At 51.9% G+C, this 115,343-nt stretch carries 109 protein-coding genes, 8 tRNA genes, 1 pseudogene and 2 riboswitches (2 of these 120 only partly in view); of the genes and pseudogenes, 87 read left to right on the top strand and 31 right to left on the bottom strand.

The annotated features are described in order from the left end of the window. The 3 genes from NSQ24_RS17880 to NSQ24_RS17870 all read right to left on the bottom strand — a co-directional run. Positions 1-57: the beginning of a hypothetical protein gene (locus NSQ24_RS17880; protein WP_157211771.1), read on the bottom strand. 117 nt of this gene lie to the left of the window's left edge; the window shows 57 of its 174 coding nt (coding positions 1-57); its start codon is at positions 55-57; its stop codon lies beyond the left edge, outside the window. 251 nt (positions 58-308) lie between these two features. Then, entirely contained in the window at positions 309-1,688 is a 1,380-nt protein-coding gene (locus NSQ24_RS17875) for a DUF4179 domain-containing protein (RefSeq protein ID WP_327927479.1), read from the bottom strand. Continuing rightward, positions 1,685-2,251, bottom strand: a complete 567-nt coding sequence (locus tag NSQ24_RS17870; protein WP_227278626.1) for a sigma-70 family RNA polymerase sigma factor — start codon at positions 2,249-2,251, stop codon at positions 1,685-1,687. Before NSQ24_RS17870 ends, NSQ24_RS17875 begins: the two co-directional genes overlap by 4 nt. Positions 2,252-2,501: 250 nt before the next feature. On the opposite strand from NSQ24_RS17870, the gene spoIIP reads away from it, so the two are divergent. From spoIIP to NSQ24_RS17810, 12 genes are all read left to right on the top strand, one after another. Beyond that, positions 2,502-4,394 (top strand): stage II sporulation protein P, encoded by a 1,893-nt coding sequence (gene spoIIP / locus NSQ24_RS17865; RefSeq protein WP_339166327.1) that lies wholly within the window; start codon positions 2,502-2,504, stop codon positions 4,392-4,394. A gap of 432 nt (positions 4,395-4,826) precedes the next feature. Next, entirely contained in the window at positions 4,827-5,162 is a 336-nt protein-coding gene (locus NSQ24_RS17860; protein ID WP_003386449.1) for a potassium channel family protein, read from the top strand. A gap of 196 nt (positions 5,163-5,358) precedes the next feature. Next, positions 5,359-7,242: a PrpR N-terminal domain-containing protein gene (locus NSQ24_RS17855; RefSeq protein ID WP_339166326.1), complete on the top strand. Its 1,884-nt coding sequence runs from the start codon at positions 5,359-5,361 to the stop codon at positions 7,240-7,242. 225 nt (positions 7,243-7,467) lie between these two features. Beyond that, the gene (locus NSQ24_RS17850) at positions 7,468-8,799 is read left to right on the top strand and encodes a four-carbon acid sugar kinase family protein (RefSeq protein ID WP_172920807.1); all 1,332 of its coding nucleotides are present in this window, start codon (positions 7,468-7,470) and stop codon (positions 8,797-8,799) included. Positions 8,800-8,803: 4 nt separating this feature from the next. Next, positions 8,804-9,844, top strand: coding sequence for a TRAP transporter substrate-binding protein (locus NSQ24_RS17845; protein WP_031932754.1), 1,041 nt, complete (start codon positions 8,804-8,806; stop codon positions 9,842-9,844). Between the two features lie 67 nt (positions 9,845-9,911). Next, positions 9,912-10,427 carry a TRAP transporter small permease gene (locus NSQ24_RS17840; RefSeq protein WP_003386445.1) on the top strand — a complete coding sequence of 172 codons (516 nt, stop codon included), beginning with the start codon at positions 9,912-9,914 and terminating at the stop codon, positions 10,425-10,427. 2 nt (positions 10,428-10,429) lie between these two features. Continuing rightward, complete coding sequence (locus NSQ24_RS17835; RefSeq protein ID WP_003386444.1) at positions 10,430-11,704, top strand: TRAP transporter large permease; 1,275 nt, start codon at positions 10,430-10,432, stop codon at positions 11,702-11,704. 37 nt (positions 11,705-11,741) lie between these two features. Next, on the top strand, positions 11,742-13,010 hold the full coding sequence (locus tag NSQ24_RS17830; protein WP_172920806.1) for a lactate racemase domain-containing protein: 1,269 nt from the start codon (positions 11,742-11,744) through the stop codon (positions 13,008-13,010). Positions 13,011-13,041: 31 nt separating this feature from the next. Next, entirely contained in the window at positions 13,042-14,487 is a 1,446-nt protein-coding gene (locus NSQ24_RS17825; RefSeq protein ID WP_024985646.1) for an aldehyde dehydrogenase family protein, read from the top strand. 27 nt (positions 14,488-14,514) lie between these two features. Next, the gene (locus NSQ24_RS17820) at positions 14,515-15,717 is read left to right on the top strand and encodes a hydroxyacid-oxoacid transhydrogenase (RefSeq protein ID WP_003386440.1); all 1,203 of its coding nucleotides are present in this window, start codon (positions 14,515-14,517) and stop codon (positions 15,715-15,717) included. Positions 15,718-15,750: 33 nt separating this feature from the next. Next, entirely contained in the window at positions 15,751-16,755 is a 1,005-nt protein-coding gene (gene pdxA, locus NSQ24_RS17815; protein WP_031932757.1) for a 4-hydroxythreonine-4-phosphate dehydrogenase PdxA, read from the top strand. Positions 16,756-16,839: 84 nt separating this feature from the next. Next, positions 16,840-17,814: a D-glycerate dehydrogenase gene (locus NSQ24_RS17810; protein WP_322630255.1), complete on the top strand. Its 975-nt coding sequence runs from the start codon at positions 16,840-16,842 to the stop codon at positions 17,812-17,814. Positions 17,815-17,847: 33 nt separating this feature from the next. Here NSQ24_RS17810 and NSQ24_RS17805 read toward each other — a convergent pair whose 3' ends face one another. The 3 genes from NSQ24_RS17805 to NSQ24_RS17795 all read right to left on the bottom strand — a co-directional run bounded on the left by NSQ24_RS17805 (position 17,848) and on the right by NSQ24_RS17795 (position 21,493). After that, positions 17,848-19,107 carry a HAMP domain-containing sensor histidine kinase gene (locus tag NSQ24_RS17805; RefSeq protein ID WP_003386437.1) on the bottom strand — a complete coding sequence of 420 codons (1,260 nt, stop codon included), beginning with the start codon at positions 19,105-19,107 and terminating at the stop codon, positions 17,848-17,850. 267 nt (positions 19,108-19,374) lie between these two features. Then, positions 19,375-20,193 (bottom strand): WYL domain-containing protein, encoded by an 819-nt coding sequence (locus tag NSQ24_RS17800; protein ID WP_024985643.1) that lies wholly within the window; start codon positions 20,191-20,193, stop codon positions 19,375-19,377. Next, positions 20,168-21,493 (bottom strand): WYL domain-containing protein, encoded by a 1,326-nt coding sequence (locus tag NSQ24_RS17795; protein WP_339166324.1) that lies wholly within the window; start codon positions 21,491-21,493, stop codon positions 20,168-20,170. The genes NSQ24_RS17800 and NSQ24_RS17795 overlap by 26 nt, the downstream gene beginning before the upstream one ends. A 463-nt stretch (positions 21,494-21,956) precedes the next feature. Between NSQ24_RS17795 and NSQ24_RS17790 the strand changes: the two genes are divergently transcribed. The 12 genes from NSQ24_RS17790 (at position 21,957) to NSQ24_RS17735 (ending at position 39,238) form a co-directional block, all read left to right on the top strand. Beyond that, complete coding sequence (locus NSQ24_RS17790; RefSeq protein ID WP_339166323.1) at positions 21,957-23,462, top strand: TROVE domain-containing protein; 1,506 nt, start codon at positions 21,957-21,959, stop codon at positions 23,460-23,462. Positions 23,463-23,613: 151 nt separating this feature from the next. Continuing rightward, entirely contained in the window at positions 23,614-24,879 is a 1,266-nt protein-coding gene (locus NSQ24_RS17785; RefSeq protein ID WP_122958221.1) for a methyltransferase domain-containing protein, read from the top strand. A 4-nt stretch (positions 24,880-24,883) separates the two neighbouring features. Then, positions 24,884-27,469, top strand: coding sequence for an AAA family ATPase (locus NSQ24_RS17780; RefSeq protein WP_243014901.1), 2,586 nt, complete (start codon positions 24,884-24,886; stop codon positions 27,467-27,469). Between the two features lie 377 nt (positions 27,470-27,846). Beyond that, positions 27,847-28,224 carry a helix-turn-helix domain-containing protein gene (locus NSQ24_RS17775; RefSeq protein WP_024985639.1) on the top strand — a complete coding sequence of 126 codons (378 nt, stop codon included), beginning with the start codon at positions 27,847-27,849 and terminating at the stop codon, positions 28,222-28,224. Positions 28,225-28,756: 532 nt separating this feature from the next. Further along, positions 28,757-29,764, top strand: a complete 1,008-nt coding sequence (locus NSQ24_RS17770; RefSeq protein WP_051925529.1) for a P1 family peptidase — start codon at positions 28,757-28,759, stop codon at positions 29,762-29,764. A gap of 78 nt (positions 29,765-29,842) precedes the next feature. Beyond that, positions 29,843-31,147 carry a hypothetical protein gene (locus NSQ24_RS17765; RefSeq protein ID WP_003386428.1) on the top strand — a complete coding sequence of 435 codons (1,305 nt, stop codon included), beginning with the start codon at positions 29,843-29,845 and terminating at the stop codon, positions 31,145-31,147. 343 nt (positions 31,148-31,490) lie between these two features. Next, on the top strand, positions 31,491-33,029 hold the full coding sequence (locus tag NSQ24_RS17760; RefSeq protein ID WP_339166320.1) for an AbgT family transporter: 1,539 nt from the start codon (positions 31,491-31,493) through the stop codon (positions 33,027-33,029). Between the two features lie 39 nt (positions 33,030-33,068). Further along, positions 33,069-34,328, top strand: coding sequence for an amidohydrolase (locus tag NSQ24_RS17755; protein WP_243014903.1), 1,260 nt, complete (start codon positions 33,069-33,071; stop codon positions 34,326-34,328). A gap of 61 nt (positions 34,329-34,389) precedes the next feature. Then, positions 34,390-35,793, top strand: a complete 1,404-nt coding sequence (locus NSQ24_RS17750) for a M20 family metallopeptidase (protein ID WP_339166318.1) — start codon at positions 34,390-34,392, stop codon at positions 35,791-35,793. Between the two features lie 243 nt (positions 35,794-36,036). Further along, positions 36,037-38,022, top strand: a complete 1,986-nt coding sequence (locus tag NSQ24_RS17745; protein WP_339166316.1) for a 5'-nucleotidase C-terminal domain-containing protein — start codon at positions 36,037-36,039, stop codon at positions 38,020-38,022. Positions 38,023-38,252: 230 nt separating this feature from the next. Beyond that, complete coding sequence (locus NSQ24_RS17740) at positions 38,253-38,597, top strand: hypothetical protein (RefSeq protein WP_024985633.1); 345 nt, start codon at positions 38,253-38,255, stop codon at positions 38,595-38,597. After that, positions 38,549-39,238: a YidC/Oxa1 family membrane protein insertase gene (locus NSQ24_RS17735; protein WP_039070709.1), complete on the top strand. Its 690-nt coding sequence runs from the start codon at positions 38,549-38,551 to the stop codon at positions 39,236-39,238. Before NSQ24_RS17740 ends, NSQ24_RS17735 begins: the two co-directional genes overlap by 49 nt. 51 nt (positions 39,239-39,289) lie before the next feature. Here NSQ24_RS17735 and NSQ24_RS17730 read toward each other — a convergent pair whose 3' ends face one another. Continuing rightward, a complete protein-coding gene (locus NSQ24_RS17730) occupies positions 39,290-39,625 on the bottom strand; it encodes a helix-turn-helix domain-containing protein (protein ID WP_039070708.1) in 336 nt (111 codons plus the stop codon). Positions 39,626-39,747: 122 nt separating this feature from the next. Here NSQ24_RS17730 and NSQ24_RS17725 point away from each other — a divergent pair, with 122 nt between their 5' ends. The 8 genes from NSQ24_RS17725 (at position 39,748) to NSQ24_RS17690 (ending at position 46,679) form a co-directional block, all read left to right on the top strand. Next, a complete protein-coding gene (locus NSQ24_RS17725; RefSeq protein ID WP_024985630.1) occupies positions 39,748-40,719 on the top strand; it encodes an NAD-dependent epimerase/dehydratase family protein in 972 nt (323 codons plus the stop codon). Positions 40,720-41,029: 310 nt separating this feature from the next. Beyond that, on the top strand, positions 41,030-41,488 hold the full coding sequence (locus tag NSQ24_RS17720) for a GNAT family N-acetyltransferase (protein ID WP_003386418.1): 459 nt from the start codon (positions 41,030-41,032) through the stop codon (positions 41,486-41,488). Positions 41,489-41,648: 160 nt separating this feature from the next. After that, entirely contained in the window at positions 41,649-42,038 is a 390-nt protein-coding gene (locus NSQ24_RS17715) for a VOC family protein (protein WP_024985629.1), read from the top strand. 77 nt (positions 42,039-42,115) lie between these two features. Next, the gene (locus tag NSQ24_RS17710; RefSeq protein ID WP_003386416.1) at positions 42,116-42,589 is read left to right on the top strand and encodes an immunoglobulin-like domain-containing protein; all 474 of its coding nucleotides are present in this window, start codon (positions 42,116-42,118) and stop codon (positions 42,587-42,589) included. A gap of 110 nt (positions 42,590-42,699) precedes the next feature. Further along, positions 42,700-43,344: a pyridoxamine 5'-phosphate oxidase family protein gene (locus NSQ24_RS17705; RefSeq protein WP_024985627.1), complete on the top strand. Its 645-nt coding sequence runs from the start codon at positions 42,700-42,702 to the stop codon at positions 43,342-43,344. 307 nt (positions 43,345-43,651) lie between these two features. Continuing rightward, complete coding sequence (locus NSQ24_RS17700) at positions 43,652-44,212, top strand: DUF1697 domain-containing protein (protein WP_031932765.1); 561 nt, start codon at positions 43,652-43,654, stop codon at positions 44,210-44,212. 4 nt (positions 44,213-44,216) lie between these two features. Beyond that, the gene (locus NSQ24_RS17695) at positions 44,217-44,900 is read left to right on the top strand and encodes a hypothetical protein (RefSeq protein ID WP_339166314.1); all 684 of its coding nucleotides are present in this window, start codon (positions 44,217-44,219) and stop codon (positions 44,898-44,900) included. A gap of 366 nt (positions 44,901-45,266) precedes the next feature. Further along, on the top strand, positions 45,267-46,679 hold the full coding sequence (locus tag NSQ24_RS17690; protein WP_339166313.1) for a diguanylate cyclase: 1,413 nt from the start codon (positions 45,267-45,269) through the stop codon (positions 46,677-46,679). Positions 46,680-46,844: 165 nt separating this feature from the next. On the opposite strand, the pseudogene NSQ24_RS17685 reads toward NSQ24_RS17690, so the two are convergent. Beyond that, a pseudogene (locus NSQ24_RS17685) lies at positions 46,845-47,219 on the bottom strand (hypothetical protein); the annotation flags it as partial. Between the two features lie 253 nt (positions 47,220-47,472). Here NSQ24_RS17685 and NSQ24_RS17680 point away from each other — a divergent pair. Then, entirely contained in the window at positions 47,473-48,096 is a 624-nt protein-coding gene (locus NSQ24_RS17680) for a YhbD family protein (protein WP_003386409.1), read from the top strand. Between the two features lie 15 nt (positions 48,097-48,111). Continuing rightward, positions 48,112-48,840, top strand: a complete 729-nt coding sequence (locus NSQ24_RS17675; RefSeq protein ID WP_003386408.1) for a polymer-forming cytoskeletal protein — start codon at positions 48,112-48,114, stop codon at positions 48,838-48,840. Positions 48,841-49,058: 218 nt separating this feature from the next. Here the strand turns inward: NSQ24_RS17675 and NSQ24_RS17670 are convergent, their stop codons facing one another. Beyond that, positions 49,059-49,952, bottom strand: a complete 894-nt coding sequence (locus NSQ24_RS17670) for a sugar phosphate isomerase/epimerase (protein WP_339166311.1) — start codon at positions 49,950-49,952, stop codon at positions 49,059-49,061. Positions 49,953-50,257: 305 nt separating this feature from the next. Here NSQ24_RS17670 and NSQ24_RS17665 point away from each other — a divergent pair, with 305 nt between their 5' ends. The 8 genes from NSQ24_RS17665 to NSQ24_RS17630 all read left to right on the top strand — a co-directional run bounded on the left by NSQ24_RS17665 (position 50,258) and on the right by NSQ24_RS17630 (position 58,364). Next, on the top strand, positions 50,258-51,613 hold the full coding sequence (locus NSQ24_RS17665; protein WP_339166309.1) for a DUF455 family protein: 1,356 nt from the start codon (positions 50,258-50,260) through the stop codon (positions 51,611-51,613). 37 nt (positions 51,614-51,650) lie between these two features. Next, positions 51,651-52,337 (top strand): deoxyribose-phosphate aldolase, encoded by a 687-nt coding sequence (deoC, locus tag NSQ24_RS17660; protein ID WP_003386405.1) that lies wholly within the window; start codon positions 51,651-51,653, stop codon positions 52,335-52,337. 199 nt (positions 52,338-52,536) lie between these two features. Beyond that, positions 52,537-53,478, top strand: a complete 942-nt coding sequence (gene rbsK / locus NSQ24_RS17655) for a ribokinase (RefSeq protein WP_172920472.1) — start codon at positions 52,537-52,539, stop codon at positions 53,476-53,478. Positions 53,479-53,539: 61 nt separating this feature from the next. Next, the gene (locus NSQ24_RS17650) at positions 53,540-55,054 is read left to right on the top strand and encodes a sugar ABC transporter ATP-binding protein (protein WP_339166307.1); all 1,515 of its coding nucleotides are present in this window, start codon (positions 53,540-53,542) and stop codon (positions 55,052-55,054) included. Beyond that, positions 55,051-56,031: a ribose ABC transporter permease gene (locus NSQ24_RS17645; RefSeq protein ID WP_024985618.1), complete on the top strand. Its 981-nt coding sequence runs from the start codon at positions 55,051-55,053 to the stop codon at positions 56,029-56,031. Before NSQ24_RS17650 ends, NSQ24_RS17645 begins: the two co-directional genes overlap by 4 nt. A gap of 39 nt (positions 56,032-56,070) precedes the next feature. Beyond that, positions 56,071-57,057, top strand: coding sequence for a substrate-binding domain-containing protein (locus tag NSQ24_RS17640; protein ID WP_031932773.1), 987 nt, complete (start codon positions 56,071-56,073; stop codon positions 57,055-57,057). A 23-nt stretch (positions 57,058-57,080) separates the two neighbouring features. Beyond that, positions 57,081-57,536: a D-ribose pyranase gene (rbsD, locus tag NSQ24_RS17635; RefSeq protein ID WP_024985617.1), complete on the top strand. Its 456-nt coding sequence runs from the start codon at positions 57,081-57,083 to the stop codon at positions 57,534-57,536. 93 nt (positions 57,537-57,629) lie between these two features. Continuing rightward, positions 57,630-58,364, top strand: coding sequence for a GntR family transcriptional regulator (locus NSQ24_RS17630; protein ID WP_003386397.1), 735 nt, complete (start codon positions 57,630-57,632; stop codon positions 58,362-58,364). A gap of 436 nt (positions 58,365-58,800) precedes the next feature. Here the strand turns inward: NSQ24_RS17630 and NSQ24_RS17625 are convergent, their stop codons facing one another. Then, a complete protein-coding gene (locus NSQ24_RS17625; RefSeq protein ID WP_003386395.1) occupies positions 58,801-59,136 on the bottom strand; it encodes an antibiotic biosynthesis monooxygenase in 336 nt (111 codons plus the stop codon). A 195-nt stretch (positions 59,137-59,331) separates the two neighbouring features. Between NSQ24_RS17625 and NSQ24_RS17620 the strand changes: the two genes are divergently transcribed. Continuing rightward, positions 59,332-59,784: an SRPBCC domain-containing protein gene (locus NSQ24_RS17620; RefSeq protein WP_327927504.1), complete on the top strand. Its 453-nt coding sequence runs from the start codon at positions 59,332-59,334 to the stop codon at positions 59,782-59,784. A 54-nt stretch (positions 59,785-59,838) separates the two neighbouring features. Here NSQ24_RS17620 and NSQ24_RS17615 read toward each other — a convergent pair whose 3' ends face one another. From NSQ24_RS17615 to NSQ24_RS17605, 3 genes are all read right to left on the bottom strand, one after another. Continuing rightward, complete coding sequence (locus tag NSQ24_RS17615; protein ID WP_122958233.1) at positions 59,839-60,036, bottom strand: hypothetical protein; 198 nt, start codon at positions 60,034-60,036, stop codon at positions 59,839-59,841. Further along, on the bottom strand, positions 60,033-61,829 hold the full coding sequence (gene thiC, locus NSQ24_RS17610) for a phosphomethylpyrimidine synthase ThiC (RefSeq protein WP_122958234.1): 1,797 nt from the start codon (positions 61,827-61,829) through the stop codon (positions 60,033-60,035). The genes NSQ24_RS17615 and thiC overlap by 4 nt, the downstream gene beginning before the upstream one ends. Positions 61,830-61,983: 154 nt before the next feature. Next, positions 61,984-62,095: riboswitch (TPP riboswitch) on the bottom strand. A gap of 1 nt (position 62,096) precedes the next feature. Then, positions 62,097-62,684, bottom strand: coding sequence for a hypothetical protein (locus NSQ24_RS17605; RefSeq protein ID WP_327956043.1), 588 nt, complete (start codon positions 62,682-62,684; stop codon positions 62,097-62,099). Positions 62,685-62,923: 239 nt separating this feature from the next. Here NSQ24_RS17605 and NSQ24_RS17600 point away from each other — a divergent pair, with 239 nt between their 5' ends. The 3 genes from NSQ24_RS17600 (at position 62,924) to NSQ24_RS17590 (ending at position 65,445) form a co-directional block, all read left to right on the top strand. After that, positions 62,924-64,147, top strand: coding sequence for a SufS family cysteine desulfurase (locus NSQ24_RS17600; RefSeq protein WP_039070692.1), 1,224 nt, complete (start codon positions 62,924-62,926; stop codon positions 64,145-64,147). Positions 64,148-64,235: 88 nt separating this feature from the next. Further along, complete coding sequence (pdxK, locus tag NSQ24_RS17595; RefSeq protein WP_003386387.1) at positions 64,236-65,048, top strand: pyridoxine/pyridoxal/pyridoxamine kinase; 813 nt, start codon at positions 64,236-64,238, stop codon at positions 65,046-65,048. Between the two features lie 148 nt (positions 65,049-65,196). Beyond that, positions 65,197-65,445 carry a thioredoxin family protein gene (locus tag NSQ24_RS17590; RefSeq protein WP_003386385.1) on the top strand — a complete coding sequence of 83 codons (249 nt, stop codon included), beginning with the start codon at positions 65,197-65,199 and terminating at the stop codon, positions 65,443-65,445. Positions 65,446-65,608: 163 nt separating this feature from the next. On the opposite strand, the gene NSQ24_RS17585 is transcribed toward NSQ24_RS17590, so the two are convergent. Continuing rightward, positions 65,609-66,505, bottom strand: a complete 897-nt coding sequence (locus tag NSQ24_RS17585; RefSeq protein WP_243015033.1) for a LysR substrate-binding domain-containing protein — start codon at positions 66,503-66,505, stop codon at positions 65,609-65,611. A 232-nt stretch (positions 66,506-66,737) separates the two neighbouring features. After that, positions 66,738-68,198, bottom strand: coding sequence for an IS1182 family transposase (locus tag NSQ24_RS17580; RefSeq protein ID WP_327927883.1), 1,461 nt, complete (start codon positions 68,196-68,198; stop codon positions 66,738-66,740). A gap of 475 nt (positions 68,199-68,673) precedes the next feature. On the opposite strand from NSQ24_RS17580, the gene gcvPA reads away from it, so the two are divergent. The 5 genes from gcvPA to NSQ24_RS17555 all read left to right on the top strand — a co-directional run bounded on the left by gcvPA (position 68,674) and on the right by NSQ24_RS17555 (position 74,336). Then, positions 68,674-69,975, top strand: a complete 1,302-nt coding sequence (gene gcvPA, locus NSQ24_RS17575) for an aminomethyl-transferring glycine dehydrogenase subunit GcvPA (protein ID WP_339168051.1) — start codon at positions 68,674-68,676, stop codon at positions 69,973-69,975. Further along, positions 69,972-71,465, top strand: a complete 1,494-nt coding sequence (gcvPB, locus tag NSQ24_RS17570) for an aminomethyl-transferring glycine dehydrogenase subunit GcvPB (protein ID WP_003386377.1) — start codon at positions 69,972-69,974, stop codon at positions 71,463-71,465. Before gcvPA ends, gcvPB begins: the two co-directional genes overlap by 4 nt. Before the next feature lie 378 nt (positions 71,466-71,843). Then, positions 71,844-73,280 carry an MFS transporter gene (locus tag NSQ24_RS17565; RefSeq protein ID WP_081924378.1) on the top strand — a complete coding sequence of 479 codons (1,437 nt, stop codon included), beginning with the start codon at positions 71,844-71,846 and terminating at the stop codon, positions 73,278-73,280. 50 nt (positions 73,281-73,330) lie between these two features. Further along, positions 73,331-73,786, top strand: coding sequence for a MarR family transcriptional regulator (locus NSQ24_RS17560; RefSeq protein WP_003386372.1), 456 nt, complete (start codon positions 73,331-73,333; stop codon positions 73,784-73,786). Positions 73,787-73,814: 28 nt separating this feature from the next. Beyond that, complete coding sequence (locus NSQ24_RS17555; RefSeq protein WP_024985606.1) at positions 73,815-74,336, top strand: GrpB family protein; 522 nt, start codon at positions 73,815-73,817, stop codon at positions 74,334-74,336. Between the two features lie 77 nt (positions 74,337-74,413). Here NSQ24_RS17555 and NSQ24_RS17550 read toward each other — a convergent pair whose 3' ends face one another. Further along, a complete protein-coding gene (locus tag NSQ24_RS17550) occupies positions 74,414-74,911 on the bottom strand; it encodes a GNAT family N-acetyltransferase (RefSeq protein WP_003386370.1) in 498 nt (165 codons plus the stop codon). 228 nt (positions 74,912-75,139) lie between these two features. Further along, positions 75,140-75,490: a VOC family protein gene (locus tag NSQ24_RS17545; protein ID WP_122958241.1), complete on the bottom strand. Its 351-nt coding sequence runs from the start codon at positions 75,488-75,490 to the stop codon at positions 75,140-75,142. A 169-nt stretch (positions 75,491-75,659) separates the two neighbouring features. Between NSQ24_RS17545 and NSQ24_RS17540 the strand changes: the two genes are divergently transcribed. Then, complete coding sequence (locus tag NSQ24_RS17540) at positions 75,660-76,325, top strand: VOC family protein (protein WP_243015079.1); 666 nt, start codon at positions 75,660-75,662, stop codon at positions 76,323-76,325. Between the two features lie 100 nt (positions 76,326-76,425). On the opposite strand, the gene NSQ24_RS17535 is transcribed toward NSQ24_RS17540, so the two are convergent. Continuing rightward, a complete protein-coding gene (locus tag NSQ24_RS17535) occupies positions 76,426-76,689 on the bottom strand; it encodes a hypothetical protein (RefSeq protein WP_122958243.1) in 264 nt (87 codons plus the stop codon). Between the two features lie 88 nt (positions 76,690-76,777). Here NSQ24_RS17535 and NSQ24_RS17530 point away from each other — a divergent pair, with 88 nt between their 5' ends. Further along, on the top strand, positions 76,778-76,996 hold the full coding sequence (locus tag NSQ24_RS17530) for a hypothetical protein (protein ID WP_035988812.1): 219 nt from the start codon (positions 76,778-76,780) through the stop codon (positions 76,994-76,996). 119 nt (positions 76,997-77,115) lie between these two features. On the opposite strand, the gene NSQ24_RS17525 is transcribed toward NSQ24_RS17530, so the two are convergent. Next, a complete protein-coding gene (locus tag NSQ24_RS17525; RefSeq protein WP_172920152.1) occupies positions 77,116-77,532 on the bottom strand; it encodes a DUF3899 domain-containing protein in 417 nt (138 codons plus the stop codon). Positions 77,533-77,706: 174 nt separating this feature from the next. Between NSQ24_RS17525 and NSQ24_RS17520 the strand changes: the two genes are divergently transcribed. The 7 genes from NSQ24_RS17520 (at position 77,707) to thiM (ending at position 85,420) form a co-directional block, all read left to right on the top strand. Further along, positions 77,707-79,377, top strand: coding sequence for a peptide ABC transporter substrate-binding protein (locus tag NSQ24_RS17520; protein WP_003386363.1), 1,671 nt, complete (start codon positions 77,707-77,709; stop codon positions 79,375-79,377). A 144-nt stretch (positions 79,378-79,521) separates the two neighbouring features. Beyond that, positions 79,522-80,454: an ABC transporter permease gene (locus NSQ24_RS17515; protein WP_003386362.1), complete on the top strand. Its 933-nt coding sequence runs from the start codon at positions 79,522-79,524 to the stop codon at positions 80,452-80,454. Then, positions 80,451-81,518: an oligopeptide ABC transporter permease gene (gene opp3C, locus NSQ24_RS17510; RefSeq protein WP_243015081.1), complete on the top strand. Its 1,068-nt coding sequence runs from the start codon at positions 80,451-80,453 to the stop codon at positions 81,516-81,518. The genes NSQ24_RS17515 and opp3C overlap by 4 nt, the downstream gene beginning before the upstream one ends. 23 nt (positions 81,519-81,541) lie before the next feature. After that, positions 81,542-82,549, top strand: coding sequence for an ABC transporter ATP-binding protein (locus NSQ24_RS17505; protein ID WP_339166299.1), 1,008 nt, complete (start codon positions 81,542-81,544; stop codon positions 82,547-82,549). Positions 82,550-82,937: 388 nt separating this feature from the next. Then, on the top strand, positions 82,938-83,603 hold the full coding sequence (locus NSQ24_RS17500) for a YitT family protein (protein ID WP_031932787.1): 666 nt from the start codon (positions 82,938-82,940) through the stop codon (positions 83,601-83,603). Positions 83,604-84,058: 455 nt separating this feature from the next. Then, positions 84,059-84,529 (top strand): hypothetical protein, encoded by a 471-nt coding sequence (locus NSQ24_RS17495; protein ID WP_024985598.1) that lies wholly within the window; start codon positions 84,059-84,061, stop codon positions 84,527-84,529. A 78-nt stretch (positions 84,530-84,607) separates the two neighbouring features. Continuing rightward, the gene (gene thiM / locus NSQ24_RS17490) at positions 84,608-85,420 is read left to right on the top strand and encodes a hydroxyethylthiazole kinase (protein WP_024985597.1); all 813 of its coding nucleotides are present in this window, start codon (positions 84,608-84,610) and stop codon (positions 85,418-85,420) included. Between the two features lie 78 nt (positions 85,421-85,498). Here thiM and NSQ24_RS17485 read toward each other — a convergent pair whose 3' ends face one another. Further along, a complete protein-coding gene (locus NSQ24_RS17485) occupies positions 85,499-85,702 on the bottom strand; it encodes a hypothetical protein (RefSeq protein WP_003386355.1) in 204 nt (67 codons plus the stop codon). A 306-nt stretch (positions 85,703-86,008) separates the two neighbouring features. Between NSQ24_RS17485 and NSQ24_RS17480 the strand changes: the two genes are divergently transcribed. From NSQ24_RS17480 to NSQ24_RS17445, 8 genes are all read left to right on the top strand, one after another. Beyond that, positions 86,009-86,101, top strand: a tRNA-Ser gene (locus NSQ24_RS17480). Positions 86,102-86,114: 13 nt separating this feature from the next. Next, a tRNA-Glu gene (locus NSQ24_RS17475) sits at positions 86,115-86,191 on the top strand. Between the two features lie 8 nt (positions 86,192-86,199). Then, positions 86,200-86,286, top strand: a tRNA-Leu gene (locus tag NSQ24_RS17470). Positions 86,287-86,289: 3 nt separating this feature from the next. Then, positions 86,290-86,365, top strand: a tRNA-Gly gene (locus NSQ24_RS17465). A gap of 153 nt (positions 86,366-86,518) precedes the next feature. Beyond that, positions 86,519-86,595, top strand: a tRNA-Arg gene (locus tag NSQ24_RS17460). A 74-nt stretch (positions 86,596-86,669) separates the two neighbouring features. After that, positions 86,670-86,746 (top strand) — tRNA-Pro (locus tag NSQ24_RS17455). Between the two features lie 52 nt (positions 86,747-86,798). Beyond that, positions 86,799-86,869: transfer RNA gene (locus NSQ24_RS17450), tRNA-Gly, on the top strand. 14 nt (positions 86,870-86,883) lie between these two features. Then, a tRNA-His gene (locus NSQ24_RS17445) sits at positions 86,884-86,959 on the top strand. A gap of 66 nt (positions 86,960-87,025) precedes the next feature. On the opposite strand, the gene NSQ24_RS17440 is transcribed toward NSQ24_RS17445, so the two are convergent. After that, entirely contained in the window at positions 87,026-87,934 is a 909-nt protein-coding gene (locus NSQ24_RS17440) for an EamA family transporter (protein WP_338463394.1), read from the bottom strand. A 271-nt stretch (positions 87,935-88,205) separates the two neighbouring features. On the opposite strand from NSQ24_RS17440, the gene rarD reads away from it, so the two are divergent. Beyond that, positions 88,206-89,120, top strand: a complete 915-nt coding sequence (gene rarD, locus NSQ24_RS17435; RefSeq protein ID WP_031932788.1) for an EamA family transporter RarD — start codon at positions 88,206-88,208, stop codon at positions 89,118-89,120. Positions 89,121-89,203: 83 nt separating this feature from the next. On the opposite strand, the gene pdxK (NSQ24_RS17430) is transcribed toward rarD, so the two are convergent. Further along, positions 89,204-90,019, bottom strand: a complete 816-nt coding sequence (gene pdxK, locus NSQ24_RS17430) for a pyridoxine/pyridoxal/pyridoxamine kinase (RefSeq protein ID WP_251255735.1) — start codon at positions 90,017-90,019, stop codon at positions 89,204-89,206. 184 nt (positions 90,020-90,203) lie between these two features. Then, the gene (locus NSQ24_RS17425) at positions 90,204-90,380 is read right to left on the bottom strand and encodes a hypothetical protein (RefSeq protein WP_155807973.1); all 177 of its coding nucleotides are present in this window, start codon (positions 90,378-90,380) and stop codon (positions 90,204-90,206) included. Positions 90,381-90,593: 213 nt separating this feature from the next. On the opposite strand from NSQ24_RS17425, the gene NSQ24_RS17420 reads away from it, so the two are divergent. Genes NSQ24_RS17420 through NSQ24_RS17410 form a run of 3 tightly spaced genes read left to right on the top strand, consistent with a single transcriptional unit; the run spans position 90,594 to position 94,319 of the window. Beyond that, positions 90,594-91,295 carry an ABC transporter ATP-binding protein gene (locus NSQ24_RS17420; protein WP_003386350.1) on the top strand — a complete coding sequence of 234 codons (702 nt, stop codon included), beginning with the start codon at positions 90,594-90,596 and terminating at the stop codon, positions 91,293-91,295. Between the two features lie 24 nt (positions 91,296-91,319). Continuing rightward, positions 91,320-92,771, top strand: a complete 1,452-nt coding sequence (locus tag NSQ24_RS17415) for an ABC transporter permease (RefSeq protein WP_024984010.1) — start codon at positions 91,320-91,322, stop codon at positions 92,769-92,771. A gap of 21 nt (positions 92,772-92,792) precedes the next feature. Beyond that, complete coding sequence (locus NSQ24_RS17410; RefSeq protein ID WP_003386348.1) at positions 92,793-94,319, top strand: efflux RND transporter periplasmic adaptor subunit; 1,527 nt, start codon at positions 92,793-92,795, stop codon at positions 94,317-94,319. Between the two features lie 85 nt (positions 94,320-94,404). Here NSQ24_RS17410 and NSQ24_RS17405 read toward each other — a convergent pair whose 3' ends face one another. Next, the gene (locus tag NSQ24_RS17405) at positions 94,405-95,067 is read right to left on the bottom strand and encodes a hypothetical protein (protein WP_031932790.1); all 663 of its coding nucleotides are present in this window, start codon (positions 95,065-95,067) and stop codon (positions 94,405-94,407) included. After that, positions 95,067-95,849, bottom strand: a complete 783-nt coding sequence (locus NSQ24_RS17400) for a class I SAM-dependent methyltransferase (protein ID WP_003386344.1) — start codon at positions 95,847-95,849, stop codon at positions 95,067-95,069. Before NSQ24_RS17400 ends, NSQ24_RS17405 begins: the two co-directional genes overlap by 1 nt. 137 nt (positions 95,850-95,986) lie before the next feature. Between NSQ24_RS17400 and NSQ24_RS17395 the strand changes: the two genes are divergently transcribed. The 3 genes from NSQ24_RS17395 to NSQ24_RS17385 are packed head-to-tail and all read left to right on the top strand — an operon-like array spanning position 95,987 to position 97,512. After that, entirely contained in the window at positions 95,987-96,424 is a 438-nt protein-coding gene (locus tag NSQ24_RS17395; protein ID WP_003386342.1) for a DUF1284 domain-containing protein, read from the top strand. A gap of 55 nt (positions 96,425-96,479) precedes the next feature. After that, positions 96,480-96,692 carry a hypothetical protein gene (locus tag NSQ24_RS17390; RefSeq protein ID WP_024984007.1) on the top strand — a complete coding sequence of 71 codons (213 nt, stop codon included), beginning with the start codon at positions 96,480-96,482 and terminating at the stop codon, positions 96,690-96,692. A 7-nt stretch (positions 96,693-96,699) separates the two neighbouring features. Continuing rightward, on the top strand, positions 96,700-97,512 hold the full coding sequence (locus NSQ24_RS17385) for an EcsC family protein (RefSeq protein WP_031932793.1): 813 nt from the start codon (positions 96,700-96,702) through the stop codon (positions 97,510-97,512). A gap of 125 nt (positions 97,513-97,637) precedes the next feature. On the opposite strand, the gene NSQ24_RS17380 is transcribed toward NSQ24_RS17385, so the two are convergent. Further along, positions 97,638-98,186, bottom strand: coding sequence for a GNAT family protein (locus tag NSQ24_RS17380; RefSeq protein ID WP_003386338.1), 549 nt, complete (start codon positions 98,184-98,186; stop codon positions 97,638-97,640). Positions 98,187-98,381: 195 nt separating this feature from the next. After that, a riboswitch (Lysine riboswitch) is annotated at positions 98,382-98,566 on the top strand. Between the two features lie 90 nt (positions 98,567-98,656). Here NSQ24_RS17380 and dapD point away from each other — a divergent pair. The 5 genes from dapD (at position 98,657) to NSQ24_RS17355 (ending at position 103,059) form a co-directional block, all read left to right on the top strand. Next, positions 98,657-99,367: a 2,3,4,5-tetrahydropyridine-2,6-dicarboxylate N-acetyltransferase gene (gene dapD / locus NSQ24_RS17375; RefSeq protein WP_003386337.1), complete on the top strand. Its 711-nt coding sequence runs from the start codon at positions 98,657-98,659 to the stop codon at positions 99,365-99,367. Positions 99,368-99,381: 14 nt separating this feature from the next. Then, a complete protein-coding gene (locus NSQ24_RS17370; RefSeq protein WP_003386336.1) occupies positions 99,382-100,593 on the top strand; it encodes an acetylornithine transaminase in 1,212 nt (403 codons plus the stop codon). 4 nt (positions 100,594-100,597) lie between these two features. Then, positions 100,598-101,734 carry an N-acetyldiaminopimelate deacetylase gene (locus NSQ24_RS17365; protein WP_003386335.1) on the top strand — a complete coding sequence of 379 codons (1,137 nt, stop codon included), beginning with the start codon at positions 100,598-100,600 and terminating at the stop codon, positions 101,732-101,734. 250 nt (positions 101,735-101,984) lie between these two features. Then, the gene (locus NSQ24_RS17360) at positions 101,985-102,578 is read left to right on the top strand and encodes a hypothetical protein (protein WP_003386334.1); all 594 of its coding nucleotides are present in this window, start codon (positions 101,985-101,987) and stop codon (positions 102,576-102,578) included. A gap of 118 nt (positions 102,579-102,696) precedes the next feature. Continuing rightward, positions 102,697-103,059 (top strand): DUF4912 domain-containing protein, encoded by a 363-nt coding sequence (locus NSQ24_RS17355; protein ID WP_003386333.1) that lies wholly within the window; start codon positions 102,697-102,699, stop codon positions 103,057-103,059. Between the two features lie 54 nt (positions 103,060-103,113). Here the strand turns inward: NSQ24_RS17355 and NSQ24_RS17350 are convergent, their stop codons facing one another. Beyond that, positions 103,114-103,749: a glucosaminidase domain-containing protein gene (locus NSQ24_RS17350; protein ID WP_003386332.1), complete on the bottom strand. Its 636-nt coding sequence runs from the start codon at positions 103,747-103,749 to the stop codon at positions 103,114-103,116. A gap of 165 nt (positions 103,750-103,914) precedes the next feature. After that, the gene (locus NSQ24_RS17345; RefSeq protein WP_003386331.1) at positions 103,915-104,343 is read right to left on the bottom strand and encodes a DUF1885 family protein; all 429 of its coding nucleotides are present in this window, start codon (positions 104,341-104,343) and stop codon (positions 103,915-103,917) included. Positions 104,344-104,531: 188 nt separating this feature from the next. Between NSQ24_RS17345 and NSQ24_RS17340 the strand changes: the two genes are divergently transcribed. The 5 genes from NSQ24_RS17340 (at position 104,532) to NSQ24_RS17320 (ending at position 108,941) form a co-directional block, all read left to right on the top strand. Further along, the gene (locus NSQ24_RS17340; protein WP_003386330.1) at positions 104,532-105,056 is read left to right on the top strand and encodes a MarR family transcriptional regulator; all 525 of its coding nucleotides are present in this window, start codon (positions 104,532-104,534) and stop codon (positions 105,054-105,056) included. Between the two features lie 124 nt (positions 105,057-105,180). After that, positions 105,181-105,480: a DUF3055 domain-containing protein gene (locus NSQ24_RS17335; RefSeq protein WP_003386329.1), complete on the top strand. Its 300-nt coding sequence runs from the start codon at positions 105,181-105,183 to the stop codon at positions 105,478-105,480. Between the two features lie 130 nt (positions 105,481-105,610). Beyond that, complete coding sequence (locus NSQ24_RS17330) at positions 105,611-106,417, top strand: alpha/beta hydrolase (RefSeq protein ID WP_031932794.1); 807 nt, start codon at positions 105,611-105,613, stop codon at positions 106,415-106,417. Positions 106,418-106,581: 164 nt separating this feature from the next. After that, the gene (locus NSQ24_RS17325; protein WP_003386327.1) at positions 106,582-106,707 is read left to right on the top strand and encodes a GapA-binding peptide SR1P; all 126 of its coding nucleotides are present in this window, start codon (positions 106,582-106,584) and stop codon (positions 106,705-106,707) included. Between the two features lie 116 nt (positions 106,708-106,823). Next, positions 106,824-108,941 (top strand): hypothetical protein, encoded by a 2,118-nt coding sequence (locus NSQ24_RS17320; protein WP_031932795.1) that lies wholly within the window; start codon positions 106,824-106,826, stop codon positions 108,939-108,941. Between the two features lie 84 nt (positions 108,942-109,025). On the opposite strand, the gene NSQ24_RS17315 is transcribed toward NSQ24_RS17320, so the two are convergent. Continuing rightward, positions 109,026-111,074 (bottom strand): dihydroorotate dehydrogenase, encoded by a 2,049-nt coding sequence (locus NSQ24_RS17315; protein ID WP_327956055.1) that lies wholly within the window; start codon positions 111,072-111,074, stop codon positions 109,026-109,028. A 134-nt stretch (positions 111,075-111,208) separates the two neighbouring features. Further along, on the bottom strand, positions 111,209-112,681 hold the full coding sequence (locus NSQ24_RS17310; RefSeq protein WP_327956057.1) for an aminotransferase class I/II-fold pyridoxal phosphate-dependent enzyme: 1,473 nt from the start codon (positions 112,679-112,681) through the stop codon (positions 111,209-111,211). A gap of 158 nt (positions 112,682-112,839) precedes the next feature. On the opposite strand from NSQ24_RS17310, the gene NSQ24_RS17305 reads away from it, so the two are divergent. Continuing rightward, positions 112,840-113,808 (top strand): nitronate monooxygenase, encoded by a 969-nt coding sequence (locus NSQ24_RS17305; RefSeq protein WP_327956059.1) that lies wholly within the window; start codon positions 112,840-112,842, stop codon positions 113,806-113,808. 120 nt (positions 113,809-113,928) lie between these two features. Here the strand turns inward: NSQ24_RS17305 and NSQ24_RS17300 are convergent, their stop codons facing one another. Then, positions 113,929-114,579 carry a DUF1054 domain-containing protein gene (locus NSQ24_RS17300; RefSeq protein WP_327956061.1) on the bottom strand — a complete coding sequence of 217 codons (651 nt, stop codon included), beginning with the start codon at positions 114,577-114,579 and terminating at the stop codon, positions 113,929-113,931. Positions 114,580-114,801: 222 nt separating this feature from the next. Between NSQ24_RS17300 and NSQ24_RS17295 the strand changes: the two genes are divergently transcribed. After that, on the top strand, positions 114,802-115,343 hold the 5' portion of the coding sequence (locus NSQ24_RS17295) for a hypothetical protein (RefSeq protein WP_003386318.1). 58 nt of this gene lie beyond the right edge of the window; 542 of the gene's 600 nt are visible here — the first part of the coding sequence; its start codon is at positions 114,802-114,804; its stop codon lies off the right edge, out of view.

Below are 115,343 nucleotides of genomic sequence, written 5' to 3'. Positions count from 1 at the left end.
CAGCGAATAGATCGCAACGGTCCCAAAAAGAACCATCAGCATTTTTAAAATTTGCATGAATCCTCCTATTTTTGCGGGAATCAGGTACGAATCATCCTGTTTGGATTAGATAGGGAAGCGACCCCGTTTAGCAGACCGCGATGTATTTACTTGCGTTAACTCACTGTTTTTTTATTATTTTACAAAAAAGGAAAGAAAGATACAAACTGGACCTAAGAAAAAAGCTGACACTTTCGAGAGTGTCAGCTTCCGTCTGGCGGTGACATGGGCAGTCTGGCCGTCCCCAAAGCCTAGCGAACTCGTATAGCTTATTTGCCGTCAATGATGGGAACAAGCCCATCCATCTTGATTTCCTGAAAGTCGATTCTCTCCGTGTCGACCTGGTAAGCATCCTTTTTCGGAACAGAATATGTGCGAATGAAGGAGCCGTTTTGAAAAATTTCATTGTCGTAATTCAAGCCGTCTACTTTCAATACGGTTTCTTCCGACAATGCCTCTCCTGGCAGCAGCACATGCAGCTTTTGATCTTTGTAGTAAGCCTGGAGGATTCGGCCGGTCTTGTTTCCAAACGGCGCTTCCAGCGGGAATTGCCCGCTTCGCTCCAGCGTAAAATGGCCTGTTTTCATTGTTGAAACGGTTGCACCATCAAACTTCAGAGACAGCTTTTGCGGAACATCGCCATAGTACAGGGAAGGAATCATATCCAGATAGAAGGAGTCAGCCATATGTCTATACCCCTGAATGGGGTTGCCGTCAGTTGCCGGCTTGTACTCCCTTCCCTGGTCATCCACCAGACGGGGATTGATCAAGCTTTGGAGTTCAAAGCCTTCCTTCGTTTTTGCCTGCAGATGTACCCGCGTAAGGGTCGGCGTCATTTCTATTTCTTCCATGGCGAGTTCGCGAAGCAGGTCCTGTTTCCCGAGCTGGGGCTGGTTGTTCGTAGCTGTCGGCTGAATGCTTTTCTTTGCCGAGACGACTTCCTCCGGCAAGGGCAGGGGGACTTCCACGAGGACCTCTTCGCCATTGTGGGATTGTTTCACGAGCTGGATGGGCAGAACCGGGTTTGGCTGTTTCAAAAGCGCATCCATGTCGTCGTCATCCATCATGTATCTCGACTTGAAAATAAGATAGTGGGTACCGTCGATTTGCTTCCATTCGTAGGACGTGCCACCTGTTTTCCCGATTTTTCCAATAGCGGTAGTCAGTTTTGCAAAAACGAAATCCGCTTTTTTCTCTTCATCATTTTCGCTTGCGACGTCGTCGATGATTTTCCCCGAGATCAGCATCGTGAAAATGACCCTGCGGTGGTCGATCATCGCTTCCTTGACCTCAACGGTATAACCGTTTTGCTCTTTTTTTACCGAATGCAAAATGGGGTAGCCGTTTCTAAGGGCATTGGCAAAACCTTCGTCAGGGGCCAGCCATTCGAATTTCGCCGTTGACTGGATCGCGTTGTTTTTTACGAATAGGCCTCCAAGGCCCAGTGGATTCCACACGGCTATTACCAGCGCACAGGAAACGGCGGCTCCGGTCATCCAAGCAGCTGTTTTCCACCGGAACTGCCGGTTTCGCTTTTCCACTTTATCCATCACTTTGGCTTCCAGCTCGGACAGGCGGAACGGATATTTTTGACGAAGCTCCTGCTTGGCTGATTCGGCAAATTCTCTCCATACACGATCTTCCTTCATCTTCCGGCCTCCTCGGACATGATCTTTCTCAACTGCTTTCGCGCCCGGCTCAATCTGGTCCGGACAACCTCCTGCGACACGCCCAGGATGTGGGCAATCTCCTTGATCGTCAAATCCTCGTAGTAGTGCAAGATGACGACCTGCCGATACTTGGGGGCAAGAGACATGACCACTTGAAAAATGTCTTCCCGATGCAGCCTGTTTTCCACTTCCTCCTCGACGCTGTCTTTGGCGTCCTGATCCAGCATGCTGCCCAGACGCTCATCCACCACCGTCCAAATATGGCGGAATGACCAGGAGCGAAAGTGCTTTTTCGCTTCATTCATGGCAATCTTGAACAGCCAGTGCTTGATGTCGCCTTCGCCGCGAAAGGAATCCAGTGCGCGATACGCTTTGATAAATACTTCCTGTGTGATGTCCTCCGCAACCGCGTGGTTTTTGACCGTCAGGCAGAGCAGATGGTACACCTTTTCCCCGTATTGCTGCATCAGCCATCTGAGGGTCGCTTCCCGGCTTCTCGTGAGCGTGATCGGCAGGGCTTCCAAGTCGTTCAATTGTTTCACCTCATTTATTGTTCCTACCAAGATTGATCCGGCTGAAGCAGAAAGTGTGACAAGAAACTTCATTTTTATCAGGGAACGAAGCCGGGATCGTTTGTCTCCATTTTTTTATTGATTTCCGTTCAACATTTCCGTTTCATTTTACAGACAAAAAATGTCGCACGGTGAAGGAGAATGTAGATGAATCTAGAAAATCTAATGATTAGGATAGATTTTCCAATGCCGAATACTCGAACAGAGGGGAACGAGATTGTTGCATGCACGATTAAAAGTCGCTTTGATCGCCAGTTGTTTTTTGTTTTTGCTGCTGCCGCCATCTTGGGTGCGGGCGGCTACCCATATCGAGGTAGCTGTTGATCAGCTGAATATTCGCAGTTCTCCGGGTACAACCTCCCAAATCGTCGGAACCATCACCAAAGCTACACGGCTGCCGATCATCAAGCAGCAGAAAGACTGGACACAGGTGAAGCTCACGGATGGGAAGACAGGCTGGGTCATCAATAAATACGTCAAAATGATTGAAATTCAGCAACCGAAATATGTTAAGAGCAATGTAGACATGCTGAATGTTCGGGCCGAACCGAATGCGACGGCACAAATTTTGCAAATCATCGACAAAACCTGCGTCTATTTGCAAACCAAAAAGCAGGGAGATTGGGCACAGATCAAGCTGTCTGACAAAGTGAGCGGCTGGGTCAATGCACGTTTTCTAACGGAAACGTCTGCTCCTGCCCCCAAACCGGCACCTGCTCCTGCGCAGCCGCCTGCGACCACGCAACCACCGGCTTTATCGCAGAATCCTGCGACCATGCAACCGCCAGTTTTTTCGCAGAATCCAGCAGCACCGCCGGTGCCAACGCCAATCCCGGCGACGACGCAGCCGCCATTGACGACACAGACTCCTGGTCCGTGGGAAGCACCTGTACCGTCAACAACACCTGCTGTCCCGGCTGCTCCGCCATCCTCATTTACGCCAAGCAATGGACAAGCCTCCGGCACGATTATGCTGTCGGAAGGCTATGTAATATTTAGCGCGCCGGATTTTCTAAGTCCCGTGATCGGCCAGCTAAATGCCGGCACGGCCATCAACCATTACGGATATGCGGATGGCTGGTACAAGATCAGCTTCAACGGCGTCTATGCCTATATTTTCAATCCTGTTGCAGGAGGGCAGCCTGGACAGGGACAGCCGGTCAGCACTCCAGGGGCCGGGGTAAGCACTCCGAATCCGGCGGGACAAGCTCAGGCATCGATTCGCGTAAAAAATCCCGACACGAATTTACGGTCTGGCCCCGGAACCGAGTACGCCGTCATTGGAACCGTTCAGCCCGGTGAAGTATACCCAATCGTGCAGACAGCAGGAGACTGGTATGTGATCCGTCGCGGCGACAATACGACCGCCTATATCGCAGGTTGGGTCGTTGATCGCATTCAGCCGGGAGGCCAGCCGGCGAATGGAACGAACGGCCTTGGCGTCGGATACAACCACGGCATGGTCGGAAATGAGACCGTCTACATCTACCACACACATAACCGCGAGTCGTGGCGAAATGTGGCCAGAAATACACAGGGCAGCTCAGTGGATGACCCCGAGATCAATATTACACTGGTCGGAAAAAGGCTCGGTGAGCTGCTGCAAACAAGAGGCATCCCCACGATGGTGAACCGGGACGACTTTGCGCAAAAGCTCGCGGAGCAAAAGAAAAGCTATTCGCTTTCCTATTCGGAATCGTACAAAGCTGTAAGCGCAGCTGCTGCGACAAGTCCGTACCTGAAATACATTTTCGATATTCACCGCGACAGCGACGAGCCTCGCAGCAAGGTTGCCATTACGTTGAATGGCAAGACGTATTCGCGCATCTTGTTTGTGATCGGGACGGCCAATCCGAACTATTTGGAAAACAAGAAGCTGGCGGAACATCTGCATGCCCGTCTGGAAGCCTCGTATCCCGGCTTGTCGCGGGGAGTTATTCTGAAAGGTTCAAACCAGGGGAATGGCGAGTACAATCAGTCCATTTCCGGGGGAAGCCTGCTTTTGGAATTTGGCGGAACGAACAACACATTGGAGGAGTGTTACAATACGGCAGAAGCGTTTGCCGATGTGTTTTTCAATTACATGCTGGAATCCCAAATCGCTTACCACTAAAAGCACGATTCTTTTCGCAGCATCTGCGGAGAGAATCGTGCTTCTTTTTGCAAGCTGTGAAAATCGTTTGGTCATAAAGGTCAGGGTGTTTACAATCTGCCTGCAGCCAAGCGGCTCTGAGGGTTGCTTGTCGGTCCAGGTGGGTACGGCTATCAGGAGGGTTAAACAACGGCAAAGGCTTCAGTCCAACTGACCGTACTCCTTTACGCGACGCAAAGTGTCTTTCGGGACGAAGAACTCGGCCTTTCCGATGATTATTGTGGAAGCCCTCGGGCCAGAATGGGAAGCCCAGACACCGACAGAGGGAACTCCCAACGGGGAAGGCGCTGCTAGGCCACGAAAGCCTTGGATATTTTTGCAGACAGGGGGGAACAATTTTAGGCAAAACGAGCTGGTGTAAAATGGAATTCAGCCGGAAATGGAGCACCTGCCATGATTTCATTTTTTTTGACTCTGACACGCATGCTGAAAGGCTTGCTGCATGCTTTCAAAGAAAAAGATTTTCAGGTTATTTTTACGCTGGTCGTCCTTTTGCTGCTGTCTGGCACTATTTTTTATCATAATGCGGAAGGGCTTTCCATTCTCGATGCTTTGTATTTTTGTGTGACAACCCTGACGACAGTGGGGCATGCCGGCTTTATTCCGCAAACGAACGAGGGAAAAATATTTACCATGATCTACATTTTTGCGGGAGCGGGACTCACCTTCAGTGTTGTCGGCCGGATCGCCATCGGAATCTACCTCTCCCAGCGAGACAGGAGCAAATAATCTGGGGCAGACGGACCTCATGGCTTTTACGATGAGGTTTTTTCTGTTTCATCTACAGGGGTTGAACGGAAAATCAATGCTCGTCCAAGAGAATTTCCCACCCCCTATTGAAAAGGGAAAAGTAATTCTTGTACACTGTATGTATCAAATTGCAACATGGAGCATGGTGATATGTTGCGCAAAAGAGGGGTTTTTCTTGACTCGTATCCTGGTAATTGCCCCGTATCCGGGGATGCGCGATGTTTTTCTCGAAGTAAAAGAGGACATGCCAAGCGGCGCTCAACTGGATGTGGAAGTAGGCGACCTGTACAAAGGCTTGGCCTTGGCGAAGAGCCTTGAAGAGAACGGATATGACGTGATCATCAGCAGGGGGGCGACCGCTCGCCTGCTCCGAAAGCACTGCAATCTGCCGGTGGTGGAAGTGAAAATATCCGGCTACGATATTCTGCGGACCTTGACGCTGGTCAAGGGCTACACTGGCAAAGTCGGCTTGATGAGCTACCTGAACACGATCCAGGGCGCCGATGCGATCGGAACGCTGCTGGATATGAACCTGACCTTTTTTCCCATTGATCAGGAGGAAGAAATCGAAAACGGCTTGAAGCTGGCTCTGGCCCAAGGCGTCCAGGTGATTATCGGCGACGTGATTTCCACCTCGATGGCAACGAGGATGGGCTTGCAGGCGATCTTGATTACCTCGGGAAAGGAATCGGTGACAGAGTCGATTTCCGAAGCAGTGCATATGGCGTATTACACCCGGCGCGAAAAAGCGGCGCGGCAGCGGATGGAGGCCGTGATTCAGCGCTTTCCGGAAGGCATCGTTGCCGCTGACAGGGAGGGACGCGTCTTCGTCTTTAACCAGCAGGCAGAGGAATTGTTCGGGATCAGATCTGAGCATGCGCTGGACAAACAGATCGAAGAGCTTCATCCGCTGTTGAATTTGGACAGCGTGTTGAAAACAGGAGAGCGGTCTGCAGAGGAAGTAGTCTCGTTAAACGGTGAAAAAGCGCTGCTCACCAAACAAGCGCTGCTGCTAGATGAGCAAGAGGACGGCGGGTTTGCGGTCATTTCATCCGCACGCCGGATACAGAAAGCGGAGTCGCAGATTCGCCAGTCCATCACGGGCTTTGAGCACCGGGCCAGCATGCATTTCAACCAGCTTGTGGCAGGTTCGGACAAAATGAAAGAGACGCTGAAAATAGCGATACAAGCAAGCCAAACCGAATTGCCCGTGGTGATTTACGGGGAACCGGGGACAGGCAAGCAAAGTCTCGCCCAGGCGATCCACAATGCGGGACGTCGAAAGGACTTTCCGTTTGTCTTCTTCAACTGCGAGGCCTATACGGAGGAGCAGCTACCTCTGGAGCTGTTCGGGAGCGAAGGAGCGCTGATCAAGCGCGGGGCGTTTGAAATGGCCCATGGCGGCACCCTGTTCATCGACGCTATCGGCAAGCTGCCGCTATCTGTGCAGGCGATGCTGTTCAATGTCCTGCAGGAAAACAAGGTGAGCCGAATCAACGGTACAACACCGATACCCGTCGATGTTCGGGTTATTTGCGCCAACGGCCGAAACTTGAAGAATTGTATCGAGGATGGCAGCTTCCGCGAAGATGTATTTCACCTGATCAACGGGTTTTCCCTCGTGATTCCGCCGTTGCGCGAGCGAAAAGAAGACATCGACGACCTGGTTCGCTGGTTCATCGCTTCTTTCAATGCCCGATCCGGGAAACAGATCGTCGGGGTGCGCCCGGAATTGCTTCATTTGTTAAAGAGGGCCGACTGGTACGGCAATATTCAGGAATTGAAATCAGCCGTTGAGAAAATGTGCCATGCTGCAACAGGTCCTTTCATCGAGCGGATGGAAGCGGAGCATATCGTAACCGAGCTAGACAAAACGGCAGACGCCCAATCGCTGGGAAGCGGGATTGACATCAGCGGAAAAACACTGGAGGAAATCGAGCGGGAAGTGATCTGGCGCGTGCTGCAGGAAGAGGGGCAGAACCAGTCGGAAGCAGCAAAACGACTGGGGATCAATCGGTCGACACTGTGGAGAAAATTAAAGCAAACGACAAGCGAATAGACGGAAATCTTCAAAAAGCAACGAGCAGATAGCTTGTTGCTTTTTGTTATGGGAATCATCAGTTTTCTTAAAATGTTGCAAAATGAATCGAAGAATCGAAAAAATTAGTATTGAATTTTGCAACTAATTCGTGTATTTTAATTATGCAACACATGAAGTTGTGCGAGGTGCTGAAGAGGTGATCGGCTCGAACGGGTGCCATGCAGCAAAGAGGTGATTGTTTGATTGGCTAGGATAGTCGTTATCGCGGACGATTTGACCGGAGCAAACGATACGGGTGTGCAGTTTGCAAAGAAAGGCTTTCGGACTGTATCGCTGTTTGATCCGTCAAAGCGTCAAAGCGGACAAGCAGCTGACGTCTGGATTATCAACGCGGAGACCAGGTCGCTTGATCCGGCGGAGGCATATGCAAAAAACAAGGAAATGGCGGCACATTTGCATCTCCATACCATTCCCTGCGTCTACAAGAAGATCGATTCAACCCTGCGCGGGAATGTGGGGATTGAAATCAACGCACTCATGGATGACGGGCCGTTCGATCTGGCGGCGATTATTCCGGCGTATCCGGCCAACAACCGGACGACGATCGGCGGTTATCACTTGGTCAACCAGGTTTTGCTCGAAGACACCGAGTTCGCCCGCGACCCAAAATCGCCTGTGAATGAATCGCATCTGCCGACTCTTTTGGGCAAACAAACGAGCCGGGCGGTGGGACATATCGATGTAAGAACGGTTCGCGGCGATCGCGACAGGCTGGTTGCTGCAATCAACAGTCAACATGCAGCGGGCTTGCGGCTGATCGTTTTTGACGCCTTTGACCAGTCGGATATGCAAAAGGCGACAGAAGCACTGGTTGCTTCCGGTAAGCGCGTGCTGTGGGTGGGCTCTGCGGGGCTTGCCGATGCATTATCCAATGAGCTTGCCCCCCGAGGAAATTTGAAACCGCTTCAATTTACAGACAAAGGGGAAAGCGTTGCGATTGATGCTCCTGTTTTCGTGATTGCCGGAAGTGTAAGCGCTATTACGGCGGAGCAGATTGAGGTACTGAGGGGCTTGCCGAAGTTCCGCATCGTGACGGCCGATCCGCTGGCTCTATTAAACGAAGAGACTGCTTATCAGGAAAGGATGCGGGTAGAAGCAGAGATCGTATCAAGCATTGACGATCAGCTTGTGCCCGTACTGAGTACAGATTCTTCCGAAAGCATGCGAAGGGCAGTTGCAGAGTGGATGGAACGCACGGGAGAAAGCGGTTTTGCAGTCGGCAACGCGATCGCGGATTTCCTGGGAGAAGTGGGGAAAAGCGTGTTTGCCAGGCGCATGCTGAGCGGATTTGTTCTCACCGGCGGCGATATTGCCTACCGTACCTGCCTGCACCTGGGTGTAGAAGCACTGCAAATCGTAAGTGAAGTGGAAGAAGGCATTCCGCTTTCCGTCATCATCGGCGGTTTGGCGGACAAGCTGCTTGTCGTGACCAAGGCAGGAGCATTTGGCAATCGTTTTTCCTTGGTGCATGCCGTGGAAAAAATATACAAAACGACTTTGATAGAGGGGGAATAGAAGAATGAAAAAAATGTTTAGCACGCTGGTCGTCTCGACTATGGTTCTTTTGACCGCATGTGGCGGCGGAGGCAGCGAGGCAAAACCTGCTGACAGCGGAAATGCCGGCGGACAGCAAGCAGCCGCTTCGGGTGAAGCAGTCACTTTGAAGGTAGGTCACACGCTGGCCGACACATCCCACTACCAGGTGGGTCTGGAGAAGTTCAAAGAACTGGTAGAGAGCAAAACCAATGGCTCCGTCAAGATTGAAACCTTCCCGAACGGTGCGCTTGGCGGAGAGCGCGACATGATCGAGGGTCTGAATGTCGGCTCCATTGACATGGTCCTTTCTTCGACTGGTCCGATGAGCGGTTTTGTACAGGAAGTAACGGTTGTGGACCTGCCGTTCCTGTTCCGCGACGCTGATCATGCACACAAAGTGCTGGATGGTGAAGTGGGAACCGATTTGCTGGCGAAGGTTGAAAGCAGCATGGGTGTGAAAGCGCTTGCTTGGTGGGAAAACGGGTTTCGCCACGTCACCAACAACGCCCATCCGGTCACGAAGCCAGAGGATTTGAAGGGCTTCAAGATCCGTACGATGGAAAACGACATCCACATGGATTCCTTCAAGGCGATGGGCGCACAGCCGACGCCGATGGCTTTCACCGAGCTGTTTACGGCTCTGCAGCAAGGAACGATTGATGCGGAGGAGAACCCGATTCCGGTTATCATGACCTCCCGTTTCTACGAAGTGCAAAAGCACCTGTCCCTGACTCGCCACTTCTACTCTCCTTCGATCCTGATGATGTCGCAGGCCAAATTCGATGCGCTTTCGCCAGAACAGCAAAAGGCGATTGAAGAAGCGGCGCTGGAAGCAGGGAAATTCGAGCGTGAAACCGTGGCCGAGATGGAGAAGCAGTACTTGAGCGAGCTGAAGTCCAAAGGCATGGAAATCGTGGAAAATCCGGACCTGCAACCGTTTGTTGATACAGTGAAACCCGTTTACGAAAAATACGAACCGCAATTCGGCAAAGAGCTGATCGAGAAAATTCGCAATACTCAGTAAGGTCTGGAGATTGATGGAGGCGGATAGGGGGACCTATCCGCCGATTCATAAGGTGGGGTGAAGTCTTTTGCAGGCGATAGTAAAAGCGATTGACGGTGTAAACAAGGTGTTGCGTTACGCAATTGCATTGCTTCTGGCCGTGATGACGGCATTGATCGTATACCAGGTGGTTGCGCGCTTGCTGAGCGGTTATATCAATATCGATATCCCCCGTTGGACGGAGGAGCTCGCTCGCTACGCAATGATTTGGCTTGTGTTGATTGGAACATCTCTGGCTGTTCGCTACAGTGCATTGATTGGAGTGGAGGCAATCGCAGAACGCCTTCCCGCCCACTTGCAAAAGGTGCTTCGTATCATTGTATTGCTCGTTTCCATGGTCTTTTTCGTCGTCTTAATCGTGTATGGTTTTCAAATGCTTGCCCATGTTGGAAAACAGCTTTCCCCAGGTTTGAAAATCCCCATGACCATTCCGTATGCATCGCTGCCGATTGGCGGAGTGTTCATGTTGCTAAATTCGATAGCGGTTCTGATCGAGGTGGTCACCGGAAAAATGAACCGCGAATTTTTCAAAGGAGCTGAATAACGATGGCAGCTGTCATGATGATTTCGCTATTGGTGCTGCTCCTTTTGAGCGTGCCGGTCGCTCTGTCTATCGGCCTTGCTTCCACGGTCGCTTTTATGAACGACGGATCGATGCCGCTCATCGTTTTGATCCAGCGGATGTTTGCCGCACTCGATTCGTTTCCGCTGATGGCGATTCCCTTCTTCATCCTCGCCGGTTCGCTGATGGAGTCGGGGGGTATTTCCCGCAGGCTCGTCAACTTTGCCAATTCGCTGGCAGGGGGAATGACGGGAGGCCTCGCAGTGGTAACGGTCGTGACGGCCATGTTTTTCTCCGCGATCTCCGGTTCCAGCGCGGCGACTACTGCTGCGATCGGCTCGATCCTGATTCCGGCGATGGTGAAGAAGGGATACGACATCCGCTTTGCCGGAGCGACACAGGCTGTATCCGGAGAGCTGGGGGTCATTATTCCCCCGTCCATTCCGATGATCTTGTTCGGTATTTCCGCTGGAGTGTCCATCGGCGATCTGTTTATCGCGGGATTCCTTCCTGGGATCATGATCGGCGGCTCGCTCATTCTCGTATGCTGGTACATTTCCAAGCGGCGCGGCTACAAAGGCGAGACGGGCATTACCTGGTCGCATCGCTGGCAAGCGTTCAAAGAAGCGCTGCTTGCCCTGTTGATGCCGGTCATTATCCTGGGCGGAATTTACGGGGGGTTCTTTACACCGACAGAAGCGGCAGTGATCGCCGTCCTGTATGCATTGATCGTCGGCGTGTTTGTGTACCGTGAAGTCAAATGGAAGCAATTGGTGGAGATTTTCTCCAAGTCGGCAATTACGACGTCGATCATCATGATTATCATTTCCGCGGCAGGAATGTTCGGTTGGATTTTGACGCGCGAACAGGTGCCGCAAAAAATTGCCGCCGCGTTTACCGCTTTTTCCGACAATCCGATTATCTTCCTGGCCTTGATCAATTTGCTGCTGATCTTTGTCGGCATGTTCTTTGAAACGTCTGCTTCAATCATCATTCTGGCGCCGCTGTTGACGCCAATCGCCGTTCAGCTTGGCATTGATCCGGTTCACTTCGGCATGATCATGATCGTCAATCTGGCGATGGGGATGGTAACGCCGCCGGTAGGAGTGAACTTGTTTGTCGCCTGCCAGATCGCCGGGATCAAGCTGGAGGAGCTGACGAAAGCGCTCATTCCGTTCTTTATCATGCTGATCGTCGACATTCTGATCATCACCTATGTACCGGCGATCTCCACTTGGTTGCCGAGCTTGTTGAAATAACGACGTAAGTTCAAAGCGGGAGGCGCATATTTGTACCATGAACTTTCCAAAAATGATCAAAATCAGACAACGATTCACGGGACCAGTCGTTGCGGACATTGACGGAACCGTCAGCAAGCAGCTCGACAGCGCAGGGCTGAAGCAGAATGTCAAGCCGGGGATGCAGGTAGCCATTACAGCGGGCAGCCGGGGCATTGCTAACATCCAATTGATCATCCGGGCTGTCGTCCGCGAGCTCAGGCAGATGGGAGCTGAACCGTTCATCGTGCCGACGATGGGCAGCCATGGAGGCGCGACGGCAAAAGGACAGGTGGAAGTGCTGGAGAGCCTGGGGATAACGGAGGCCTTTTGCGGAGCGCCGATCCGTTCTTCGATGGAAGTGGAGCAGATCGGCCAGACAGAAGAGGGCATGCCGGTTTACGTGGACAAGAACGCTCTGGCAGCGGACGGGATCATCCTGATGGGGCGGGTAAAGGTGCATACCGATTTCAAATCGCCGATCGGCATTGAAAGCGGATTGATGAAAATGGCCGCCATCGGGCTTGGAAAACACAAGCAAGCCTTGCTGATCCACAGTCACGGGGTGACAGGCATCCGCGACATCATGCCCAAAGTGGCGCGGGTCATGCTGGCCCGTACAAAGATTCTTTGCGGCATCGCCATCGTGGAAAATGCGTTTGAACAGACGGCGCTGATCGAAGCGATCCCGACGGCACAGATTGAAGCCAGGGAGCGGGAGCTTTTGGCAGAGTCAGCGGCCTTGATGCCAAAGCTGCCCGCAGAAGAGATCGACATTTTGATCGTGGATGAAGTGGGCAAGAACTACAGCGGCACGGGAATGGACACGAATATCATCGGCAGGCTGCGGATTCAGGGGACGCCTGAACCCCAGTCGCCGCGCATCAAGTACATCATCGCCAGCGATCTTTCCGAGGCGTCGCACGGCAATGGGCTTGGCATCGGCCTGGCTGATCTGACCACGCAGCGTTTCTTTGACAAGCTTGACTTCAAAGCGATGAATGAGAATGTCATCACCAGCACATTCCTTGCCCGGGCGAGCATTCCGATCGTGCTCGAAAGCGACCGGGCAGCGTTAGCTGCAGCGCTGCGCGCCAACTGGGGCGTAGAGCCGGAAAAAGCTCGCATCATGCGGATTCCGAGTACACTTCATCTGGAGTACCTCTACGTATCGGAGGCGCTGCTGCCGGAAGTGGCCGAATTGCCGCATGTGGAAGTGGTGGGAGAATTGGCGGAGCTGGAGTTTGACGATCAGGGCTACCTGCCAAAAATGCAGCACCATCCGTAAGATCAAGCAAAAAAAGAGAGGAGTGTACGCCATGCAAGCACAGACTGGAAAAGGCACCACCGTGTACGGAAACTATATTGACGGGAAATGGCAAGTAAATGATGATATGTTCGCCGTGATGAACAAATATACGGGAGAAGAGCTTGCTCGTGTCAGCAAAGCGTCAAAGGAAGACGTGGAGAAAGCGGTAACGAGTGCTCTTCATACCTTTCATACGAAAAAGCTGAGTCCGGTGGAGCGCTATGAAATTCTCATGCGCGCGGCGGACATCATCAAAGAGCGCAGGGAGGAGCTGGCCCTGATTCTGGTCGCGGAAGTAGGCAAGGTCCTCAAAGACGCGCGGGGAGAGATCGATCGCGGCATTCAGACGTTGATCGCTTCTGCGGAGGAGGCGAAGCGAATCGCTGGGCAAGGCGTTCCGCTCGGCCAGCCGGGAAATGAAAACAAGATGGCCTTTACCGTTCGGGTACCGGTGGGGGTGATCGGAGCCATCACTCCGTTCAACTTCCCGTTCAACCTGACGGTGCACAAGGTCGGCCCTGCTCTTGCGGCGGGCAATACGATTGTGCTGAAGCCGGCGGAAATGACGCCGATCATCGCCATGAAGCTGGCCGAAATTCTGGAAGAAGCAGGGCTCCCGGCGGGCTTTCTCAACGTGGTGAACGGATTTGGTCCGGAAACGGGTCAATATTTGCTGGAGGACGAGCGCATCGCGATGTTTACCTTTACAGGCAGTCCTGGTGTGGGACGCCACATCAAGAGTACGACGGGCATCCGCCGGGTCACGCTGGAGCTGGGTAACAACTCGCCCAACATCGTCCACCGGGATGCGCCAGACCTTGGCAAGGCAGCCGAATTGTGCGTCACACGCGGCTTTTCGAACGCCGGGCAAGCCTGCATATCCGTTCAGCGCGTTTACGTGCACCGCGACGTGTACGACAGCTTCGTGGAGCAGGCGGTCAAGGTCGCTCACTCGCTCAAGGTGGGGGATCCGACCGATCCGGCGACAGATGTCGGTCCGATGATTTCGGAAAAAGAGGCGAAAAGGGCAGAAGCGTGGATCAGCGAAGCCATCGCACAAGGGGCAAAAGCGGCATGCGGAGGAAAGCGGGAAGGAGCGGTTCTTTACCCGACCGTACTGGTGGATGTAACGCCTGAGATGAAAGTGGTCTGCCAGGAGGTATTTGCTCCGGTAATCAGCATCATTCCGTTCGACGACATCGAGGATGCGTTCCGCCAGGCAAACGACAGCAGACTTGGACTGCAGGTCGGTCTGTTTACAGCCAACCTGCAGCTGGCGATGCGCGCTGTCCATGAACTGGAGTTCGGCGGAGTCATCATCAACGACGTATCGACATACCGTGCTGACGTGATGCCATACGGCGGAGTGAAAGACAGTGGCATCGGCAAGGAGGGCCCGCGCTGGGCAGTGGAGGAAATGACGGAAGAGCGGGTTGTCGTGATCAATCTGTCTTAATCGACAGGGAAGAGGAGAGAAGCGGGTATGAGACATACATGGGAGTTCTTTTCTACAGAGCGGATCGTATACGGGAATGGCTCGATTCGCGAGCTGGACAAGATTTTGCAGCGGATCAAAGCGAAAAATGTTTTTTTGATCACAGACCCCGGCATCAAGGGGGCGGGGATCGCCGATAAGGTGCTCCGTCTGTTGGAAGAAGCGCAGTATCAGGTGGTCGTTTACGATCAGGCTGTTCCGGAACCGCCGATCCAAACGGCGATCGATTGCTATGAATTTGCCAAGGCGCATATGGATACGGACGCGATTATCGGTCTGGGCGGCGGGAGCAGCATCGACTTGGCCAAAGTGGTAGCGCTGCTGATGGCCCATGGCGGACATCCGTCCGATTACTTTGGCGAGCACCGCGTGCCCGGCCCCATCGCTCCATTGATCGCGATCCCGACTACAGCGGGGACCGGTTCGGAAGTGACTTCCGTTGCCGTATTGGCTGACCTGGAAAACAATCTGAAAATCGGCATTTCGGACAACTATTTGCGCCCAGCGGTAGCTTTGCTCGACCCCGAGCTGACCGTCGGCCTGCCTCCGTACGTGACTGCCTGCTCTGGCATCGACGCGCTTTCGCATGCAATCGAAGCGTATACGGCGAAGGATTTTCGCTACATTCGGGCGGAAGGCGAATTGCTGTTCCAGGGATCGCTGCCGCTTGCCGACGCACTGGCGTATAAAGCCATCGAACTGATCGCGAAAAATCTCGTCCTGGCGGTTCAGCAAGGCAGCAATCTGGAGGCACGCGGAAACATGCTGCTCGGCAGCCTGCTTGCCGGCATGGCCTTCTCCAATGCGGGAACAGCGGCTGCCCACGCGCTGGCATATCCGATCGGCGGCTTGGTCAAATCGCCGCATGGTGAAGTGACCGGATTGCTCCTGCCTTATGTCATGGCGTACAACACAGACGTGGAACAGGAAAAAATGGCCAAAATCGCGCTGGCGTTCGGGGTGAACCCGGCAGGCAAGACGGAAAAGGAGTTGGCAGAGGTGGCCTGGCAGGAAGTATTCAAGCTGGTCGAAGCGATCGGATTGCCGACCCGCCTTTCCCAGATCGGCATTAAAGAAGAGGATCTGGCCGAGATCGCCAGCAAATCGCTCGGCATCAACCGGCTGATCCGCAACAACCCCCGTGTGCCAACCCAGAAAAGCCTGGAAGAGCTTCTGCGCAAAGCGCTGTAGCGGCGACTTTTGAAAGAACGGAGGAAAACGGCTATGACGATCAACAACAAGCCGATTATCGCGATCACGATGGGGGATGCTGCCGGGGTAGGTCCGGAAATCATCATGAAGGCGCTCCGGGATCGAGCGATTTACGATGCGTGCCGTCCATTCGTGATCGGCGACGCGAAAATGCTGGAGCGTGTCAAAGGAGTCGTAGGCTCGGACCTCGTCGTGCGCTCGATCTCATCTATTGAGAAAGCCGCGTTTGAACCGGGCATTGTCGAATGTCTGGATTTGGATCTGCTGCCTCACGATCTTCCGTTCGGAGTTGTTTCGGCGGAGGCTGGCAACGCTGCCTTTCGCTATCTGGAAAAGGCCATTTCGCTTGCAAATGAGAAACTGATCGATGCGATTTGCACGGCGCCGTTAAACAAGGAGGCATTGCACAAGGGCGGTCATCTTTATCCGGGTCATACCGAAATTTTGGCGGAATTGACGGGGACGGAAGATTACTCCATGATGCTCTCCGCACCGAAGCTGAAAGTGATTCACGTGACCACGCACATCGGACTGATCGACGCGGTGAAAAAGATCAATGCAGAACGTGTCTACAAGGTGATCAAGCTGGCCCATGAGACACTGCAAAAAGCAGGCTATGCCCAGCCGCGCATCTGTGTCTGCGGCATCAATCCACATGCGGGGGAGAACGGCTTGTTCGGCTACGGCGAGGAGGAGGAAAAAATTGTTCCCGCTGTGGAAAAGGCCCAGCAAGAAGGCATCCAGGCGGTGGGGCCGCTGCCTGCGGATACGCTGTTTTTCCGGACGGTGCGCGGCGATTTCGACATCGTGGTGGCGATGTACCACGATCAGGGCCATGGTCCGGTAAAGGTGCTTGGATTGGAGGCGGGCGTGAACATTACAGTCGGCCTGCCGATTATCCGTACCAGCGTGGATCACGGGACTGCCTTTGACATCGCCGGAAAAGGCATTGCCGATGAGCTCAGTTTGAAAGAAGCGCTTCGGCAGGCGATCGAATTGGCGCCGAAGCGCGTATAAAGTGAGGAAGCAGATAATGCACCAAACGAGACAGCAGTCGAGATGACCCTGCTGTCTCTTTCCATACCGGAGGTGGAATGTACGGTGAAAGACAAAATTGTGATAACGAGAAAAATTCCCCAGCCAGCGCTTGAACTGCTGCAAGCACGAGCTGAGGTATACATGTGGGATTCTGAGGAAGAGCAAATACCGCAAGACGTGCTGCTGGGGGAAGTACAAGACGCGGCAGCGATCTTCACCAATGTATCCGATTCGATCAATCGGGCGGTATTCGATGCATCTCCGTTCTTGCGCGTGGTCGCGACGATGGCGGTAGGCTATGACAACATTGATGTGGCGGAGGCGACCAGGCGCGGCATTCCCGTCGGCCACACCCCTGGCGTTTTGACGGAAACGACCGCCGACCTTACGTTTTCGCTGCTGATGGCAACGGCCCGACGCATACCGGAGGCCGACCGGTTCGTGCGGGAGGGCAGGTGGAAGAGCTGGTCCCCGATGCTGTTGACCGGACAAGACGTATGGGGGGCAACGATCGGGATCATCGGCATGGGGCGGATCGGCGAAGCGGTAGCCAGACGCGCCAAAGGCTTTGACATGTCCATTTTGTATCACAACCGCAGCCGCAGGCCGGAGGCGGAAGCAAAGCTGGGGTCCCGGTACTGTGAACTGGAAGAATTGCTGCTGGAGTCGGATTACGTCATCCTGATGGCCCCGGCGACAAAAGACACGCGAAGGCTGATGGGAGAGCGGGAGTTTTCGCTGATGAAGCGCAGCGCGATTTTCATCAACACGTCGCGTGGCACAAACGTGGACGAGGAAGCCTTGTATAAAGCGTTGAAGGAGAAGCGGATCTGGGCGGCCGGACTGGACGTTTTTCAGACTGAACCGATCAGTACGGACCATCCGCTATTGGAGCTGGACAATGTAGTGGTTGCCCCGCATATTGGCAGCGCCAGCATCGCGACGAGAACAAAAATGGCGATGGCGGAAAACATTTTGCGCGGTTTGTCCGGGGACCGGTTGCTGCATACAGTGAACAGCGAAATATATGGAAGGTAGATAAATAGAAGTCCCTCCCATGTGCGATCAGGGTCAACCGACTTGCTCGGCTTCGGGAAAAATGAGCGTAAACTTCGTTCCTGCTCCAGGCTTGCTTGCCACTGTCACCGTCCCGCCCATGGCGTGTATCACTTGATAGGAATACGTAAGCCCGAGTCCGGTACCGTTTGACTTCGTGGAAAAATAAATGGAGCCGAGCCGTTTCATCTGGCTTTCAGTCATGCCGATGCCGTTGTCTTTGATCTTCAGAACGACGCGGTCCTCCTCGGACGACAGCCTGAGGATCACTTTTGCGTCGGAGACCTCCGAGCACGCTTCGACCGCATTTTTAATGAAGTTAACCAGCACCTGCTTGATTTCGTCCGGATTTGCCAGAACAGGTACCGGACTGTCGGGAGCATGGACCTCCAGCTCGACATTGTGCATGTTGGCGTACGGAGACATCACCTCCCGAATCACGTAAAGCTGCTCAGAGAAGTTGATTACCTCATGGCGGGCGGTCAACGGTTTGGAAATGGAGAGATACTCCGAGAGAATGAGCTCGGTCCTTTGAACCTCGCCGAGGCAGATGTTGATGTACTGTTCAAGCTTGGGCAGATGTTTATGGTCTTCTTGAATCAGTTTTAAAAAGCCTTTAACCGCTGTCAGCGGATTTCGCACCTCGTGAGCGAGGGAGGCCGCCACATGGCTCATTGTTTCGATTTTCTCGTTTTGAGCGTGCCTGATGAACATTTCTTTATCTGCTACGGATTTTCCAAACAAAGTAAGCAGGAGCCACGTGCCGAGCGAGTTTTGCATCGGTATGACGATCAGGTGGTAGGCGAGGTGCTCCTTCACGTCGTTCGGAAAAAAGGAGTACGTAAGCACCAAGGGAATAACCGAAAAGGCAATTCCCGCCAGAAAGGTAACAAACGTTCTGCGGTAATTCGCTTTGTACAATTTGTAAAAGAGAAGGGATAAAGAGAAGGTGCAGGCCAAGATGATCATCGCGACCGGCATTCCTTCCCCGCCTAGGTACAACCGGTAAATGACAAATTCGACGAGAAGGATAATGCCTGTTTGGACACCGCCGTAAACCAGTCCAAAAAACATGATGACGTAGCGAATATCGAAGATGACTCCGTCTACGACATTGGATGCAAAGGTCATGGCGAGAAACAGACAGAGTGAACTCGTGAGGAGAATAAAAGTCTGGCTGTAGTTTCTGATTTTATCGCGGTAGTAGATATTAAATGCGACAAAAGGGATTAAAGCGAAGAAGATTTGCAGGATAATCTCTTTTAATAGACTCATTTAGCATCCCCATCACAGATTGTCCGTTGTATATTTCTTACTATTTCGACATTTCTTCCCTAAACCCTTCGAGGTCCCCCCTGTTGATTCCTTGCGCTGATTGCGGTTAAGGAGAAATGCAAATGAACAATGAACAAGGAAAAAAGCCAGGTGAGTCCATTTCCCCCTTTCCCGGCGGGAGCGTCTCAACTGGCTATTTGTTTTATGGCTCGACATGGTGCAAATCTCTTTTTTAGTGCTGACAGATGTTTGACTTGTAAACAACTGTTAGAAAAGCGGATCCACTGATTCGATCCCGTACCGGGAAAGTGCCTTGACCGCGGACTCATACATTCGCTGCTTTAGACGCTCTCCTTCCATGACGCGGACCCGCTTGCCCAGGAAGCGAAGCTTGGACAAAATGTATTCGCTGTCGTCAGCGAGAAAAGTAAGCCTGATCCGGTACGTATTCGTCTGATCCAGATACTCCACTTCCTTTTCGAAACAGGAGAAGGCGTACAATATCCTCGACAGCTCCCGGTTGTACGAACGGACGACCTCGATGACAGCCGTTTCCTTGCGCGCCTCCAGAGTGGCTTCGATTCTCTCTCTGATCTCAGCTGCCTCGCCTGGATCTACCGGCTCCTCGCTGACAGAAACGATGCTTTGCAGCCTGGTCGACATATAGGCTTGATAGCGGAAATGATACCAGAGCAGATACCATTCCTTTTTGACCATCGAATACTCCAGCTTATAAGGAAGGCCCTTATGTCCCGTGTTTACCCGGCCGTTTTTTGTCCGGTACGTCATGCGGATTCCCTGATTCTTTGCCAGAATGCGCCGAAGCAGTCTGAGAAGAGGGTGGTAGACGTGCCGCTCCTTGCTTTTTGCCTTTTCTCCAAGGCTTTCCGTGAAGGCAACCGTCTCTACCGGCTCCAGAAGGGATTGCAATTTGGTTCGCGTTTCCGGGGCAAAAGCCGCTTCTGCCGACGGGTGGGCCAGCATTGCTTTCAGCCAGGATCGCTCATGGGCAGTGATGGGCAAAGTCCCGTATTCGTCCAGACGGGAAATGAGCTGATAATTAAAGATTTTCTCGAAAAGGTTCATAATAGGACTGAATCTCCTTCCACTCCGCAATAAACTCCCGCCGCAGCCGCACAGGCTCAAGAACCTCGCAGCTCGAACCGAAGCTGCGGAGCCAGGGCTTGATCTCCGTTGTCCCGTTCACCGTGATCTCGTAAATAAACCAGTCATCGTTTTCCTCGGTAATCGTGCCCCATTGCCCCTGGAGCAGGACCCGCTCCTTGACGAAATCCGGCTGCTGTTTGTCCGGTCTGAAAAAGCGGACCTTGACCTTTACCGGCGCACCCGTGTCGACGAGCCAGCTCAAGCGTGTTCTCGCCTTCAGTTGAGCGAGCTTTTGCGCAAACTCCGCTTCCGGCACCTCTTCGCTCTCCTCGACCTGCGTCAGTCCTTCCACTCTGTATTTCATGATCCCCTGGCGGTAGTTATTCCCGAGAAGGTACCAACGGCCATATTGATGGTCATACACCACCTTCAAGGGCAGGACGTGCTCTTCTCTGCCTTCTGTCTCCCTTTCAAAGAGGGGATTCGTATTTTGGGAAGCATAGCTTTTTCCCGTTTTAGGAGAAAAGTAAAGAAATCTGACCTTCCGGCGGAGACGGATTGCCTGGAACAGGGGAAACAAGTGCGCCTCGTCCAAAATGCGCGAGTAGTAGTGATATTTGTACAAAAATGAATCGGTGACAGCAAGAGGAAGCTCTTTTTGCTTCAGCGCTTTCTTCAAGGTGTCCCGCAGCAGGTACCCCTGTACGGAAGGAACCTGGGTGTTTGCCATCACATCTACAAAGTCATACAGATCGAGCAATTCGTCGTCCGTAAGCTGGGCTACCAGATCGTTGTATACACGATAGCGGTAGGGCCGTCCGCCAGCCTCCCTTTTGATCACGCCGACCTGCTCCAAATACTTCAAATCGGAGCGAATGGTTTTCTCGTCGGGAAGAGAAACATCGGCAGGCAGTTCATCGCAGCAAATGTCCATCAGCTCTGCAGCTGTCAACGCCTTTTCCTGAAGGGCAGCAACGATGAGAGACAGCCGGTGGCTTTCCGATTCTTTCAGCGACTTGGCCCTGTACAAAAACAACAGGATCGGGTCTGACGACTCATAGTAGCTGAAGCGGAGCATGTCTGCGAATTCCGTTCCCTGCTTTTCCGGAAGCTCCGCATGGATCGTCTGCACGATTTCTTTCAGCCGCCGAAGCGTCTTGTCAAAGGTATGGACGGAGATGCCGAGGCGCTCCGCAAATTGCTGGCGGTTGTAGGCGCCGCTCGTAAGCACCAGCATTCGCAGGAATTGGATTTCTTTATCAAAGCTCTCTTTCGCCATGGCAATACCCCGTTTCCGCTTAATCGTCCTTTCTCATTTTACCAAACAGCGAAAAATGGTCAAAATGGAAAAGTTTCTCTCATGTCGTAATACTTTTGCCATGTTCGCGGGCATAAAAATAGGCGATGATGAATGTGCGAGGTCGACGCCGCACGGCGGCGCCCGCGAAGATCAGATCATTGAGGCGCTCGGATGGGTTACTTCGCCTTCTAAGCGATCGGTCGTTGGTTCGAGTCCAACTCCTGTACACGTACAGGATAGCTCAGTTGGTAGAGCAATCTGTACCTATCCAACCTTTTCCTCAATGATCCCTTTGATAAATAAGATGAAGCGAGGCGCTTGAAAGGGCTACTTCGAAAAATATGGGATTGGGATTGGTATTGAAAGGTTGCCCAAGAGCGGCAGCCGGTGCCTTTTCACCTCTTTCCTCGCTTCCTTTTTTACGCATAAGGAGGGTATACCCATGAGCTTTGCCAAAAAGGTATTCTCCGGAATCAAGCCAGCTACATACAACAGCGACGGATACCCCGCATTCAAGCGTTCGGCAGAAGAGCAGTACCTGCAGACGCTGTTGACCAATACATTGGGACATACGTTTTACGCCGATACACAACAGCTTTTGGATGAAGCCCAGCAGCTCCACCATGAGATGGCCAAGCAAAACCCGCAGTTCATGGCAAAGGCAATCGTTTTTGCCCGCAACGAGGGATTTATGCGCTTGCAGCCGTTGTTTGGCCTGGCTGTCCTGTCGGGCTACCGCCCAGACCTGTTTGCCAAGGTGTTTCTTCAGGTCGTTCGTATTCCTTCCGATTTGTCCGATTTTTTGACGATCCTGCAAGGCATGGGACGAGGGGAAGGCGGAAGGGCGGTCAAGCGGCAGGTCAACCGTTTTTTGGCCGGAGTGTCGGAGTATTGGGCGCTCAAATACAACGGCCGTGGCCGCGGCTACAGTCTCGGTGATATCATCGCCACCGCGCATCCAAAGCCGAAAGACGACAAGCAGCAGGCGCTGTTCCGCTATTTGCGCGGACATGAGACGAACCTTACGCTGATCCCGCAGGTGGAAGCATTGGAAAAATTGAAGCAAGCGGAGTCGGAGGCGGAGCAGATTCACTGGATCGAGGCAGGGAGGCTCCCTTATGAAACGATGACTGGGGCTATCAAGCCGTCCAGGGCCGTGTGGGAAGCGCTGCTTCACCAAATGCCGGCATTCGCTCTCCTGCGTCATCTGAATGCGCTGGATCGGGCAGGTGTTTTTGAGAGCAAAGAAAGCCTCGCCTATGCGGTGAAAAGGCTGACTGACCGCCAGGCGCTGGCAAAAGCAAAAATCCTTCCGTTTCGCTTTGCAAAAGCATTCAATCAGGTAGACCATCCCGAGCTTCGCGATGCGCTCAGGGAAGCGGTCGAGCTTACCTTTGACAATCTTCCCGAGCTGGGCGAGCATACCGCGATCTTCCTCGACATCTCAGGCTCGATGGACGGGGAGTATTTGCAGATAGGCTCTGTATTCGCACTGGCGCTTTTCAAAAAAACGAAAGGGAACTCCTTGTTCTGGCTGTTTGACACAGATGTGCATGACGCGAAGCCTTCCCGGCACGACAGCATCTTGAGCCAGGCGGAGCGAATCCGCGCCAGAGGGGGGACCGATACGGGAGCCCCCGTGAGGAAGCTGATCCGGGAGCGGAAGCGGGTCGACCAGATCATCATCATAACCGATGAGCAGCAAAACAGCGGAAGCCCCTTTTATCTGGAGCTGCAAAAATACCGTTCGAAAATAAACCCGGAAGCAAAAGCGTTTATCGTCGACATTGCTCCGTACCGGCATGCCATGCTTCCGCCGGAAATCAAGGACACCTACTACATCTACGGCTGGAGCGATCACGTCCTGGCTTACATCGCCCAGACCCTCCAGGGGTATGCCTCCATGACGGAGCAGGTAGAAGCGCTGGAGATAGAGGACGGAAAGTAGAGTAGAGGCAGATTTGTTCACAGCAGATGTTCGGCCATGGACGTTTGGTCTGTGGCCTTTTTGCGTATCACGGGCGGCGCCGCCGGAAAGGAACCGGTGGCTGAAACGATCCAGCGGCTGCAACCATCCACTTTCCCTAAAGGAGGTTTATATGGCTATTGTTCAACTGAAATCTACAAACCCGCAGTTTTCCTTTCTGATCAAAAAGAACCCGCAAACCGGCGTTTTGCTCCGGTCGATCCGAAAGGGAATGGCGTACGGCTGGTACACCGACCCGACCACTTTCAACGTGTACTTCAAGGACGCGGACAATGAAATTTCCTACAAACGGCATGAGCAGGAACAATTCGAATATTTGAATGTGTCGCGGTACAACACGCCGCTCTTTCCGTTAAATGCGATAAACGAGTTTTTTTCAGCACCGTTAAAAGTGCATGACGAGCGGGACATAGAAGGCTATGAACACGCCTTTTACATCCACATGATTCATATTGAAAAGCTGCGGTATATCGAGTTTTTTGCCAAGCATCTCAAGGAGTTTGCGTTTGCCGTCGAGCATCGGGCGCATAAAAGCTATGCGCTGACCATCACGACGCGCAAGAGCCTGCATCATCTGCTGCATACGACAAGTGTGCTGTGCCTGTTCTTGTCCATGTTTGGCGAAGAGTATATCGACATTTCCGACAGCATTCTCGATAAGTACACGAGGAGCATCAACCTGATTGACGCGCCGTTTTATATTCGCAGCCTGTTTGTCCGAAACTTCCTGTCCTCGCGGGACCGTTTTCAAACATACAAGGCAGAGCTGGAGAAAACGGGCGGCTGCGAGATCCGGTTTGCATTTGGAAGCACCGCGCTGCAACGCCGGAACTACATCGAAGGTTTGCTGCCCTTCAACAAGTCGATTGTCGATGTAGGCTGCGGGGAAGGATTTTATGCACTGCGGTTCGCCGGGAAGATAGAAGGCAGCTATTTTGCGATTGATACGGATAAAGAAGCGCTCGCTTCCGCAAATCGCAAGGCGCAGGCAAAAGACATCGATAACATCGCGGTATTCGACTCGCTTGACCGCTTCCTGGAGGTGTACAACGGAGAGAGAGTTGACGTTATCCTGACAGAGGTCATCGAGCATATGGCCGAGGATGAAGCCGGGAAGCTGATTCAGTCTATCTTGAGGCATATCGATTTCGAGTACTTTATCATCACGACGCCGAATGCAGATTTCAACCAGTTTTACGAGCTGGATGGATTTCGCCATGACGACCACAAGTGGGAGATGGGAAAAGACGCGTTTCAGCAGTGGTTCTCCAATGTGATCAAAGGGGTCGGGGTAAACACGGAATTTGTAGACATCGGCGACGCGGTAAACGGCACTCACACGACGCAGGGCGTCATTGTCAGGAGAAAGGAGGCTTGAATCCATGGAAATTCAAACGAAAGTCCACACTATCCTCATGCTGATCGGACCGACGGAATGCGGCAAGACGACGTTTGCCAGGGAAGTGCTCATTCCCGGTCTGCGGTTTGCCGACGAGACGAAAAACTATCGGGCAAATGTCCAGTACATCTCCTCGGACAGCATTCGCCAGGAGCTTCTGGGAGCGGATTTGGACAAGTACGACCAAGTCATGCTGGAGGCGAGCGAGCAGGCGTTTCAGCTCTTGTATGACAAGCTGAGAGCGGTGACCTCCTACCCGATCAATGCGGAATTCGTCGTGCTCGATACGACGGGACTGGCCGACGATTTTCGGGCAAAGGTGAAGGAGATTGCCAGCCAGAATCACTACAGACTGGAAGCAGTCGTGTTCGACTATCGCAACCGGGAGGATTACTACGCTTCCGAGCGGTCCAAAAAGCTGATTACCAGCCACATTAACCGGTTGAAAAGAGATGTCCTCGGCTCGCTGGCAAAGGAAGGATACGAAAAGATCCATCGGGTGCGGGCAAAAGACTTTTACCGGCCGGCAGAGGGCAAGGTCCATCCCGACTACCGGGTTGTGATCGAAAACAGGGAAGAGTACCTCGGGACAATTCTGCCGCCGGATGGGCGCTATATTATCGTCGGAGATGTCCATGAGTGCGTACAGGAGCTGCAAGGACTATTGCTCGCCTACGGCTACCGGATCGAGGCGGGCAAGCTGATCGCTACGGAGAAGGTCCGGGATACGAAGATCATTTTGGTCGGCGACTGGCTCGACAAAGGAAAAAACACGAGAGAAATTGTAGCGTTTTTGTACGCGAACCGGGAGCATTTCCTGTTTGTCACGGGGAATCACGAGAACTTTGTCGACAAGTATGTAAGGGGAAAAATAAAGGGAGCCGACCAGGAGCTCGTCCATTCGTATTTCGATTCTACGCAGGTGTTTTTGCAGGATGCGGAACTTTTGGAAAAGTTTTCATGCCTGCATGCTCTTTCAAAGCCGTTTTACAGATTTATCGGGGCAAACAGCCCTTCTTTCATCGTGACCCATGCGCCGTGCAAAAACAAATACTTGGGGAAAATGGACGACCATTCGGTTCGCCGCCAGCGGAATTATCGGATCGATCGGGAAAAACCGCTGGAAAACCAGCTTGCCTTTCTGCGGCAGGAAGCGGTGAAAAACCACCCGTATCACGTATTTGGACACATCGCGGCGAAACAGGCGTTTCGCATCAAAAACAAGCTGCATATCGATACAGGCTGCGTCCACGGCAATGTCCTGACCGCCGTCAGTATTGCACACAAACCGTTCTTCCGGTCATATAAATCCGGCCGGGCTGTCCTGACCGAAGAATTGCAATTGCTGTTCCAGGAGGAGCAAAAGGTATCTGTCGACGAATTGCAGGAGGAGGAAATCCGCAGGCTGGATTACTGCTCGCGAAACCGGGTCAATTTTATATCGGGTACAATGTCTCCGGCGGACAAGGACGAAGCGGCAAATGAATTGGAGTCTTTGAAGCGCGGGCTGCAGTACTTTGAAGGGAAAGGGATTCGGCACGTCGTTTTGCAGCCGAAGTACATGGGCTCCAGATGCAATGTGTATCTGCACAGGGAGCTCGCCCAGTGCTTTGCGGTCAGCAGGAACGGCTATAAAATCACGCAGGTCGACCTGACGGAGATTTATGAGGGGCTGCTGCAAAAATTCGGCGGCTACATGGAGCAAAACGGGCTGCAAATGCTCATACTGGACGGGGAGCTGCTTCCCTGGAGCGCGATTGGCGACGGCCTGATTCAAAAGCAGTTCAGACCGATTGAAAAGGCGTTGGAGGGCGAACTTGCCTTTCTGCAGCAAAATGGCTTTGAGGAAGCCTTTGGAAAGCTGGTGGACGAGTACCGGAACAGCGGATTTGAGCAAGACCAGTTCCGCAGCTCCAAGAGCGAGCTGAGTCAAAAATACGGGGCGAGTGTCTATCAAAATTACAAGCATCTGCACGACATTTGGGAGACGTATGTTCCCTTGGACGTCCATGTGAGCGCCTACCACACGTACAAACAGCAGCTGGAGCTGTACGCCGGGGACGGGAAGCTGGAATACAAGCCGTTTTCCTTGCTCAAGGCGGTATTGGAGAATGGACAGGAGCAGCTTCCGGACTGGAAGACGTCAGAGATGTACAGCTTTCTGTCGGATGACGACTTCCTCTTGCTCGATCTGGCTGAGCCGGACAGCGTGGAGCGGGCAGAGCGGTTCTTCGCCAGATTGACGCTGGAAAACCGGATGGAGGGCGTCGTGATCAAGCCGGAGGAAGCGACCAGCAGGGCCGTTCCCTATCTGAAGGTCCGCAATCCTGACTACTTGTCGATCATCTACGGGTATGACTACCGTTTCCCTCACAAGTACAGGAAGCTGCTAAAACAGAAAAACATCGGTCAAAAGCTGCGGACATCGATGAACGAATACGTGCTGGGACAAAAGATGCTGGCAATTCCGTTCCATGAGATCACGTCTGACAATGAAGCGTATAAGGAAGCCGTTGCAAATCTGTTGTTTGAAGCGGCCAAGGAAAAGGAGATCGATCCGCGGCTGTGAATAGGACGGGGGACGTGACGTTCCAGCCGGTCCCACCCGTTTTCATGCAGACCCATCCGTTCTCATACGTTCCCATCCAGCGGCTCCCTCTATCTCCATTCACCAACAGGAGGAGAGGGAGCCGAAAACATATGTACTGTGACTTCAAAGCATTTTTTTCGTCTATTTACTGAGCAAGTGAATAGCATTTCGTGCAAACCGCTCACTCATTCGGAAGGCTGCCGTCCAGGTGGAGGCATGTCTTTTTAGAGCGAATACTGGAGGGGACCAAAAGGAACAGAGGACGAAAAGCGAAGTCTTCTTGCAGTCATGGAAATTTTCCTGAAGGCAAGGTCGGAAGCACTGAATATGGAACAGTCGGTACAGGAGGAACCAGTTTGAAAAACACGGGAAAACTCGAAATTTTTGTTTTGGCCGCAGCTATCCTGATCGGCGCGTGGCTCGTAGCCAGAGCGGCAACCGGAATTGCCGCCTACGGCGATTCGGAAACGCATAACACCGCTGAAATCGCCGGAGCCGTCGTTCGTCTGGAGGCAACGGTGAACGAGATGATTCAAGCCGAAGAACCGGAAGTCATGGATCAGAAGAGAGTCAGAAAATACCTGGGGATCAGTGAGCAAAATTTGACGGAGCTCATTCATGGCTCCGACTTTCCGTATATCAAGATCAGAGGGGACTATTTGTTTCCCAAGAGCGCGGTGGATGAGTGGCTCCACGATAGGGCGAAGGGACGATCATCTTTGCTTCAGTATTAGGAATCGTTTTTATCTTTCTATAAGTTGATAGGACGAGGGAGTAAGGACAAAAGTGTTCGTACTCCCTCTTTTTTGAATGGCCTCGATAGCTCCGGTTTTTCTGCGACTTTTTCCCTATTTGCGGAAAATCAATTGATTGCGGGAAGAAATTCCGCTACGATTTAATAGATAGAATATTCAAACAATTACTCTGGCAACTTGTCTTGTGCTTGTGAGAACATCTGAAAACGAAGGTGGGACCAGCATGAAAAATGAATCGTTGGACAAGCCGTTAACAACCGAAGAAATCGGCCAGATGCAGAGTCATATTTCACCTCGTGAGTTTGGCTGCAGGCAAAACCCTCCTAGTGTCGATGTCTTTGAATCTGCTCTCTCTTCGTCAGAAGAACCCAACCCACAGCAGCAAACACAGACAACCCAATCTGTCTCCCGCAGAGAGTTTCTCCACAAAACAGCCCTGCTTGGCTTGGCTGCGGCTGTTCCCGGAAGTCTTCTGACCATCGGTTCTGTCATGGCCGAGGAGGCGGGGGGAATGGAAGGAGCAAAAGCCGCTGCGGCAGGCATCGGTGAATGGATCAAACCAGGCGGAACGATCGTCGACGTACCGGGTGTGAAAGTCGGCCAGATGCAAGATCTAAAGGCGATGACCGGCTGTACCGTAGTCGTGCTGGAAGAGGGCTCCCCTTGCGGCGTAGATGTACGCGGCTCAGCCCCCGGCACACGGGAAACCGATCTGTTGAACCCGATCAACATGGTGGAAAAAGTAAACGCCATCGTGCTGACGGGAGGAAGCGCCTACGGACTGGATTCTGCGAGCGGCGTCATGCGCTATCTGGAGGAGCAGGGCATCGGCCACAATGTGGGGGTAGGTGTCGTTCCCATCGTTCCGGCAGCGGTCATCTTCGATTTATCGTTCGGAAGCGCAAAGGTGCGGCCCGATCAAAAGATGGGCTACGAGGCAGCCAAAAAAGCGAGCAAAGACCCGGTCAAGCAAGGAAATGCAGGAGCGGGAACCGGGGCGACAGTAGGAAAGCTGGCAGGAGGCAAACGGGCGATGAAAGGCGGGCTTGGCTCCGCATCCCTGCATTTGCCGAACGGCTTGGTCGTAGGCGCGGTCGTCTCCGTCAACGCCGTGGGAGAGGTGCGCGACCCCGTTACCGGAGAGATTTTGGCCGGCGCGCGTGACGACAGCGGCAGGATTCGCGACGCTCTCTCCTGGATGATCGAGCAGAGCTCTCCGCCTGTCCCGAGCGGCACCAACACCACGATTGCGGTGGTCGCAAGCAATGCCAACCTGAACAAAACGCAGGCGAATAAAGTCGCGCAGATGGCTCACAATGGACTGGCCAAAGCGATATTCCCCGTACATACGATGAGCGACGGGGATACGGTTTTCGCAGTTGCGACAGGCGGTGTCGATGCATCTGTCAATCTCGTGGGAGCATTGTCCGCGGAGGTGCTTGCCGCAGCGGTCGTCAACGCGATCAAAGCGGCGGAAGGGGCAGAAGGGCTCCCGGCCTATCGGGATCTTCGGAAATAGAGATGGAGATTATGACTTCCTGTCTGATATAGTAAAAAATGAAACATCATCTAAATCAGGCAGGGGTTAGCGAAAATTATGTATAGAATTGGTGTCGTTGGACCGCCTCCTTCTGTCGAGCGGATACTGGCTGTAGCCAACGAATTTGAACATGAGATCGAATTTGTTCCGATAACGTACGGGGATGCAAAAGAAGTGAGCGGCATTGTTCAGGAGCGCAATCACGAATTTGACGGATGGTTTTTCTCCGGACCCATTCCGTTCACGATTGCGAAAAATGTGCTCAGCCCCGAGGCCAATATGGTCTACTGCCCGCCTACCGGCTCCAACCTGTACCGGAGCTTTATTCAAATGTCGATCGACCGGGATGAAGCCGTGAAGCGAGTCTCGATTGACATGATCGAGTCGGAGGGGCAGTTTTTGCAGGAGCAGTTGTCCGAACTGCAGATACCGGAAGAAGACACGCACGTGATGACCTACGACGAGCATTATGACGCGCAGGCAGTCGCGCAATTCCATCTGAAGGTCTGGAGGGAAGGGAAGACCCAGGGCGCTTTTACTACATTGATGACCGTGGAAGAGCTTCTTCGCGAGGCAGGGGTTCCTGTCTACCGCATTTATATGACCAAGATGGAAATTCGGCAAGCAATGAAGATGGTCATCGAAAGAGCGAGGAGCTCCTACTTCAAGGATACGCAGATCGGTGTCGAAATCATTGAACTTGAGCAGTTTGACACGATTGTGGAAAAATCAACGGCCCGTTTTCATTTACAGCATCTGGAATTGAAGATCAGGCAGCTTTTGCTGCTGCTGTGCGAAAAGCTGGACGGTTCACTTATGGCAAACGGCAACGGCCGCTACCAGATTTTCAGCTCCCGGGGAGCCATCGAGCGGGAGATTGACATGCTGCGCGCGACCTTGCAGCAGCTCTCCCTGGAGGCGGACGTTCCCGTCGCAGTGGGCATCGGGTTTGGCGAGACCGCTTTTTCCGCCGAAAGCAATGCGCGCAAGGCGGTTCAGCATGCAAAAAACAGGGACGGATACGGGATCGTGATCGTCCAGGAAAACGGCGTCATCGTGGAAGCGGCAGGCGAACCGGAACAAATCGCTTATGCCTATCGCTCCAATGACAAGGAGCTTTTGGATAAATTAAACAAGGCAAACGTCAGCATCAAAACCTATAACAAGCTGCAAGCGTTGGTGCAGCGCATGGGCTGGAGCACATTCACGACTTCAGACATCGCCACGTACTTGTCGATGACGGTACGGAATGCCCAGCGGATCATCGGCAGCCTGTGCGAATACGGACTTGCCGAGTATAAGGGAGAAGAGCTTCAGGCTGTGCGCGGACGTCCGAAAAAAATATACCAATTAAAAAAGTAGCGATAAAAAAGATGAGCAGGCCAGTTCTCAAGAGAGGACTGGCTTTTTGTACGGAAAGCGCTTGCTGTTTTGTGAGAAGTCGAACAATTCTGTTGAAAAACATTTAACAAGGCTATATAATTCATTTAACGACAATTTCTCTATTTATTCGCATAATGAAAAATATGCGCAGAATTCACGAAGAAAGGGGCGCTGGCTACCGCTTTCGCAAAAAGAAAGTGCTTACATTGGGGCGGCTGCAGACTGAACACTCATTCGGTTTCGTTGCCGGCTTGCTTTACACATACATGGAAAACGAGTGACTTACCAGGACAGAAAGACACGGGCCGAGGGGGATTGTTCAATGCAAGCGCAAACGCAGCAAGCAAAGTCAGAGTTTCAGGAGCAAAAGGGGACAGGCTTATTGAAATGGGTGGAGCGGATCGGGAACAAATTGCCGAATCCATTCATGCTCTTCCTCTATCTGATCGCCATTTTGTTCGTAGTGACAGCCGTTTTGTCGTTTTTCCACATTACAGCCGTAGACCCGATCAAAAACGAGGAAGTTCAGGTAAAGAATCTGCTCAGCCAAGAGGGGCTTCAATGGCTGCTGCCCAATATCATTAAAAACTTTTCCGGATTCTTGCCGTTGGGATCGATTCTGACGCTGATGCTGGGGGTCGGATTGGCAGAGAAGGTCGGTCTGTTGGAAGCGGTCATCCGCAAGATGTCTCTGCGGGTAAATGCCCGATACGCAAGCTACCTGGTTGCCTTTATCGCTTTTTTCAGCCATGTCTCGTCTGATGCTGCCTTTGTCATCATGCCCCCACTCGGTGCGCTGATCTTCCTGGCTGTAGGACGTCACCCGGTAGCGGGACTTTTGGCTGCCATCGCCGGTGTCGGGTCAGGTTTTACAGCCAATATGCTGATCGTAACAACAGATGTGCTGCTTTCCGGGATCAGCTCGGAAATTTCGAAGTCGGTCGACCCGAACGTGACGGTAAGCGTTTTGGACAACTGGTTTTTTATGTCGGTATCCGTTTTGCTGCTTTCCGCCATCATCGGCTTTATCACCGACAAGTTTGTGGAGCCCAAATTGGGTGTTTACCAGGGGAGTGCGGAGAACAAGCTGGAGGACCTTTCGGCTGAGCAAAAGAAAGGGCTTCGCGCGGCAGGAGTTGCAGCGCTGGTGTTCATCGCCGTACTCGCCATTCTGGTTGTGCCGGAGGGCGGAATCCTGCGTGATCCCAAGCAAGGCACGATTGTTCCGTCACCGTTTATTTCAGGGATTGTCCCGGTCATTCTGCTGTTCTTCTTCACCGTTGCCATCACATACGGCATTAAAGTGGGCGTGATCAAGAAGCAAAATGACATTCCGGCCCTTTTGACCGATCCGATCAAGGGAATGGCCAGCTTCATCGTCATGGTTTTCCCGCTCTCCCAGTTTGTCGCCATGTTTAACTGGAGCAATATGGGCAGCTTTTTGGCTCTGTTTATCACCGATTTGCTCGAAAAAATGAACATGACAGGAGCGCCCGTCTTTATCGGCTTGATGTTTTTGTCCGCATTCCTCTGCATGTTCATTGCCAGCGGCTCTGCGATCTGGTCGCTTTTGGCGCCGGTCTTTATCCCGATGTTCATGGCGCTAGGGTTCCATCCGGCTTTCGCGCAAATCACATTCCGGATCGCTGACTCTGCCGTGATTCCGTTCGCGATCGTGTCGCCGTTTATCCCGCTGTTCCTTGGGTTCCTGCAGGAATACAAGAAGGACGCCCAGCTGGGAACGTACTATTCGCTGATCATGCCATACCCGATCGCTATATTCATTCTCTGGACACTGCTGCTGGTCGTCTGGTATTTCCTGGGCTTGCCAATCGGTCCTGGCGTCTATCCGAGAATGTAACGCAAAAAAGGCTCCAAGAGAGGACAGGAGGAATTGACTATGCTGGATTTGGTTTCATTGCGAAGAGATTTTCATATGCACCCGGAAGTGGGATTCACGGAATTTCGTACGGCTTCCAAGGTCGTGGAAATACTTGCTTCGCTTGGCTTTGATGTGATTTACGGCCCAGACGCAATGGATGGCGGTTCCCGCAGGGGATTGCCGTCCGCGGACGTGCTGGAGGCTGCTTACGAGCGGGCCTTGCGGGACGGTGCAAACCCGCAGATCGTGGAGAAAATGCGAGGCGGCTACACAGCCGTGATCGGGGTGAAAAAAGGAAAGCAGGAAGGGCCTACCGTTGCGTTCCGGTTTGACATGGATGCGCTGCCTGTCCTGGAAAGTACGGACGCGGACCACCTCCCCCAGGCAAAGGCATTTCGCTCCCGCTATGAAGGAAACATGCACGCTTGCGCCCATGACGGCCATACGACGATTGGACTCGGGCTTGCCGAAAAACTGGCGGACGGCAACTTTTCCGGAACCGTAAAGCTGATTTTCCAGCCCGCCGAAGAAGGTGTCCGCGGCGCTTACTCGATCGTTCAAAAAGGGATGCTCGACGATGTCGATTATATTTTCTGTCACCATCTGGGGACCAATGTCCCGCTTGGCGAGGTGCACGGAGCCTCTTTCGGTTTTCTCGCTACAACCAAGATGGTTGCCCATTTCCACGGGGTACCGTCCCATGCTGGAGCCTCTCCGGAAAAGGGCAAAAACGCCTTGCTTGGAGCCGCTACCGCTCTGCTGAACATCCATGCCATTCCGCGCTTTAGCACAGGCTCAACCCGTGTGAATGTGGGTGTATTGGAAGGCGGGACGGCAGCCAATATCATTCCGCAGCATGCAAAAATGATCGTGGAAACCCGTTCGGTGTCAGAAGAAGTGAATGCCGAGCTGGAACAGCGTGTCCGCAATATCATCGCCCACAGCGCAGCCATGCACGAGCTGGAGCACGAGATCGAAGTGATTGGCGGCGCCATCCCGATCAACAGCGATCTGGACATGGCTGAGCTGGCGATCGAGGAAGCGAAGCAGGTCGAGGGCTTCACCGCCTTCAAGGTCAGCGACAGCAATGCGATGGGCAGCGAGGACGCCAGCTTCATGATCAAGCGCGTTCAGGAGCGCGGAGGAAAAGGGACGTACATGGCGATCGGGACGGATATTCCCGCACCTCACCATCACCCCAAATTTGACATCCAGGAGGAGATTCTCCCGCGCTCCGTAGAGCTGTTGCACCGCATCGCCAAACGTCTGTTGACGTGAGAAGCCGTTCTATCGGACACTCCCCGAATCCTGCAGCTGCGAATAGAAAGGATGTTTCTTTATGCATACCCAACGAATTTCGGAAATGATTGAACAAAAACGCGATTTGTTCATCAGTGTGAGCGACAACATTTGGAGCTTTGCCGAGACGCGCTTTGAAGAGTACCAATCTGCCGAATTGCTGGCGCAAACGCTGGAGAGCGAAGGTTTTCAGGTAGAAAGAGGCGTAGGCGGCATCAAGACGGCATTTATCGGTAGCTTCGGCAGCGGCGGTCCGATTGTCGCCATTTTGGGAGAGTTCGACGCCCTCTCAGGAATGAGCCAAAAGAAAGGGCAGGCGGTGCAAGAACCGGAGGTACCGGGAGGCAACGGGCATGGCTGCGGACACAACCTGCTCGGTACGGCTTCTCTGGCCGCTGCGGTTGCTGTCAAGCAGTACATGGAGGAGAACAATCTCAAAGGCACTGTCCGCTACTACGGATGTCCCGGCGAGGAGGGGGGCTCCGGCAAAGCCTTTATGGCCCGCGCCGGACTGTTTGACGACGTCGACTTTGCCCTCTGCTGGCACCCGATGGGCTACAACAGCATCATGGCGATCGAATCGCTGGCCAATTACCAGGTGTACTTCAAATTCAGAGGCAAAAGCTCGCATGCGGCAGCAAGCCCGCATCTGGGACGCAGTGCGCTGGATGCCGTAGAGCTGATGAACGTCGGCGTCAACTACTTGCGTGAGCACATCATCCCGGAAGCGCGCGTCCACTACGCCGTGACCAATACGGGCGGACTCTCTCCGAATGTCGTGCAGGCCTATGCGGAGGCGCTCTATCTGGTGCGTGCGCCAAAGGTTGACCAGGTGCAGGAAATTTATGAGCGGGTGTGCAAAATCGCCCAAGGGGCAGCGCTGATGACCGAAACCGAGGTAGAGATCGTGTTTGACAAAGCGTGCTCCAATGTGGTGCAAAACAAGGTCATGGAACAGGTCATGTACCGCAACTTCCAGGAGCTGGGCGTCCCCGTGCATGACGAGGAGGAGCTCAAGCTGGCCAAGGAAGTTCGCGCCACGCTGACTGAGCAGGAGTTAAACACCTCAGTAAAAGAATTTCCGGACGGGCCGGACGTCGATATGGTGACATGGCTGAATCCGTACAACGGTGAAACGAGCCCGCTGAACGGCTCTACAGACGTCGGTGACGTCAGTTGGATCGCGCCTACCGCACAGTGTACGACGGCCTGCTTCGTGAACGGGTCGACGCTGCACTCCTGGCAATGGGTGTCGCTCGGTGGTACCTCCCTGGGCCATAAAGGCATGCTCCATGCCGGAAAGGTGCTGGCCTCCACGGCAGTCGACATGCTGAACAATCCGGAGCTGATCGAACAGGCCAAAGCCGAATTGCAGCAGTGTTTGGGCGGAAAGCCATACAAATGCCCGATCCCGGAAGGTGTGCAGCCATCCGTTAAAAAGTAAGCGAGCGTGATTCGGACAATTTGCAAGGTCAAGACGATGAGAAGCCAGCGGTTTCTCGCCGCTGGTTTTTTCTGCAGGCGAATGCCACGGATAAAAAGCAGAAATGGCAAGAAAATGATTGAGAATCTTTTCCTGTTGCGATAGTCTACTAGAGTGCCCATCTATGCACAACAAGAGAAAGAGGGTCTGAATGAAAAGAAAGAAAATTCAGAAATGACTCTTTAGACAAAAGGAGGACAAGCAATGCGCAAGGGGAAATTGGCGCTGAAAACCTGTCTGAGCGTAGCTATCGGGCTTACGCTGTTCAGCAGTGCTGCTGCTGCACAGCCCGCTCAGGCAAAAGCCGCCGGGAATTCAGAAATCAAAATCACGCTGCTCGGGACGTCTGACATCCATGGACGTTTCATGCCGTGGGACTATGAAATCGATGGTCCAAACAACAACGGAAGCCTAACGCAATTATTTACGATGGTCAAACAAATTCGCGAAGAGAATCCCAACACGATTCTTCTGGACGCGGGAGACTGCATCCAGGGAAATTCGGCTGAACTGTTTAACAGCCATCCACAGTCTCCGATGATGGTTGCGATGAATGCGATGAAATACGACGCGTGGGCATTTGGCAACCACGAATTCAACTTTGGACTGGACGTGCTGGAAAAGATCAGCAGCCAATACGACGGGCCGCTGCTTGCGGGCAATATTTACAAGGAAAACGGCGAGCGCTTCCTGCCAGCCTCCACGATTATTGAAAAAGCTGGGGTAAAGATCGGCATTATCGGGATGAACACCCCGATGATCGAGGATTTTGAAAAGGGAACCGACCACCTGAACGGGCTTGTCGTTAAAAATCCTGTCGATGAAACGAAAAAGGCAATCAAGGAGCTTGAAGGAAAAGTAGACGTCATGATCGGCCTGATGCATATGGGGCTGGACAACGAGAACGGGAAACCGGGGACCGGCGTGCGCGACATTGCCAATGCCAATCCCGAGCTGACCGCCATTTTCGCCGGCCACATGCACAAGCTGGTGAAAAGCGAAGAGGTAAACGGCGTACTGATCACCGAACCGGACAAATACGGCACGCATCTGTCCCGCATCGACCTGACGTTTGCCAAGCAAGGCGACAAAGTGGTGCTGAAAAGCAAGGAAGCGACAGCGCTGCCTGTGAAACAAGCAGACGGTACCTTCGTCGAGTCCGATAAGGCATTGGAAGAAACGCTGAAGCCTTTCCACGAGATTGCCCGCGCAGACGCCAATGTCGTCGTGGCTGAGCTGAAGGGCGAAAATATGGTGCCGAAAAATGAGATTGAGGGCATCCCGCAGGTCCAAATCCAGGAGACGCACCTTGCCGACTTCTTTAATGAGGTCATGCTCTATTACAGCAAGGCCGATGTCGTCGCTCACCAGATCGACAATGACAAGGCCCGTCTGGATGTAGGGCCGATCAAGAAAAAGGACATCGCCTTCAACTACCAGTACGCACTGGGCGAAATTACCGTGTACGAAGTAACAGGCAAAGATTTGAAGGACTACATGGAATGGGCGGCTGGCTACTTCAATACCGCTCGTCCGGGAGATGTGACGATCAGCTTTGACAAGACGCGTCGTTCCTCCAAATACAGCACCAACGACTTTTTCGGCGGAGTGAAGTACGAAATCGACCTTACCAAACCTGCCGGAAGCCGCATCACCAACCTCCGTCGTCTGGACGACAAGCCGATCAAAGCGGAGGATGTGCTCAAGCTTGGCATGAACTCCTACCGTATGGACGCACTCATCGCGAAGGGCGGCGCTTTGGAAGGACGGAAGTTCAAACAGCTCTGGTCGTCCAAGGATGAGAGCGCATTTGGCGAAACAGGCGGAACGATTCGCAACCGCACCATCGCCTATCTCAAAGAAGTGAAGAAAGGCGTTTACGAGCCAAAAGCATTGAATTACTGGAAGATTGTCGGCGTGGACACCACTGCGCCTGAGCGTGCCGATGTCGTTGAGCTGATCAACGCCGGAATCCTCGGGGTGCCAAAGACAGAAGACGGCAAGTACACCAACGTGGCTTCGATCAACATCAAGGACCCGGTAACAAAAGAAGAGATTGCGGAGCTCTCGCAAAAGGCAAAGGTGAATGCAACCGCGTTTGCCAATGTGAAAACCAAGGGAGAGTTCTATCAGAAGCTGAATCAAGCGAGAAAGACTGCGGCTGCTCAGGCAAAGCCAGCAGCGAAGTAGGGAAGAAGAGGCAGGGAATATACAGGTTAGGCTTATGCAAGAAGCAAGATAAGCATAGGTCAGGCAAAAAAGCAGCAAGGCTTTTATAGAAGAAGCAGCCCGTGAAAAAACTCGGGCTGCTTTTTTTACATTCCCGTTCCTTCCCCATATTCTTTTTATAGGAAGTATCCAAGTATGTATGGTATCTTTAGTATAAAGCGAACGATTTTTGTCCTCTGGGAGGTGACGCTGTGGAGTTTTCCTTGGATATGACACTCTTGCTGCTGGCAATGGGCCTGTCGGGATATCTGGTTGCACATCTGCTATGCAGTCCGGTAAAGCCGCTGGGATGGGTAGCTTGTTTGGAAAAGGGAATAGATTCGCAGCCGCCAAACGAGATTTCGGTTCGCCCCGCCGTGCATCCGAGGATGCTCTGGGTGCGGCGAAAAAAGCCTCCCGAGGAGCAAGGGTCTTCCAGTGACGATGCTGATCCGCTTTCCTTCTTGTATCGAAAAGACATTTGCAACGATACGAGGAGGAATTCCGAATGTATACCTTTGTTCAACCTGTCATTGATTTGCTGGCCTCGCTGCTGAATGTGATCTTTCAGTTTGCGCAGGATTGGGGAATTGCGATCGTTCTTTTGACACTGTTTGTGAGAGGACTGCTTTTTCCGCTCAATCTGCGGACGGCCCGCCAGACGATGCTGCAGGTCTTGATTCGCCCTGAGCTGAAGCTGCTTCAGGAACGGTACAAAGACGACCAGCCAAAGCTGATGCAAGAGACGATGAATCTCTACCAAAAGGCGGGAGTCAAGCCGCTGTCGATGTTCACGACGGCGATAATGCAGATGCCGATCTTCATGGCGATGTACGGACTGTTTTTGACGCATGGAGCGGCGATGTCCTCTTCCTTTATTCCCTGGGTTGTCTCCTTTGCCCAGCATGACGCGTGGCACATCCTGCCTGCGCTTGCCGCTGGACTTACCTTTTTGACCGGCATGATTCCGTTGACTGGTGAAATGCTGACAGACACGCCTCTGATTCAACGGGCCTTGACCTCGCTGATCATGGTCGCCTTCTTCTTGATGATTCTCTGGAAAGCGCCTGTCGCCTTGGGCTTATATTGGACCACCGGCTCCCTGTTCGGTTTGCTGGAACGCGGTTTTTATCGAACCAGATTGGGGAAAAAGGTACTGATGCGGGGACGAGCCGAGCTGCCGGCAAGCCAAGAATAAATATTTATACGCAAGCAAACCCTTGAGACAGTCTCAAGGGTTTTTGTTTTTCTATTGTTTTCCCAGCTTCAGCACATCCCACGCATTTCCCCATTCCTTCATCGCATCGAAGACGGGGCGAAGCGTTTGGCCTTTTTCGGTTAGCGCGTATTCCACATGCGGGGGGATTTCCGAGTAGATCGTCCGGCTGATAATCCCTTCTTCTTCCAGCTCCTTCAGACGCATGGACAGCGTCCGCGGGCTGATCCCCTTCAAGGAGCGCTGCAGTTCTCCAAACCGCCGCGGACCATAGAACAGTTCCCTTAAAATGATGAACGTCCATTTCCCCCCGATCACGTGCATTGTTTTTTCAATCGGACACGCTTTTTGATTATATTCTTCAGGCATGAACATCCCTCCGCTATCTTTTTGAATAGTAACTATAAAAAATATCCGTACTTTTATAATAATAGCACTTTCATTATTATAGTGAATAATCATCCTGAAGCAATTGAATGGAGGAAAAAAGCATGAAAGCTGTTGTCTTTGGAGGTACGGGGTTTATTGGAGGGCATGTCGCGGAACAACTGCATCTGGCTGGACACCGCGTGACGGCAGTTGTCCGCAAGACCAGCAACACCGCGTTTTTGGACAGCTTGGGGGTCGACGTCGTTCGCATCGATTTTTCAGATCCAGCCGCCATAGCAGACGTGATGGCAGGAAATGACGCAGCGTACAATTGCACAGCCGACGCGAAGCTGCACACGCAAATAAGCATGAATGCCCCGGTGGAAATTGAGTTGACCCGAACGCTTGCGGAAGAAGCGGCCAAGCAGGGCATTTCCCGGTTTATTCAACTCAGCACAGTGGTCATCTACGATTTTCAAAGCAACGAACCGATAGACGAGTCGTATGTGTCGAAGCCGGAGTACCCGATACAGCGGCTGGGGATTGAAAGGGAGAGAGTCGTCGGGGAAGTGGGACGAAAAACCGGAATGACGACCGTGGTGCTGCGGCCGGCAAGCACAATCGGCGTCCGGGACACTACCTCGTTTTTCGCCAGACTGTTTGCCGCACATGCGCATGACCGCTACCCGATGATCGGCGAGGGGGCTGCACAAGTTTCGCTGGTAGATACCCGCGACATCGGCCGGGCGATGGTCTGGCTGGGTACCTTCCAAAAGCAGCCGCAAGATGACGGCGTCTACCTGCTCAAAGGATTCGATACAACGTGGCGTCAACTGAAGGAAGCGATGGACCTTGCCGCAGGGAAGACTGCCAAAATGCTGGAGCTGCCGGAAGCATTGACCGAAGATGAAATGGCTGCCTATGGGTTGAGTCCATTCGCCGTAAAGACAATGGCGGTAAACAGAATCTGGAAGGACGACAAAATACGGAAGCTCGGCTTTGCCACAAAGTATTCGCAAACGGATGCGGTCGAGGCGGAGGTGAGGGATTTGCTTAGTCGAAAACGAACTTCAGAAAACAGCGGCATTCTTTAAGGAACTGGCATAGGCCATTTATACAGACATAATCCGAAGGAAGATTCCGAGTCAAAACATCAGTATAAAAAAGATTTGGGTACAGGAAAAAAGGGTGACGTACCTTCAGAAACAGAATCGTACGTTTATTCGGTGATGAAAATACATAATGTAAGATATTCATTCTTCAAGGTATAATGAATAGATCCAGCATCTGTAACTCAATCCTACATTTATCTGAAGTGAATAGACAATCAGACGATTCATCAAAATGGAAATGCTAAATAAAGGAAAAATGTTGCAACGGACATACTTTCTAAAAGGAGTCTCCATGATCACCAAAATCAATTTCACCGAAACCGATACCGTCCAAAAGCTCTTCGACCTGCAAAAAGCCGCATACCAGGTAGAAGCCGAACTGATCAATTTTTTTGAAATCCCCCCGTTGAAAGAATCATTTCAAGAGTTCCAGCAGTGCGGCGAGGAATTCTTGGGTTATTTTATCGATAACAAACTTGCAGGCGCCATTTCCTATACCATAGAAAATGAAGAACTGACGATCTGCAGAATGGTTGTGCATCCGGCTCATTTCAGAAAGGGAATTGCCCAAAAGCTGTTGGTGGCGATGGAATTGCAGAATGCAAATTGTTCTGCTTTTAAAGTAGCGACCGGCAGAGAAAATACCCCTGCCAAAAATCTGTACGAAAAAAATCATTATCAATGGAAGCGGGATGTTGAGGTCGCACCTGATGTTTATATCAGCTTTTTTGAAAAAGCAGGAAAGAACTAAGGGCTGGATGGCCTGAGCCTGTATCTGCAACGCGCTGCCATGTTTGTCTGAAAGTCAAGGCACTATTGGATGGCAGGACGATAGATTCCAGAGAAAGCGAATGGAAAAAATGGTATGACGAGTATATACAAGCTGTCGGGAATGTAAGGGAGGAATATGTTTGATCTATGAAATGACGGTTCAAGTTCGTGTTCCAGATATAAAAGAAGGACAAAAGTGGTATCAAACACTGCTCAAAAAGGAACCCGACTTCATCCCTCACGAAGGATTCGCAGAATGGGAGCTTATTCCCGGATGTTGGCTGCAGGTGGCGGAAGGTGCTCCCGCTGATGGCAGCGGACCTATTCGCTTTGGCGTTGCAGATATCGAAGCGGAGCGGGACAGGCTAAGAAGGGAATTGCATATCGAGAGCTTTGAAATCTGTTCGAGAAAAGAAGTTCCTGTAAAATGGGGGACTTTTTCCGACCCCTGGGGAAATCGGCTGGGGTTCTTCGAATACTTGAATGAGACAGAGAAAAAGGAACGCATAAAAGCTATTTTAGGAAAATAAAAAAATCTGCTCACAGGTCCCAATAAAATGGAAACGCTCCAGCATCGCCTCCGTCTTTTAAAGAAGGGGGGAAAAACATGCTTAAAAAGATTTTTTTGATAGCCGCTGTTGCCTTGGCTGTAATGCTCGTGGCCGCCTGTTCTTCGGAAAAGACAAAACCGTTGACAACCCTGTCGAGCTACGGAGAAATATCCAATCAGGCGAGCACAGAAGAAGCCAAGGTGGAAATGAATACAGAACAACCCAGCTACTCCGCTTCCATTGACAAGGTGACGTTGAAAATCAAAAACGACGGTCCTACTACGTTGACATTTGGGACGCCTTTTACGCTTGAGAAACGGGAGCAAGGAAAATGGTACGTGGTCCCAATGCGCTCCGATATCGCGTTTACGTCCATTGGTCTTCTTGTCGAGCCGGGAGAAACGCGCGAGGACCAAATTAGCATGAGTGACCTTGACTATACCTTGACCAAGGGAGAATACCGGGTTATCAAAAGCTTTTCCGCAAATGAAAAGGAAATCATTGTGGCTGCCCGTTTTGAAATCGAGTAGCTTCGCGGCAACAAAGGCATGGGATGAGCCGCAATACCCTCGGGCGCAATGGCAGAAACACAGGAAGTGTAGTACGATGGGAGGATATTCCACAGGGAAAAGGTGATAAAATGAGCGCCGTATTTCGTGATGTGATCTCCACCGAACAACAATTTATGAAAGAGCTTCGCGAGCCTTTGGGAAATCCGAGCTCACTTGCGGCAAACAAAGTGGTTCACGCTCTTGACCGCCATTGCCGCGAGTTTATATCCAAGTCCCCCTTCCTGGCGATGGCTACCTCCGATGCAAACGGCCATTGCGACGTGTCGCCGCGTGGCGATGCACCCGGATTTGTCCTCGTGCTGGATGACCATCATCTGTTTATTCCCGAACGCCCGGGCAACCGCCGGATGGATTCCATTCAAAATATTATTGCAAATCCCCACGTCGGCCTTCTATTCTTCATTCCCGGACTGGGGGAAACGCTGCGGATAAACGGTAAAGCGGTTGTTTGCCGCGATCCGGAATTGCTTGAAAAAACCGCAGTAAGCGGCCGGACTCCCATGTTTGGCATCGGGGTTGAGGTGGAAGAGGTGTACGCGCACTGTGCAAAAGCCTTCATCCGCTCCGGTCTGTGGAATCCGGATTCGTGGTTGGCCAAGGAGCTGCTGCCTTCCGTCCCGAAAATGCTGGCAGATCACTCGAAAACCCCAAACTCTACGGCAGAAGAGGTAGCAAGCCAACTGCAAGACAGCTATAAGAACCGGCTTTACTAATGGCTGGGTACTGTGTCATAGAAGGTGTGCCTTCATTCACCATTTTTTGAATGGTAGCAGCAGTTCTATAGGTTGCATGCCTCATCGAGATTCGGTGAGGCTTTTTTGCGTTCGTAGACGCATGGCCTGTCGATTGAAAGAAATGGTGAGCGAACTCCTGAAAATGGAATCGGCAATTGCGTATCCAGATACGCCCATGATACCCTTTTAGGATAATGTTGCGACAATGGAAACTTCCAAATCGGTGCATCGCTTTAGAGCATCAAATGGAGTGTTCACACTATGCATGGAAAGGGTCGTGGGATCGATGGCCATTTATATCGCGCTTTTGCGAGGGATTAACGTAGGCGGCAAGAATATGATCAAGATGGCGGAGCTGAAGCGTACATTTGAAACAATGGGCCTCGGCCGCGTGCGGACGTATATCCAAAGCGGCAATGTTCTCTTCGAATCGGAAGAGGAGGAAGAACCGCTGCGCGAGCGGATTGAACAGGAGATAGCTGCAGCCCAAGGTTTGTCCGTGAGTGTCGTTTTGCGGACGGCTGAGGAATTGAGACGGATTGCCGCGAGCTGTCCATTTTCGGAAGCCGCGCTGGAGAAAGCGGAGGAATCGGCAGAGGGAGAAAGCCTGTACGTAGGCTTTTTGCTCAGGGAGCCTTCACGGGAAGGGATGGAACGCTTGGCCCCCTACAAAAATGAAGACGAGCAGTATTACATTGCAGGCCGCGAGATATTCCTATTGTTCAGTCGGAGTGTTCGCAATTCCAAGCTTTCCGCGAATCTGCAGAAGCTGGATGTCCCGGTGACGGTCCGCAATTGGAATACGCTCAACAAGCTGGTCGCATTGGCAAATGAGATGGAGGCCTAGTCGGATGATGATGGACCGGGTGGATGCCGCCGTTCAAAATAATATCGCATGGTGCGGGACTGTTTGTGATACGCACGGGATTGCCCAAGCCGCTCACAGCCACGTCTGGGGAGTGCTTTCGAAGGCGCCTGCTTTTTATCCTGATATCATCTCTTCGAGCAGAAATGCAACAACTGCCGATGTACAAGCCTTCGCGGGGAAGCGAGACATTTTGAGCATTAAAGACAGCTATGCGAATCTGGACTTGTCCCCTTTTGGTTTTGACATCTTGCTTGAGGCAGAATGGATATACCGCGACTCGATTTCGGTTAGTCGACCAGCTCGAGCTTCATGGCGCTTGATTGCCACCGAAAAAGACCTGATGAGCTGGACGCATGCCAATGGATTGCAAGACGTGATCAAGGCTGATCTATTGAAGCAAACAGCCGTGAAACTATTCATGCACGAAGAAAAGGGTGAAATCTCCGGTTTTATTGCAAATCTGGCTGCGGGTGTAGTAGGGATTTCCAACGTCTTTACTACGGATCATGCCAATGAAGGTCTGTGGCTGGATATTGCAAGCATAGTGTCGGCTGAATTTCCGGGAGTGCCAATGGTGGGATACGAACGAGCGGGCGACTTGTCGGCGGCTCTACTATCCGGTTTCACATCGATAGGATCGCTCCGTGTGTGGGTGAAATCATCATGAGAAGGCTTGCGTGCTGTTGTACCGTTTTTAAGTGGAAATGAACAGAAGTTTTATCCGATTGCAAACGCAGGAAACAAGCTGATAACTGCTGCATGCAAATGACGTGTGCCTCTCCCGGTACACGTTGCGGCGCTGCATGGCGGTAGTCGGACTACATGCCGTATCTTGCAAAATCGACAGTCGTGCGGGTAGAGGTTGACCGTTAAGGGGGTTAACCTCTTTTTTCGTAGAATGCATAATACCGGTATGAAAAAAGAGCGGTTTAGCCGATATAATCTAGGAGTGCCGAAATACCCCCGGCACAGGCATTCAAAACATCCGTCTCTATGCTAACTAACAACACGAATAACAGGAGTGATCGACCACGTGAAGGAAGGACTTGCCCTGACTTTAAAAAATATAGCCATTCTTTTATTTTATGCAGCATACACGCTTGTAAAGCTCTTTTACTTTCAGATACTGCCCTACGCTTTGCATTTTTTGATCGACATCACGGCGCTCTCGATGACGTATATTGTGGTCCAGCCCACCTGGATCAAAACATTTCGCAGACTCCGCAAATGGGTGACGTACGCGATTACGGGCATAGCGATGGTTATTTGCGGCCTGTGGACAATCGAGCATTACTACCTGTTTGGCTCCCAGCTCGGGATTGAGCTGTACTACATCCCGATTGTCCTTGCCACCTTGTTTTTGTCGACGACAGCCGGACTGATCGTCACCGGAATATCCAATCTCATTTTGCTGCTGGTAAAAATTCTCGTAGGCAGCTTTCAGGCTGACTACCTCATCGAGATGTGCCTGAACATCCTGTTCACGGGATTGCTCGTTTATTTGATTCGAACTGTCGTGAATCTGCGGGACCAGGTGGCCAACAAGCAGCATGTGCTGCTGCAGAATTCCCGCGATCTGGTGATCGGGATCAACCGGGAAGGCATTATTGATGTTTGCAACGCAAGCATGCTGCAGTTTCTCGGGGTAGGGAAGGCAGATGTTACTCAGCAGTATTTTTGGGAAGTGGAAGAAAAGCTGGGTGCCGAGGAAAACCAGGCGGTGGAGGCGATCTTTTCGCTCTTGTACACGGAAAAAACGGCAGGATGCAGGGAGTTGGAGATTGTTAAAGGCGGGAAATCATACACGTTCAGCGTCAATACGTATCATTTCAAGGACGATGGCTTTATTAACGGAAGGATTCTCGTATTGTCCGATCTGACAGAGAGAAAAGAAATGGAGCGGGAGCTGGAGAAGAAGGCGACGGAGGACAAGCTTACAGGGCTGCACAATCGCGGGTATTTTGAGGCGAAATTCAAGGAAGAAAAGCTTCGCTCCGAGAGGTATCACCACCAGCTTTCGCTTATCTTGATCGACCTTGATCACTTCAAGCGGATTAATGATCAGTATGGGCATCTCGCGGGGGATGCGGTTCTGCGAGAGACAGCCCGGTTCATCCGTTCCCACGTACGCGAAACGGATTGTACGGCCCGCTATGGGGGAGAAGAGTTTGTCATTCTTTTGCCGGAAACAGGAGAAGAGGAGGCAATGGAAGTAGCGCAGCGGATTCACCAAGGGCTGGCCGATCGAATCATCTGCCACGAAGAGAAAGAAATTCGGGTAAGCGCATCGCTGGGAGTGGTGACGAGCGAAAGCAGCTTTGATCTGTCCGAGCTTTTGGGGCTTGCTGACAAAGCCCTTTACCAGTCGAAAAAAAACGGACGCAACCAAATCACCTCCGCAAACAGTTTACGGGAAAAGGAACAGTATTTGGAGCCAGAAAGGTGAATGAGGAAATGTGGAACCAGGAATTCATCGCCTTTCCAATCCGCCGATGAACAAATGAATTGTGGAATTGATTCAGCGCAGCATGGAAAGACAGCGATGGGGGGACCTCGGCAGCAAAAGCTCGCGGGGTCTTTTTTTTGTTCCATTCTCCCTATTTTGCAATGCTTACTTCTTCCTGCTTTTCGCACGGCCTTCCTTTTGCCGGCTATTCATTCCCCTGTTCAGAGCCCGTCCGGTCGTTCCGCCGCCAACAGCTTGCTGCTGCTTCGTAGAGCTTTGGATAGCCGCATTCGTTCCGCATGTACTGTCTTTTCCACTGCCGCTGGCCACCTGCGTAGCTGCTGCAGCCATGCTTTTCTTGTTGCGGCGCTTGGCGACCTGATTGTTGATCACGATGACGAGACCCTCGTTGTCCCGTTTCTTCTTTCGCTTTTTGCTAGGTTCAGACTGTTTTCCTCTCATTCCGAGATTTCGCGCGCGACCGTCCGCTCCGACACTTTCCTGTTGCTGGGTATTGGAAGAGTCGATCGCGGCGTTGTTTCGTTCGTTTCACCGATGGGATCAGTCCTTTTTTGGTGAAGTTTGTATACAAAATGCGGCTGAATCAGAAAAAGTGTGGGACAAATGGCAGGATCGCCAGAAAATGCGCGAGAGTCCTGTTGATAGGAGGACGGAGAACAAAGCAAAAACGAGAACAATGAGTCAAAGGAAGGAAGGCACAAAACACGGGGATAAAAGACCGCATTTACAACGTAACAATGTTATGTTACATTATCTTCAGGAGGTGTTCCAAATGGAACCAGGACTAATCTCCAAAAAAGAGCTGCTGGAGCTGACAGGCATTTCATACGGACAGCTCTATAGATGGAAACGAAAACAACTGATCCCGGAGGAGTGGTTCATCCGCAAGTCCACGTTTACGGGCCAAGAGACGTTTTTCCCCAAAGACAAGATATTGATTCGGATCGACAAAATCTTGAATATGAAAGAGGATTTGTCCCTGGACGAACTGGCGGATATGTTTTCGCCCAATGCAGCAGAGCTGTCATTGACGAAAGAGGATTTGATAAAACGAAACATTGTTACAGAGGTTTCGCTGAATTTTTATCTGGAACAAACAGGAGACAGCAGTCCGTTTCCTTTTGAACGGATTCTGCAGTTGTTTGTACTGGATAAAATGCTGAAAACCGGCGAAATGAGCCTGGATGAAGGGAAGATGCTGCTTCAGATTTTTCAGGATCACTCTGCCAGCCTGGAAGGCAAAAAATTCGACCTGATGTTTGTGCGAAAGCTGGGGATATCCACTTTTTTGCTGATCGAAAGCGACAGTCGCGTATATCTTGAAAGAAACACAAAAATCGTGCAGCGGCTAAACCTGAATAGCTGCATAGAAGAACTAAAACTACAGATTGGGTAACGGAGGTTGGCAACGATGGATAATCAACAGCGTAGCAGTATCAATATCAATGGGGCAGGAACGGCGACTGGAGGCTCCGTCGACGAAGTGAAAATAAACGGATCGGGTACGATAACAAGCGATCTGGACTGTGCTTCATTCTTTTGCAACGGGACTTCCGACGTCCGCGGAAATGTAAAGGCTGAGCGGATCAAAGTGAATGGCACAGCCTCTTTTCAGGGGAATGTAAACGCCGGAAAGGTAAAGGTATATGGCACCTGCGATATTGAGGGCAATTTGACGAGCGGTGAAGTGCTGGTGAGCGGCTCTTGCGGCATCAAGGGGACGGTGTCCGGGGAGAGCATTGAGATACAAGGTTCGGTTTCGATTGCCCATGACTGTGAGGCGGAGTCTTTTCGAGGACTGGGCAGTTTTTCGGTTGACGGGCTGCTGAATGCGGGAACAATCGACATCGAGCTGTACGGAAAGGCGCGCGCCAAGGAAATTGGCGGCGAGAAAATAACGGTCAAACAAGGGAGAAGGTTTGGCATCGGCAAGCTGATCAGATCCTTTTTCGCTGGGGCCCATGAACTGCACGCAGGTACCATCGAAGGAGACGAAATCTATCTGGAATATACGCGAGCCAAAGTCGTCAGAGGAAAAAATGTTGTGATCGGAGAAGGCTGCGAGATCGATGAGGTGGAGTATACAAGCGACCTCAAAATTTCGCAAGACGCGAAGGTGCGAGGCCACAAAAAGATTTGACGCAAGCTGCCTCTCTTTGCGATTTTGCCGGTATTTTTTCCGTCGGGAACGATCGATAGGGGCCCATTTTCCACAATTTGGACCTATAAAAGGAAAGGCAGCTTGGCCGATAATAGAAGTAAGGAATGACAATTCCTCGTAAAATTGTTCTGGGGATCAAAGACAGCCAAACTGTGCAGAGGCTGTCTATTTTTTTGCCCGGAAGTGGGCCCGTTCCATTACGAACGGGCCTGCTGCACTTCCCGCCAGGCCTTTTCCGCCAATTCTTTCAATACCAGCGATTGCTGCCAGCGGTCCGAGATTTCTTCCGCGGGCGTAGCGAGGTATCCGTTCAGGGCAATCGCATAGGGGACAGGCCCTAGTTCACAGACGAAAGGAAGCACATCTCCCTGCCTTGCTTCATCCAGCCAGCAAGCCATGCCCTGCTTCCACCATTGCATATAGTGCTCCGTCATCGGATGCTCGCCGCCAGGTCCGATGTCTGCTTGTATTTGCTGGCCGTTGGATACTCTGCCGTGGATGCAGGAAGTCCGCTTCAGCAATTTCTGAAAGCACGCTTCCGCCTGAGGATGGGGAACAAGCATCTCGCCAGCCAGGACGTAATGAGACAGATCGATGGTAAGGCGAAGGTCAGGCAATGCTTCCGCATACTCGACCGTTCGCAGCAAATCCTGTGTAATCCGTCCGCGGTGCGTTTCCACAAAAACAGGAATCCCATGGTTTTTGCCTTCGCGGATGATGCCCTTGAGCCGGTTGATCGCTTTTTCGCCTACGACGAAGGAATCCTTGACTTGCGCATTTACGTAGCTGACGCCAAACTGTTTAGCCTTGCGCAGAAACGCCGCAAATTCTTCCGGCTCCTCCGGGAAAGCTTCGACGCCGAATTGCAGGTTGTAATGGTCGAGCAAGCTGCGCCAGAGGCCTGCTTCTTCAGGGGCAGGCAGTCTCCCCATAATGCCGCCGTAGCCTGCTTCCGCAATTTTCGCAAGCTTTTTTGCGAGGGGCCACTCGCCGTTTTCATCGCCGATCCCGCGCATAGCCCACCATGACTGGTGAACCTCCAGGCGAGGAGGAAGATGGTGAGGCCCGCACATACTTTGTAAGAAGTTCATGTACATTCTCCTTCGGTAGAAATGGATTTTCCAGAGACAATGTGGTAAGAGAGACAAAAAAACAGAATAGGAAAAGAAACTGACTACTTGGAAAAATGGGATTGACATCCGGCGGAAAAACCTTTACGTTTTTATTAGACGTCCATAGAGGTATATATTCCAACATGAACATATCATAATCTGAAACTCGCATTCTTTCAAGTGAATAATCGATCGAAAATAGATGTTCATGGATTTACTGGAAGGATGTACCGACAATGACGCCAGCAACGTTCTATGTGAGACGACAAGGAGGAGAAAAGCGGATGACACAAACGTATCTGCCGGGATCTGAGCGGGGCAAGTACATGCGTTACGACACGGCTGTAATCCTGAAGCGATTTTACCTTTGCGAAAAAGAGCTGGTCGTAGGCGAGGCAGGCTGGATTCCTGGCATTCCTTACTTTGACATGAAAACGCTTCTGCCCAAAATATTGTGGGAAGACGCGATGACTGCAAATGCGCTGCGGGAACGAGTGTTTGAACTGCGTTTCCCAAGCCGGATTCTTGAAGTGGGCGAGGACCAGCAGCTGATCGACCTTATCCGGAAGGCACGCTCGGCACCGAATGCGCTAGCCTTCCTGTCTTCGCTGGCACATGTCTTCAAACCGGCGCTTCTCCAGGCTTACCAAACCTATCTCCGCTTGGCCGATCATATCGGTGATGGACCGACCTACCGCTTCATGAATCTCGCTGTGGAAGAAAAACAAAGGCAGATTCGGGAGATCAGTCTGTTGCTCGAAAGAGAGTCGGCTCGTGCCGATCATACGGATCGAGTCCTCGCCGAACAGTGGACAAATGAGATCCAGGAGCGCTTGCAGGCGATGGGCGGAATCGGCCTTGATGCGCCAGTGGCAGAGGCTGAGCAAAAAGAGACAGCTTTGGGAAATCAGCCCGCAGCAGCCGGCGAGTCCGCCGAAGCGCTCTCTCATGCGATCCCCTTTGCCCCGATGGAAGTGCCCGCCAGAGATGGCCGCTTTATTCATGTGCGCTTCTACTGGCCGGACAATGTGGACCCGTCGTTTCCTTACGGAGAAGGCTTCCGGCTACAGCTTCGGAGCGCCGTCAGCCATCTGAACGAGATTTGGGCGGTGGAAAATGCGGGACATGTCCTCTACTCGTTTGCCGGGGAGCTGGGATGGGAATTTATCTATGACGCCGCGCGCTGGGTCTACGACGAGAGCAGACATTGCCGGATGGGCTATGAGCGGCTCCGATCATGGGGATTTGAGGAAGCGGAACTGCCGCTTGGCACGTACATTTACGACAGCTGCAAAGGACAGGACCCGATCTACCGGCTCGGCATGCTGTTTTACTTTGAATCGAAGAACATCGGGAAAAAGCTGGACAGAATCAAAAATTTCGAATCGATGAATGACCGCACCAGCCAGCACGACATGGACTTCGACTGGGCCGATGAGACGATCCACACGAGCTATGGAAAGACGTGGCTGTCTGCGGCACTGAAAAAGCGGGGGCAGGACCCGGATGATTATACGGAGATCAAGGAAATGTGCGAAAGCATCGTCAAGCGTACGGTGGAAACGGCTACAGCCGAAGAAATTGAGAAAATCACGGAGATAGCCAACAGGATGATCGCAAAAGGTAAGGCTGCCCAGTAGGAAGGATCGCTACCCAAACATAGAGGAGTTGAAGAAAATGGCTACATTTACGGTAGAGCAAGTTGCCGCAAAAATTCAGCATACGCTGGTAACCCCCAATGCTTCGGAGGCAGATATCAAACGAGTTTGCGAAGAATGCCTGACCTACGGATTTGACGGGGCGATGATTCAGCCGGTGTGGATTCCCCTCGCCAAAAAACTGCTTGCGGGCAGCAAAGTAAAGGTATGTACGGCATTTGGCTACCCGATGGGCGGAGCTACCACTTTTACAAAGGTGGCAGAGGCGCGCGACGTGATTGCTGCCGGAGCAGATGAGTTTGACTTCATGCCGAACTACGGATTGTTCAAAAGCGGGCGTTACGACGAGTTCGCTCAGGAAATCGCTGCTGTCGTCAAAGCGGCCGAGGGCAGAGTGGTCAAAATCATGCTCGAATTCGGGATGCTGGATGAGGAAGAAAAAATAAAAGCCGCTACGTTGGCCAAGGAAGCGGGCGTCACCTACTTGAAAAATTCCAGCGGCTGGGGACAGGGCGGCCATGCCACGGTGGAAGACATCCAATTGCTTCGCCGCATCGCCGGCACACAGACACGGGTAAAAGCGTCCGGCGGGATTCGCACTTTTGAGGATGCCGTAAAAATACTGAACGCAGGCGCGGAGTTGATCGGGACCAGCGGAAGCGTGAAAATCGTCACGGGACAGGGAGAAGCAAGCACGGTTTATTAAAGCGAGGCCGTCTGCCCTGTCGATTGGTCAATGCCGACATAGCCATCCTATGGCAGGGAGCAGGGCTTCTCCCAAACTGTAATTTCAGACTCTTTCGATCATTATTTATTTTGACAAAACAGAAAACAGATGTATATCATGGTTTATAGACGTCAATATACGTTTATTACCTTTACTCTGATGCCAAAGGAGAAGAGAGATGGAGACACAAGGGCAAAAGCATATCGTCGTCATCGGCAGCTACAATGTCGGGTTTATCTGCAGCACGCCGCGAATGCCCGTTTGGGGAGAAACGATATTGGGCAGCGGATTCTCTGTTTGTGACGGAGGGAAAGGCTCCAATCAATCCGTTGCGGCAGCAAAATTGGGAGGCTCTGTTTCTTTTATCGGCTGTGTCGGGGATGATCCGTATGGGAAATCCGGCGTCGCCATGCTGCGAGAAGCGGGGGTCAATGTGGATGAGGTCTCCTTCTCACAGGCTGCCCCGACAGGTGTGGGCTTCGTCTTCCTGAATCAGCATGGAGAAAATTGCATCGTCGTCGATCCGGGAGCAAACCACCTGCTTTTGCCCGAGGAATTGGAGACGAAAGCGTCCATCCGCCGCGCCGATATTCTCGTATTCCAACTGGAAAATCACTTGGATACGATCCGCAAAGGCATGGAGCTCGGCCGCAAGTGGGGGAAAACGGTGATCCTCAACCCGGCTCCGGCAACGCCGGATTTGGACGATTTGCTCGCGCTGTCCAGCATCGTCACTCCGAATGAATCGGAGCTTCTGATCCTGCACGGCCTCGATCCTGCTGCCGACCTGACGGACGTGGAGTGTGAGCGTTTGGCCCGGCTGCTTTTGGAAAAAGGCCCGGAAGCGGTCATTGTCACCCGAGGGGAGAAGGGTGCGATGGCTGTGACAGCAGATGAGGTCGCATCGATTCCGGCTCCGAAGGTAACCGTGGCAGATACGACCGGAGCAGGCGATTCCTTTACAGGGGCATTGGCTGTCGCCTTGTCGGAAGGCAAGTCGCTTGCGGAAGCCGTGCGGTTTGCTTGCTGCGTCGGCGCCTACTGTGTGACCAAGGAAGACGTCATACCTGCGCTCCCCACGAGGGAACAACTGGATGATTTCATCAAGACGTTTGAATAAATGCCATTTTTGAAAACGCTTTAAATGGAAGCGGGATTGAAAGACGAGGGGAGGGAGCCAGATGCCGGCACTGCTGAGTCTGCAGAAAATCGAAAAAAGCTTTGGAAGCAACCAGATTTTGCACCAGGTAGACTTTCACCTGCAAAAGGGACAGGTTCACGCCCTTCTCGGGGCCAATGGAGCCGGAAAATCCACGTTGATGAAAATCATTGCCGGGGAGTACACCAAGGATGCGGGAACCATCCGGATCGAAGGCGAGGAGGTGCACATCCTGAGTCCAGGTCACGCCAAACGCCAGGGGATCAGCGTCATTCATCAGGAACTGAGTCTCGTGCCGGAATTTACGGTTGCAGAAAATGTGTACCTCGGCAAAGAGCCGGCACAAGGACCGGGATCGTTTCTTCTGTCTCGGAACGAAGCCGTTCGGAAGACGAAAGAGCTGCTCGACAAGTACCAGATTGAGCTTGATCCGCACCGCAAAGTCAAAGACCTCTCGATCGGACAGCAGCAGGTGGTCGAAATCTTGAAGGCGATCTCGGAGGACTCCCGCGTCCTGGTCATGGATGAGCCGACGGCGACCTTGACCGCAGCGGAGACCAATCAGCTCTTTGAAGTGATCCACTCCCTCAAGTCAAAAGGGATCGGGATTATCTACATCTCGCATCGCCTCGATGAAATCCAGCAAATTTGCGACTGGGTCACGATCCTCAAAGACGGCAGAAAAACAGCCGAGGGGCCGATCGCGGAGTTCGGCAATGAGCGGATCATCGAATGCATGGTAGGCAGACAGATGGATCATTACTATCCGAACACGAAGCACAACCCGGGCGAAGTCGTTCTCGAACTGCAGCATATACGGAAAAACGGAGTCCTGCGCAATGTCTCCGCCACCTTCCGAAAGGGAGAAATCGTCGGGATATTCGGACTCTTGGGAGCCGGACAGTCAGAGCTGATGCGGATTATTTTCGGCGCAGACCGGGCAGATGGGGGACAGCTAATTTGCAAAGGCCAGGCGGTCCAAATCGATTCACCGCGTACCGCGATGAGCCACGGAATCGCGCTGGTGACCGAAAACAGAAAAGAAGAGGGCCTGGTGCTGGAGCTCGGATCGGATCAGAACATGACGCTGACCAGCATGGAGCAATTCTCCGGCTACGGGCTTCGCAACCTCGGAAAAATCAAGGAGATCGCCAAAGAGTACGTGGGGAAATTGAACATCAAGCTGTACGCCCTGCATCATCCGGTCAAGCATTTGAGCGGGGGAAACCAGCAGAAAGTGATTCTCGGCAAATGGCTGCTTACCTCCCCGGACATTATTCTTTTGAGCGAACCGACGAGGGGAATCGACATCGGGGCAAGGTCGGAGATCTACCACTTGCTCGACCGGCTGGCACATGAGGAAAAAGCGATTGTGATCGCGTCGAGTGATGTGGATGAAATCCTTGGACTGTGTGATCGGGTCTTGATCATGTTCCGGGGAGAAATCATCGCAGAGGTAGATCAGGCCGATGCCAGCATCGAACTCCTCATGGAATATGCGTCTGGAGCCCGGCAAACAACGGGGGTGGGGGGATGAACATGATCAATAGCACAAATCCGGTTGCAAGCAAACCGGCGGTAAACAGGCTCAGTTTGATTCAGCAATACGGCATGTTTTTTATCCTGATTCTCGTGGCAGCGATCTTCACGATGCTGACACCAAACTTTTTGACGCCGTCCAACCTGATCAACATTTTAAGACAGGTATCGGTAATCGGCATTGTGGCAGCCGGTCAAACGCTCGTCATCATCACGTCGGGAATTGATTTGTCGGTAGGCAGCATCGTCGGCCTGTCGGGAGCGGTTTCGGCGGGAGTTACGCTTGCCACAGGAAATGCGTTTCTGGGAATTGCCGCCGGGCTGTTGACGGGGATGGTATTCGGGGTGGCAAACGGTCTTTTGATCTCCCGCCTGAAACTGACGCCCTTCATCGTAACATTGGCCTCGATGACGATGCTGTCCGGTTTTACCCTGATCTATACGGGCGGAAATCCGATTTTGGTGACAAACCCGGTCTACAAATTCATCGGGCAAGGCTACGTAGGTCCGATCCCGTTTCCTGTCGTCGTTCTTTTGCTGGTCTACGCCATTCTTTACTTCGTCCTAAAGCGAACGGTTCACGGCCAGTATATTTACGCCATCGGCGGCAATGAAAAAGCTTCCTTGCTCGCGGGGGTGCGGGTAAACCTGCACAAAACGATTGTGTACGGAACATCGGGATTGCTGGCAGGTCTGGCCTCCGTCATCCTGACAGCGCGTTTGTCATCGGCGACACCTGTCGCGGGAACGGGGTATGAGCTGGACGCCATCGCCGCGGTCATCCTGGGCGGAACGAGTCTGTTCGGCGGCAAAGGAAGCGTGGTCGGGACACTGATCGGGGTCCTGCTGCTCGGGATACTGACGAGCGGAATGAACCTGATCAACGTCTCTCCGTTTTACCAAAATGTGGCAAAGGGGTTGATCGTCCTGTTGGCAGTCATCATCGACCGGATGATCAACAAAGAAAAACAATAGCTCACAGAAAATGGCCAATAAATTGAGGGGGGAATTTTCATGAAAAAATGGATGTTTTCACTGGTAGCAGCGACGCTGATGCTGACAGTTTCGGCGTGTGGTTCGTCCGGTACAACTGGAGCTCCGGCCACGGGATCGGGCGGCTCCGCGCAAGGCGGCAGTGCGGGCGAGGGCAAGATCAAAATCGGCTATGCGATCAACACTTTGAACAACCCGTTTTTTGTCGCCGTAAAAAATGGAGCGGAAAAAGAAGCGGAAAAGCTGGGCGTAGAGCTCGTGGTGGTCAATGCAAACGACGACCTGGCCACACAGCTGCAAGGCGTAGAGGATTTGATCCAGCAAAAGATCGACGTCCTCATCCTCGATCCGGTGGACAGCAAAGGGACCATACCAGCCGCGGAAGCAGCGAATAAAGCCGGGATCAAGGTGATCACCACGGGACGCGAGCTGGAAGGCGCCGAAGTCGTCACGCATCTGGGCTATGACGAGGTCAGGCATGGCATCGTCGCAGGCGAATTCATGAGCAAGCAGCTGGGCGGCAAGGGAAATGTCGTGGAGCTGCAAGGCATCATGGGCACAAACGTGGCACAGGATCGCAGCAAAGGCTTCCAGGAGGGTGTAGCGACATCGCCGGACATCAAGATTGTCGCATCGCAGTCGGCCGACTTTGATCGGGCCAAAGCCATGACTGTCATGGAAAACATCCTTCAGGCCAATCCGGAGATAAACGGCGTCTATGCGGCAAACGACGAAATGGCGCTCGGTGCGGTACAGGCGATCAAAGCGGCAAACCGCACAGGCATCATCGTCGTATCCAATGACGGTACAGCCGATGCTCTTCAGGCGATAAAAGACGGCGACATTGCCGGGACAATGGCCATTTATCCGAACCAGTACGGACAAAAGGCAGTCCAGATCGCCAAGAAAGTAGCCGGCGGCGAATCCGTGGAAAAGAAACTGGAGCTCCCCTCTATTTTCGTAAGCAAGGATAACGTAGAAGAAGCGATCAAGGAATCTCAAAACTAATTGGAAACGAGGAGCGAAGAACAATGAAAAAAGGTACAATCCTGAACCGTGAGCTGAATGAAGCGATTGCCTCGATGGGTCACACTGATTATATGATCGTCTGCGATGCCGGTTTTCCGATCCCAAATGGCGTAAAGCGCATTGATTTGGCGCTGAAAAAGGATGTGCCCGATCTGGAAACCGTTCTCTCCCTGATCGCCGGAGATTTCATCGCAGAAAACATCTACGTCGCCGAGGAGGTCGAAACGAACAATGCGCCTCTGTACAACAAGCTCAAGGCGATGTTCCCCGGCGTAGAAATCGGCACGATGGAGCATCAAAAAATATTGAGCGAGATGGCTTATAAAGCGAAGGTGATCGTCCGTACAGGTGCATTCGATCCATGGGGCAACGTCATCCTGCAATCCGGGGTGAGCGTTCCGCAGTGGTTTGACAAGCCCGGCATCGTTGTTCCCGATTATTACAAAGACAAAATGTAAGGTGTGCAAACCTGGCAAGCTGGGGGTTGTCTTGAAAAAACAGCGGGATAAAAGTATAGTAAATGAGAATAAGTTGGATAAAGGGTGAACCCAGTGATCGAAAAAACAGGTCCGGAACCGATTTATATTCAAGCGAAAAATTGGATTCGGGGAAAAATTGCCAGCGGCGAGTGGAAGGCAAAGGAGAAGCTGCCGTCGGAATCGGATCTCGCAGCCACATTGGGAATCAGCCGGGGTACCATCAAACAAGCGATCAAGCAGTTAATCACAGAAGGCATTCTCGTCCAGATACACGGGAAGGGAACCTTTGTCGTAGGCGAGCAAATGGAGTATCCGTTGGCGGAGAGACTGATTTCCATCGCCGAAACCATGATCGAAAGTCACAAAGACTTTACGACCAGGCTGCTCGGACTGGAGACCTCCCCAGCCGATCAAACCGTAAGCCGGTTTTTGGAGTTGGACCCATCCGGACAGGTTTATCATCTAAAGCGGCTGCGTTTTATCGAAGACACGCCGGTTGTCTTTTTGGAGAACTTTTTGCCGAAACAACTCTTCCCCGGCTTCGAGCAGAACAACTTTGAGGAGAAGACGTTGTTTTCCATAATCGAAGATCGCTACAAACTGAGAATCTCCTGGGGAAAACGCTCATTTTTGGGAAAAGGCGCTGACGAGAAGATCGCGGAAATGCTGCAGATCGACAAAGGAACGCCGATTACGTTCCTGGAGCAGACCATTTACACCGAGGACAATGTACCGATCGAGTATTCCAAAGTATGGCTGCGAAACGATCAGATCAAGCTGACCTCCATTCTGAAAAGAACGCAGTAAGTATGAACGGCTTGCTTCAGGGGAAGCGAGAAAATGCTCTCATCACGAATGTCAGCCAATTCAAGACCGACACAAAGCAAAGCCGTCGTCGATTCGTTGCAGGACACCATGCTGACGAGCAAAAAGAGCAAAAAGCAAAAAACGCTTCAAAAGAAAGCAAGACATATGTTTGCAAAGAGAAGCTGGAGGCTGACGTCAAAAGCCTCCAGTTTTTTATGCGGCCAACCTTTGATTAAGCATCCTTTAGTCCGCTGCTTTTGGATGCGGTTCTGCTTTTGGACGAGGTTCCGCTTTTGGGGCGAAGCCGGCCAGTCTACATCCGAGAGGTGTCCCACCGTACCTGATTGCTTTCTTCTATTTTCATCTCCACTGCCAAAAGCCTGAACGACTGCAAACAAAAAAACGCGGAAAATGGCTCCGCGTCCGAATCTTCATCTTACAGCTCATTCAACGAATACTCTCTTTCTACTCTGCAAATCCTCGTCACGTACTGCTCATACCATACCTGTTTCCCTTTTTCCTGCGCCACCAGATGGTCCTCGTTCTGCTTCCAGTTGCGAATATCCTCCAGCGACTGCCAGTACGAGATCGTCACTCCGAATCCGTCCGCATCGCGCGTGCTTTCCACGCCGAGAAAGCCCGGCTGGGCAAATACCAGCTTCTCCATCATTGCGGCCATCTCTTCGTACCCCGTATTATCCGTTTGTGTCCGTTGACTGGTGAAGATCACAGCATAGTAAGGCGGCTTCGGCGTCTTTGCAAATGGCCCCATTTTACCCCCACTCCCTCAACGGGTATCTGTTAACAAGTATAGCACCCGCCTTTTTTTCTGTAACCTATTTCTCCACTGACAGCGATTGTCAGGGATGAGTGGATATACTCGAAAAAGCTCCGGGTATCAGATCTCTATGGGGCGGAAACCTTTTTGCCATACAAAACACTAACGATACGAGGGGGACTTTCAAAGATGAAACCAACCGACTTGCACTACGAATTTTACGTATTGGCAACCCCAGAGCAGGTGTGGGACACGCTCGTCTCGCCAGATGGGGTAAAAGCCATTTACGGGGGCTGTGTGACCGAGTCAACGTTCCGTGAAGGAGACCCGATCCGCTATATCGGCCCGGGCGCAGACGGAGATAAAACCATCCACGTCTACGGCGTCATTTTGCAGTGCGAGCAGGCCAAGACGCTCAGCTTTACCCACTTTGTCGGCGATTCCTACCACTCCGGCCAGGAACGGTACGAATCGCGCATCACTTATCGGCTCGAACCGGCCGGCGCGTCCACAAAGCTGACCCTGACCCATGACCGTTGGCATGAGAATGATCTGTCATACGATAACAGCGCGAAGGCATGGTGGATGATCCTCAGCAGCACGAAGACACTGATCGAAACAGGTAGGCCGCTGGCATTTTAAAAGTCGGTTTCGCCATCGGAAACAGTGCTGTAACCCAGCGCCGCAGTCGCTCCTTTAATAATAAAGACTTTCCGTCCACTGGCATTTTCGGCACATGCGGGAAAGCGGGGTCTCCAGAAAATCGTGATCACATGCTTTTTGGGCAGTCCCAAGCTGCGCGCGGAGTGCGGCTAAAGCCGACTCCAACCGCTTGATTTCAGCACGCAGCTGGCCGGGATCACGCAGTTTTCCTATATCGGCATCCCGCTTCATTTCCTGTCCGTCCCTTTGTACAGTTGTCCTCCCTGCTCGCGGAATTCCCTGGCTTTTTCCTGCAGCCCCTCGTCGATAGCCGCATGGACCGAAAGCTGGTTGTCTCGGGCGTAGGCGCGAATATCCTGGGTGATTTTCATGCTGCAAAATTTGGGGCCGCACATTGAGCAAAAATGGGCAGATTTTGCCCCTTCGGCAGGGAGAGTCTCGTCGTGATACTCGCGTGCCCGCTCAGGGTCAAGCGAGAGGTTGAACTGATCGTTCCAGCGGAATTCAAACCGCGCCTTGGAAAGCGCGTCGTCGCGAAGCTTGGCTCGCGGATGTCCTTTTGCCAGATCGGCGGCATGGGCGGCGATTTTGTAGGCGATCAGGCCGTTGCGCACGTCCTCCTTGTTTGGCAGGCCGAGATGTTCCTTCGGGGTGACGTAGCAGAGCATCGCGGTGCCAAACCAGCCGATCATCGCGGCGCCGATAGCGGACGTGATGTGATCGTAGCCGGGAGCGATATCGGTCGTGAGCGGGCCCAGCGTGTAGAATGGCGCTTCGTGGCAAAGCTCAAGCTGCTTATCCATATTCTCTTTGATCTGGTGCATCGGCACGTGTCCGGGACCTTCGATCATCACCTGCACATCATGCTTCCAGGCGATCTTGGTCAATTCCCCAAGCGTCTCCAATTCGGCGAACTGGGCTTCGTCGTTCGCATCGTCGATGGACCCCGGCCTCAGTCCGTCACCGAGCGAGACGGAAATGTCGTATGCCTTCAGGATTTCGCAAATCTCTTCAAAATGCGTGTACAGGAAGTTTTCCTGATGGTGGGCCAGGCACCAGGCCGCCATGATGGAGCCGCCGCGGGAGACGATTCCGGTCACCCGATTGGCGGTCAGCGGGATATAGCGGAGCAGCACCCCTGCGTGGATCGTAAAGTAATCCACTCCCTGCTCGGCCTGTTCGATCAACGTATCCCGGTAGATCTCCCAAGTCAGCTCCTCGGCTTTGCCATTTACTTTTTCCAGTGCCTGATAAATCGGGACAGTACCGATCGGCACGGGACTGTTGCGGATAATCCACTCCCGGGTCGTGTGAATGTGTTTTCCGGTGGAAAGGTCCATGATGGTGTCGGCTCCCCAGCGGGTGGCCCACATCATTTTTTCCACTTCTTCACCGATGGAGGAGGTGACCGCGGATGTGCCGATGTTTGCGTTTACCTTCACGTGAAAATGACGACCGATAATCATCGGCTCCAATTCCGGATGGTTGATGTTGGCCGGCAGGATCGCGCGGCCGCTGGCGATCTCGGCTCTGACGAATTCCGGCGAAACTCCTTCGCGGATGGCGACGAATTCCATTTCCGGCGTGATGATGCCGCGGCGGGCGTAGTGGAGCTGTGTGACGACGCTGCCTTTTTTGGCCCGAAGCGGCTTGCGGTCATTTCGGGGGAAAACAGGTACTGCTTCAAGCTGCTCGGCGCTTTTGAAGCCGTTATCGACAGGCTGCACCGGGCGTCCCGCGTAGGATTCCGTATCGTTTCTTTCCGCAATCCAGGGCTGCCGCAGGGAAGGCAGTCCTTTTTGAATGTCGGCAATGTAGTCGGTCGCCGTATACTCGCCGCTGGTGTCATAGACGCGAATGGGTGGGTTGGGAATTTCTCCGTACATGCCCTGGGATGGCGAAAGCTGGATTTCCCGCATCGGGACGCGAAGATCAGGCCTGCTGCCGACCTGGTACACTTTGCGGCTGCCAGGGAAAGGCTGTACAGCCGTCAGGTTGAGGGAAGATGCGTGTGGAATGGACATGAAAAAAACCTCCTTGTCATGGTTGCACGCGGCATGAACCCTGATGGAGGCGGAAGAAGACGCGTCTGCATGACAAAAACAAAACGCCGCAAAAAAACTTGCGACGCCAGACGCGAGAGCAGACAGGAAAGGGACGCAAGCATACGCAGTCCTCTCCGGTCTATATAAACATTCCTCCGCTGGCATTACCCAGTTCAGGTTCAACGGTCGACGACAGAGTAGCCGTCCTCTCAGCCTGGTCATCCCCAAGCTCCCGTGCATCATTGTTTAGAAATAGTTTGTTGTTTCCACCATAGCATAACTACTTTTTCCCAATTGTTCAAGAGGTTTTGTCGCAGCAGGAGGAAAGACATCGTGCAAAGCTTTGTCCAGCTTGTACCATTGGTCCATTCCCACCGAGGAGAGAATCGCGTCTCCATCCTCTTGCTTATAAGAGTCGAGATGAAACTTCGGCCCCATCGTAAACGGCTTGAGATAATGCTCTCCTTCCCGCGTTTCCACGTACATCATATACGCGTAGTCTGAAACCTTGTTGGCCGTTTCATATTCAAACTGCAAAATGAACAGCGAATCAGCCGTTCCCGTTAATTGCTCCACTTTTTCGCTGCCGGAGATCCAATCAACGACGGCAATCTGCTCGGTTTTATCCGAGTACAGGGAGAGAAGCTCCGGTTGCGCTTTGATGGAGTCTTCCCGGTAGTGATGTACCCATATGGCTTTCCCTTTTCCTGAATGAAAAAGCGATTCCAGCGCCGCTCCCGGGTGGGGCGCTTGTTGCTGTGAACACCCGCAGATGAGTGCAGATAGACAAAGGATGACGAAACGGAGCACGTGAGTTCTGGAATTCACTGCCATGATACTGCCTCCCTAACCCCGGAGTTAACCCCCGTTTTTGATGTGATGCCGCAGCGACATGCTTCCCAAAGTACGAACCCTCTCAATATAGTAAACGAAAAAGAAGAGGGAAACGTTTCAAGACAAATCCAACCATCTATAGGATAATCAAATGATTTTAATATAAATAATTGAATTGAACTATTGGTTTGCCGCGGCTATCCTTACGGGTAAATCCCGGAAAGGAAGTTGAGAGCGATATGAATCCGCATGAAGTGAAGCAATGCTTCCCGATTATGAATGTCCCGATCTACGGGAAGCGGCTTGTATATTTGGACAACGCAGCCACTGCCCAAAAACCGGTTCAGGTGATTGAGGCGCTGGAAGCATTTTATCGGATGGCAAACGCCAACGTTCACAGGGGAGTCCACTACCTGGGGGCAAAGGCGACAGACATGTACGAGGCGGCGAGAGAAAAGGTCCGTGCTTTCATCCGCGCAAGCGAAGCGGCCGAGATTGTTTTTACCCGGGGGACGACGAGCGCCTTGAATCTGATCGCCAGCGGATACGGCCGTTTGGTCCTTTGCGAAGGCGACGAGATCGTCATTTCATTGGCCGAGCATCACAGCAACCTGATCCCTTGGCAGCAGGCGGCAAAAGCGGCCGGGGCAACACTGAAATTCATTCCCTTGCAGGAAGATGGGACGATAACGCCGGAAGCTGTCCGTTCAGTGGTGACCCCACGGACTAAAATCGCAGCACTCCACCATATATCCAACGTCTTGGGAGATGTAGTACCGCTCAGAGAGATCGCCGGCATCGTCCATGCACACGGAGGAGTTTTGGTTGTCGACGGTGCGCAGGGAGCGCCTCATTCACCAGTCGATGTGGGGCAGATGGACTGCGACTTTTACGTTTTCTCCGGTCACAAAATGTGCGGTCCTACAGGAATTGGAGTTTTGTACGGGAAGCGTCCATTGCTGGAGCAATTGGTACCTGTTGAGTATGGAGGAGAGATGGTTGAGTCGGTCGATGCCGAATGGGCGTCGTGGAAAGAGCTTCCGTACCGGCTGGAAGCGGGAACCCCTTTGATTGCGGGAGCGATTGGGCTGGGGGCTGCGATTGATTTCCTCGCTCAAATCGGCATGGAGAAGATCGAACGGCATGACCGCAGGCTGGTTGGCTACGCACTGGAGCGGTTGCAGGAGCTCAAAGAATGCAAAGTGCTGGGGCCGCTGCGGCATCGGACGTCCATCCTGACGTTTCAACTGGGGGAGATCCATCCCCATGATCTGGCTACCGTGCTCGATGCAGAAGGGATCGCCATCCGTGCCGGTTACCACTGCGCACAGCCGCTGGCGAAATGGTTTGGACAAGCGGCGACGGCACGGGCCAGCTTCTATCTCTACAACACCGAAGAAGACGTAGATGCGCTGATCCTGGGATTAAAGAAGGCGCAGGACTTGTTTCGCCGAAATAAATAAGACGGAGTGCCTAAAAAGATTCAGTGTCACGGATTTGGAGAGGCAAGCACGATGCTTAAAAAAGCACCATGAAGGAGGAAGGGCAGACATGCAAGTGTATAAAACAGTGACCATAGCCGGATCGGATTCCAGCGGAGGAGCGGGTATTCAGGCCGATCTCAAAACCTTTCAGGAGCTGGGGGTTTACGGGATGTCGGCCTTGACGACGATTGTCGCGCAAGATGAAAGCTGGGGCCATCATGTTTTTCCGGTTGAACCGGACACGGTAGCAGCGCAGCTACGAACGGCACTGGAGGTGATCGGAGCGGATGCTTGCAAGACAGGCATGCTAGGCTCTATCCGGGTCATCGAGCTTGTGGCCCAAGCAATCGCCGCGAGCGGCATTCAAACGATCGTTATCGATCCCGTCATGATTTGCAAAGGCGTCGATGAAGAACTGCACCCGGAAGTAAATGAGTGCCTCCGCGAAGTGCTGGTTCCGCTGGCGACCGTCGTGACGCCCAATCTGATCGAGGCGGCCAAGCTGAGCGGCATGGCACCGCTGCAATCTGTGGAAGAGATGAAGGAAGCGGCCAGACGCATTCACCGGCTCGGTCCGTCTTATGTGCTGGTAAAAGGGGGAGGGCGGCTGCCGGGAGACAATGCGATTGACCTATTGTATGACGGCAGCAGCTTTGACATTTTCGAAGTGGAAAAGATCCGCACGACAAATACGCACGGGGCGGGCTGCTCCTACTCTGCCGCAATCACCGCGGAATTGGCAAAGGGAAGGTCAGTGCCAGAGGCAGTTGCGACCGCAAAAGCGTTTATTACCGAGGGCATCCGTCACTCGTTTTCCTTGCGCTCGTTTGTCGGACCGACCAATCACAGCGCCTATCGGCAATCAAAAGGCGGCAACTGACCAAGCGGGGCACCGTCTCTGCTTTCCATGTGTTCATTCGCTAAACCAATCCTTATCATATCGGATTTGGAATTGATGCTGCCTGCCAAAATCGCTACCTTATAGCTAAGGGCCCTTGTATTACATCAGGAGAGGAGGAGAGAAAAGGATGGCGAAAGCTGTGTTTTATCATGCTGGATGCAGTGTATGCGTCGATGCGGAACAGGCCATTTTGCCGTATCTCGACCGTACCAAAACCGATGTGGAAACCATTCATTTCGCCCAGCATCCGGACAAGCTGGACGAGGCGGAAAAACTGGGAGTGAAATCTGTGCCTGCACTCGTATTGAACGGTACGGTGTACCATATCAACTTCGGGGCGAGCATGGCGGATGTCCGAAAGGCTGTTGGCAAGTAAGAAGGCGATATCGTAGGCAGCAGCACCCATTTGTTCATGGCTCTTTACTCACCTCGTTGATAGAACCTCTTGGAGGCGTATGCTCGCGCATTACGCCTCTTTTTTTATGAAAGTGTAAAGCCGCTGCAAACCTGTCTATCGTTTAAGGGTGGGGCGATTGCGGTTACTCCATCCTTTTGGCAGTCCCGATCAGGTTTTCGAGGAAAACCCGCGTGGCGGCGCACATATATTTGTCCGCCCGGTAAATGATGCCGATCTGGCGGGTGATCGGACTGGCGAACGGGACGGCGGCAATTTTTCCATTCTGGATAAAGTCGACGTATGGTTTGGGCAGGACAGTGACGCCGATCCCGCTTGCGACCATATTGACGATCGATTCCATCGTAGTCATCTCAAAGGAAGGCTTGACGGAAAAGCCGGCAGTTTCGCAATGCTGATCAATGAGCTGTCTGAGATAGTAATTTTGCGGAAGAAGGACAGAAGGCGTCTCTTTTAACACCTCGAGCGGAGCGGAACGTTTCTCTGCCAGTGCATGGCCGGACGGAACCACGAGGCACAGCTCCTCCTGCACCAGCGGCAGCGTCTCGAACTCCTCGTCCTCGACGGGCAAAAAGACAATGCCCATATCTAGCTGGTTGTCCAGCAGAGCGGAGCGGATGTCTCCCGTGCGCAGTCCAAGTACGGACAGCTCGATATGGGGATACTGCCGATGAAACGCGAGGATGGCTGGCGGCAGCAGGTAATTGACGACCGTCAGGAGTGCGCCGATGGTCAGCTTGCCGCGCTGCAAGCCCTGCAGTTCCGAGATGGCGGCCCGCGCCTGGGACAGTTCATGGAAGACGCGCTGAGCATGTCCGCGCAGGATGCGGCCCGCTTCCGTCAAGGCGGTTTTCTTGCCGATCCGGTCAAACAGCGGGACGCCGATCTCCGCTTCCAGAGCGCGGATTTGCTGGCTTAAAGAGGGCTGAGAAATCCCGACCTTTTCTGATGCTTTGGTGAAATGCAGTTCCTGTGCCACGGCCAAAAAATACTCCAATTGCTTTAATTCCATCGTTCTCACCGCTTTCTATTCATAGGTAAATCCAATTGAAATAATAGTAATGATTGAATTGATCAATGTATATAGAAGCTTATAATGAAGGTGACCATGTGTCCAGTGCAAAATCGTAAACAAAAAAAAGAAACGGGTAGGGAGAGGCCTGCAAAATACCTCTTTTGAGGTTTGCGGATCGGGTAACCCACACTATTTTTTACAAAAAAGGACTTTAACGAAAAATGCAGCCCATTCTCCTTTAAGAGGCGGGCTGCATTTTTTCTGCCAATTTTATCATCCGTTTTACATTTACGACGAAAGTCGTAAGTATTGCCTGTATTCGCATACGAAAGAGACCACGGTACTTGGCCTTGGTCATCCCATGATACCTTTTTAATTCAGCATTTTTGTGCTCAATAATCGATCTGCGACGAATACGTTCTTTGAACGTATCGCTGTTTTCAAACTCGATTTGCGCCTTGTAGGTTTCCGCCACGATCCGGATGGAGTAGGTCTTGCTCTTCGCTCCTGGTTTGAAACAGCCTTCCCTAAGTGGGCATGTCTTACATTTCTCCGTATCGAAGTAGAAAACGAGAGAACGACTTTTGCCACTCTTGCTTCCTTGGACAGCCTTTCGGATACTATGTTGTCCTGCCGGACAAATAACAAAGTCTGCATCCTTGTTGTACTCAAAACCTTCTTGCCTTAGCCCTCCGTTATGTACGATTGGGTTTAGTGGGACGACGGGTTGAATCTTCTTGGCTTTCATCTCGTCCAAGTTATCTTTACCCGAATATGCGGTGTCAGCAATCACTTCTTGTACTTCTATTCCTACGTCAAGCGATTGGTTCAAAAGTTGTTTGAATTGTTTTCCGTCATCCGTACTTCCTCCGGTGACCTCCACAGCCGTAATGATTTCTTCTTCGGTCATGGCAATATGCTCTTTGTAGCCAAAAAAGGATTTCGTATTACTCTTCCATCCAAAGCGTGCATCTGGATCAATGGCCGACATAATACCTTTATTGGCGAGGAGACGTTCGTCTTCCACGATGGCCTTGGCGATCTTGACCTTCTCCGAGATGGAACCCTCATGATCGGGTAACAAAGTCTCGACAGTCTCTCCAAGTTCCGCCAAGTAGTGAAGCATGATCTTCTCAGCATCCTCTTGATCTTTCTTCAACTCCGGTAACCGTGGGAGTTTCTTTTCGAGTTTTGGATGCTTTTTCACCACAACACGGAATAAGCGCTTCGCCGCATCCCGCAGTACTTCAAGCGGCTTTTGTTTTTGTGAAGCTGCCAGTGTATGGGTGGAATCCATGATGATCGTCTTTGACTTCACAAGTCCTTTTTCGATGCACTGACGTACAACTGATTTAAGCACCTCATCCACGGCTCCGGCCCCTAACCGATGATTACGAAAGCGGGATAATTGAGAGGGGTCAGGAAGGGGATCTTCTGGATTTAAACCTAAAAACCACTTATAAGCGAGGTTTACCTGCGTTTCCTGAATGATGCGTTCATCCGAAAGATTGTAGAGAACTTGTAAAAACAATAGACGAAACAGGAGTTCGGGTTCGTTAGCAGGTCTTCCGTAATGCTCACAATAAGAGGAACGAACCAACTCATGAATGAATGTGAAATCTACGATTTCATTGATTTTACGTAAAGGGTGATCCGCGGGAATTAGTTTATATAATTCGGCATGGAAGGATGCCGTGATTTGTTTAGAGGGCTGTAGCAATGGTTCCAACTCTTTCGTTTTCTTTTCATTGTACAACAAACCCAGTGTCGAAGGGGCATTGGGTTTCAGCCTGTTGAAAACCTACTGTTTCGGAGGAGAAGCATGTTTCCAGGCGGAGCGACTGGCGGAGTCCAGCCAAGCGGAACAGCGAGCCCGGGGAAACAGAAGCGCAATCTATGAGTAAACCCCGGAGCTGCGCGCCGTTTTGCGCTTCCCCCGGGATCGCTGTGGAGCGGACAGTTTCACATCCTTGCAGGACGTAGACCGGAGCGCAGATCGGAAACATGCTTCTCCCCACTACAGCTACATTCTCGATACTTAAAACCCCAGTACCTAAGGGCACTAGGGTTACGGTTTACAGATATTAGGTGGACTTTTGCAGGACTCTCGTAGGGGAGGTCTTTTTTTGAAGCCGTTCGGGTATTTGCCCCATACAGAGACAGAGCGTAAAGAAATGCTGGCGTTTTTGGGTTTGCAGCAGACAGAAGGACTGTTTGACCAAATTCCTGCCGAGATCAGGCTGAAGGAGCCGATCCAGATCCCGCAGGCTTGGTCGGAGCTGGAGCTGACCAGACAGTTTGGACGGATGGCCGCCAGAAACAAAAATACCGAAGAATATGTCTCGTTTTTGGGAGCCGGCGCTTATGAGCACGCGATTCCGGCAGTGGTTGAAGCCATCGTCGGCCGCTCGGAATTTTACACGGCATATACGCCTTACCAGCCGGAAATCTCGCAGGGCATCCTGCAGGCGATTTTTGAGTACCAGACGATGATTTGCGAATTGACCGGAATGGAAGTATCCAATGCTTCTCTATACGACGGTCCGACAGCGATGGCAGAAGCGGGGATGATGGCTTGTGCGGCGACCAAGCGAACCAAATTGCTCGTCTCCAGGGCGGTTCATCCGGAATACCGGGAAGTCCTGAAAACATACGCTTACGGCCAACGGCTGGAGATCGTGGAAATTGGCATGGGGGATGGGCTGACAGATTTGGACGAGCTGGGAGACCGGATGGGTGATGACATCGCCGGATGTATCGTCCAGTATCCGAATTTTTTCGGCTGCGTGGAACCGCTGGAAGAGCTGGCTGCTCTCACGCGTCATTGCGGGGCGCTGTTTATCGCGGTCGTCAATCCGATTGCGATGGGAATTTTGGAGCCGCCGGGTTCCTTTGGAGCAGACATCGTCGTGGCGGGGGGACAGCCGCTTGGAAATTCGCTGTCATTTGGCGGGCCTTATCTCGGCATTTTGGCGACCACCCGGGCGCTTGTTCGGCGGATGCCGGGCCGGATCATCGGGCAGACCACGGACCTCGACGGCAGACGCGCTTTCGTCCTTACCCTGCAGGCCAGAGAGCAGCATATCCGCCGGGAAAAGGCGACCTCCAACGTCTGCTCCAACCAGGCGCTCAATGCTTTGGCAGCGACCGTCTACCTCAGCTATATGGGCAAGCAGGGGCTCTGCGAAGTAGCGAGACAGTGCATGCTGAAAACGCAGTACGCGATTGAGCGTCTCACCTCCATCAAAGGAGTGGAGCGATTGTTTTCGACAGCCGTTTTTCACGAATGTGCGTTCAAGCTGCCGGCATCTCCTGCGGCAGTGAACAAAAAGCTTCTTGAGCACGGAATCATCGGCGGATACGAGCTGGCGAAAGACTACCCCAGATACGAAAACAGCGTTCTGCTTGCCTTTACGGAGGCGAGGACGAAACAGGAGATCGATACATTAGCCGAGCGATTGGAGGCTGTGCTATGAGACAGGAAAAAGATCAGCCGCTTATTTTTGAATGGTCCCGGCCAGGCCGGAGCGCCTATAGCTTGCCAAAGCTCGATGTGCCGGAGCTGCCTGTGGAGGACATTCTGCCTTTGCCCTACATCAGAGCGAAGCGGGCCGAGCTGCCGGAAGTGAGCGAACTGGATGTCGTCCGGCATTATACGGCTCTGTCCCGCCGAAACCACGGAGTTGACAATGGTTTTATCCCGCTTGGCTCCTGCACGATGAAGTACAACCCGAAGCGAAATGAAAAAGTGTCCAAGCTGAGCGGATTTGCGTCCATTCATCCGTACCAGCCGGAGGAGACCGTGCAAGGGGCGCTGGAGCTGATGTACCATTTGCAAAAGGAGTTGGAGGCCATCACGGGGATGGACCAGGTCTCGCTGCAGCCGGCTTCGGGAGCTCAGGGAGAATGGGCAGGCCTGCTGATGATCCGGGCCTATCATGAGTCGCGCGGGGAAAAGCGGACCAAGGTGCTGATACCGGACGTATCCCACGGTACAAATCCTGCCTCGGCTGCCGTCGCCGGGTTTGAGAGTGTCACGATTGCCTCCAACGAGTACGGCGAGGTCGATCTCGAATCGCTCCGGCAAGCGGTAGGGCCGGATACCGCCGCCCTGATGCTGACCAATCCGTCTACACTCGGTCTGTTCGACCGAAACATTCTGGAGATTGCCCGCATCGTCCATGAGGCAGGGGGACTGCTTTACTACGACGGAGCCAATTCCAACGCCATCCTCGGCTATGCCCGTCCGGGAGACATGGGATTCGACGTGGTGCACCTGAACCTGCACAAAACCTTTACCACCCCCCATGGCGGCGGAGGGCCGGGGGCGGGACCCGTCGGCGTCAAAAAGGAACTGATTCCGTTTCTGCCCGTACCGATCGTAGAGCGGGACCAGGACCGCTACCGGTTGAATGCAGACAAGCCGCAGTCGATCGGAAAGGTCAAGGGGTTCTACGGAAATTTCGGCATTCTGGTCAGGGCTTATGCGTATATGCGCACGATGGGACCGGATGGACTGAAGCTGGTGACCGAAAACGCGGTACTAAACGCCAACTATATGATGAGAAAACTGCAGCCGCACATCGAGCTGCCCTACGACAGGACGTGCATGCACGAATTTGTCCTGTCAGCAAGGCAGCTCAGGAAAAAAGGGGTGCGGACGCTGGACATCGCCAAGCGGCTGCTCGATTTCGGCTATCACCCGCCGACAATCTACTTTCCGCTGAACATCGAAGAAGCGATGATGATCGAGCCGACCGAGACCGAAAGCAAGGAGACGCTGGACCAGTTTATCCAGACGCTCATCCGGATATGCGAGGAGATTGAGAGCAGCCCGGAGACTGTACAGGAAGCGCCGCACACAACTGTGGTGAACAGGCTGGATGAGGCGAAGGCAGCCCGCAATCCGATCCTCCGCTATCGGAGAGAGGAAGAAAATGGACGGGAGGGTTCGGTTTTGCGGTAAAAGGCGACGAGGCTGCAAGCCAAAGGCGTGATGGAATCGAGGAAACAGAAACATAGCGTTATGGCAGAAGAAAGAACCATAACGTCATGCTCGGAGAAGAAGCAACAGACGTGCTCGGAAAGGCAAGCGATATGCTAGGAAAAGCAAACAGTGCGAAGGCAATTAAGCTTCGCACTGTTTCTTCCTTATGTGATTGAGGAAGGTCGAAAGAAAACACATTGACAACAGATAGTATAGTGTCTAAACTAATGAATAGAAAAATTTGGCATATCCCTGGCGACAACAAACAATATGGATGAGGAGAGAATGGTCCTGGAATATTTTTTTGCATAATTTGTTTAGTATCTATACTGTATGGTAGGTCGGTGAAACGGCGAAATGAAAACGGAAATAATCAAGAAAAAAGAAGGCTCAAGCCGAAACCTTTTTTACATGCTTATGGCCATTTGTCTCGGAGCATTCGTGTCACATTTCACAGCAGGCATCGTCAACGTGTCGCTCCCTCGTTTGACGGAAACCTTCCATGCGGGAATTGGCACTGTTCAGTGGATCACGACCGGGTATTTGCTGGCTGTCGCTTCGCTTTTGCCCGTGATGGGAAAGCTTGGCGACCGCTATGGCCAACGCCGCATTCATAATCTCGGCTATGTTTGCTTTACGATAAGCTCGGTTTTGATCGCCTTTTCGCCGAATGTGGCCATCCTGCTGCTGCTGAGAGTGTTGCAAGCGGCCGGAGCTTCGATGTTCCAGGCGACAAATATCGCGTTGATCACTATGTATATGCCAAAGGAGCGGAGAGGCCGCTCGCTCGGAATTGTCAGTACGGCTGTAGCGCTTGGAGGGATGAGCGGTCCCATTGCGGGAGGCATGATCGCTCAATGGCTGAGCTGGCAGTGGTTGTTCCTGATTCACGTTCCCATTATCCTCTTTGCGACTTGGCTTGCCTTTCGCAGCATTCCGAACCAGGAACCGGAGAGAAAGCCGGGCACTTTTGACGGCATGGGGGCGGTTCTCTTTACCGCCGTCATCGGCATCGTCATCTTGGGCGTAACCCAGGGCCAGGTGTGGGGCTGGGGATCGCTGGGGCTTGTTTCGTTATTTGTCGCAGCTCTTGCCGCGCTGGTACTTCTGCTCTGGTGGGAGAAAAGGCAGGCTCACCCGTTTTTGCCCTTGCCGGTATTCAAAAACGCCGCGGTGACATCCGGCCTGTTCATCACGGGAAGCTCTTTTTTGCTCGCCAACACGATTTTGGTCGTCTTGCCGTTTTACTTGACCGGGTTGATTGGAATCGTTCCTCTTGAAGTGGGGTACGTCATGGCCGCCTATCCGCTCATACTTGCGGCTGCAGGGCCGTTTGCGGGGGCACTCTCGGATCGGTACGGCTCCCGGCTGTTCCAGTTTCTCGGCTTATGCGGCATGGGCGGAGGTTCTTTGATCCTGACGCTGTGGCTGGAGCAGCTTTCCATGCTGGAGATTGTCCTGACGCTTGCGTTGACAGGCTTTGGCATGGGGCTGGTAACGTCCCCGAACAACAGCTTCATTATGAAAAATGTCGCTTCCCACTACGTGGGTACGATTGGCGGAATGGTTGCCCTGATGCGAAATGTCGGGATGGTTTTCGGTGCGGCACTGGGCCTCGGGTTCATGAATGGAGTGTCCTTCGATGAAAAAGCACAGGCGATGGGTGCATTTACAAGCGTGTTCGGAATCAACGTCGCTATTTTTGTTTTGAGCATTGCGGTATTTGGATACGGCTTATTTTTGGACCGGAAAACCAAGGGAAGCCAAAAGCAAGAGACAAACCATTCTGTTTGACCCAAAACGGGCGCCTTGACACGGAATGGTTTAGAAACTAAAGTATGGGTATGAGAGAACAGCAAATTTTCCCACCCGAAAAAATGAATACAGGCAGTCAAAAACTGGGGCGCGTCATTTTGCAGCTTCAACGACTCGAGCGGCAGCCTCGAACGTTTGGGGAAGCGGGCGTGCTGACGCCGAGCGAAATTCATACAATCGACGCCATCGGCTGTGAGGGCGGCATCCTAATGAGTGCGCTTGCGTCCCGCCTCGGTGTGACAAAAGGTGCCGTGACCCAGCTCGTGACGCGCCTGGAAGCCAAGGCGCTGGTTACAAGGACGACACACCCGACAGATTCCAGAGCGGTGATGGTCTCGCTGACGGAAAAAGGGAAAGTGGCATATCGCATCCATGAGGAAATGCATCATGAATTTTATCAACAGCTTCGCCTGCAATTGGATCCTGACGAGATTGCCGTATTTGAAAAATGTTTAGATAAATTGAGTGAGCTGCTGCGTGACTAGTTCTGCATTAGGCAAAGGGGAAACCGTTATGAGACAGATTGAAGTCCTGCCCTATGACGAAGAGTGGGCGGCATTGTTTGAAAAAGAGAAGGAGCTTTTGCAGGGCATATTCTCCGAAGAACTGGTCGCGATCCATCACATCGGCAGCACTTCGATCAGAGGAATGAAGGCAAAGCCGATCATTGACATCATGCCGGTCGTAAAAGACATTGAGCGGATCCATCTGTATAACGACTCCATGCGAATGGCCGGATATGAGCCCAAAGGGGAGAACGGGTTGCCTGGCCGCCGCTACTTTCAAAAAGGAGGCGACCAGCGAACACACCACGTCCATATGTACCAGCAAGGCCATCCCGATATCCACAGGCATCTTGCCTTCCGCGATTACGTAAGCAGCCACCCCGATGCAATGGCTGCTTATGCAAGCCTCAAGGAAGAGCTTGCCAAAAAATTCCGCTATGACAGCCAGGCGTACGCAGACGGCAAAAGCGGACTTGTGCGACAGATCGATGAGGCAGCTCTCGCTTGGTATCTAAACAGAACAAGTTAGGGTGGTGGTATTTTGCTGAGGCAACCCAATGAGAACCCAGTCGGTCCCGTCTCTCCATCCATCCATGAACCGATCACTTATTCGAGAAGCAATTGATAAAACGCCACATCGTGGTATTCCCCGAATTTGTACCCCACCTGACGAAAAACCCCCACTGGCTGAAACCCAAACTTGACGTGAAGCTGAGCGCTGGATTCATTGCCTCCGGTGATTCCCGCGACCAGCGCGTGGTAGCCAAGTTCTTTCGCCGCCGCGATAAGCTTTGTCATCAACAGCCCTCCGATTCCCTTTCCATGATGATCATGATGAACGTAGACAGAAGATTCCGCTGTCTGGTTGTACGCGGGCTTCTCCCGAAACGTGCCAAGCGACGCATATCCTACTACCGATCCGTTTTCTACTGCCACCAGCAAGGGGTGCTGCTCGTCGTATTTTTGGAACCATTTCTTTCGCTGCTCGAGCGTCTGTTCCACCAGGTCGAACGTGGCAGGAGAAGTCCGTACGACGTGATTGTATATTTCCAATAGGACGGGCAAGTCGTGTTCGGTTGCTTTTCTTACGGTAATAGAAGACATGCTGTTCACCACCTGACGAATTTGAGTCAATTATATGTCAGGTTTTCTTACATGAACAAGAGAAAAGTTTCCTAAGCTTTGGACTTCCCAGATTCAGGGACAAAAAAATGGTGCCGTTTTAAAGGGGATTGCTAATGATTGGAGAATAACATACTTATTGATTTAATAAGTATATAGAACGCCTGCGTTAAATCGGCAGACTCCTCGCCCATAGTTTGCTTGCTGCCGTTATTTATACTGAATCAACCCGATTCCCAAGCCAACAGGGTCTGCCAGATAAGCCAGGTAAAACTCGTCGAACTCCATTTTATCCCGGACTATTTTGGCTCCGCTCTCTACCGCCTTGGCCAGTGTATCGTCCAGCGAGTCCACCTCGATGACAACCCGTGTCCCGTGCGGATAATCGCTTGGACCGAGTGCAATGCCGCCATGAATTCCGGGCTTGGTATCGGAGCCAGTCGTGACTTCGCGATAGTCCCAGTGAGGTTCTGCAATTTTCCAATCAAATACGGATGAATAGAACGCTGCTGCTTTTTCAGGGTCTTGGCTGTTGAATTCAAACAAAACGACTCGTGCCATTCGTGCGCCTCCCATTGTTTGACAAGTTGTCAGAGTATTCTTCAAATCCATTGCAATTCCTTCTTGGAGATAGGGGCTTTTTTTCTCGGGGTGGTGAGTTGTCCGCCCGAATAGTCGAAAGCTGTCCGCTCGCGTAGTCAGTAAGTGAAGTTTCATGGAGGAGGATATTATGAATTTTCATGTGCTTTCAGTCGTGACCAGCAAGCTTTCAGACATGAAGAGGTTTTATACCGAAGTGCTCAGGCTTCCATTAACGTCGGAAGACTCCGCATCGTTTGCAGTAAAGGCAGGCAGCTCGCTCCTGCGTTTTTCCGAGTCGGCGGAGCCCGCTTTCTATCATTATGCGTTTGCGATTGCCAAGCCGCATTTTGAAGCGTGCCTTCAACGAATAAAAAAGCACCAAGGCTTGCTGCGAGACCGGGATGGAGAGGAACGGATGACTTCAGTGATCTGGAAAGGAAGCCAGATATATTTCGAAGACCCGGAAGGAAATATTGTAGAAGTGCTTTCCTTTGAGGAAGAGGGAGCCGAAGGAGGGTGGCTGCGCGTTCAGGAGATTGGAATGCCGGTCCCGGATGTAGCTGCCTTTGCCGAGAAGCTTTCCGTTTTGGGCAGCGAATTTGAAGCGGAAAGCGATACATTTCGCTTTTTCGGTGATCGGCGTGGGGTATTGGTGCTCGTAAAGCAAGGACGTTCCTGGTTTCCGACCAACCGTCCGGCCGCGATTCATCCGATCATCGTGGAGGTGGAGCAAAGGAGCGGAGAAAGTGAAGGAGAAAGAGGTCCATTCACCATCGAGCAACCCGAGCTTGGGTATACGATTACGGTACGCTAAGCTAATCTAAGCGGATTCTATTTGCGGAGAAGCGATCCGATCAACAGCATACCCGCACCCGGAACTTGTGCCGGGAGAGGTGATCCATTTGCATTTCCAATCATTGCCTGCTATGGATCGCTTTTTGCGCCTTATGCTCATCCTCCGGACGGACAAAAATTTCATAGGTAGTGGTGCGGTCGGTACGGGGGAACATTACACTAGAAGTATCCAAACCCAAATGATTGATGTCATTTGGCGATTTTGTCCGGTAGCTGATACCGTGAGCCTGCAATTTTGCCGCGGCTTTGGCATACGCTTCGGTGCCGACCGCTATATGCACCAGGCACTTGTGTCGAGAAAAAAACCTGGAAAACAGACCCATTCATAAATGCCCCCAATCCCTTTATTTTCCAAAAGCGAAGCCGTATACTTATATCAATGATTTTAGCTGAAGAGAGGGAAGCCTACCAATGAAGTCTTTTTTGCTGATCGGTTGGTTGATACTGCTTGCAGGGGCAATTCTTTCGCGTGTCAATCCCAGGTTCAGAAGCATCCGGTTAATCGGGGACGGTGCCTTTCCGTTTCTTTTGTACATCACTGCCCCTGATTTGTGGCCGCTCTGTCTGGGCCTGTTTTTCCTCCTGTACGCCGCGGAAATCTTTCGAATGTATCGAGAGCAGAGGAATTGATCCTCCTTGCGTCTCTGTCCAGCCTTCGCTGTCAGATTTTCCTGTCTTCCGGAATTGGTCCTGATTGTATTCGTCGTATCTCCTGTTTGAAAATATTCCAAATGAGCAAGATAGATCTCCTATTTTATGAAAAGAAGCGAAAAAATAAAACTGACCGCAAAATAGCCGGCTCCCGCCCAAAAAAACGGACCGTGGGGGATCAGCCGCGGCTGAAACGACACGTCGTCCTGTCCGGTTAGCTCATACATCCCTTCGTTCTGCCCGCCTTCGACCTTACGAATGTATGATTCCTGCCTCCGCCAAGAAGCAAAAAAACGCTTGCAACTGATCCAGAAGGCGGTAAAAAATTGCCCCTGGATGACGAAAAGCACGCCCCATGCCATCAGCAGCAGAAGAGAAGCGTAGCAGAGGCCGTCTGCGAATCCGCCAAGCGACAGCGGGGAGGGAGAGAAAAAGCCAAATGCCAGAGCAAAGAGGGGAGGACCTGCAATCAGCGACGCCATTTGCCATCCGGAAGACCAATTTGCAGTCGACATGCGATCTCTCCTTATAAAAAAAGATGTAGGCAAGCTGAATAGATTCAGCGCATGTAAAATATTACTGTATTTTCTGAAAATAACTTGACTGACAATTCTAAAAAGTTGTATTTTATCTCTAGTATATCCTACCAAAAGATGGAACGTCCATCAAATCGAACAATGGGGGGCACTATGAGACGAAAAAAGAAAGGCTTATCCTTAGTCATCGCGTTGTTGATGGCGTTTACTGTGGCCGGATGCAATTTCAACTCCGAACAGACAAATACGCAGACACCGGCGCCAAATAACGGCAATCAAACCGCTGAGCCAACCGCGGGGAAAAAGGTACTGCGGATTTATGACTCGGACGAGATCCCGACGCTGGATACCGCTCAAGTACACGAAGATGTCTCGTTCGCGGTCGTGAACAACACGATGGAGGGCTTGTATCGCAGAGACGCGAACAGCCAGCCGTATTTGGCGATGGCGGAGAAGCACGATATGTCCCCGGACGGTCTGGTACATACCTTCAAGATTCGCGAAAATGCCAAATGGAACAATGGCGAGCCGGTAACCGCACATGACTTTGAGTTCGCCTGGAAAAAGGTATTTCAGGCGGCCGGCCACTACAGCTTTATGTTCGAGACAGCAGCGGTCCTCAATTCTACTGCGATTCTCAAAGGAGAAAAGAAGCCGGAGGATCTCGGTGTAAAGGCATTGGATGACCGCACGCTGGAAGTCAAGCTGGAGTACCCCAACCCGCTGTTGAATCAGCTTCTTTCCTTCCCGACATTCTTCCCGCAGAAGAAGGAGTTCGTCGAGAGCAAAAAGGAGAAATACGGCCTGGAATTCGACACGGTGCTGTACAACGGCCCCTTCATGCTGACGGAATGGAAGCACGATCAGGGCTGGAAGTACGAGAAAAACCCGAACTATTGGGATAAAGACAAGGTCAAGCTGGATCAAATCGACGCCTATGTCGTAAAGGATGTCTCTACGGCATTGACTCTGTATGAATCGGGTCAAATCGACCGGGTGGAGCTGACTTCTTCCTTCGTGGATCAGTACAGGGACAAAGAGGGCTTCCTGACGATCAAGGACCCGTCTATCCGTTTCTTGCGCTTCAATCATACGCATCCTGCACTGGGCAATGTGAACATTCGCCGGGCAATCAACCTGGCCTGGGATAAACAGGGACTCACGGATGTCATTTTAAACGACGGTGCTACCCCGCTATATGGCATGGTTCCCGGTGGATTCTTCTTCTCGCCCGAAGGAAAGGATTTCCGACAGCTCAATGGCGATATCAACAAAGGGACGGTAGAGCAGGCACAGGAATTCTGGAAAAAAGGATTGCAGGAAACAGGGCTCAGCGAAGTGAAGGTAGCGCTTAACCTTGCCGATACAGATACGCAGAAAAAAGTGGGCGAATACTTAAAGAACCAGCTGGAGAAAAATCTCCCCGGCTTTACGCTTGAGCTGAAATCAGTACCGACCAACCAACGGCTTGAGCTCGAAAAGGCGGTCAATTACGACATCTCGCTTTCAAGCTGGGGACCGGACTACAGCGATCCGATGACCTACATTGACATGTGGGTGACAGGCGGCTCAGCCAACCGGATGAAATACTCAAATGCAAAGTACGACGAAATGGTAAAACAGGCCAAGATGGAGACCGATATGTCCAAGCGCTTCCAGATGATGCTGGAGCTGGAGAAGATGCTGCTTGATCAGGACGTGGCTGTCGCGCCTGTTTATCAGGAAGGGCTTGCAGTATTGCAGCGGCCGACGGTGAAGGATTACGTCGTTCTGCCAACAGCGCCGAGGTACAACTACATGTGGGTGGATATTGCAGGGCAGTAATTGACGGTATCATTATCCAATGACCAAAAAAAGAGGATCGCATTTGCGTATCCTCTTTTCACCTGTAAATCACGGGAGAGCATAACCCTCCCGTTTTCCGATTTTTTGCGAAGCGGACAGCCAGACTGAAGATGGGGTGAACAAATGGGAGCTTATTTGCTGAAACGGGTTGGATACATGCTGGTGACGCTGTTTATCATTGCAACTGCTACTTTCTTTTTAATGAAGACGCTCCCCGGCACACCTTTCACCAATGCCGACCGGTTGAATGAGCAGCAGTTGGAAAACATGAAGGCCAAATACGGACTGGATCAGCCGGTTGCCATTCAGTACGTTCGCTATTTGGCCAATCTGGTCCAAGGCGATTTGGGCATGTCATTTAAATTTATGGGCAGAAGTGTAAACGAGGTGATCTTTGAGCGGATCGGTCCATCGGCGCTGATCGGATTTCAGGCGCTGATCGTGGGGACGTTTGTCGGGCTTGGGCTCGGGGTTGTCTCAGCGCTCCGGCATAACAGCATCTGGGACTACACCTCGGTTACGCTGGCTGTGTTGGGGATGTCGATCCCCTCCTTTGTCTTTGCCGCTCTTTTGCAGTATTACCTGGGATTGAAATGGGGCTTGTTGCCGCCGGCTCTGTGGAAGGGGTACGAGTACACCATTTTGCCGACTCTTGCGCTTTCGGTTACGGTAATCGCTACCGTCGCCAGGTTCATTCGGACGGAAATGCTGGACGTGATCAGTCAGGATTACGTCATGACTGCCCGGGCCAAAGGCTTGTCCGAGACGGGTGTAATCGTAAAACACGTCCTGCGAAACGCCTTGATTCCCGTCGTGACGATGCTCGGACCGCTCGCCGTCAACATTATGACAGGGACGCTTGTGATCGAGAAGATCTTCTCTGTTCCGGGTCTGGGCGAGCAATTTACGCTGTCCATCGTCGTCAATGATTACAGCGTAATTATGGGGATTACGCTTTTTTACAGCTTGCTCTTTATCCTGATGGTTTTCGTGGTGGACATCCTGTATGGTCTGCTTGATCCGAGAATCAGCGTGAGAGGAGCGAAGGCGAAATGAGTGCTGAACTGGGAAAAAACGAATCGACTCTGGTGTCGCAAGTACATAGCCATTCGTCTGTCTTTCCGCCTGCCGAAGTCACGGATGACCTGTTCGTCCATGAACCGCTTGACTCTCGGTTGCAAGAGCAGGTATCGGGCCAGACCGTTTCTGTTTGGAAGGATGCCTGGAGACGGCTGCTGAAAAACAGGGGAACCGTTATTGCGATGTGCATCATCGTCCTGATCACACTCTTGGCATTGATCGGACCGCAGTTGTCTGGACGACCCTACGACGAACAAAATCTGACGTTTTCCAACCTGCCGCCCAAGGTAGCTGGCCTGGAATGGCTCGGTTTTGACGGGAAGGATGCCAAAGGAATCGATCAATACGAGGCAAGAGGGATCACCGAGCACTTTTGGTTCGGAACGGATGAATTCGGGCGGGACCTCTGGACGCGTGTCTGGAAGGGGACGCAAATATCGCTTACAATCGCCCTTTTGGCGGCACTGCTTGATTTGTTCATCGGAGTGGCCTACGGCGGAATCTCTGCCTTTTACGGCGGAAAGATCGACAATGTAATGCAGCGCATCATCGAAGTGCTCGTAGGCATACCAAACTTGATCGTGATTATTTTGTTCATCTTGATCCTTGATCCGGGGATTTTCTCCATCGTTCTGGCTATGATCGTGACCGGCTGGGTCGGAATGGCCCGTGTCGTACGCGGGCAGATGATGCAGATCAAGGCGCAGGAATTTGTGCTCGCTTCCCGGGCCCTTGGCGCTTCCAACTCCCGATTGATCGTCAAGCATCTTTTGCCAAACGCGGTCGGCCCGATCCTGGTCACACTGATGTTTACGATTCCGACTGCCATCTTTTTCGAAGCGTTTCTCAGCTTTATCGGGCTGGGCTTGCAGCCTCCGCTTGCATCGCTGGGCGTCCTTATCCAGGACGGGTACGTGTCCATGCGTTATTTCACCTACAAGCTCGTTTTCCCGGGCATTGTGATCAGCGCCTTGATGATCAGCTTCAACCTGTTGGCTGACGGACTGAGGGACGCGCTTGACCCGCGCATGAAAAAATAGCCGGAATAGAAGGGAGACAAACCATGTACGAACCGATCTTGTCCGTAGACAATTTGCACGTCTCGTTTCATTCCCAGAACCGGGTGGTCAAAGCCGTCAGGGGAGTCAGCTTTGCGCTGCAAAAAGGGGAGACGCTGGCGATCGTGGGAGAATCCGGTTCAGGCAAATCAGTGACAGCGAAAAGCCTGATGCGGATGCTGCCGGCCCAAACTGCCAAAATAACGGAGGGCGCCATCCGCTATGACAATCAGGATGTGCTGTCCTTTTCGCCGCGCGAGCTGCAAAAGCTGCGGGGCAAAGAGATCTCCATGGTCTTTCAGGACCCGATGACATCGCTCAATCCGACGATGAAAATCGGCCGCCAAATCATGGAGGGGTTGGCCAAGCATGAAAAGTTGACGAAGTCGGAGGCAAAGCAAAAGGCGATTCAGATGCTGGAGATGGTCGGGATTCCGCAGGCAGCCGAGCGGATCGATGCCTATCCCCATCAATTTTCCGGAGGAATGCGACAACGAGTCGTCATCGCCATCGCGCTCGCCTGTCGACCGAAGGTGCTGATCGCCGATGAACCGACAACGGCTCTGGATGTCACCATTCAGGCGCAAATTCTCGACCTGATGCGCGGACTGCAGAAGCAGACAGGGACGTCTATCATCCTGATCACGCATGATTTGGGAGTCGTGGCCAATATGGCCCAGCGAGTTGCCGTCATGTATACGGGAGAAATCGTCGAGATCGGGCCTGTCCATGAGATATTCACGAGGCCGCTGCATCCCTACACGAAGGGATTGCTGCAATCGATGCCCCGTCTGGACGCGGACCGCTCCGAGCCGCTGGTGCCGATCCCGGGGTCTCCGCCCGATGTGACCAGGCTGATGGGTGGATGCTCTTTTGCCCCTCGCTGTCCCTATGTGATGCGGGTGTGCCATCATTTTTCGCCCCAATCGACGAGCCTTGGTCCGGAGCATCAGGTTTCCTGTTGGCTGCAGGACAGGCGGGCAGAGGAGATGCGCCGCTCCTTTTGCTCATGAGTGCAAAAAAGCGAGGGAAACAGAGCAAACCCTATCGGTTCATTGCAAAATCCTGATCTTGCCGAGGAGCCATTTGCAAAAAAACGAAAAAACGGCCGTTTTTGAAGGTCTATGCGGAATAGCCGGATTCGGAGAGTTCCATTTTTTGTGATACAATAAAGACATCTCAAAAACGGAAAGGATCAGGATACCAATGGTTCCGTATAGGAGCGTATGGAAACGTTATGATCTCTCCTACACATAGCGTCGCAGCATGTCGATCGTCACTAGGGCGACTCAACCTGCTGCGAAAGTGAGGAAATACGTATGGAACGCTGTCTGTATGTCAGAAGTTCCTCAGTGGTCGGTTGGGCGCTCAAGCCAAAACCGATGACATTGCGAGGAATTAATGATGAGGAGAGCAAAACCGTTACGACAACAGTTTGCACAGCTTAGTTTGATTTTGTTCGGATCTTGTTTATTGGCATTTGCGTATTACCATATCAACTTCCAAAACCACTTGTCGGAGGGCGGATTCGTAGGCTTGGCGCTTTTGGCCAAGTACGGCTTTAATCTCCCGCCGGCTGCGACGATGCTCGTCCTGGACATCCCGCTTTTTATCATGGCGTGGTTGCTGAAAGGACGCCAGTTCATCTGGAACACCATACTTGCGTCGCTTGCCTTTTCAGGCTTTTATGAATTGTTTGAACGATTTTCGCCTATCGTAATCAATTTGAGTGACTATATGCCGGTCGCCTCCCTGCTTTCCGGGGTGTTGACTGGCCTGGCAACAGGGATTGTTCTGCGCTTCGGCGCTGCTACGGGCGGGGATGACATCATGTCTGTCCTGCTCAGCAAATATACCGGTCTGTCGATCGGGACGATCTTTCTCCTGTTGGACTGCATGGTGCTTAGCCTGTCGTTCCTGTATTTGCCGGTCAAAGAGGTGCTGTACACCATTTTGGCGGTCTTGATCGCCAGCAGGGTGATTAACTGGACGATTGGAAAAGGAACGACGGAGGAAGAAGAGAACGTCCATGGACCTGTCCGGGGCGTTTCGACAAGCCACCGATGAGTTTTGACGAAAGCGATAGAAGTATCCATTTTCCAATCTGGATCCGACAAGCGACAGGAGGGCCTCCTGTTGCCAAGCGAAAAGACCCGAGGGTTATCCCCGGGTCTTTTTTTGGCTGGGGATACTGCAACTTTTCAATCCACAGCCGTAAACGTAACAAATAGACATGTACCAGCAATCTGGGCAAGTGCCCCAGAACGTGTCATCGGTAGGCGAATACCTTAACAGAGGAGAGGGAAAACTGTCTGCAAGGAAATGCAGTCAGCGGCGAGAACTGCCTTCGACATCTATTTAAATAGGAAACGATAAAATTACCGGAGCAAATGAAGCATTCAATTGCCAATAAAAATCATTCTCATCGTTGACAGATAATGATTTTCATTATACGATGGTAATGATAATTGATCTCAGTGACGAAGCGATTGCTTTGCTAGTCCTTTTTGCGGGAGGGTGCCATGCGTTATCAAATCAATGGTTACACAGACATGTACACGGTGTTGGCAAATGAACGTAAGGTGGGCGGTGCCGTAGAGGCGGGCTTGATTCGCCTGCGGACCGGTGAAGAGTTCACCAATGCGGTTCTGACGCGGCTTGAAATGTCTGATGCACAGTTTTGTTCGCTTGGCTTTGTCACCCAGGAAGGCAAGCGTCTGATTGTCCATGTGAATGATGTCAGCATGGTTGCAGATGCCGTACATATCAACGTATGTGATCTGAAAAACGAAGTCATGAGGGCGGAAAAAACTGCTGAGCGACTCAAACGGCTGAAGCGGCTATGCGAACTGAATGAAGGCAGCTGTACGCCGACATTCCGCGAAGAAGCACTCCTTCTGGCGGAAGATATCGGGATGGAACTGGCCAGAGGTCATGTCGATTTGTCGTTCCTCCCGGATACGGAAAAAGCGAAAGTGGTGCGAATCGCCTAAAACAAAATTCAAGGCGGCATGTATGAAACAGCGTACATGCTGCCTTCTTACGTTTTGGAAACAGGAGTGAAGGAAAACATGATCAGCTTGCATGATATTGCCCGAACATTAGAACGAGTACGAGAGAAGAAGCCACTCGTGCATAATATCACAAACGTGGTGGTCACCAATTTTACAGCCAACGGATTGCTTGCTCTGGGGGCTTCGCCTGTCATGGCATATGCCCGCGAAGAGGTGGCAGACATGGCCAGACTTGCCGGGGCGCTCGTGTTGAACATCGGTACACTGAATCAGCCGGAAGTAGAAGCTATGATTATTGCCGGGAAGGCAGCCAATCAGCAGCAGGTGCCGGTTATTTTCGACCCTGTGGGGGCTGGCGCGACTTCGTACCGGACAGAGACAGCCAGACGCATTCTGCAGGAGGTCAACGTTTCTTTGCTGAGAGGCAATGCGGCCGAGATTGCCCATGTCATCGGAGAAAACTGGACCATCAAGGGTGTGGATGCAGGGGAAAGCAATGGGGATATTGTCGCGCTGGCGAAAAAGGCCGCGCTGCATTGGAAAACGCACGTGGTCATCACCGGACGGGAAGATATCATTACGGATGGCACTGCCGCGTATCTTATCAAGAACGGTCATCCCATTTTGACAAAGGTTACCGGGACGGGGTGTCTGTTGACTTCGGTGATCGGCGCTTTCGCTTCGGTTGAACAAACCCTCTTGACAGCAGGAGCAGCGGCTCTGGTCAGCTACGGGGTTGCAGCCGAGCTTGCCGCGGAAAAAACAGAGGAAAAAGGCCCTGGCAGTTTTCAAATTGAATTTCTGAATCAACTGGCGATGGTGTCATCGGAAGATATTTTGCGGTATGGTGCTGTGGCTGTTGCGATGTAGGGCCGTTTCGAGGAAAAATTTGCGCATTGAGCATTTAGATCGAAAGAATGAGGCGGGTACACATTGGATGCGATCGACTTACCGGATCATGGATGCAATGTAGCTGTATTTTTTCAGCGTGTACGACAGAAGCTTTTGCTGATGCTCAGACAGTGACAGAAAAACAAACTCCACCTGATCTTGTTCGAGCGGGCGAACGTAGTATTTGGAAATGCCGTGCCTGACGATCTCTTTGTTTAGTCTGGCGGCGATTCCCGCGTCGGTACGTATGTGTATTTCCACTGGTTACTCTCCCTCCTTGACCACAAAATAGCGTACCAGAATCAGGCAAAGAAAAACGTCGGACATGTGACGAAAAAAAGTCCGATCTGTTACCAAGTTGTGTACCTGAACGTGCAATTTCGAATTGTGAAAAATATCCGACTGCCTTGCCTTTGTCTAGAGAAATTCGCATCAGATGAGAAATCGCGTACAGATGGCTGTCAAACATGCGAGAAGTGGAAGGGAAAAAGAAGGTATTGAAATAACTCTTGTTTTATGATATAGTCATTTGTGTCAAAACGGACAAACACAATGTGATTTGGTACTGGATGGATGTCCGAGTGGCCGAAGGAGCACGATTGGAAATCGTGTAGACGGGGATGACTCGTCTCGTGGGTTCAAATCCCACTCCATCCGCCATCTTGCTTAAAATGGCCCGTTGGTGAAGCGGTTTAACACAGCAGCCTTTCACGCTGTCATACAGGGGTTCGAATCCCCTACGGGTCACCATAACTCATGCGGTCGTGGCGGAATTGGCAGACGCGCTAGATTCAGGTTCTAGTGGTGGCAACACCGTGGAGGTTCAAGTCCTCTCGACCGCACCATATGCGGACGTAGCTCAATTGGTAGAGCGTCGCCTTGCCAAGGCGAAGGTCGCGGGTTCGAGCCCCGTCGTCCGCTCCATGATGCGTATGCAGGTCTCTCACCCGTGCCGGGTTTACCCTCGTGGTAAAACACGAAGAATTGCTCGGGTACTTCAGATTTGGCTGCGCAAAGAAGGATACTCGACGAGGTATTGCCAATGGAAGCGAGCCCCGTCGTCCGCTCCATATATATGTGCCCTTAGCTCAGCTGGATAGAGCGTTTGACTACGAATCAAAAGGTCGGGAGTTCGAATCTCTCAGGGCACGCCATTTATCCCCCCAGCAAGGGGAGGTACCTCGGTTGATCTGATAGCCTTTTGCGAAAGGCATGATTCATTTTGCATCGGGAAGTGGCTCAGCTTGGTAGAGCGCTTGGTTCGGGACCAAGAGGTCGCAGGTTCAAATCCTGTCTTCCCGACCATCTTTGTTTTTTTTCTCGAATAGTTGGCTACTATAAATAGAAGCAAGATCGTGCGGGTGTAGTTCAATGGTAGAACCCCAGCCTTCCAAGCTGGTCGCGTGGGTTCGATTCCCATCACCCGCTCTTTTTCATTTATGGCGGTCGTGGCGAAGTGGTTAACGCACCGGATTGTGGCTCCGGCACTCGTGGGTTCGATTCCCATCGATCGCCCCATTTGTCAAACAGCAAAAAAGCCCAGTGTTTGTCCAATTGGACAGCCACTGGGCTTTTTTGCTGGGATTACATGCTTTTCTCGCTCAAAATGGCTGTGGTCGAACGCGCTTGCTTCAATCTGATTTGCGGGACGATGATCGCGAGCATGATCAGCGTGACGCCGGCCCATCGCAGTCCGGACACCTGCTCATGGAGAACGAAGCTGGACAAGAGGACGACCGTAGGCAATTCGATTGCACTGAGAATCGTCGCTACGCCATTGCCCAGACGAGGAACCCCGATCGCAAGGCAAAGAATCGGGATGACCGATCCAAAGCAGGCGACCAGCAGAGCGTACGGAAGCAGGCCGTCCAAAAGCCTGCCATTGATCAGGAAGGCAGGGGGGTACACCAACGAAAGCAGAATGGCTGCCAAACTGATGGAAATGGCGCTGCGCAAATAAGGATTCATGTCAGGGACGAGCCGCCCGCTGAAAAAGATGACCATCGCAAAGGTGGCGCCTGAGAGCAGTCCAGTCACGAGTCCGTACAGACTGACGCTCTTCAGGCTGTCTATGCCGAGTCCGCTGGCAAGCACCGTCCCGATGCCGAGCAGAACAAGAGACAGCCATTTTTCACGAGTCGGCCATTTCCGGTCTGCGATCGCTTCGATCATCACGCCAATCCATGTAAATTGAAACAACAGGACGATGGCGAGCGACGCGGACACTTGACTGACCGATTGATGATACAGAAAGCTGGTCGCGGCCATCATCACGCTGACAGGCAGCAAAATGAACACATAACGCCAGCGAAAGCGTTCCCTGGATAAAAAGAAGGCGACCGCGATCATGATGAGACCGCCAAAGATTAATTGGCTGCTGCTCATTTCATAGGGGGAATATCCTGCGTGAAAGGCTGCTTTCATGATAATAGAGAGGATTCCGTAGCTGACAGCTCCCGCGAGAACGAGAATCACGCATTTCCAGTATGACATTAGTAAACTTCCTTTCTTCTGACTAAACAAATAATGATGGGACCTATTGTACTATAGAAGCAAACTTGATACAATAAAAGTTTATACCATGCTTTATCGTGATAATTAGGTAATAAACTGCTTAGTTACCATGGTAGCGCAATGAAGGGTTGATCTCCTTTTTGAGCTTCCTATAAAGAATGTACATAGATAGATAAGTTGCTCTTCTATCGTTTACACTGAAGAGAATGAGCGAGGAGAACGAAACAGAAACAAATGGGGGCAGGTGTGGATGAAACAAGGAGTCTTGTACGCAATCGGGGCCTATTTTATGTGGGGAATGCTGCCGCTGTACTGGAAGGTTTTCGAGAAGATGGGAGCCTGGGAGATATTGGCCCATCGGATTATCTGGTCAGCCGTGTTTGTCGTAGCCCTGCTGTTTGTGACAAAAAAACTGCGCTATTTGAAATCGTCGGTAACGGAAGCGAAAACGTGGATCGCTTTGGTGCTGAGCTCGTTAATTATCAGCGGCAACTGGCTGATCTATATATGGGCAGTCAACATCGGCCATGTGATGGAAACGAGCCTGGGCTATTACATAAATCCGCTGCTGAGTGTATTGTTCGGGGTTTTGTTCCTTAAAGAGCGCATGCGCCTGGGGCAATGGATCGCTATCGTACTTGCGGCGATAGGGGTTTCCGTCATGACTTTCCATTACGGAAAGGTTCCGTGGGTAGCTATTTTGCTCGCGCTCACGTTTGCCCTGTATGGATTGGCGAAAAAAACCGTCAAACTCGAGCCCATGATGAGTCTCGCCTGGGAGACATTGTTTGTAGCCCCGATCGCTTTGGCCTACGTGCTTGCACTTCAGGTAAACGGACAGGAAACCGCCCTTTCACTGGAAGCTTGGCAAATAGTCTTGCTGACCTTGGCTGGGGTTGCGACAGCCCTGCCGCTGTATTGGTTTGCCCAGGCAGCGAAGCGATTGCCTTTGTCAATGGTCGGCTTCGTTCAATACCTCTCGCCAACTATCACGCTGCTGATGGCCATTTTCTTGTTCCATGAACCGTTTACCCAGACCCATTTGATCAGCTTTGGCTTTATCTGGAGCGCATTGGTCGTATTTACGATCAGTTCGCTCCGAAGCAAGGGAACGTCAACAGCTCCCGCTCCAAACGCAAACCTGGCTTTCAAAAAGAAAGCATAACAACAGAAAAACTCCCGGCTTCCTTATATAGAGGAGGCCGGGAGTTTTTGCTATTGCCTTTATTTATATAGCTAGTCCAACACTTACGCTTTTTGCAGCTTGCGATACGCTCCATGATTGGTCGGACCAACGTATTCGTTCAGCTTGAAGGAGTGGCGGATCGCTTCCGTGATAAACTGCTTCGCTACGTTAACGGCATCGCGAACCGATTGTCCTTTTGCCAATTCGGCGCAGATCGCCGCGGAATACGTGCAGCCTGCTCCGTGCGTATAGGTGGTATCGATGCGTTCGCCTTCGAGGATGTCGAATGTACTGCCATCATAGAGCACATCGATTGCTTTTTCATGCTGCAGCTTGCCGCCGCCCTTGACCAAAACATAGGCCGCGCCTTTGTCGTGAATCCGCTTGGCGGCTTCCTTCATGTCGTCGACAGTCTTGAGCGCGCCCATCTGGGACAAAGCCCCTGCTTCATACAGGTTAGGTGTGACGACGGTCGCACGCGGTACCAGAACGTCACGCAAGCAGTCCGCATTTTCCGGATGGAGCACCTCGTCTGCCCCTTTGCAGACCAGGACAGGGTCAACGACTACGTTTTTCAGTTGATACTGTTCGATTTTTTTGGCAGCCAGCTCGATCAGATCCGTTGTTCCGAGCATGCCGGTTTTTACCGCATCGACACCGATCCCGGAGAGGACCGTCTCGATCTGCTTTTCCAGGGTGCCGAGGTCGATCGGGAACACTTCATGGAACCAGGAATTATGCGGATCCTGCGCGACGATAACAGTCAAGGCAGTCATCCCGAATACGCCCAGCTCCTGAAAGGTTTTCAAGTCCGCCTGAATACCTGCTCCGCCGCTTGTGTCAGAGCCTGCGATGGTCAATGCTTTCTTCATGGTCATGGCTTTCGTCTCCCTTTGTATCCGCTACGATGGTAGTAGGGGCATCTCTGAAATCTTCTTATCCTTATTGAAGAGCAAATGCACAGCGGTGTCAATAAGGGTGACACGCAAAAAGCCGCTTTCCCTGTGAGGAAGAGCGGTTCAAAAAGGTGGACGGTCAAACCATGGCCACTTTATGTATGTGTTAGACAGATGCGACGTGATGGAAAGAGAAGCTGATGGGAGCGGCCATTGCTTTTGACCTTGTGCTGGCCAGTTTCTTGGCCTCTTTCGCTGCTTCAAACATGCTAGGAGCTTTAATGACTTCAATCCATTGACGTGTAGCTGTTTCAAACAAAAAGCGATAGATCCTCATCTTCACTCTGCCCTCTCGTGTTTTTCTTGCCTGCTCCTATTATATCAGCGAACTGGAATGATTTGGTTACAGGAGTGTTACAAGTTCTTGAATTTGGTGTGTACAAAGGGTTAATTTTATTTCACGAAATAAAATCGTTACATTTTTCCTGCTCCTCCGTCTATATACAATGAGATGATTTTTCCAAATTTGTAATAGCAAAAGAGGTGTACACAGAAGATGGCCAACGGAATGGGTGAATTGACGGTCGAAAACGTCAATCACAGCTATGGAACCGGGAAAATCAAAGTCCCTGTCCTCTTTGACATCAATATCCACATAGCAAAAGGGGAGTTTGTCGCGCTGTGCGGGTCTTCAGGATCGGGAAAATCGACACTCCTCAACCTGCTGGCGGGATTGACCAAACCGGAAGAGGGCAAGATTTTCGTCAATAGCGAGGAAATCTCCCGTTTTAACGAGAACGAGCTTTGCTTGTTCAGGCGCAAATGCATGGGCTTTATTTTTCAGTCCTACAATCTATTGCCGGGTCTGACCGCGCTGGAAAATGTGGAGCTTCCCTTGATTTTTGCAGGTGAGAGCAAGAAAAAAAGACGGATAAGAGCTGCCGAGATCCTGGAGAAAATGGGGCTGGAAGGCCGCCTGGATCACCGCCCCAACGAGCTTAGCGGCGGGCAGCAGCAGCGTGTCAGTATCGCCCGCGCCCTGGTAAACAACCCGAGTATCGTGCTGGCTGACGAACCGACTGGAAACCTGGACAGCAAAACAGAGCAGGAAATTCTCGACTTGATGAGGCAGATGAACCGAGAAAGCAATACGACATTTATTATCGTTACGCATGAGCAGGAAGTGGCCGAGCAGTCCGACCGGGTGATTTACCTACAGGACGGAAGAGTCGTGCAAAGGCGTACAAAACCGGCGTGATCGAGGGTATGAGGTGAAACAAAAGTGAAATTTATAGACTCATTTCGGATTGTATGGAGAAACCTGTGGCGCATGAAGCTGCGAACAGCGCTTACCTCGGTTGGGGTCATGATTGGTACGGCAGCGATTGTCGCGATGATTGCCCTCAGCTTGGGCTTGAAGGCAAATGCTGTAAAAAGCCTGGAGAGCTGGGGGAACTTGACAGAGCTCGACGTGGAACCGGCCTTCTACATACCGGAAGAAGACAGAGTGATTCCCGACGACGAACGAAAAAAACTGAATATGGCGGCTGTTCAAGAGTTGAAAGCGGTCAAAGGCGTAGCTGCGGTCATGCCGATCAAGCGCATCCGCGGCGAGTCCAAGCTGAAGGTTGGCCGAAGGGAAGGGTACATCGAGCTGGTCGGTGTCGACGTCCGCGAATCTGCCGCATACCGGAAGGACGAAATTGAAAAAGGAACCTATCTTACGGGAGCGCCTCAGGAGGTTGTCGTTTCCTATTACGTTCCGCGAGAGATGAGGGACGTGGAAAAAGAAAAGCGGGAAGCCCGAATGAGGAATGCCAACAAGAGTGGCGGCGGAGGAGGGGAAGTATACTTCTCTCGGCGAGGTGGTGGCGGAGGAGGCGAAGAAGGCCCGGCTCCATTCGACATGGTGGGCAAGCCGGCAACGATTACGCTGACTCGCGAATACCGGATCGACGATGAATTGAAGCTGGAGAAAAAAGACGTCAGGGTGAGGGTCGTCGGCCAACTGCAAAAATCGGAGAATTTCCGCTACGGAAGTGCGGTCTACGCTCCGCTCAGCCTCGTAAAGGAAATGAACGACTGGCTGAACCGCAGCAGGGGCGAGGAGTTTGGTGACACCAGCTCAAGGCGCTCGCGCGATAAAAATCAGGACGAGTTTGTATTCGATGAGATTACAGTCAAGGTCGAGTCTCGCGAAATGGTCGAGAGCGTCGTATCCGATTTGAAAAAGCTTGGCTACGAGGTTTGGTCGCCTGCCCGCGAACTGGAGCAGATCAACAAGTTCTTCTTCGTGATTCAAATGATTCTCGGCGGGATTGCAGCCATTTCTCTTCTGGTCGCTTCCATCGGGATTGTAAACACAATGATCATGTCCATTTTGGAGCGGACCAAAGAAATCGGGATTATGAAGGTAATCGGAGCCACCGTTTACAACATCCGCTGGCTGTTTTTGATGGAGTCGGGCTTCATCGGTCTGATTGGAGGCATGACCGGTCTGGGACTTGCCTGGGGCGCCGTTGAATTGGTCAACTATTTCGGCAAAGCAGGCGGTCTGATGGACAGTCTGGGCTTTGGCGGCGGAGGAGAGGAAATGACCACGTTGGCTGTGATACCGACATGGCTGGCTCTGTTCGCCATCGGATTTGCCTTTATTATCGGTTTGTTGGCGGGCATTTTCCCGGCCATTCGCGCGTCCCGTTTGAGCGCATTGCAAGCGATTCGATCTGAATAAGGAAATGTGGGGTTACTTACGATGAGCAAAAAGAAAAAGTGGATCATCATTTCTGCCGTTCTCGTGCTGTTGGGCGGCGGAAGCGTGTATGGTTATACGAAGTTTACGAGCAACGAGGCGGCATCGGAGCAGCCGCAGGAGGAACCGCCTTCCTTCCCGACTGCGGCAGTAGAGACGGGAGAAGTAAGCAAAGCCATCTTCGCTTCGGGGACAGTGGAAGCCAAGGCCCGTGAAGAGGTGAAGCCGGAGCTGAGCGGAAAGGTCGAGAGGGTGTTCGTGCAGGAGGGACAGCGCGTTTCAAAGGGCGATCCTCTCTTTAGCATTGACGGCGAGGACGCTGCCATTGAGCTGCAAAAGCAGGAATTGAACATCATCCGGGCGCAAAAGGATTTGGCCGAGATCAAAAATAAAAAGGACAAAATTCTCTCTGACAAAACCGGAAAGATCAAAGAAGTTTTGATCAAGGAAGGCGATCAGGTAACGCCTGACACGATTGTGGCAAAGCTGGTCAACACGGATTATCTGAAAATCAAAGGGAAATTCACGGCATACGAGGCCGAACGCTTTAAGGTAGGCCAGCAGGTGAAGGTATTTCTCGTAGCCTCTCTCTCTTATGTCGATGGAACGGTTACGAAAATCGACCTGACCGGAACCAAGGAAAAAGGTGTCGGCGGCGTGCATGACGTAGAGGTGCTCGTGAAAAAGCCGGGAGCCATTTACGTTGGGGACATGGGCGAGGTGCAGTATACAGATGCAAAAGGCACGTTGTACGCCAGCCAGATCGCCACGCCATTCGAGAATCCGGATGACATCGATCTCGTAGCCGGTACGCATGGAAAAGTGGGCAAAGTCGAGATTGAGAATGGCGACGAAGTGAAGGCAGGACAGCTCATTGCAAAAATGGACATGACCTCCGTCGATCTGGAACTGAAGGAAAAAGAACTGGCGCTGAAGGAGTCCCAGCTGACGATGGAGCAAAAGCGACGGGACATCGCAAAAAAACAAGTAACGGCGCCAATCAGCGGGGTAATTACCAAGCTCAATGTAACGGCAGGCGAAACACCTGACTCGGGCAAGCCTGCTGCGGTCATCATGGATACGAGCGCGGTTTACTTTATCGCGGCTGTGGACGAGCTGGACATCCCGTCGATCAAGGTAGGGCAGCACGCGGAAGTGTATGTCTCGGCTTTTGGCAACAAGCCGTTTACAGGAAAAGTAATCGAAGTGCCAAAAGAAGGTACAAAGGAAGACAAGACGGTTCGATTTGCTGTGAAAATCGAACTGTCCGATACGAACGAGATGAAGCACGGAATGACCGGGGACTGCGATATTTTCGTAGAGAAGAAAGAAAATGTGCTCCGACTCCCCATGCAGGCTGTTGAAGTCCTGGAAGAAGGGAAAGGACAGGTCATGGTGAAAGATCCGGCGTCCGGAGAACCGACACCGAAAGAAGTGGAGATTGGGATCGAAGGATCGGAATTTGTTGAGATTAAGAGCGGGCTTGCAGCCGGAGATGAAGTTTTGATGATGCTCGGCGGAGAAATGTAGCCGGAGCAGGCTGGAGCGAACCGCAAATAAAGGGGAAACCGCCCGATGTCTCTATTCATGGACAGCCGGGCGGTTTTTTATGAAATTATGAAGGAAACAAGATTCTCTCTATTTCGGCCCGCAAGCTTTTTAGCGGATTGCCGATCGGCCGCCCGGTGCTTGCTTCGAACAGCTCGGCAGCAGGAACCATGGACAATTGGGCCACGGAAATGCTCTCCGGCTCCCCTCGCTTGGCCAATACTTGCAAGCCATGATAGATGGCTTCGCGGTATTCCGCTGTTCGTCCGCTCATCAGCAAAGGAAATGAGTCGGGAACGAGCTCTGCACGTACGTCTGTCTCCGAAGAACGCACGTGTGCGAACGAATGGTAACGCGCCATGGTCCCTTTGATCGTAGCAGGGTTTGAAAAAAGCAGACGGTGAGAGCCGGAGGAGCTGGATACGTCGTGGAAAAATGGTTCGTCCAGCTTGATGATGGGCAGCTCTACACAATTTTCATCTTCAGGCTGCATGCCTGCAATGTACTGAGTGCAAGTAATGAGAATCGCGTCCACGCCGCATGCGGCGATCCATTGCAGCTGTTCCCGTATCTTTGCTCTCGACGCCTCGTCGGGAAAATGTCCCGAAAGCTCTGAGCGAATCAGGACGCCGGGGTCGACAAAATGGGTCAACGCCAAACCGTCGATACACAAACCATCAGAAATGAGGGCGATATTGGAGTGATGGGCGTGCAAACAGCCAAGGCGCATCAGGAAATCTCCTTTTCAAATGGTTTGACAGCAGCCACTCTGATCCGTTTGTAGTCGATGACCCAAGAGCCGTCGTGAAACAGATGAGGCTTGAGCTCTTCGGCGATGTCCCGATATGCGGCCTTTTTTTCGCCAGCGGACATCCCGGTGAAGAAGGGGGAGCAAAAAGCGTTCAGCCAGTGAAGAATGCCGTTTTCTCCGTCAGGCAGGGGAGTCGGGCGGTCAAAAAGCTGCGCACAAGTGACAGAGAAGCCTTGATGCTCTAATATAGTGGAATAAGTGCCAATACTGGGAAAGTACCAGGGCATTCTTTCAGATGCATCAATGCCGGCTGAGCTTAGCACGATTCGGATCTTTTCGATAACCGTTTCCACATTGCCGGCTCCGCCAAACTCGGCGATGAAGCGCCCGCCGGGACGAAGCGCAATCCAAATGCTTTCAGCCACCTTCTCGGGCTGCTTCATCCAGTGCAAGGCGGCATTGGAAAAGACGGCATCGAAGGTTTCGGTTGTACGATAAGTATGAGCGTCCGCAACATAAAAAGGAAGATGCGGATATTTTTTTCGCGCGGCATCGATCATTTCTTCAGAGAAGTCAATTCCGGTCGGTTTGGCCCCCATGCTCGCCAGCTCATGGGACAAGTCGCCCGTCCCGCACCCGATATCGAGGACAGACTCGCCCGGTTTCGCTTGAAGCCAATCCAGGATGCCTTTGCCAAAGGCGGAAACAAAGCTCATTTTCGTGTCGTACAATTGCGAATTCCATGAATGCGTATCAGTCATGTGAACCCCCTCCTTGCTTTGTTTTTAACAGCAAAAAGGGTATTAGTCAAATCTATAATAAGTATAAAAGTAATAGGAAATTTCTATTTGCATTTGCGAAACAATGCCTTCAGGCAGACGATAAGGGAGGATGAAGGATGGAACCAGTTGTTTTGCGCGGGCATCATTTGCTGTGTGTCCACGGTTTTCGCGGAATGGGATACAGTCCTGACTTTGTTGTCAAAATGGGGGAGATTGTAGAGAGAATCCGCGACAATGAGCAAGACTTTCCGATTCAAGTCGTAAAAGGATTCGATGAAACGTGTCAAGTCTGTCCTCATAAAGGATCGACGCGCTGCGAAGCGGCTCCTGATTCGGAGGAGCATGTCCAAACGCTGGATCAAAATGTGTTTCGGCACCTGGGAATCACGCCAGGGGAGGTTTATCTCAAGTCGGAACTCGTGCAAAGGACACGCGAGAGAGTATCCCCAGATGATTTGGCCCATTTATGCGAGGGGTGCTCGTGGTTATCCTACGGTGTCTGCAAGGAGGGAATAACCGAGCTTCGCAAAGGAAAAAACCCTGAACCTTCCTAATTTTTTCTGACGTGCTTCGAGGATTTGGGAAAGAAAGATCAGGGAGGGAACGGCAATGACGGAGGAAGAGTGGGGCATCCTCTACAAACTTGGCTTTCGCATGGAAGAAGGAAAAGTGAAACATCTCAAGCTGGGAGTCGTAAAAGAAATTGAGGATTTTTCGGGTTTTGATTCACTCTCGGAGTTGGAAGCATTCGCAAAGGAATGCTTGCGGACCCGATGCCTCGTAAACAAGCAGACGAAACGCGATAAACGGCAAAGGGGTTGAACGGATCGTGGAGCTTGAAGATCGAGTGACACTAACCCGTAAGTTGGATGAGGTAAGGAAATGGGAATCAGACCAGAACGATCTGTGGTTTTGGGAAAAGCTTGGGCGCCTCCCCTTTGTCTTTCTGGACCGGATCACGCCAAACGTGGTGCGGGACAAACTTGGCACAGCCGTCGACGAACTGGTTGCCTTTTTGGAGAACGGAGGGAAGTACCTGGTACGTGAGCGGGATATCCACACCCGCTTTCAGGAAGCGTTCCCGAGGAAGGACGAGCAGTCGCTAGAAACGCTTCCGATCAATCAGCGTCCACTCGCGCAAATGGATAAAATCGCCGCAGAGCTGAGCGAGTCGCGTGCCACCTTTGCAGCCGTACAAGGAGCCACCACAGGCTTTGGCGGCATCTTTACGCTTGCAATCGACATTCCTCTGCTGCTGGGCACCTCGCTAAAGGTACTGCAGGAGATGGCGATTTGCTACGGCTATGATCCGCAGGACAAGCGGGAGCGGCTGTTTATTGTCAAATGTCTGCAGTTCGCTTCCTCGGATATTGTAGGAAAGCAGGCGATCCTGGAGGAGCTGTCTTCTTTCGACAATCCTTCCAAAGAGCGGGATGTACTCTCTCAGCTTCAGGGCTGGCGAGAGGTAGTGGTGACCTACACGGAAAATTTCGGGTGGAAAAAGCTGTTTCAGATCGTACCGGTCGCGGGAATGCTCTTCGGCGCTTATCTGAATCGCTCGTCTGTCCGTGACGTGGCGGAGACGGGCATGATGCTGTATCGCAAGAGAAGGATTCTCGAGCGGCTTGGCACGGAGGCGTAGCTGTAGTGTGAACAAAAGCCCAAATGGCCGAATCGGCCGAACAAATTGCCCAGCCAAACGCCGAACCGAATTATTGAACCGATTTTCTGAATTGCAACCGTCCAGATTAAGTGATGCTGCCGCTCCTACGTCGTCTCCAGCTCCTCGGCGGTAATGGCAAAGATCAGGTGATCCTCCCATTTACCGTTGATTTGCAAATAGCGAAGCGACAGTCCTTCTTCGCGAAATCGGTTTTTCGCAAGAACCTTGATCGAGCCTGTATTGCGCGGCATGACCGCAGCTTGAACCCGGTGAAGCTTTGCTTCGGTAAACGCAAATCGGATGACTTCTCCTACTGCTCTGGTCATTATTCCTTTGCCGTTATGAGATTGATCGAGGAAATAGCCGAGTGTAGCGTTTTGCCAGGCTCCGCGCACGATATTGGAGAGGTTGACGCGGCCGACGAGGGTTTGATCAGGGCCGACGAAAATGCCGAACGAATAGCCTGTCCCTTCGCGAAAGCTTCGCTCTGCCTCCTCCAACTGCTGGTACTGCGCTTCAATTGTGTAAAAAGAAGCGGGGCGGATGGGTTCAAAAGGCTGCAGAAATTGGTGGTTTTGTTGCCGCAAAGAGGCCAGGGCAGGGGCATCGCTTGCAGACAAGGGACGAACAAGAAACGCAGAAGGTGCAAACATCTTCAGGTTCAGCCTCCTATTCACATATAGGGTGGATGGAAAGTTTAGCATGAATCAGGACTGTTGAAAAGAGGGAAAAGGGAGTCGCTGACAATGCCGTCCAGCAGGAGCGGCCCACTCTCGATTCAACAGTTGCCACCGGGTACGGAATTTGGTACAGTACAGGGTAAGTAAAGCTGAACAATTGCATATTGCCTTCTAAATAGAGGCGCGCTGCGGATGAGTACTTCTTTTCATCAGGAATGGGGAAAGGGAAGAGGAGAAAAGGCCAAAGCGCCGAAGTTCTGGCCGCATCCCCATTGGCGGCAGGGCTGGGGTGCTCGTGAATAATGATCATCCTGTCATAGGAGAAGTTTCTCTTATGGAGCGCTATTTACGTTTGCTTGTCCGGTATCAAAAAGCAATGAGTATAGCGTTTGCACTCATTGCTTTTTCTACATTCATTTCAAGAAAAGTGGAGGAGAAGTACTGTGAACATGATGGATGCCAATGAAATTATCTCGTTTATTCAAAAAAGCGAAAAGAAAACGCCTGTAAAGGTATACCTCAAAGGGGATTTGGACGGCATCGACTTCGGTCCCAGCGCAAAAGCCTTTTTGAACGGCGGCACGGGAGTCGTTTTCGGGGAGTGGAAGGAAATCCAGCCTGTTCTGGAGCAGCATGCGGATAAAATCGCGGATTATGTAGTGGAGAGCGACCGCCGCAACTCTGCGATTCCGCTTTTGGATACAAAAAACATTCAGGCACGCATTGAGCCAGGCGCAATCATTCGCGACCAGGTGAGCATCGGCAACAACGCCGTCATCATGATGGGAGCTTCCATCAACATCGGAGCCGTCATCGGAGAAGGCACCATGATCGACATGAACGTCGTCGTCGGCGGACGCGGAACGATCGGGAAAAATTGCCACATCGGCGCAGGTGCTGTCATTGCCGGCGTGATCGAACCGCCATCTGCGTCTCCGGTCGTTATCGAAGACGATGTCGTGGTAGGAGCAAATGCGGTCATTTTGGAAGGGGTTCGCGTCGGAAAAGGCTCCGTTGTAGCCGCAGGAGCTGTCGTTATCGAGGACGTTCCGCCGAATGTGGTAGTAGCTGGTACGCCCGCACGCATTATCAAGCAAATCGACGAAAAGACACGCTCCAAGACGGAGATCAAGCAGGAGCTGAGACAGCTGTAAGGGAGAGGGTAGGCATGGACTGGCGTTCGCTTGATCAACAATACATCGTCTCTACGTACAAAAGACTGCCGATCGCTATCGCCAAGGGCGAGGGAAATTACCTCTACGACACGAATGGCAAGGGATATCTCGATTTGTTTACCGGACTTGCCGTAAACGTGCTCGGCCACTCTCACCCGCGGATTATTCAGGCCCTGCGGGAGCAAGGGGAGCAATTTTTGCACATCTCCAATATTTTCCTCAATCCCCCTGCGATCAAGCTGGCGCAGAGGCTGATCGAGCATACCATCCCGGGGAAAGTCTTCTTTACCAATTCCGGAGCAGAAGCGACCGAGGCGGCTATCAAGCTGATTCACAAATGGACGGCTGCCGAAGGTACGGGACGCTCAGGCATCGTGGTTCTGTCCAACAGCTTTCACGGCCGGACATTGGGAGCTCTTCGCCTGACCAGACAGCCTCACGTCTATCAGGATTTTCCTCAGCCCGATTTTCCGGTCTATGAGCTGAAGGCAGGAGACATTGATCAGCTTCGCGCTGTCTGTGAGGAACGCCGTCCTGCTGCCGTTTTGATGGAGCCGGTGCTGGGCTCGGGCGGTGTCGTCCCTCTGGCTGAAAGCTATTTGCAGGAAGTGGCGGCGATCTGCCAGGCGACAGGCACTTTGTTTGCAATGGATGAGATTCAGACAGGAATGGGACGGACAGGCAAATTATTCGCTTTTCAACACGCTGCTGTGACACCGGACCTCATTCTTTTTGCCAAAGGAGTAGGGGGCGGGCTTCCGCTCGGGGGTGTCATCGCAGGCGAAAAACTGCAAGACTTGTTCAAGCCGGGTGATCACGGCACCACGTTTGCGCCGTCACCGCTCTCTGCCGCCTTGGGGAATGCAGTTCTGGACGAACTGTTGGACGCAGCGTTCCAAAGTCAATTGCAGGATGTGACGCAATACCTGTGGGATCGTTTGGAAGATCTGCGGGCAGCCTTTCCTGAGCAGCTGCAATCGCTTCGCGGAAAGGGAATGATGGTGGGAATCCCGCTCTCGGTTTCACCGGAGGAAGTAAGCCGGCTTCAGCAAAATTTGCTGGAGGAGGGGATTTTGGTCGATGTTACGCAAAAAACCATTGTCCGTTTGCTCCCGCCGCTTACGCTGACCCGCGGAGATGTCGATCGTTTTATGGAAGCCTTCACCCGCGAAATGAGCCAGTTGGCGGCCGGAAAGGAGGCGTAGCAGCGTGAGTGTTTCGACGTTTGTCCGTATCCGCAGAGATCTGCATCAAATTCCCGAGCCCGGGTTCGCGGAGTTCAAGACACAGCGTTACCTGCTCGATTATCTGGAGCAGCTCCCTGCAGAGCGGTTTGAGCTCAAGACATGGAAGACAGGCATTCTCGTAAAAGTGGCAGGCCGCAATCCGAAAAGAACGATCGCCTGGCGCGCGGACATGGACGGGCTTCCCATCACGGAAGAGACCTCCTATCCATTCCGCTCCAGGCACGAAGGGTATATGCACGCATGCGGACACGATATGCACATGGCGATTGGCCTCGGCATTCTGACGCATTTCGTCCATCATCCCATTGACGACGATCTCCTCTTTATCTTCCAGCCTGCAGAAGAAGGACCTGGCGGAGCCAAGCCGATGATGGAGAGCGAGGAGTTTGGAGAATGGCGGCCGGATTGCATTTTTGCCCTGCACATCGCTCCAGAGTATCCCGTAGGCCATATCGCGACAAAGCCAGGCATTCTGTTTGCCAACACATCCGAATTGATGATTGATCTGGTCGGAAAAGGCGGACACGCGGCATTTCCGCATAAGGCAAACGACATGGTAGTCGCGGCAAGCCATCTGGTGACCCAGCTGCAGTCGGTCATCTCCCGCAATATTGATCCGCTGGATTCGGCTGTCATTACGGTCGGGAAGATTGAGGGAGGTACGCGGCAGAACATCATCGCGGAGAAGGCAAGACTGGAAGGGACGATCCGGACGTTTTCCACCGATTCCATGACCCGGGTGAAGGACCGGATTGAAGCCCTGGTCAAAGGGGTGGAAGCGGGATTCGAGTGCAAGGCCGAGATCGATTACGGCTGCGGCTATGCTCAGGTGTACAATCACGAGGAAATGACCCTTCAGTTTATGGACTGGGTGAGGGGAAATCTGCCCGACGTCACCCTTGTACACTGCGCGGAAGCGATGACCGGTGAGGATTTTGGCTTTTTCTTGACCGAAATTCCCGGATTCCTGTTCTGGCTGGGAGCGGATACCCCTTATGGACTTCACCACTCCAAGATCGAGCCGGATGAGCAGGCGATTGAAGTCGCCATCGACGTAGTGACCCGATATTTTACATGGCTCTCCGATCAGCAGGCATGACCGGATAAAACATGTGGATAAAAGCAGGAAAACGACCTCTTGGGGGTCGTTTTTCTATTGTTTGGACATGATGTGACGTGCCTATTCCCGCCAAGCAGGCCATAGCTGTGGATGATGTGGATTTTGTGGATATCGCAGAAAAAACTTCGCGGGGCACCACAACTATTTGCTTGCTTGGGCGTATAAGAATATGGAAAGAAACACTGAGGAAAACAAGCGCTGAAGCGCAACGATACTGGAGGATTGAGTCATGAAAAAAAGGTGGTTGTCTGCCCTGTTGGTGCTGACGGTTGCAGGTGTAGGGAGTACGGCCTTGGGCGAAGGCGCAATGCGCATTTTTCTGAGCGGCGAGCGCATTGTAAGCGATCTGCCCGGGTCTACGGCTTCTTCCATGGAAGAATTGGTGAATCGCTTGGGTGGATTCACAGAGTACGATCAGCGCTCGGGCAAAATGGAAATTATCAAGCCTAATGTGAATGTGCTTGTTCTTGAGGGAGTTCAGCAAAGCCGCAATAAAAATGTCGTCTTCAGCAACCCGATCAAAGGGTACAGCGACAAGGATGTCCCTCGCACGTTTAACGTCTTTGTCGAAGTAGACGAAGCCCCTTCGGCAAAGGATTTGCGCATGCAAGTAGTATTGATTGGACCGGATGGAAAAGAAGTGGAGCAAAGTAAAGTCTGGAAATTCTCAACTCAAAACGGAAACAGCTTCTACTTCTCGGAACCGTTTGTCTCCACCAAGCTTGAGCAGTACGGGACCTACAAAGTGCAGGTGCAGATGAAAACCGAAAAGTTTGATCAGTATGTAACAGTAGGGGAAAACAGTTTTTCCGTGGGCAGATAAAATTATCTGGCTTGGATGCGTTTCCACATGACTTGTTAACGTGGTATAATGATTACAAAACACAAGTTTTTTCATAATCCGCAAGCAAGTACATGAGAGAAAGGAACGATGGGAGCGAATGGAGACAAATCCCCCGCGGTCATCCACCGACATTGACGGCCCGAGTATAACCATTGCCTGGCAAGATGAGCATTCGATCTTGGCCGAATGGCAAATGACAAAAGAGTTTGAGCAGGAAGTCGAGCGAAAATTCGCGATTCCATTTGCCGAACTGCCATTTGTACTCCGCCTCTTCGATGTGACGGACCGCAACGAGATTCGTAATGACGGCACAGATCTGTATACAGACTTTGATATTAACCACCGGTCTTCAGAATGGATTCTTTATGGAGTGACACAGGGACTGAGATACTGTGTTGATCTGGGGATTCGGATGGTTGATGGCAGATTTTATTCGCTGTCGCGATCTCAACTGATTTGATCAACGTACGCATAAGGCAAGGCTCTCCTTTGGGAGAGCCTTTTTTTGCATTCGCTAAGGGATATTTCTCTGTTTGTCCAAAAGGCGCAGAGCGACAGCGAATACAGCCCAGGCCGGCATCGGTTCATCCAGCTTTCCGAGCCATTCCGGTGAGGTGATCAAGCCTTCTTTTAATGCGCGCAGCCCCAGCTCCTGCTTCCACTCGGGGACGGACTTCTCTTCGGGGGCAAATTGATCGTACTGTGTCAAATGGTAGGTGCGTATCAGGTTGGTCAATTTTTCGGCGTACGCCGGATCCGTTGCGTAGCCCGCTTTTTGCAGCTCCTGTGCGGCTTCGGTGGGAGTGGATGCGAGGATGACACGCTTATACGCGGGCCGAAGCAAAAACGAAGCGTGGTCATCGATGGACTGTTGATAGGAATAGTAGGCTTTGAAGGCAGAGGGGCGAATAACCGTCTGGCCATTTTCCACCTCCCGGGAGTTGACCGTGACAGAACCGGCTGGTCCGCTTCCTTTGATCCCGAACAAATTATAGGAGTAGCGGCCGGTTGCGGCATCGGTTGGAACGTGCTTGCCCCAGCCGGATTCCAGAATGGCCTGGGCAATCGTGATCGAGGGGAAGATGCGATGCGTCAGATAAGATTGGCGGGCTGGCCCGGCTACAAAATGGATAAACACTTGTTGGTCCATCGGGCATTCCTCCCAAAAGAAGGGTTGTGCTCTATTTTTATGAGAAAACAAGCAGAGCGGGGAAGGCTGCTGTCTCTCCTTTTAGAAAGAGCGGCAAATGTGGACAAAAACAGCCAGAAAATAAAAAACAGCCGGGAAATGCCGGCTGCTGCTGCTCCAGGCGCTTTATGGCTTGCGCGGCTGGAAATATTGGATGCGGTTGTTAAAGAGGTGCAGCTCTGCTTTAAAATTGCGTGCAAGATAACGGCAAAATTCATTTGCCTTGCTCTTGTCGCCATGTGTTGCAGAGTCCGGCAGGGAAACTTGAATGTAAGAATGTTCTTTACCATTTTTCTCTCGTTTGCCAACTCCGATGATAATCGCCTTGTGAGTGCTCGGATCTTTGCCGCGAAGCAGCAGCCAGGAATCCTTGCCCTCGGGGCGTTCATCGATGACATAAGGGAAAGCGGCATCGGCGTAGGACCAGCCGAGTTGTTCACCGGTTTTTTTGGTCATGTCGACGTAGCGCAGCAATTTTGCTTTGACTTCATCCAGAGATGCTTCAGTGGCTGTAGAGCCATCCACTAAATATATGTAGGCCGACTGCAGATTCACGTTTGCATTCACTCCTAGTCCCGGGAATCTCCTGCGTTAAGTGTAGCATTCCTGCCACTCTTTGGCAATGAATCATTCCCAGGGGGAAAACAATTGCGAGTTTTTTCAGAAAAGTGTAAAATGTATATACCATTTGCAGCGCGTTACAGCACTAGAGAACGACAAATGGATTGTGGAGGGAAGATACCATGCAGGAGGTTTCCATTCGAAATGTCTATGAAGCATTAAATACGATGCGCGCCATAGATGTGGTCAACAAGGAAGATTGGGAGCGAGCGGCAAAAGAAGCGGAGCTGGACTCCTCCGTACAACTGAATATTCTATGGATCATTTATTGCTACGAAGGCGTGCGCGTAACGCAAATCGCGGAGTGGACCTTCTGGCATCCGTCTTCCATTGTGATCCACATCAAAAAGCTGGTGGAAAAAGAGATGGTCTACATCGAAAAGTCAGAGCTGGATGGCCGGGTTGTCCATGTCTATCCGACGCGCAAGGGCAGAGAAGTGATCGAGACAAGCAGGCAGCGGGTCCCTTCGATTTTCCGTCTCACCTATGCGTTGGAGAAGCTGGAAGAGAGGTACAGTACAGCTGTTGTCGAGCTCTTTTTTGAGTGTCTGTCTTTTGTCGCGCAGTCGCTGCACGGATCGGAAAAGGTCCGGTGGATTCAGGAAGGAGAAGACCGGGTACCCAATCGGCAATCCATGATCATCTGACTTCGCCCAATATTTGGCAGGTTGAAATGTAAACTGGAAATTGAGCGGAGATTGTGTTACACTAATAAAGAATCCGAATATTTAAACAATGCTCGGATCATTACACTTGGAGGAGGGATTGCTGATGGAACGCTATGACCATTTGTACGACGTCGCCGAGAATGCACAGGTTCGTTTTTTCGGTTTTGTCACAGAACGGACTCGCCACGACTTCGGAATCGTCTATACGAACAAGTTTTATGGAAAGCCGTTGGTCATCTGTATGCAGACTGGGCAATCTACCCTTCTCGGTTCAGAGGATGCCGTAAACCCGGAGTACCTGAAGAAAATCTTCCGCTTGGATTGTTCAGATGAAGCAGAAATGCTCTCCCACTTTTTCCAGGAGCATTTGCCATCGTTGCCCTTCGAAGAAAACCAGTATTAACGGATGAGCAGAAGTTCGCTTCTGCTCATTTTTTTGTGCGGTGAGATGCAATCATTGCCTTCCAGAAGAGATGGCGCTTTCATACAATTGCCTTGTCACATGCTATTCTTGGAGAAGAGGAGGGAGCAAAATGGAGTGGTTTTCCCATACATGGTCTGTAGAAAAGCCTCGTGCAGCGATGGTGCTGATCCACGGAACAGGCGAGCATCATGGCAGATATCAACATGTCGCTGACGAGTTAAATCGGTTCGGAGTCGAAGTAGTGACAGGGGATCTGCCAGGGTGGGGCCGGTCTGCGGGCAGGAAAGGGCATATCGACAGCTTTTCGCAGTATTTGGACGCGGCTGGGGCGTGGGTAGAGACGGCCTTGCAAAAAGCAGGACAGAAATACCCGGTATTCGTTTTTGGGCACAGCATGGGCGGCCTTGTCGCGGTGCGCCTCATCGAGCGCTTTGCGGAGCGAAAACGACTCGCCGGACTGATTCTCACGTCTCCATGTCTCCAACTGAAGGTGCCGGTTCCACAGTGGAAGGCCAGGCTGGCTGTTTGGTTGGATAAGAGCTGGCCTACACTGCGAATGGCGAGCGGGATAACGCCCGAGATGGTTACGCGCGACCCGGAGGTGCAAAAGGCTTACATAACAGACCCGTGGCAGTATCCAAAAGTAAGCGTGCGCTGGTACCAGGAGCTACATCGAGCGATGGGGGAAGCTTGGGAGGAACGAGGCAGCCTTTTGTTGCCGACTCTTGTGCTGCAGGCCGGTGATGATCTGCTGGTCGACGCGGATGCCGTGGAGCGATTTGCGGCTGATTTGCCGGAAAAAGCTGTATTCCGGCGCTTCCCCGGAATGCGTCACGAGCTTTTGAATGAGCCGGAGCGGGAAGATGTGCTCTGCTGTATCGTAGAGTGGATGAAGCAGCACGGACTAGAAATGTGACATACTAATAGAGGTTAAAATGTGTATTTTTTCGATTGACTCCTCCATTATGACGTATTAATATAAAGGTACGATCATGAATGAGCATCATCTTTTTGCTGGCGTGTAGGATATATGACATGCTTGTGCGACAGCAATATGAGAGTCGGAGGGGTTTGCGCAATATGGGGACTATTATTTGCCAAAGCTGTGAGTCGATCATCGAGCATTTTGAGAGCAATCAGGTAAAGACGCTGTATGGCATGTGCAAAGGCGAATGCAAGCACGCGGAAGCGACGAAACAGAAATAAGGCGAAATAGATAGAACACGGACGCTTGTCGAAAGCGTCTGTTTTTTTTGACAATGATTGGCGAATGAAGGATAATGGGAAAGAGAGAAAATAGTTGTAAGAGGAGGAATTGTTTCATGAAGCGAGGACGCATCCGGGGACTGATGGCGGCTGTCTTGCTGACATCTTCCCTCTGGGGCGGTACATCGGCTTTCGCCGCAAATGAAATCCGAGTCGATGCAAGTCAGCCTTATATTGCCCGTGTAGGCTTTGACATTTCTACCGATTATGCCGTGTGGATGTTGAAGAATGAAAACACCATTACTCTGTATGACATCGATGATCAATCCGAAACCAAAATTGGGGACAAGTCCTCTGGAAAGAAAAATCCGGTGGTGGACGGCAAGTATGTTGCCTGGATTGACGACCGCCACGGAGGAGACGATGTCTACCTCTACGATATTGACCGAAAAAAGGAAACCCGGATTACGAATGGAGACGCCAAACCGTCTCAACTGGATCTTGCGGACAATATGATCGTGTGGACAGATAGTTCAGACGACAACATCTACCTCTACGATATCAAGGCAGGGGAAGCAAAGCGTGTTTCTACCAGCGGTCGAGCGAGCAACCCGACTGTTTCCGGCAATTACGTTGCTTGGGAAGACAGAAGAAATAAAAATGCCGATATCTACTACTACGACATTAAAAAGGGTCGCGAATACGCGGCTGTTGAAGAAAAAGGCGATCAGACCAAGCCGTCGATCTCCATGGATCAAATCGTTTACGAGAATGACAACGGCAGTGATACCGATGTATACCTCCACGTGTTGGGGACCACTCGGGATAAACGATTGACGACTGATTCTGAAGACGATAAAGTGCCGCAGATCTACGATGACAACTTCATCTTCATTAACGATGGGACCCTGTACTTTGGCGATGTCGACAGACCAAAGGACATAGACGATATTGCCAGAGACGTTTATGACAAAATTCCGCCTCGCATGGCCGGCGATTATGTCATTTTCACCAAGAGAGATCGCGATGACAACCTGAGTCTCTATATCTATGATACAGATGAAGAGGACTTGGTCCAGATCGGCGGAACTGCCGGCGAACCAACAGAGCCGGATGGCGATGACAGATATATCGTCTACATAAACGAGTCGAAGAAATCTTCTAGCGTTGTTTTGCACGATCTGAAAACGAAAACGAGCAAGGTGATCAGCAAATCTGACTCCGAGCCAAACCGTCCGCTTGTCAGCAGTCCTTATGTAGTCTGGTATGACGACGATGAGGAAACGCTGATGGTCTACAACATACGGACTGGCAAGCTGAGCAGAGCTGTTGACGAAGACGATACGCCACATGAGAGCCTGTACGAGCTGGAAGGGAAAAACCTGCTGTGGGTAAACGAGGGCCGTCGTTATGATGTGATCCTGACCGACCTGTCTACAGGTGATTACGAAGAACTCGAAACGCTTAATGATGAACCTCTTTATTTGGATGTCAATGAAAACTATGCGATGTGGGTAAAAGAATCACGCTCCGGTGATAGCACCGTTGTCTTGTACGATATCGACCGCGGACGGGATGAGGATATCCGCACTGACGTAAAAATCAAAGGAGCAAGCCTTGGTGACGAATTTGTCGTCTGGAGCGAATACTCCAATTCGACAAGATCGTATGACTTGTACTATTACGACATTGACCGCGAGCGCACCAATCTGGCAGCCCGTTGGACAGAAAAAGACCAGATCGAACCGCAAGCCTCGCGTGATGTTGTGTTCTTCCTGGATAATCGCAATAGCAAAAAAGACACTGACTACGCCTTTGAGTTATACGACATAGAGGATGATTCCTATCTGGATGAAATTTGGTCGGAGGATGCTGATATTGAGCAGCCGCGCATGGGCGGGAACCGACTTGTCTGGATTGACAACCGAGGCTCTACACCAGCTGTTTACACGAGTGAATTCGCCAGCCCGCGTGATGATGACGACGACGATGACAACGGTGGCGAGCAGCCGGTAGATTACAAAGATTACAACTTCATGAAGGCATTGGATGACAATACTCTCCTGAAGATTTTTACCAGCGGTGATCTCGATAAAATGTACTTCGTATTCAATACAGGCACAAGCAAAGAGAAGCGTCTGCCTGTCGAGGTTGCATTAGATGACTATAAATTATTCTTAACCATGTTGAACGACTCGGACTACGATACAGTAGTCATCCGTGTGTTTAACTAATGTATAATAAATCAGGCGTTGGGGTAAGTGCCTCAACGCCTGTTTTTTTTGCTCTCGCCAATAGAAGAAGTCGTGTTTTTTTAGTCAGCTTTTCCTCAGACAAAAGTAGGGGTATGTGAGCATTAATGCCACCAGGAAGAGAAGGGCAGCCACATACGCAGGGATCAAATGAATAAAGTCCGTATATCCAACTGCGAAATGAATGCCAATCCCGGATGCGAATCCAGGCAGACCTCCCAGAAACAGCGTCCACCAGACCCAGGACTCTCCCTGTCTGAATGCCCACAAGCTGATCAACAGCACCGCGATTCCGACTGACAACAGGGCACCGCCAAATCCGGCCCGATCATGGGCGATCACGGGGATCAGCTTCTCATTATAGGCCTGCAAAACCTCGGGCGTAGCACAAAGAAAGGCCAGATCCTGTGGGACAAACACACCGGTAATCCCGATGATGGAGATAATCAGTCCAGCTCCGGTCAACCCGCAGCCGATAATCACAAAGAACAATTGTCCCCACAGTGAGCGGCGCCAGTCACGGTCATTTTTGACTTGGGCGGGCAGAGAAGAGAGCTGTTTGTTTGCAGGTTGCCTTATGGCCAACAGGAAAAACGGGAACAGCGACAGAGACAATACAGCATGCAGAATATCAAAATAACCGTAGCCAATGTAGAGAAAGAAGCTGAGAAAGCCAACTGAGCCGGAAACGAGCAAGACCTGCTTAGCCCAATGAAGCTGCCGGCTAAGGCCGAATCGGGAAAGCTGGAAATAAATCACGCCAATGGAAATCATTGTACCCGCCAGACTAACCCTGTCATGGGACATGAAAGGGAGAATTTGCGGGTTGAGAGCCTGGAGCTCGGACGCTCTCATGCCCAGGAAGGCTTCATCATAGGGAAGTACGACAGTTGTCAATGCTACCAGGAGTGCGAGTAATCCCCCGATCACCATGCCGATCCCCAGCAGCGAGCCAGAGAACCATCCAGTGAACTGCCCGGTGAATTTCCGAGGAGCACGATGGCTCTCGACGGTTGGTGAATCCGGCTCGGACAACTTGCTGTCGGCAGAAAGTTCAGCAGTCCGAAGAGGATGATTGCTTTGCCAAATGGCTTCATTGATTCGTTTTGGCAGGCCAGGACCGGAATAAATCAGTCCGCTGTGAAGCTGCACAAAATCGGCGCCTGCCGCGAATAAAGCCAGAGCATCGTCTGGCTCGATCACGCCGCCGGAACCGATCATAAAAAGATTCGGGTAACTTTTTCGAATCCACTGAACCATCTGGATGCTCTTTTCCCTTGTTATGCCCCCTGTCAAGCGGCGTGGGGACAGCTCTTGCGGCGGCTTTGTGTCTTTGGCTTCAGACTGCGGGACCGATGTTTTGCCAAAAGCAGATGATGGGGAAATGCCACCGGCGATTGCAACACCTTTTATCCCCGCGCGAATCGCCGGCAATAGCAAGCACTCGGCCTCGACCTTGGGCAAGTCCGGTGACAGTACCAGAAGCAGCGGGGCCTTTGTTGCCTCTGCGAGCAAAGAGAGATGCAGGTTCCATGCAGTCTCATCCCACCCATCCAAAAGCTGTTGACGTGTATCAAGCGTAAAGAATCCACAGTAAGGCGATAGCTGTTCAATCATTTCAATGCGCTCCTGAGCCGCTTCAAGCGGAGAGGACCCAGGGGCGAATGACAGCCGGCAAGCCAATGGAAGCGAGCGATGTCCGCAGCGCTCAAGCCGCTCGGCCAGCTTTGCCGCCCCCATGTTAGCCAAGGGAGCTGGATACGAGATAGACTCGTCTGCCAATAACCGCTCGATGCCGCCGGATTCATCAACGGGATTGCGGGTGACGGGACCCAGTTCTATATAGCCGAAGCCGAATTGGGAAAGGGCGGATAGCCCCCGGGCATCGGTATCGAGCCCGGCCCCCAAGCCAATCGGAGTGGGAAAGGAGACACCCCAATGCTTTCTCGAAAGCTCGGCGGGAGGCTCCATATGTCCCATCAGTTCGATGAGTGAGGGACCGCCCGGGCATTTTGCCAATGTGCCGATAGCGGTCAAGGTCAAACGGCGTGACCGCTCTGCGGGCAGTGTAAACAATAAGGGGCGAAACATCGTGTGATACGACCAATCCGGCATAATGGTTTCCTCCATCTATACCCACTTTTCCCTATCATATCAAATGCTGACTACATACAAAACGCGAATGGCCTCTTCCGAATTGACCTTCGAGACAAAAAAAGCCGACTCGCGTAGAGCCGGCATTTTGTAGGTTATCCAGAGATAGCTGTTTGACGTTTTACGACCTTGACCGTTTTCAGTGACTCGTCCTCAGGGCCTTGAACAGGAAGGCCGACACGAATGTTCTCCTTGATGTAGGCGATGTTTTCCTCTGTAATCACCTCTCCGGGCAAAAAGATCGGAATACCGGGAGGATAAACCATGATAAATTCGGTGATTACCCTACCTGCCGCTTCCGCCAAGGGAACAGTCTCCGTCTCCGCGTAAAAGGCATCGCGCGGCGTCATGGACAGGACCGGGATGTTCGGCAGCGAAATGGTCGGCTTTTCTTCTGCCTGCACATGAGCAAATTCCACAGACAATTCTCTTAGCGCATTCACCAGAGTGCGAATCGATTCCTCTGTATCGCCAGCGGTAACAAAGCAGAGGACATTGTACAAATCGCTCATTTCGACCTCGATGTTGTACTTCGAACGGAGCCAGTTCTCCACTTCCCAGCCAGTAATCCCCAGATCGCGAACGTGAATCAAGAGCTTGGTCGGGTCCATGGCAAAAGTCGCAGGCGTACCGAGAATTTCCCGACCGACGCAGTGAATCCGCGGGATCTCGTTAATCATCTCTCTGGCTTTGTTGGCCATCTGCATCGCTTGCTCGGTCAACATCCGACCGTTAATGGCCAGGTGCTGCCTCGCCATGTCCAGAGATGCGAGCAGGATATAAGAGGTCGAAGTCGTCGTCAGCATGCTCATGACGGTCTTGACGCGATCGACATCGACCAGGCCTTCGCGAACATTCAGGATAGAGGTCTGGGTCAAGGAGCCTCCCAGCTTGTGAACGCTGGTCGCTGCCATGTCGGCACCGGCTTGCATCGCGGAAATCGGAAGCTCTTCATGAAAATGAATGTGGACACCGTGTGCTTCATCCACCAATACGGGAATTTCATAGTTATGCGCAGTACGTACGATTTCTCTGAGATCGCCCGCAAAGCCGAAGTATGTCGGGTTGATGACGAGGAGAGCAGCCGCATCGGGATGCTGCTCCAGCGCTTTTTGAACAGCTTTTACAGTAATCCCGTGAGATATCCCCAAACGCTCGTCCATCACAGGATGGATAAAAATCGGAGTCGCTCCGGCAAAAATGATCGCCGCCATGACTGATTTGTGAACGTTCCGCGGGACGATAATTTTGTCTCCCGGATTGCAAGTGGCCATAATCATGGCCATGATCGCGCCGCTCGTTCCCTGAACGGAAAAAAAGGTATGGTCAGCTCCGAAAGCTTCGGCCGCCAGATTCTGGGCTTCCTTGATCATTGCCTTGGGATGGTGCAAGTCATCCAGAGGAGCAATATTGATGAGGTCAATCGAGAGAGCGTTTTCCCCGATGAATTCACGGAATGTCGGGTGCATGCCCATGCCCTTTTTATGACCAGGGATGTGAAATTGAATAGGATTTCTTCGGGCGTGCTCCAACAACCCGCTAAACAGAGGAGTACTCTTTTGTCTCATATGATCGCCTCACTTTGCAACAAGAATAAAAGGGTAAAAAACAAACAAATTGAGTATAGCAAAAAGGGGGGGGAAAGCAAGTTCATTTTTTTGATATTTATCTGTGGCGGCAGGAGTTCTCCCTTTTGGCCGAGAAGTGAGTGAGAGAGGTGACGCTTATGAAAACAAGAGTGACTGAGCTGCTGCAGATCCAGTACCCGGTCGTACAAGGCGGGCTGGCTTATCTGGCGTATGCCGAATTGGCGGCTGCCGTCTCCAATGCCGGCGGTCTGGGACAGGTAACAGCAATGTCTCTTCCCTCTCCGGAGGCTTTGCGTGAAGAAATTCGGAAAACCAAGGCCTTGACTGACAAGCCGTTTGGTGTGAACTTTGCCATTGGCCAGCATGGTCGCCCATATGAACACATGCTGGAGGCTGCTTTGGAAGAGGGGGTCCGGGTCATTTCCATAACCGGAGGAAATCCCGAGCCGCTCATTCGCCGAACGGACGGCCTCGATGTGAAAAAGCTCGTGCTTGTCGCCTCAGTCCGTCAGGCGCAAAAGGCAGAATCGATCGGCGCAGATGCGGTCATGGCCGTAGGTCAGGAGGGCGGCGGGCACCTGGGCAGAGATGACATCGGCACGTTTGTCCTGATCCCGCGCGTCGTTGATTCGGTGCGTATCCCTGTACTTGCCAGCGGCGGGATCGGAGACGGCAGAGGAATTTTGGCCTCTCTCGCTTTAGGAGCAGAGGGCGTAGAGATGGGGACCCGGTTTATCGCGACCAAAGAGTGCGTCCATGCTCATCCTGCCTACAAGAATGCTTTGATCAGAAGCACAGAGCACGATACCCAAGTAATCAAACGGACGTTGGGGACTCCTGCGAGGGTAGTCAGAACACCCGGGTCAGATCTCATTTTGGAAATGGAAAAAAGCAGTTCGGACTATGAGCATTTGAAGCCGTACATCAGCGGTGAGCGAAACCGCTTGTTTATCCACGAAGGAAACGAGCAGGAGGGCTTCGGATGGGCAGGGCAAGTGATCGGATTGATTGACGATGTCCCGAGTGTACAAGAACTGTTTGACCGAATGTTTCAAGATATACAAGGCAAGCTGGCTTTTCTCAACAACAGTGCAGGTCGTTCCTAGTGGTTTTCCTTAGTGTTCCCGGTCGCACCCGATTATGTGTCCGAAAAGCAAAAGAACAGGAAACCGCTTTTTTAGAGAAAGCGGACCTGTTCTTCTGCATATACCTAAACTACATCCTCATCAAGCGAGTCCCGTTGTACGCAGCTTGCTCAGATTGTACAGCTTGGTCAGGACAGAAAAGGTAGCGTCGAGCTTTGAAAGCAGTTTGTCTCCATCCGCAAGGACAGGATCATGGCGATCGATATTGATGCCGCACAAAATTTCTGCCTTTTTCACTTGTTGCAGTCTGTCGATCAGTTGCAGTACGCCTTCACATCCCAACACTGCTTGAGGAGTGCTGCCCGGCTGCATGTGATCGGGGGACCAGCGAAAGTCGTCAGGTACCATTTCGAGGATTTCCTCCAGGTGTTCCTTCATGGACCGGCTGATCTCCTCCTTGAAGGGAGATTCGTAAATCACTGCATACCAGACAAACAGATGAGTGCCCCACAAGCCTACCTGAAAGTGAGGGTGTTTCTTGTATCCGCGTTTGTCGCCAGCCCAGGCAACCCATGTATCTTTTGGCGGGTTTACTGTTCTGCGCGCGTGCTTGGCGACATGGTAAAACATCTCTTCGCCAGTTGCCAGCGAGAGAGACGGAGCGAAATGTTGTCCGAGGGTCTCCAGCTTGGGACGGATCAGCTCCTTGATCCCTTCCATTCTGTTGTCCAATCCCTCAATGGCAAACACATCAAAATCATTCTGATGAAAACCGGTAAAAGAATTCGTCATCACGACCACCTCTCATAGCACGATCTGTAGCAAGCAGCCCGCTGGGAAACAGGCAAGTATCTTTGTCAAAAGAGCTCAGAACCCCCCATATAATAACATAAGATTTTAGGAAAAAACATGCAGGGAAACGAATAGCAAAAGCTGCAACAGAATAATATGATATACCACTCACTCCCGTAAGCAGTTCTATTTACTGAGTATTCTGTGAATGGGAGGGATCTGATGCAAGACGGGAAGGAATTGGAGTATTGCAATTTGTCTGTCTGGTTTGACCGAAAAACCTTGTATGCGATGCTGCAGTTTCTGGTCAATGCAGGAGCAACTGTCACTTGGAAGGAAACCAAGGAGCACTTTCATTTACTCGTGTGCACCCAGGACGGCAGAGCAGAATGGAGACTTCAACGCGTCAACGGTGTCTACAGATGGCAGCAACCTGATTGTTCAGTCCGTGACACCCGGGTGGCCTTGATACTCTACCGCTTTATCCAGAAGGCAAAAGGACATGTCGTTGTAAAAATGCTCCATGAAAGCGGGTTGCTCATAAAGCACATTCGGTATGGAGAAGCCGTCAGAATCGTGGAGATAAAAGGAGCTGAGAAAAAAGTGATCTACGAAAAAGCTTGCAGTGTAACCATGGATCAGGTGATTGCCGCCCTCAAACGTCGTGATGCAGAGGAACGAATACCGGTTTTGCGTTTGGAACTCGATTATGAGTTGGCTACCCTGTACGATGCTTTGCATGCCAAGGATACGGCTCAGATTCG

The organism is Brevibacillus sp. FSL L8-0520 (assembly GCF_037963895.1).
Taxonomy (GTDB): Bacteria; Bacillota; Bacilli; order Brevibacillales; family Brevibacillaceae; genus Brevibacillus; species Brevibacillus borstelensis.
Note: the sequence above shows the minus strand (reverse complement) of the source record. Positions and strands in the feature narration are given on the sequence as shown.

Coding starts and splice junctions, on each gene's coding strand:
- thiC (WP_122958234.1), bottom strand. CDS start 61,829: ATGTCCATTCCACACGCATCTTCCCTCAACCTGACGGCTGTACAGCCT.
- NSQ24_RS17325 (WP_003386327.1), top strand. CDS start 106,582: ATGGGGACTATTATTTGCCAAAGCTGTGAGTCGATCATCGAGCATTTT.
- pdxK (WP_003386387.1), top strand. CDS start 64,236: ATGCAAGTGTATAAAACAGTGACCATAGCCGGATCGGATTCCAGCGGA.
- NSQ24_RS17565 (WP_081924378.1), top strand. CDS start 71,844: ATGAAAACGGAAATAATCAAGAAAAAAGAAGGCTCAAGCCGAAACCTT.
- NSQ24_RS17805 (WP_003386437.1), bottom strand. CDS start 19,107: ATGAGTCTATTAAAAGAGATTATCCTGCAAATCTTCTTCGCTTTAATC.
- NSQ24_RS17525 (WP_172920152.1), bottom strand. CDS start 77,532: ATGTCGACTGCAAATTGGTCTTCCGGATGGCAAATGGCGTCGCTGATT.
- NSQ24_RS17390 (WP_024984007.1), top strand. CDS start 96,480: ATGACGGAGGAAGAGTGGGGCATCCTCTACAAACTTGGCTTTCGCATG.
- rarD (WP_031932788.1), top strand. CDS start 88,206: ATGAAACAAGGAGTCTTGTACGCAATCGGGGCCTATTTTATGTGGGGA.
- NSQ24_RS17720 (WP_003386418.1), top strand. CDS start 41,030: ATGATCACCAAAATCAATTTCACCGAAACCGATACCGTCCAAAAGCTC.
- NSQ24_RS17380 (WP_003386338.1), bottom strand. CDS start 98,186: ATGTTTGCACCTTCTGCGTTTCTTGTTCGTCCCTTGTCTGCAAGCGAT.
- NSQ24_RS17505 (WP_339166299.1), top strand. CDS start 81,542: ATGTACGAACCGATCTTGTCCGTAGACAATTTGCACGTCTCGTTTCAT.
- NSQ24_RS17530 (WP_035988812.1), top strand. CDS start 76,778: ATGAAGTCTTTTTTGCTGATCGGTTGGTTGATACTGCTTGCAGGGGCA.
- NSQ24_RS17370 (WP_003386336.1), top strand. CDS start 99,382: ATGGACTGGCGTTCGCTTGATCAACAATACATCGTCTCTACGTACAAA.
- NSQ24_RS17615 (WP_122958233.1), bottom strand. CDS start 60,036: ATGAAGCGGGATGCCGATATAGGAAAACTGCGTGATCCCGGCCAGCTG.
- NSQ24_RS17780 (WP_243014901.1), top strand. CDS start 24,884: ATGGAAATTCAAACGAAAGTCCACACTATCCTCATGCTGATCGGACCG.
- NSQ24_RS17735 (WP_039070709.1), top strand. CDS start 38,549: ATGTATACCTTTGTTCAACCTGTCATTGATTTGCTGGCCTCGCTGCTG.
- NSQ24_RS17665 (WP_339166309.1), top strand. CDS start 50,258: ATGACACAAACGTATCTGCCGGGATCTGAGCGGGGCAAGTACATGCGT.
- NSQ24_RS17560 (WP_003386372.1), top strand. CDS start 73,331: ATGAGAGAACAGCAAATTTTCCCACCCGAAAAAATGAATACAGGCAGT.
- NSQ24_RS17835 (WP_003386444.1), top strand. CDS start 10,430: ATGGCAGCTGTCATGATGATTTCGCTATTGGTGCTGCTCCTTTTGAGC.
- NSQ24_RS17590 (WP_003386385.1), top strand. CDS start 65,197: ATGGCGAAAGCTGTGTTTTATCATGCTGGATGCAGTGTATGCGTCGAT.
- NSQ24_RS17750 (WP_339166318.1), top strand. CDS start 34,390: ATGCATACCCAACGAATTTCGGAAATGATTGAACAAAAACGCGATTTG.
- NSQ24_RS17495 (WP_024985598.1), top strand. CDS start 84,059: ATGCGTTATCAAATCAATGGTTACACAGACATGTACACGGTGTTGGCA.
- NSQ24_RS17820 (WP_003386440.1), top strand. CDS start 14,515: ATGAGACATACATGGGAGTTCTTTTCTACAGAGCGGATCGTATACGGG.
- NSQ24_RS17600 (WP_039070692.1), top strand. CDS start 62,924: ATGAATCCGCATGAAGTGAAGCAATGCTTCCCGATTATGAATGTCCCG.
- NSQ24_RS17395 (WP_003386342.1), top strand. CDS start 95,987: ATGGAACCAGTTGTTTTGCGCGGGCATCATTTGCTGTGTGTCCACGGT.
- NSQ24_RS17765 (WP_003386428.1), top strand. CDS start 29,843: ATGTATAGAATTGGTGTCGTTGGACCGCCTCCTTCTGTCGAGCGGATA.
- NSQ24_RS17800 (WP_024985643.1), bottom strand. CDS start 20,193: ATGAACCTTTTCGAGAAAATCTTTAATTATCAGCTCATTTCCCGTCTG.
- NSQ24_RS17675 (WP_003386408.1), top strand. CDS start 48,112: ATGGATAATCAACAGCGTAGCAGTATCAATATCAATGGGGCAGGAACG.
- NSQ24_RS17605 (WP_327956043.1), bottom strand. CDS start 62,684: ATGGCAGTGAATTCCAGAACTCACGTGCTCCGTTTCGTCATCCTTTGT.
- NSQ24_RS17845 (WP_031932754.1), top strand. CDS start 8,804: ATGAAAAAAATGTTTAGCACGCTGGTCGTCTCGACTATGGTTCTTTTG.
- NSQ24_RS17790 (WP_339166323.1), top strand. CDS start 21,957: ATGAGCTTTGCCAAAAAGGTATTCTCCGGAATCAAGCCAGCTACATAC.
- NSQ24_RS17700 (WP_031932765.1), top strand. CDS start 43,652: ATGGCCATTTATATCGCGCTTTTGCGAGGGATTAACGTAGGCGGCAAG.
- NSQ24_RS17520 (WP_003386363.1), top strand. CDS start 77,707: ATGAGACGAAAAAAGAAAGGCTTATCCTTAGTCATCGCGTTGTTGATG.
- NSQ24_RS17340 (WP_003386330.1), top strand. CDS start 104,532: ATGCAGGAGGTTTCCATTCGAAATGTCTATGAAGCATTAAATACGATG.
- rbsK (WP_172920472.1), top strand. CDS start 52,537: ATGGAGACACAAGGGCAAAAGCATATCGTCGTCATCGGCAGCTACAAT.
- NSQ24_RS17725 (WP_024985630.1), top strand. CDS start 39,748: ATGAAAGCTGTTGTCTTTGGAGGTACGGGGTTTATTGGAGGGCATGTC.
- NSQ24_RS17770 (WP_051925529.1), top strand. CDS start 28,757: ATGGAAGGAGCAAAAGCCGCTGCGGCAGGCATCGGTGAATGGATCAAA.
- opp3C (WP_243015081.1), top strand. CDS start 80,451: ATGAGTGCTGAACTGGGAAAAAACGAATCGACTCTGGTGTCGCAAGTA.
- NSQ24_RS17350 (WP_003386332.1), bottom strand. CDS start 103,749: ATGGACCAACAAGTGTTTATCCATTTTGTAGCCGGGCCAGCCCGCCAA.
- NSQ24_RS17620 (WP_327927504.1), top strand. CDS start 59,332: ATGAAACCAACCGACTTGCACTACGAATTTTACGTATTGGCAACCCCA.
- NSQ24_RS17640 (WP_031932773.1), top strand. CDS start 56,071: ATGAAAAAATGGATGTTTTCACTGGTAGCAGCGACGCTGATGCTGACA.
- NSQ24_RS17875 (WP_327927479.1), bottom strand. CDS start 1,688: ATGAAGGAAGATCGTGTATGGAGAGAATTTGCCGAATCAGCCAAGCAG.
- NSQ24_RS17545 (WP_122958241.1), bottom strand. CDS start 75,490: ATGGCACGAGTCGTTTTGTTTGAATTCAACAGCCAAGACCCTGAAAAA.
- NSQ24_RS17500 (WP_031932787.1), top strand. CDS start 82,938: ATGATGAGGAGAGCAAAACCGTTACGACAACAGTTTGCACAGCTTAGT.
- NSQ24_RS17400 (WP_003386344.1), bottom strand. CDS start 95,849: ATGACTGATACGCATTCATGGAATTCGCAATTGTACGACACGAAAATG.
- gcvPA (WP_339168051.1), top strand. CDS start 68,674: ATGCTGGCGTTTTTGGGTTTGCAGCAGACAGAAGGACTGTTTGACCAA.
- NSQ24_RS17555 (WP_024985606.1), top strand. CDS start 73,815: ATGAGACAGATTGAAGTCCTGCCCTATGACGAAGAGTGGGCGGCATTG.
- NSQ24_RS17330 (WP_031932794.1), top strand. CDS start 105,611: ATGGAGTGGTTTTCCCATACATGGTCTGTAGAAAAGCCTCGTGCAGCG.
- NSQ24_RS17705 (WP_024985627.1), top strand. CDS start 42,700: ATGAGCGCCGTATTTCGTGATGTGATCTCCACCGAACAACAATTTATG.
- NSQ24_RS17360 (WP_003386334.1), top strand. CDS start 101,985: ATGAAAAAAAGGTGGTTGTCTGCCCTGTTGGTGCTGACGGTTGCAGGT.
- NSQ24_RS17315 (WP_327956055.1), bottom strand. CDS start 111,074: ATGCCGGATTGGTCGTATCACACGATGTTTCGCCCCTTATTGTTTACA.
- NSQ24_RS17745 (WP_339166316.1), top strand. CDS start 36,037: ATGCGCAAGGGGAAATTGGCGCTGAAAACCTGTCTGAGCGTAGCTATC.
- NSQ24_RS17760 (WP_339166320.1), top strand. CDS start 31,491: ATGCAAGCGCAAACGCAGCAAGCAAAGTCAGAGTTTCAGGAGCAAAAG.
- NSQ24_RS17405 (WP_031932790.1), bottom strand. CDS start 95,067: ATGCGCCTTGGCTGTTTGCACGCCCATCACTCCAATATCGCCCTCATT.
- NSQ24_RS17795 (WP_339166324.1), bottom strand. CDS start 21,493: ATGGCGAAAGAGAGCTTTGATAAAGAAATCCAATTCCTGCGAATGCTG.
- NSQ24_RS17730 (WP_039070708.1), bottom strand. CDS start 39,625: ATGCCTGAAGAATATAATCAAAAAGCGTGTCCGATTGAAAAAACAATG.
- NSQ24_RS17710 (WP_003386416.1), top strand. CDS start 42,116: ATGCTTAAAAAGATTTTTTTGATAGCCGCTGTTGCCTTGGCTGTAATG.
- NSQ24_RS17625 (WP_003386395.1), bottom strand. CDS start 59,136: ATGGGGCCATTTGCAAAGACGCCGAAGCCGCCTTACTATGCTGTGATC.
- gcvPB (WP_003386377.1), top strand. CDS start 69,972: ATGAGACAGGAAAAAGATCAGCCGCTTATTTTTGAATGGTCCCGGCCA.
- NSQ24_RS17860 (WP_003386449.1), top strand. CDS start 4,827: ATGATTTCATTTTTTTTGACTCTGACACGCATGCTGAAAGGCTTGCTG.
- NSQ24_RS17310 (WP_327956057.1), bottom strand. CDS start 112,681: ATGAGACAAAAGAGTACTCCTCTGTTTAGCGGGTTGTTGGAGCACGCC.
- NSQ24_RS17645 (WP_024985618.1), top strand. CDS start 55,051: ATGAACATGATCAATAGCACAAATCCGGTTGCAAGCAAACCGGCGGTA.
- NSQ24_RS17300 (WP_327956061.1), bottom strand. CDS start 114,579: ATGACGAATTCTTTTACCGGTTTTCATCAGAATGATTTTGATGTGTTT.
- pdxK (WP_251255735.1), bottom strand. CDS start 90,019: ATGACCATGAAGAAAGCATTGACCATCGCAGGCTCTGACACAAGCGGC.
- NSQ24_RS17320 (WP_031932795.1), top strand. CDS start 106,824: ATGAAGCGAGGACGCATCCGGGGACTGATGGCGGCTGTCTTGCTGACA.
- NSQ24_RS17825 (WP_024985646.1), top strand. CDS start 13,042: ATGCAAGCACAGACTGGAAAAGGCACCACCGTGTACGGAAACTATATT.
- NSQ24_RS17695 (WP_339166314.1), top strand. CDS start 44,217: ATGATGATGGACCGGGTGGATGCCGCCGTTCAAAATAATATCGCATGG.
- NSQ24_RS17755 (WP_243014903.1), top strand. CDS start 33,069: ATGCTGGATTTGGTTTCATTGCGAAGAGATTTTCATATGCACCCGGAA.
- thiM (WP_024985597.1), top strand. CDS start 84,608: ATGATCAGCTTGCATGATATTGCCCGAACATTAGAACGAGTACGAGAG.
- NSQ24_RS17410 (WP_003386348.1), top strand. CDS start 92,793: ATGAGCAAAAAGAAAAAGTGGATCATCATTTCTGCCGTTCTCGTGCTG.
- NSQ24_RS17355 (WP_003386333.1), top strand. CDS start 102,697: ATGGAGACAAATCCCCCGCGGTCATCCACCGACATTGACGGCCCGAGT.
- NSQ24_RS17420 (WP_003386350.1), top strand. CDS start 90,594: ATGGCCAACGGAATGGGTGAATTGACGGTCGAAAACGTCAATCACAGC.
- NSQ24_RS17335 (WP_003386329.1), top strand. CDS start 105,181: ATGGAACGCTATGACCATTTGTACGACGTCGCCGAGAATGCACAGGTT.
- NSQ24_RS17305 (WP_327956059.1), top strand. CDS start 112,840: ATGAAAACAAGAGTGACTGAGCTGCTGCAGATCCAGTACCCGGTCGTA.
- NSQ24_RS17670 (WP_339166311.1), bottom strand. CDS start 49,952: ATGAACTTCTTACAAAGTATGTGCGGGCCTCACCATCTTCCTCCTCGC.
- NSQ24_RS17540 (WP_243015079.1), top strand. CDS start 75,660: ATGAATTTTCATGTGCTTTCAGTCGTGACCAGCAAGCTTTCAGACATG.
- NSQ24_RS17550 (WP_003386370.1), bottom strand. CDS start 74,911: ATGTCTTCTATTACCGTAAGAAAAGCAACCGAACACGACTTGCCCGTC.
- NSQ24_RS17515 (WP_003386362.1), top strand. CDS start 79,522: ATGGGAGCTTATTTGCTGAAACGGGTTGGATACATGCTGGTGACGCTG.
- deoC (WP_003386405.1), top strand. CDS start 51,651: ATGGCTACATTTACGGTAGAGCAAGTTGCCGCAAAAATTCAGCATACG.
- NSQ24_RS17650 (WP_339166307.1), top strand. CDS start 53,540: ATGCCGGCACTGCTGAGTCTGCAGAAAATCGAAAAAAGCTTTGGAAGC.
- rbsD (WP_024985617.1), top strand. CDS start 57,081: ATGAAAAAAGGTACAATCCTGAACCGTGAGCTGAATGAAGCGATTGCC.
- NSQ24_RS17830 (WP_172920806.1), top strand. CDS start 11,742: ATGAACTTTCCAAAAATGATCAAAATCAGACAACGATTCACGGGACCA.
- pdxA (WP_031932757.1), top strand. CDS start 15,751: ATGACGATCAACAACAAGCCGATTATCGCGATCACGATGGGGGATGCT.
- NSQ24_RS17440 (WP_338463394.1), bottom strand. CDS start 87,934: ATGTCATACTGGAAATGCGTGATTCTCGTTCTCGCGGGAGCTGTCAGC.
- NSQ24_RS17535 (WP_122958243.1), bottom strand. CDS start 76,689: ATGGGTCTGTTTTCCAGGTTTTTTTCTCGACACAAGTGCCTGGTGCAT.
- NSQ24_RS17785 (WP_122958221.1), top strand. CDS start 23,614: ATGGCTATTGTTCAACTGAAATCTACAAACCCGCAGTTTTCCTTTCTG.
- NSQ24_RS17680 (WP_003386409.1), top strand. CDS start 47,473: ATGGAACCAGGACTAATCTCCAAAAAAGAGCTGCTGGAGCTGACAGGC.